Annotated in this window: 121 protein-coding genes and 1 pseudogene (1 of these 122 only partly in view); 29 read left to right on the forward strand and 93 right to left on the reverse strand. The window is 62.4% G+C overall.

Going from position 1 to position 110,927, the window contains the following annotated elements; translation table 11 throughout:
* The 5 genes and pseudogenes from JG746_RS20555 to JG746_RS20570 all read left to right on the forward strand — a co-directional run.
* Nucleotides 1-672: the 3' portion of a DNA polymerase III subunit delta' gene (locus JG746_RS20555; protein ID WP_202354445.1), read on the forward strand. The gene continues 378 nt to the left of window position 1, outside the view; 672 of the gene's 1,050 nt are visible here — the last part of the coding sequence; the start codon falls outside the window, past its left edge; the stop codon is at nt 670-672.
* 286 nt (nt 673-958) lie between these two features.
* Nucleotides 959-1,081: pseudogene (locus JG746_RS37755) on the forward strand (DNA polymerase III subunit delta'); the annotation flags it as partial.
* 82 nt (nt 1,082-1,163) lie between these two features.
* A complete protein-coding gene (gene metG / locus JG746_RS20560) occupies nt 1,164-2,717 on the forward strand; it encodes a methionine--tRNA ligase (protein WP_202354446.1) in 1,554 nt (517 codons plus the stop codon).
* Nucleotides 2,717-3,511: a TatD family hydrolase gene (locus JG746_RS20565; protein ID WP_202354447.1), complete on the forward strand. Its 795-nt coding sequence runs from the start codon at nt 2,717-2,719 to the stop codon at nt 3,509-3,511. Before metG ends, JG746_RS20565 begins: the two co-directional genes overlap by 1 nt.
* A gap of 3 nt (nt 3,512-3,514) precedes the next feature.
* A complete protein-coding gene (locus JG746_RS20570; RefSeq protein WP_202354448.1) occupies nt 3,515-4,333 on the forward strand; it encodes an MBL fold metallo-hydrolase in 819 nt (272 codons plus the stop codon).
* A gap of 359 nt (nt 4,334-4,692) precedes the next feature.
* Here the strand turns inward: JG746_RS20570 and JG746_RS20575 are convergent, their stop codons facing one another.
* Nucleotides 4,693-5,016: a hypothetical protein gene (locus JG746_RS20575; RefSeq protein ID WP_202354449.1), complete on the reverse strand. Its 324-nt coding sequence runs from the start codon at nt 5,014-5,016 to the stop codon at nt 4,693-4,695.
* Nucleotides 5,017-5,032: 16 nt separating this feature from the next.
* Nucleotides 5,033-5,260: a hypothetical protein gene (locus JG746_RS20580; RefSeq protein ID WP_202354450.1), complete on the reverse strand. Its 228-nt coding sequence runs from the start codon at nt 5,258-5,260 to the stop codon at nt 5,033-5,035.
* A 28-nt stretch (nt 5,261-5,288) separates the two neighbouring features.
* Between JG746_RS20580 and JG746_RS20585 the strand changes: the two genes are divergently transcribed.
* From JG746_RS20585 to JG746_RS20595, 3 genes are all read left to right on the forward strand, one after another.
* Nucleotides 5,289-5,936, forward strand: a complete 648-nt coding sequence (locus JG746_RS20585) for a VOC family protein (protein WP_202359415.1) — start codon at nt 5,289-5,291, stop codon at nt 5,934-5,936.
* Between the two features lie 197 nt (nt 5,937-6,133).
* Entirely contained in the window at nt 6,134-7,051 is a 918-nt protein-coding gene (locus JG746_RS20590) for an agmatinase (RefSeq protein WP_202354451.1), read from the forward strand.
* Nucleotides 7,052-7,133: 82 nt separating this feature from the next.
* The gene (locus tag JG746_RS20595; protein WP_244730346.1) at nt 7,134-7,877 is read left to right on the forward strand and encodes an outer membrane protein; all 744 of its coding nucleotides are present in this window, start codon (nt 7,134-7,136) and stop codon (nt 7,875-7,877) included.
* Between the two features lie 142 nt (nt 7,878-8,019).
* Here the strand turns inward: JG746_RS20595 and JG746_RS20600 are convergent, their stop codons facing one another.
* The 7 genes from JG746_RS20600 to JG746_RS20630 form a co-directional block, all read right to left on the reverse strand.
* Nucleotides 8,020-8,799 carry a pyrroline-5-carboxylate reductase gene (locus JG746_RS20600; protein ID WP_202354452.1) on the reverse strand — a complete coding sequence of 260 codons (780 nt, stop codon included), beginning with the start codon at nt 8,797-8,799 and terminating at the stop codon, nt 8,020-8,022.
* 37 nt (nt 8,800-8,836) lie between these two features.
* Nucleotides 8,837-9,721 (reverse strand): aldose 1-epimerase family protein, encoded by an 885-nt coding sequence (locus JG746_RS20605; protein WP_202354453.1) that lies wholly within the window; start codon nt 9,719-9,721, stop codon nt 8,837-8,839.
* A 160-nt stretch (nt 9,722-9,881) separates the two neighbouring features.
* Nucleotides 9,882-10,598: a Bax inhibitor-1/YccA family protein gene (locus tag JG746_RS20610; protein ID WP_095203348.1), complete on the reverse strand. Its 717-nt coding sequence runs from the start codon at nt 10,596-10,598 to the stop codon at nt 9,882-9,884.
* Nucleotides 10,599-10,621: 23 nt separating this feature from the next.
* A complete protein-coding gene (locus JG746_RS20615; protein WP_202354454.1) occupies nt 10,622-11,395 on the reverse strand; it encodes an anti-sigma factor family protein in 774 nt (257 codons plus the stop codon).
* The gene (locus JG746_RS20620) at nt 11,392-11,943 is read right to left on the reverse strand and encodes a sigma-70 family RNA polymerase sigma factor (protein ID WP_202354455.1); all 552 of its coding nucleotides are present in this window, start codon (nt 11,941-11,943) and stop codon (nt 11,392-11,394) included. The genes JG746_RS20615 and JG746_RS20620 overlap by 4 nt, the downstream gene beginning before the upstream one ends.
* Before the next feature lie 75 nt (nt 11,944-12,018).
* On the reverse strand, nt 12,019-12,612 hold the full coding sequence (locus JG746_RS20625; protein WP_202354456.1) for a histidine phosphatase family protein: 594 nt from the start codon (nt 12,610-12,612) through the stop codon (nt 12,019-12,021).
* 142 nt (nt 12,613-12,754) lie between these two features.
* Complete coding sequence (locus JG746_RS20630) at nt 12,755-13,165, reverse strand: GNAT family N-acetyltransferase (RefSeq protein WP_202354457.1); 411 nt, start codon at nt 13,163-13,165, stop codon at nt 12,755-12,757.
* 213 nt (nt 13,166-13,378) lie between these two features.
* On the opposite strand from JG746_RS20630, the gene JG746_RS20635 reads away from it, so the two are divergent.
* Both JG746_RS20635 and mazG read left to right on the forward strand, forming a co-directional pair.
* On the forward strand, nt 13,379-14,563 hold the full coding sequence (locus tag JG746_RS20635) for an amino acid aminotransferase (protein ID WP_202354458.1): 1,185 nt from the start codon (nt 13,379-13,381) through the stop codon (nt 14,561-14,563).
* An 80-nt stretch (nt 14,564-14,643) separates the two neighbouring features.
* Nucleotides 14,644-15,468: a nucleoside triphosphate pyrophosphohydrolase gene (mazG, locus tag JG746_RS20640; RefSeq protein ID WP_202354459.1), complete on the forward strand. Its 825-nt coding sequence runs from the start codon at nt 14,644-14,646 to the stop codon at nt 15,466-15,468.
* A 61-nt stretch (nt 15,469-15,529) separates the two neighbouring features.
* Here the strand turns inward: mazG and hflX are convergent, their stop codons facing one another.
* The 8 genes from hflX to dusB form a co-directional block, all read right to left on the reverse strand.
* Entirely contained in the window at nt 15,530-16,921 is a 1,392-nt protein-coding gene (hflX, locus tag JG746_RS20645) for a GTPase HflX (protein WP_202354460.1), read from the reverse strand.
* Nucleotides 16,922-17,167 carry an RNA chaperone Hfq gene (gene hfq / locus JG746_RS20650; protein ID WP_006202172.1) on the reverse strand — a complete coding sequence of 82 codons (246 nt, stop codon included), beginning with the start codon at nt 17,165-17,167 and terminating at the stop codon, nt 16,922-16,924. It lies immediately after the preceding gene.
* Between the two features lie 145 nt (nt 17,168-17,312).
* Nucleotides 17,313-18,176: a D-amino-acid transaminase gene (locus JG746_RS20655; RefSeq protein WP_202354461.1), complete on the reverse strand. Its 864-nt coding sequence runs from the start codon at nt 18,174-18,176 to the stop codon at nt 17,313-17,315.
* Between the two features lie 101 nt (nt 18,177-18,277).
* A complete protein-coding gene (gene ntrX, locus JG746_RS20660) occupies nt 18,278-19,639 on the reverse strand; it encodes a nitrogen assimilation response regulator NtrX (RefSeq protein WP_010909346.1) in 1,362 nt (453 codons plus the stop codon).
* Nucleotides 19,629-21,914 (reverse strand): sensor histidine kinase NtrY-like, encoded by a 2,286-nt coding sequence (locus JG746_RS20665; protein WP_202354462.1) that lies wholly within the window; start codon nt 21,912-21,914, stop codon nt 19,629-19,631. Before JG746_RS20665 ends, ntrX begins: the two co-directional genes overlap by 11 nt.
* Nucleotides 21,915-22,042: 128 nt before the next feature.
* Entirely contained in the window at nt 22,043-23,503 is a 1,461-nt protein-coding gene (gene ntrC / locus JG746_RS20670) for a nitrogen regulation protein NR(I) (RefSeq protein ID WP_019858034.1), read from the reverse strand.
* Complete coding sequence (locus JG746_RS20675) at nt 23,500-24,642, reverse strand: two-component system sensor histidine kinase NtrB (protein ID WP_202354463.1); 1,143 nt, start codon at nt 24,640-24,642, stop codon at nt 23,500-23,502. The genes ntrC and JG746_RS20675 overlap by 4 nt, the downstream gene beginning before the upstream one ends.
* Nucleotides 24,639-25,667, reverse strand: coding sequence for a tRNA dihydrouridine synthase DusB (dusB, locus tag JG746_RS20680; RefSeq protein WP_202354464.1), 1,029 nt, complete (start codon nt 25,665-25,667; stop codon nt 24,639-24,641). Before dusB ends, JG746_RS20675 begins: the two co-directional genes overlap by 4 nt.
* Nucleotides 25,668-25,898: 231 nt before the next feature.
* On the opposite strand from dusB, the gene JG746_RS20685 reads away from it, so the two are divergent.
* Together JG746_RS20685 and JG746_RS20690 are read left to right on the forward strand one after the other, a co-directional pair.
* Nucleotides 25,899-27,122 (forward strand): bifunctional 2-C-methyl-D-erythritol 4-phosphate cytidylyltransferase/2-C-methyl-D-erythritol 2,4-cyclodiphosphate synthase, encoded by a 1,224-nt coding sequence (locus tag JG746_RS20685; protein ID WP_202354465.1) that lies wholly within the window; start codon nt 25,899-25,901, stop codon nt 27,120-27,122.
* On the forward strand, nt 27,119-27,607 hold the full coding sequence (locus tag JG746_RS20690; protein WP_202354466.1) for a CinA family protein: 489 nt from the start codon (nt 27,119-27,121) through the stop codon (nt 27,605-27,607). The genes JG746_RS20685 and JG746_RS20690 overlap by 4 nt, the downstream gene beginning before the upstream one ends.
* Here the strand turns inward: JG746_RS20690 and JG746_RS20695 are convergent.
* The 11 genes from JG746_RS20695 to eno all read right to left on the reverse strand — a co-directional run bounded on the left by JG746_RS20695 (nt 27,604) and on the right by eno (nt 37,936).
* Nucleotides 27,604-28,062: a type II toxin-antitoxin system RatA family toxin gene (locus JG746_RS20695; RefSeq protein ID WP_202354467.1), complete on the reverse strand. Its 459-nt coding sequence runs from the start codon at nt 28,060-28,062 to the stop codon at nt 27,604-27,606. The genes JG746_RS20690 and JG746_RS20695 overlap by 4 nt on opposite strands.
* Before the next feature lie 114 nt (nt 28,063-28,176).
* On the reverse strand, nt 28,177-29,142 hold the full coding sequence (gene lipA, locus JG746_RS20700) for a lipoyl synthase (protein WP_202354468.1): 966 nt from the start codon (nt 29,140-29,142) through the stop codon (nt 28,177-28,179).
* A 137-nt stretch (nt 29,143-29,279) separates the two neighbouring features.
* Nucleotides 29,280-29,537, reverse strand: coding sequence for a GlsB/YeaQ/YmgE family stress response membrane protein (locus JG746_RS20705; RefSeq protein WP_091586392.1), 258 nt, complete (start codon nt 29,535-29,537; stop codon nt 29,280-29,282).
* A 99-nt stretch (nt 29,538-29,636) separates the two neighbouring features.
* On the reverse strand, nt 29,637-31,082 hold the full coding sequence (lpdA, locus tag JG746_RS20710; RefSeq protein ID WP_202354469.1) for a dihydrolipoyl dehydrogenase: 1,446 nt from the start codon (nt 31,080-31,082) through the stop codon (nt 29,637-29,639).
* A 17-nt stretch (nt 31,083-31,099) separates the two neighbouring features.
* Entirely contained in the window at nt 31,100-31,735 is a 636-nt protein-coding gene (locus JG746_RS20715) for an SGNH/GDSL hydrolase family protein (protein ID WP_202354470.1), read from the reverse strand.
* Nucleotides 31,732-32,148 carry a hypothetical protein gene (locus JG746_RS20720; RefSeq protein WP_202354471.1) on the reverse strand — a complete coding sequence of 139 codons (417 nt, stop codon included), beginning with the start codon at nt 32,146-32,148 and terminating at the stop codon, nt 31,732-31,734. Before JG746_RS20720 ends, JG746_RS20715 begins: the two co-directional genes overlap by 4 nt.
* Nucleotides 32,149-32,163: 15 nt before the next feature.
* Entirely contained in the window at nt 32,164-33,531 is a 1,368-nt protein-coding gene (locus JG746_RS20725; protein WP_202354472.1) for a pyruvate dehydrogenase complex dihydrolipoamide acetyltransferase, read from the reverse strand.
* An 18-nt stretch (nt 33,532-33,549) separates the two neighbouring features.
* Nucleotides 33,550-34,935, reverse strand: a complete 1,386-nt coding sequence (locus JG746_RS20730) for a pyruvate dehydrogenase complex E1 component subunit beta (protein ID WP_202354473.1) — start codon at nt 34,933-34,935, stop codon at nt 33,550-33,552.
* 13 nt (nt 34,936-34,948) lie between these two features.
* On the reverse strand, nt 34,949-35,986 hold the full coding sequence (pdhA, locus tag JG746_RS20735; protein WP_202354474.1) for a pyruvate dehydrogenase (acetyl-transferring) E1 component subunit alpha: 1,038 nt from the start codon (nt 35,984-35,986) through the stop codon (nt 34,949-34,951).
* Nucleotides 35,987-36,178: 192 nt separating this feature from the next.
* Entirely contained in the window at nt 36,179-36,502 is a 324-nt protein-coding gene (locus JG746_RS20740; protein ID WP_202354475.1) for an FtsB family cell division protein, read from the reverse strand.
* Between the two features lie 159 nt (nt 36,503-36,661).
* Nucleotides 36,662-37,936: a phosphopyruvate hydratase gene (gene eno / locus JG746_RS20745; RefSeq protein ID WP_202354476.1), complete on the reverse strand. Its 1,275-nt coding sequence runs from the start codon at nt 37,934-37,936 to the stop codon at nt 36,662-36,664.
* Nucleotides 37,937-38,135: 199 nt separating this feature from the next.
* On the opposite strand from eno, the gene JG746_RS37680 reads away from it, so the two are divergent.
* Nucleotides 38,136-38,261, forward strand: a complete 126-nt coding sequence (locus tag JG746_RS37680; RefSeq protein WP_274609307.1) for a hypothetical protein — start codon at nt 38,136-38,138, stop codon at nt 38,259-38,261.
* Nucleotides 38,262-38,322: 61 nt separating this feature from the next.
* Here JG746_RS37680 and JG746_RS20750 read toward each other — a convergent pair whose 3' ends face one another.
* The 6 genes from JG746_RS20750 to JG746_RS37685 form a co-directional block, all read right to left on the reverse strand.
* Nucleotides 38,323-38,688 carry a PRC-barrel domain-containing protein gene (locus JG746_RS20750; RefSeq protein WP_202354477.1) on the reverse strand — a complete coding sequence of 122 codons (366 nt, stop codon included), beginning with the start codon at nt 38,686-38,688 and terminating at the stop codon, nt 38,323-38,325.
* A gap of 83 nt (nt 38,689-38,771) precedes the next feature.
* Nucleotides 38,772-38,975: a dodecin family protein gene (locus JG746_RS20755; protein ID WP_027045027.1), complete on the reverse strand. Its 204-nt coding sequence runs from the start codon at nt 38,973-38,975 to the stop codon at nt 38,772-38,774.
* 84 nt (nt 38,976-39,059) lie between these two features.
* Nucleotides 39,060-39,920: a 3-deoxy-8-phosphooctulonate synthase gene (gene kdsA, locus JG746_RS20760; RefSeq protein WP_202354478.1), complete on the reverse strand. Its 861-nt coding sequence runs from the start codon at nt 39,918-39,920 to the stop codon at nt 39,060-39,062.
* On the reverse strand, nt 39,917-40,807 hold the full coding sequence (locus JG746_RS20765) for a VOC family protein (RefSeq protein ID WP_202354479.1): 891 nt from the start codon (nt 40,805-40,807) through the stop codon (nt 39,917-39,919). Before JG746_RS20765 ends, kdsA begins: the two co-directional genes overlap by 4 nt.
* A 92-nt stretch (nt 40,808-40,899) precedes the next feature.
* Nucleotides 40,900-41,190, reverse strand: a complete 291-nt coding sequence (locus tag JG746_RS20770) for a Dabb family protein (RefSeq protein WP_202354480.1) — start codon at nt 41,188-41,190, stop codon at nt 40,900-40,902.
* A 168-nt stretch (nt 41,191-41,358) separates the two neighbouring features.
* Nucleotides 41,359-41,493, reverse strand: a complete 135-nt coding sequence (locus tag JG746_RS37685; RefSeq protein ID WP_257784390.1) for a hypothetical protein — start codon at nt 41,491-41,493, stop codon at nt 41,359-41,361.
* Between the two features lie 282 nt (nt 41,494-41,775).
* On the opposite strand from JG746_RS37685, the gene JG746_RS20780 reads away from it, so the two are divergent.
* The 3 genes from JG746_RS20780 to JG746_RS20790 all read left to right on the forward strand — a co-directional run bounded on the left by JG746_RS20780 (nt 41,776) and on the right by JG746_RS20790 (nt 44,615).
* Complete coding sequence (locus JG746_RS20780; RefSeq protein WP_202354481.1) at nt 41,776-43,032, forward strand: SAM-dependent methyltransferase; 1,257 nt, start codon at nt 41,776-41,778, stop codon at nt 43,030-43,032.
* 115 nt (nt 43,033-43,147) lie between these two features.
* On the forward strand, nt 43,148-44,137 hold the full coding sequence (locus JG746_RS20785; RefSeq protein ID WP_202354482.1) for a glycerophosphodiester phosphodiesterase family protein: 990 nt from the start codon (nt 43,148-43,150) through the stop codon (nt 44,135-44,137).
* A 163-nt stretch (nt 44,138-44,300) separates the two neighbouring features.
* The gene (locus JG746_RS20790; RefSeq protein WP_202354483.1) at nt 44,301-44,615 is read left to right on the forward strand and encodes a hypothetical protein; all 315 of its coding nucleotides are present in this window, start codon (nt 44,301-44,303) and stop codon (nt 44,613-44,615) included.
* Between the two features lie 66 nt (nt 44,616-44,681).
* Here the strand turns inward: JG746_RS20790 and JG746_RS20795 are convergent, their stop codons facing one another.
* A complete protein-coding gene (locus tag JG746_RS20795) occupies nt 44,682-46,661 on the reverse strand; it encodes a bifunctional 2',3'-cyclic-nucleotide 2'-phosphodiesterase/3'-nucleotidase (RefSeq protein ID WP_202354484.1) in 1,980 nt (659 codons plus the stop codon).
* Between the two features lie 149 nt (nt 46,662-46,810).
* Nucleotides 46,811-48,076, reverse strand: a complete 1,266-nt coding sequence (locus tag JG746_RS20800) for an NAD(P)/FAD-dependent oxidoreductase (RefSeq protein WP_202354485.1) — start codon at nt 48,074-48,076, stop codon at nt 46,811-46,813.
* Between the two features lie 164 nt (nt 48,077-48,240).
* Between JG746_RS20800 and JG746_RS20805 the strand changes: the two genes are divergently transcribed.
* A complete protein-coding gene (locus JG746_RS20805) occupies nt 48,241-48,906 on the forward strand; it encodes a 5-formyltetrahydrofolate cyclo-ligase (RefSeq protein ID WP_202354486.1) in 666 nt (221 codons plus the stop codon).
* Here JG746_RS20805 and JG746_RS20810 read toward each other — a convergent pair.
* The 4 genes from JG746_RS20810 to JG746_RS20825 all read right to left on the reverse strand — a co-directional run bounded on the left by JG746_RS20810 (nt 48,889) and on the right by JG746_RS20825 (nt 52,222).
* The gene (locus tag JG746_RS20810; protein WP_202354487.1) at nt 48,889-49,509 is read right to left on the reverse strand and encodes a hypothetical protein; all 621 of its coding nucleotides are present in this window, start codon (nt 49,507-49,509) and stop codon (nt 48,889-48,891) included. The genes JG746_RS20805 and JG746_RS20810 overlap by 18 nt on opposite strands.
* Entirely contained in the window at nt 49,499-50,362 is an 864-nt protein-coding gene (locus JG746_RS20815) for a hypothetical protein (protein WP_202354488.1), read from the reverse strand. The genes JG746_RS20810 and JG746_RS20815 overlap by 11 nt, the downstream gene beginning before the upstream one ends.
* Nucleotides 50,363-50,400: 38 nt before the next feature.
* Entirely contained in the window at nt 50,401-51,654 is a 1,254-nt protein-coding gene (locus JG746_RS20820; RefSeq protein WP_202354489.1) for a hypothetical protein, read from the reverse strand.
* A gap of 94 nt (nt 51,655-51,748) precedes the next feature.
* Nucleotides 51,749-52,222, reverse strand: coding sequence for an Lrp/AsnC family transcriptional regulator (locus tag JG746_RS20825; RefSeq protein WP_010909317.1), 474 nt, complete (start codon nt 52,220-52,222; stop codon nt 51,749-51,751).
* Nucleotides 52,223-52,379: 157 nt separating this feature from the next.
* On the opposite strand from JG746_RS20825, the gene ald reads away from it, so the two are divergent.
* Entirely contained in the window at nt 52,380-53,495 is a 1,116-nt protein-coding gene (ald, locus tag JG746_RS20830; protein WP_010909316.1) for an alanine dehydrogenase, read from the forward strand.
* A gap of 224 nt (nt 53,496-53,719) precedes the next feature.
* Entirely contained in the window at nt 53,720-55,024 is a 1,305-nt protein-coding gene (locus JG746_RS20835; RefSeq protein WP_202354490.1) for an outer membrane protein, read from the forward strand.
* A gap of 230 nt (nt 55,025-55,254) precedes the next feature.
* On the opposite strand, the gene JG746_RS20840 is transcribed toward JG746_RS20835, so the two are convergent.
* The 6 genes from JG746_RS20840 to JG746_RS20865 all read right to left on the reverse strand — a co-directional run bounded on the left by JG746_RS20840 (nt 55,255) and on the right by JG746_RS20865 (nt 59,832).
* Nucleotides 55,255-55,722, reverse strand: a complete 468-nt coding sequence (locus JG746_RS20840; protein ID WP_202354491.1) for a DUF1203 domain-containing protein — start codon at nt 55,720-55,722, stop codon at nt 55,255-55,257.
* A gap of 183 nt (nt 55,723-55,905) precedes the next feature.
* Nucleotides 55,906-56,463 carry an OmpA family protein gene (locus JG746_RS20845; RefSeq protein WP_202354492.1) on the reverse strand — a complete coding sequence of 186 codons (558 nt, stop codon included), beginning with the start codon at nt 56,461-56,463 and terminating at the stop codon, nt 55,906-55,908.
* 116 nt (nt 56,464-56,579) lie between these two features.
* Nucleotides 56,580-57,143, reverse strand: coding sequence for a GNAT family N-acetyltransferase (locus JG746_RS20850; RefSeq protein ID WP_202354493.1), 564 nt, complete (start codon nt 57,141-57,143; stop codon nt 56,580-56,582).
* Between the two features lie 5 nt (nt 57,144-57,148).
* Nucleotides 57,149-58,015 carry a 3-mercaptopyruvate sulfurtransferase gene (gene sseA, locus JG746_RS20855; RefSeq protein ID WP_202354494.1) on the reverse strand — a complete coding sequence of 289 codons (867 nt, stop codon included), beginning with the start codon at nt 58,013-58,015 and terminating at the stop codon, nt 57,149-57,151.
* 39 nt (nt 58,016-58,054) lie between these two features.
* Nucleotides 58,055-58,798: an alanyl-tRNA editing protein gene (locus tag JG746_RS20860; protein ID WP_202359418.1), complete on the reverse strand. Its 744-nt coding sequence runs from the start codon at nt 58,796-58,798 to the stop codon at nt 58,055-58,057.
* Entirely contained in the window at nt 58,798-59,832 is a 1,035-nt protein-coding gene (locus JG746_RS20865) for a cysteine synthase A (protein ID WP_202354495.1), read from the reverse strand. Before JG746_RS20865 ends, JG746_RS20860 begins: the two co-directional genes overlap by 1 nt.
* Before the next feature lie 226 nt (nt 59,833-60,058).
* Here JG746_RS20865 and JG746_RS20870 point away from each other — a divergent pair, with 226 nt between their 5' ends.
* Both JG746_RS20870 and JG746_RS20875 read left to right on the forward strand, forming a co-directional pair.
* On the forward strand, nt 60,059-60,880 hold the full coding sequence (locus tag JG746_RS20870) for an SDR family oxidoreductase (RefSeq protein ID WP_202354496.1): 822 nt from the start codon (nt 60,059-60,061) through the stop codon (nt 60,878-60,880).
* A gap of 93 nt (nt 60,881-60,973) precedes the next feature.
* Complete coding sequence (locus tag JG746_RS20875; protein ID WP_202354497.1) at nt 60,974-61,948, forward strand: alpha/beta hydrolase; 975 nt, start codon at nt 60,974-60,976, stop codon at nt 61,946-61,948.
* 114 nt (nt 61,949-62,062) lie between these two features.
* Here the strand turns inward: JG746_RS20875 and JG746_RS20880 are convergent, their stop codons facing one another.
* Entirely contained in the window at nt 62,063-63,484 is a 1,422-nt protein-coding gene (locus JG746_RS20880) for a DEAD/DEAH box helicase (RefSeq protein WP_202354498.1), read from the reverse strand.
* Between the two features lie 397 nt (nt 63,485-63,881).
* Here JG746_RS20880 and JG746_RS20885 point away from each other — a divergent pair, with 397 nt between their 5' ends.
* Entirely contained in the window at nt 63,882-65,414 is a 1,533-nt protein-coding gene (locus tag JG746_RS20885) for an acyl-CoA carboxylase subunit beta (RefSeq protein WP_095203307.1), read from the forward strand.
* Between the two features lie 40 nt (nt 65,415-65,454).
* Here JG746_RS20885 and JG746_RS20890 read toward each other — a convergent pair whose 3' ends face one another.
* Nucleotides 65,455-67,455 (reverse strand): hypothetical protein, encoded by a 2,001-nt coding sequence (locus tag JG746_RS20890; protein ID WP_202354499.1) that lies wholly within the window; start codon nt 67,453-67,455, stop codon nt 65,455-65,457.
* Nucleotides 67,452-68,990 (reverse strand): NAD(P)H-hydrate dehydratase, encoded by a 1,539-nt coding sequence (locus JG746_RS20895; RefSeq protein WP_202354500.1) that lies wholly within the window; start codon nt 68,988-68,990, stop codon nt 67,452-67,454. The genes JG746_RS20890 and JG746_RS20895 overlap by 4 nt, the downstream gene beginning before the upstream one ends.
* Before the next feature lie 355 nt (nt 68,991-69,345).
* Here JG746_RS20895 and JG746_RS20900 point away from each other — a divergent pair, with 355 nt between their 5' ends.
* Nucleotides 69,346-69,684, forward strand: coding sequence for a P-II family nitrogen regulator (locus JG746_RS20900; protein ID WP_006205430.1), 339 nt, complete (start codon nt 69,346-69,348; stop codon nt 69,682-69,684).
* Between the two features lie 61 nt (nt 69,685-69,745).
* The gene (gene glnA, locus JG746_RS20905; RefSeq protein WP_202354501.1) at nt 69,746-71,155 is read left to right on the forward strand and encodes a type I glutamate--ammonia ligase; all 1,410 of its coding nucleotides are present in this window, start codon (nt 69,746-69,748) and stop codon (nt 71,153-71,155) included.
* 786 nt (nt 71,156-71,941) lie between these two features.
* On the opposite strand, the gene JG746_RS20910 is transcribed toward glnA, so the two are convergent.
* Entirely contained in the window at nt 71,942-73,363 is a 1,422-nt protein-coding gene (locus tag JG746_RS20910; protein ID WP_202354502.1) for an APC family permease, read from the reverse strand.
* 148 nt (nt 73,364-73,511) lie between these two features.
* Here JG746_RS20910 and JG746_RS20915 point away from each other — a divergent pair, with 148 nt between their 5' ends.
* Both JG746_RS20915 and JG746_RS20920 read left to right on the forward strand, forming a co-directional pair.
* The gene (locus JG746_RS20915; RefSeq protein ID WP_202354503.1) at nt 73,512-74,114 is read left to right on the forward strand and encodes a TetR/AcrR family transcriptional regulator; all 603 of its coding nucleotides are present in this window, start codon (nt 73,512-73,514) and stop codon (nt 74,112-74,114) included.
* A gap of 42 nt (nt 74,115-74,156) precedes the next feature.
* Nucleotides 74,157-75,314: a DmpA family aminopeptidase gene (locus JG746_RS20920; RefSeq protein WP_244730348.1), complete on the forward strand. Its 1,158-nt coding sequence runs from the start codon at nt 74,157-74,159 to the stop codon at nt 75,312-75,314.
* A 119-nt stretch (nt 75,315-75,433) separates the two neighbouring features.
* Here the strand turns inward: JG746_RS20920 and JG746_RS20925 are convergent, their stop codons facing one another.
* Nucleotides 75,434-76,474, reverse strand: coding sequence for a glutamine synthetase beta-grasp domain-containing protein (locus JG746_RS20925; protein ID WP_096445694.1), 1,041 nt, complete (start codon nt 76,472-76,474; stop codon nt 75,434-75,436).
* Between the two features lie 312 nt (nt 76,475-76,786).
* On the opposite strand from JG746_RS20925, the gene JG746_RS20930 reads away from it, so the two are divergent.
* A complete protein-coding gene (locus tag JG746_RS20930) occupies nt 76,787-76,978 on the forward strand; it encodes a DUF2735 domain-containing protein (protein WP_202354505.1) in 192 nt (63 codons plus the stop codon).
* 79 nt (nt 76,979-77,057) lie between these two features.
* Here JG746_RS20930 and JG746_RS20935 read toward each other — a convergent pair whose 3' ends face one another.
* From JG746_RS20935 to rpsL, 41 genes are all read right to left on the reverse strand, one after another.
* Entirely contained in the window at nt 77,058-78,947 is a 1,890-nt protein-coding gene (locus JG746_RS20935; RefSeq protein ID WP_202354506.1) for an MFS transporter, read from the reverse strand.
* Nucleotides 78,948-79,127: 180 nt separating this feature from the next.
* Nucleotides 79,128-79,919 (reverse strand): ATP12 family chaperone protein, encoded by a 792-nt coding sequence (locus tag JG746_RS20940; protein WP_202354507.1) that lies wholly within the window; start codon nt 79,917-79,919, stop codon nt 79,128-79,130.
* A 12-nt stretch (nt 79,920-79,931) separates the two neighbouring features.
* Entirely contained in the window at nt 79,932-80,804 is an 873-nt protein-coding gene (locus JG746_RS20945) for a DMT family transporter (RefSeq protein WP_202359419.1), read from the reverse strand.
* A gap of 47 nt (nt 80,805-80,851) precedes the next feature.
* Entirely contained in the window at nt 80,852-81,832 is a 981-nt protein-coding gene (locus tag JG746_RS20950) for an RluA family pseudouridine synthase (RefSeq protein ID WP_202354508.1), read from the reverse strand.
* A 61-nt stretch (nt 81,833-81,893) separates the two neighbouring features.
* A complete protein-coding gene (crcB, locus tag JG746_RS20955) occupies nt 81,894-82,268 on the reverse strand; it encodes a fluoride efflux transporter CrcB (RefSeq protein WP_202354509.1) in 375 nt (124 codons plus the stop codon).
* A 50-nt stretch (nt 82,269-82,318) separates the two neighbouring features.
* A complete protein-coding gene (locus JG746_RS20960; protein WP_244730350.1) occupies nt 82,319-84,076 on the reverse strand; it encodes a hypothetical protein in 1,758 nt (585 codons plus the stop codon).
* A 144-nt stretch (nt 84,077-84,220) separates the two neighbouring features.
* Nucleotides 84,221-85,051, reverse strand: a complete 831-nt coding sequence (locus tag JG746_RS20965; RefSeq protein WP_202354510.1) for an aspartyl/asparaginyl beta-hydroxylase domain-containing protein — start codon at nt 85,049-85,051, stop codon at nt 84,221-84,223.
* 176 nt (nt 85,052-85,227) lie between these two features.
* Complete coding sequence (locus tag JG746_RS37215; RefSeq protein WP_244730353.1) at nt 85,228-85,899, reverse strand: DUF930 domain-containing protein; 672 nt, start codon at nt 85,897-85,899, stop codon at nt 85,228-85,230.
* 5 nt (nt 85,900-85,904) lie between these two features.
* Entirely contained in the window at nt 85,905-87,212 is a 1,308-nt protein-coding gene (locus JG746_RS20975) for a replication-associated recombination protein A (RefSeq protein WP_202354511.1), read from the reverse strand.
* A gap of 41 nt (nt 87,213-87,253) precedes the next feature.
* On the reverse strand, nt 87,254-88,747 hold the full coding sequence (locus JG746_RS20980) for a DegQ family serine endoprotease (RefSeq protein WP_202354512.1): 1,494 nt from the start codon (nt 88,745-88,747) through the stop codon (nt 87,254-87,256).
* A gap of 180 nt (nt 88,748-88,927) precedes the next feature.
* Nucleotides 88,928-89,359, reverse strand: a complete 432-nt coding sequence (gene rplQ, locus JG746_RS20985) for a 50S ribosomal protein L17 (protein WP_202354513.1) — start codon at nt 89,357-89,359, stop codon at nt 88,928-88,930.
* Nucleotides 89,360-89,463: 104 nt separating this feature from the next.
* Nucleotides 89,464-90,474, reverse strand: a complete 1,011-nt coding sequence (locus tag JG746_RS20990) for a DNA-directed RNA polymerase subunit alpha (protein ID WP_006205443.1) — start codon at nt 90,472-90,474, stop codon at nt 89,464-89,466.
* A 104-nt stretch (nt 90,475-90,578) separates the two neighbouring features.
* Nucleotides 90,579-90,968 (reverse strand): 30S ribosomal protein S11, encoded by a 390-nt coding sequence (rpsK, locus tag JG746_RS20995; protein ID WP_006205444.1) that lies wholly within the window; start codon nt 90,966-90,968, stop codon nt 90,579-90,581.
* A 157-nt stretch (nt 90,969-91,125) separates the two neighbouring features.
* Nucleotides 91,126-91,494 carry a 30S ribosomal protein S13 gene (gene rpsM, locus JG746_RS21000; RefSeq protein ID WP_006205445.1) on the reverse strand — a complete coding sequence of 123 codons (369 nt, stop codon included), beginning with the start codon at nt 91,492-91,494 and terminating at the stop codon, nt 91,126-91,128.
* Between the two features lie 219 nt (nt 91,495-91,713).
* On the reverse strand, nt 91,714-92,310 hold the full coding sequence (locus tag JG746_RS21005; protein ID WP_202354514.1) for an adenylate kinase: 597 nt from the start codon (nt 92,308-92,310) through the stop codon (nt 91,714-91,716).
* Complete coding sequence (gene secY / locus JG746_RS21010) at nt 92,307-93,647, reverse strand: preprotein translocase subunit SecY (protein WP_202354515.1); 1,341 nt, start codon at nt 93,645-93,647, stop codon at nt 92,307-92,309. The genes JG746_RS21005 and secY overlap by 4 nt, the downstream gene beginning before the upstream one ends.
* 194 nt (nt 93,648-93,841) lie before the next feature.
* A complete protein-coding gene (rplO, locus tag JG746_RS21015) occupies nt 93,842-94,315 on the reverse strand; it encodes a 50S ribosomal protein L15 (RefSeq protein WP_202354516.1) in 474 nt (157 codons plus the stop codon).
* Nucleotides 94,316-94,337: 22 nt separating this feature from the next.
* Nucleotides 94,338-94,535 (reverse strand): 50S ribosomal protein L30, encoded by a 198-nt coding sequence (rpmD, locus tag JG746_RS21020; RefSeq protein ID WP_006205449.1) that lies wholly within the window; start codon nt 94,533-94,535, stop codon nt 94,338-94,340.
* Nucleotides 94,536-94,559: 24 nt separating this feature from the next.
* Entirely contained in the window at nt 94,560-95,129 is a 570-nt protein-coding gene (rpsE, locus tag JG746_RS21025) for a 30S ribosomal protein S5 (RefSeq protein WP_027046810.1), read from the reverse strand.
* Nucleotides 95,130-95,260: 131 nt separating this feature from the next.
* The gene (gene rplR, locus JG746_RS21030; RefSeq protein WP_010909284.1) at nt 95,261-95,620 is read right to left on the reverse strand and encodes a 50S ribosomal protein L18; all 360 of its coding nucleotides are present in this window, start codon (nt 95,618-95,620) and stop codon (nt 95,261-95,263) included.
* 140 nt (nt 95,621-95,760) lie between these two features.
* Complete coding sequence (rplF, locus tag JG746_RS21035) at nt 95,761-96,294, reverse strand: 50S ribosomal protein L6 (protein ID WP_095203284.1); 534 nt, start codon at nt 96,292-96,294, stop codon at nt 95,761-95,763.
* An 88-nt stretch (nt 96,295-96,382) separates the two neighbouring features.
* Nucleotides 96,383-96,781 (reverse strand): 30S ribosomal protein S8, encoded by a 399-nt coding sequence (gene rpsH, locus JG746_RS21040; protein ID WP_006205453.1) that lies wholly within the window; start codon nt 96,779-96,781, stop codon nt 96,383-96,385.
* Between the two features lie 12 nt (nt 96,782-96,793).
* On the reverse strand, nt 96,794-97,099 hold the full coding sequence (gene rpsN / locus JG746_RS21045) for a 30S ribosomal protein S14 (RefSeq protein ID WP_010909282.1): 306 nt from the start codon (nt 97,097-97,099) through the stop codon (nt 96,794-96,796).
* Between the two features lie 27 nt (nt 97,100-97,126).
* The gene (gene rplE, locus JG746_RS21050) at nt 97,127-97,705 is read right to left on the reverse strand and encodes a 50S ribosomal protein L5 (protein WP_095203283.1); all 579 of its coding nucleotides are present in this window, start codon (nt 97,703-97,705) and stop codon (nt 97,127-97,129) included.
* On the reverse strand, nt 97,698-98,012 hold the full coding sequence (gene rplX / locus JG746_RS21055) for a 50S ribosomal protein L24 (protein WP_006205456.1): 315 nt from the start codon (nt 98,010-98,012) through the stop codon (nt 97,698-97,700). The genes rplE and rplX overlap by 8 nt, the downstream gene beginning before the upstream one ends.
* Nucleotides 98,013-98,024: 12 nt before the next feature.
* On the reverse strand, nt 98,025-98,393 hold the full coding sequence (gene rplN / locus JG746_RS21060) for a 50S ribosomal protein L14 (protein WP_006205457.1): 369 nt from the start codon (nt 98,391-98,393) through the stop codon (nt 98,025-98,027).
* Nucleotides 98,394-98,464: 71 nt separating this feature from the next.
* The gene (gene rpsQ / locus JG746_RS21065) at nt 98,465-98,704 is read right to left on the reverse strand and encodes a 30S ribosomal protein S17 (RefSeq protein WP_010909280.1); all 240 of its coding nucleotides are present in this window, start codon (nt 98,702-98,704) and stop codon (nt 98,465-98,467) included.
* 11 nt (nt 98,705-98,715) lie between these two features.
* The gene (gene rpmC / locus JG746_RS21070) at nt 98,716-98,916 is read right to left on the reverse strand and encodes a 50S ribosomal protein L29 (RefSeq protein WP_006205459.1); all 201 of its coding nucleotides are present in this window, start codon (nt 98,914-98,916) and stop codon (nt 98,716-98,718) included.
* A gap of 13 nt (nt 98,917-98,929) precedes the next feature.
* Nucleotides 98,930-99,343, reverse strand: a complete 414-nt coding sequence (gene rplP, locus JG746_RS21075; RefSeq protein WP_010909279.1) for a 50S ribosomal protein L16 — start codon at nt 99,341-99,343, stop codon at nt 98,930-98,932.
* Nucleotides 99,344-99,370: 27 nt separating this feature from the next.
* Nucleotides 99,371-100,096: a 30S ribosomal protein S3 gene (rpsC, locus tag JG746_RS21080; RefSeq protein ID WP_010909278.1), complete on the reverse strand. Its 726-nt coding sequence runs from the start codon at nt 100,094-100,096 to the stop codon at nt 99,371-99,373.
* Nucleotides 100,096-100,485: a 50S ribosomal protein L22 gene (rplV, locus tag JG746_RS21085; protein WP_010909277.1), complete on the reverse strand. Its 390-nt coding sequence runs from the start codon at nt 100,483-100,485 to the stop codon at nt 100,096-100,098. The genes rpsC and rplV overlap by 1 nt, the downstream gene beginning before the upstream one ends.
* 2 nt (nt 100,486-100,487) lie before the next feature.
* Nucleotides 100,488-100,766 (reverse strand): 30S ribosomal protein S19, encoded by a 279-nt coding sequence (gene rpsS / locus JG746_RS21090; RefSeq protein ID WP_006205463.1) that lies wholly within the window; start codon nt 100,764-100,766, stop codon nt 100,488-100,490.
* A gap of 16 nt (nt 100,767-100,782) precedes the next feature.
* Nucleotides 100,783-101,616, reverse strand: a complete 834-nt coding sequence (gene rplB / locus JG746_RS21095) for a 50S ribosomal protein L2 (RefSeq protein WP_202354517.1) — start codon at nt 101,614-101,616, stop codon at nt 100,783-100,785.
* Between the two features lie 22 nt (nt 101,617-101,638).
* The gene (locus tag JG746_RS21100) at nt 101,639-101,932 is read right to left on the reverse strand and encodes a 50S ribosomal protein L23 (RefSeq protein WP_010909275.1); all 294 of its coding nucleotides are present in this window, start codon (nt 101,930-101,932) and stop codon (nt 101,639-101,641) included.
* Nucleotides 101,929-102,549 carry a 50S ribosomal protein L4 gene (rplD, locus tag JG746_RS21105; RefSeq protein ID WP_008875667.1) on the reverse strand — a complete coding sequence of 207 codons (621 nt, stop codon included), beginning with the start codon at nt 102,547-102,549 and terminating at the stop codon, nt 101,929-101,931. Before rplD ends, JG746_RS21100 begins: the two co-directional genes overlap by 4 nt.
* A complete protein-coding gene (gene rplC, locus JG746_RS21110) occupies nt 102,549-103,262 on the reverse strand; it encodes a 50S ribosomal protein L3 (RefSeq protein ID WP_095203282.1) in 714 nt (237 codons plus the stop codon). Before rplC ends, rplD begins: the two co-directional genes overlap by 1 nt.
* A gap of 61 nt (nt 103,263-103,323) precedes the next feature.
* Nucleotides 103,324-103,632 (reverse strand): 30S ribosomal protein S10, encoded by a 309-nt coding sequence (gene rpsJ / locus JG746_RS21115; protein ID WP_010909272.1) that lies wholly within the window; start codon nt 103,630-103,632, stop codon nt 103,324-103,326.
* 69 nt (nt 103,633-103,701) lie between these two features.
* Entirely contained in the window at nt 103,702-104,877 is a 1,176-nt protein-coding gene (tuf, locus tag JG746_RS21120; RefSeq protein WP_010909256.1) for an elongation factor Tu, read from the reverse strand.
* A gap of 67 nt (nt 104,878-104,944) precedes the next feature.
* A complete protein-coding gene (gene fusA, locus JG746_RS21125; RefSeq protein WP_202354518.1) occupies nt 104,945-107,035 on the reverse strand; it encodes an elongation factor G in 2,091 nt (696 codons plus the stop codon).
* Between the two features lie 29 nt (nt 107,036-107,064).
* The gene (gene rpsG / locus JG746_RS21130) at nt 107,065-107,535 is read right to left on the reverse strand and encodes a 30S ribosomal protein S7 (RefSeq protein WP_008875664.1); all 471 of its coding nucleotides are present in this window, start codon (nt 107,533-107,535) and stop codon (nt 107,065-107,067) included.
* A gap of 60 nt (nt 107,536-107,595) precedes the next feature.
* Entirely contained in the window at nt 107,596-107,967 is a 372-nt protein-coding gene (gene rpsL / locus JG746_RS21135; RefSeq protein WP_006333356.1) for a 30S ribosomal protein S12, read from the reverse strand.
* Between the two features lie 492 nt (nt 107,968-108,459).
* On the opposite strand from rpsL, the gene JG746_RS21140 reads away from it, so the two are divergent.
* The gene (locus JG746_RS21140) at nt 108,460-108,741 is read left to right on the forward strand and encodes a transcriptional regulator (protein WP_096445651.1); all 282 of its coding nucleotides are present in this window, start codon (nt 108,460-108,462) and stop codon (nt 108,739-108,741) included.
* A 111-nt stretch (nt 108,742-108,852) separates the two neighbouring features.
* Nucleotides 108,853-109,788, forward strand: a complete 936-nt coding sequence (locus JG746_RS21145; protein ID WP_202354519.1) for a Gfo/Idh/MocA family protein — start codon at nt 108,853-108,855, stop codon at nt 109,786-109,788.
* 338 nt (nt 109,789-110,126) lie between these two features.
* Here JG746_RS21145 and JG746_RS21150 read toward each other — a convergent pair whose 3' ends face one another.
* A complete protein-coding gene (locus JG746_RS21150) occupies nt 110,127-110,792 on the reverse strand; it encodes an O-methyltransferase (protein WP_202354520.1) in 666 nt (221 codons plus the stop codon).
* Nucleotides 110,793-110,927 lie beyond the last annotated feature (135 nt).

A 110,927-nucleotide genomic window follows, 5' to 3' on the forward strand; every position in this document is an offset into this window, starting at 1 on the left:
ATCCGCCGGGTCAGCCGCTTCCTGTCGATGACCTCGCATGACGGCAGCTACCGGGTGGTCATCGTCGATCCGGCCGACGACATGAATGCCAACGCCGCCAATGCCTTGCTGAAGAATCTTGAGGAGCCGCCGGCACGAACGCTTTTCATTCTCATCGTCCATGCGCCGGGCAGCCTGCTGCCGACGATCCGCTCGCGCTGCCAGGTGGTGCGCCTGACGCCGCTTGATGCCGACGAGTTGCTGGCGGTGCTGGAAACCGCCGAGCCGCCGCCACCAGACGATCCGGCGGCACGGGCGGCATTGGTCGAGCGGGCAGGGGGCAGCGCGCGCAACGCGATCCTCTTGACGCAATATGGCGGGCTGGAGATCGCCGAGACGCTCGATGCACTTGTGGCGAAGGGAAGGAGCGATATCGGCGGGGCCTATCGGCTGGCGGAAGCCGTCGCCGGCAAAGACCAGGCGATCCAGTTCGATATCTTCAACCGCCGCGCGCTCGACCTGTTGTCGGATGCCGCAAGCCAGGCGGCGCGCGCCGGCAACCTCGCGCGCGCCAAGACGCTGTCGGACACCTGGCATGAGGCGCTGGACGCGATCTCCGAGACAGACACCTACAATCTCGACAAGAAGCAGCACGCCCTGACCATGATCGACCGGCTGAAGTCGGCCATGTGAACGGGCTTTCGGAATGGTCTGCCCTGTCTAGGGCTGGCTCGCCCGTTTCCCCCGGAGTTGCCGAGCAGCTCGGCCTTCACGGCTTCGATCTCGGGCGTGACGAGGGCGTAAACGGTTTTGCTGGCGCCAGCCTGACGCAGGCGCGCGTCGAGCGCCTGCCGCGGATCATGTTGCGTGGTCGTGGCCATGCCGGTCTGCCCTTTTGCGCCGCCGCGAAACTACGGACCACGACCTGCCTTTGCAACGGCCTACGAGCTCCGGACCCGGTGCCATGATCGAGGCCCAGACGCAACGCGGGACTTGGCATTAGGCGCCGGACGCGATATCTGAGACCGACACCGACAATCCCGACAAGAAGCAGCACGCCTTGACGATGATCGACCGCCTGAAGTCTGCGATGCGAATGTGACGGTCCCACCGGGATGGCAATCGCCATTCCGATGCGATATCCACCGCCACGGCTTCCATTCAGACATTCATGATGGTCATTCATGTCACGCGACACATTCTACATCACGACCGCGATTTCCTATCCGAACGGCAAGCCGCATATCGGCCATGCCTATGAGTTGATCGCGACCGACGCGCTTGCCCGTTTCCAGCGGCACGACGGCAAGGACGTGTTCTTCCTTACCGGCACCGACGAACACGGCATCAAGATGCTGCAGACGGCGAAGCGCGAAGGCATTTCGGCGCGCGAACTGGCCGATCGCAACTCGGCCGATTTCAAACGCATGGCGACTGCGCTCAACGCCTCAAACGACGATTTCATCCGCACCACCGAAGAGCGGCATTACGCGTCCTCGCAGGCGATCTGGAAGGCGATGGACGCCAATGGCGACATTTACAAAGGCGGCTATGCCGGCTGGTACTCGGTGCGTGACGAAGCCTATTACGGCGAGGAGGAGACGGAGGTCCGTCCCGACAATGTGCGCTACGGGCCGCAGGGAACGCCGGTCGAATGGGTCGAGGAAGAGAGCTATTTCTTCCGCCTCTCGGCCTACCAGGAAAAGCTCATCGCGCTTTATGAAAGCCAGCCCGACTTCATCGGCCCGGCCGAGCGCCGCAATGAGGTGATGAGCTTCGTCAAATCCGGACTCAGGGATTTGTCGATCTCGCGCACCACCTTCGACTGGGGCGTACCGGTGCCGGGCGACGAGAAGCATGTGATGTATGTGTGGGTCGACGCGTTGACCAATTACATCACCGGCGTCGGCTATCCCGATGAAAATGATGAGAAATGGCGTTTCTGGCCTGCTGACGCGCACATCATCGGCAAGGACATTGTACGCTTCCATGCGGTCTACTGGCCGGCCTTCCTGATGTCGGCCGGCATCCCGCTGCCGAAGCGCGTTTTCGGCCACGGCTTCTTGTTCAACCGCGGCGAGAAGATGTCGAAATCGGTCGGCAACGTCATCGACCCGTTCACCATGGTCGAGCATTACGGCGTTGACCAGGTGCGCTATTTCTTCCTGCGCGAGGTGCCGTTCGGCCAGGACGGCAGCTACAGCCATGACGCGATCGTCAACCGCACCAACGCCGATCTAGCCAATGGCCTCGGTAATCTGGCGCAGCGTTCGCTGTCGATGATCGCCAAGAATTGCGGCGGCGTGGTGCCGAAGCGTGGCGATTTGACGGAAGCTGACAGCGCCATCCTGGATCAGGCGGTGGCTGCTCTTGCCACGGCCCGCAAAGCCATGGACGGGCAAGGCATTCATCTGGCACTGGCGGCGATCTTCGATGTGGTGGCTGAAGCCGATCGATACTTCGCTGGACAGGCACCATGGGCGCTGAAGAAAACCGATCCCGAGCGGATGGAAACGGTGCTGTGGACCACCGCCGAAGTGGTTCGACGCGTCACCGTGCTGTGCCAGCCCTTTGTTCCGGGGTCGGCCGCGAAGTTGCTCGACCTGCTGGCAGTGCCGGCGGAGAAGCGTAACTTCGAGCATGTCCACGCCGACTATGCGCTTGTGCCCGGAACCGCCTTGCCGGTGCCGGAAGGCGTGTTTCCGCGCTATGTCGAACAGCCGGGTGCGAACGCCTGATGCTTGTTGACAGCCACTGCCATCTGGATTTTCCAGATTTCGCCGAGGAGCGGGCGGCCATTGTCGCCCGCGCCAAAGCGGCCGGAATCGGCCGCATGGTGACGATCTCAACCCGCGTGAGGCGCTTTCCGCAAATACTTGAAATCGCGGAGACTTTTGACGAAATTTACTGCTCGGTCGGCACCCATCCGCACAATGCCGCCGAAGAACTCGACGTCACCGCTGAGGAGCTTGTCCGCCTGTCGGCACACCCGAAAGTGGTGGCGATCGGTGAGGCCGGGCTCGACTATTTCTACGACAAGGCGCCGCGCGACGCGCAGGCGCAGGGTTTTCGCACGCACATTGCCGCCGCTCGTGAGACCGGCCTGCCTCTCGTCATCCATTCGCGCGATGCCGATGACGACATGGCAGCCATTCTCGAGGACGAGACAGGGAAGGGCGCCTTCCCCTTCGTCCTGCATTGTTTCTCGTCCGGACGCCGGCTGGCCGAGGTGGGCGTCGCGCTCGGAGGCTATGTCTCGTTCTCCGGCATCCTGACCTTCAAGAACTCGGCCGAATTGCGTGCCATCGCCGTCGACGTGCCGCATGACCGGCTGCTCGTCGAAACCGACGCGCCCTATCTTGCGCCGATCCCGTTTCGCGGCAAGCGCAATGAGCCGGCCTACGTCGCGCACACGGCCCGCGTGCTGGCGGAGACGATTAGCGTCAGCGAAGCTGAAATCGCCGATCTGACGACGGACAATTTCTTCCGGCTGTTCGGCAAGATGCCACGGCCTGCCGAGCAGAGCGCCTGACCGATGACCGACAGGCTGCGCCTCACCATTCTCGGCTGCGGCTCGTCGCCAGGTACGCCGCGCATCACCGGCGACTGGGGCAATTGCGACCCGACCAATCCAAAAAACCGGCGTATGCGCACGGCAGCGCTGGTCGAGCGGATTGCGGCCGATGGCGGCCGCACCACCGTGGTCATCGACACCGGGCCGGATTTTCGCGAACAGATGCTGCTCGCTTCGGTCAAACGCATCGACGCGGTCGTCTACACGCATCCCCATGCCGACCACATCCACGGCATCGACGATCTGCGCGGCTATGTGCTCGAACAGCGTCACCTGATCGACATCCATGCCGACCAGCCGACGATGCTGCGCCTGCGGCAGGCGTTCGGCTATTGCTTCGAGACGCCGCCGGGGAGCTCCTATCCGCCGATCGTGCGGGCGCATATCATCGACCACACAAGGCCGGTGGTGATCGAAGGTGAGGGGGGTGCCCTCACCCTGGAGCCGTTGCCGCAGTTCCATGGCGACATCATCTCGCTCGGATTCCGCATCGGCGGCCTGGCCTATTGCCCTGATATCAGCGGCTTTCCCGACGCCACCGCCGAACGGCTGCGCGGCCTGGAAATGCTGGTCATCGACGCGCTGCAGTACAACATCCATCCCAGCCATCTCTCGCTCGGCCAGGCGCTGGAATGGATCGAGAGGCTGGCGCCCAGCAATGCTGTGCTGACCCACATGCATGTGCCGCTCGACTATGCGACCGTGATGGCCGAGACGCCTGATAAGGTGGCGCCGGCCCATGACGGCATGGTGATTGAAATCCCTTATGAATCAGAATGATGCGAACGGCCTTTTATGAAGCCGTCTTGCGCTTTGGGCCGAATATCAGCAGCGTCCCAATCCGTTCATAGCCCATGCTGGGAAAAAGCAGCGCTCCGGCGTGCGTCGCCATCAGCACCGAGCACTGCGATCCACGAGCCCTGTCGTCGTGCAGCATCTTAGCCATCAGCGCCTGGCCGTCTACCGCCACGCTTTGCCGTCGTCATCCGCGCAGCATAACGTTGGCCGTCAGATCAATAAAATCATTGGCAATTCCCAGATGCCGGCCAATGCGCTAGTTCCATAATCTATCTTATGCGACTTTCGGATCAGCAGCCACTTCGTAATGCGACGGTCCTTTGACCCAGCGGCTGCGGTCCTTAGAAATAGTCGAGAAGCCCACTGAAGGCAGCTGCGATTGCAACAGCGTGCAGGATGCCAAGCGACAGCCATCTGATACGGCCGCCTGGAGCAGCGAAGGCTCCATAAGCGGGAAATTGGGCCACAGCCAGTCCCACGGACAAGCCGGTGATGGTGTTATTGGTCAAGAGCGTCGCCAACATGGGTATCGGATAAAGAAGGCGCGCCAGCACGTAATTTCCATGCCCAGCTCCGGCCGAGAAGAGCGCCAGCAGCAGCGCGATGGGCGTGAAGCACAGGCCGATAAGCAACCCTGCCCGCAATGAAAATTCTGTCAGCTCCATTCCTCCGGAACCGATATCATTTCAGATCCGCCAGTTCATCGTCCAGGACCAGCGCCTGCCGGGACGGCGCGTCGAGCATACAGCTAACGATGATGTTGCTCTTGCGGTCGGTGTTCGCGGTTTCAACAGCGTTGTCGATATGGATGGCCGACAATAGCCGCCGTTGACAACCCACCGTCGAGACTGGCACGGTGAGGCAGTTGCCGTAGGGCGCGCCGGCCGAGGCCGAAGGGGCAATGCTCACCTACGATGTGCAAACCGTAGTCGCGCCCATGCCAAACCTCGAAAACCTGAAGAAGCAGGCAAAGCAATATCTGCGCTGGCATCGTGATCGATATCATCCGGTCGCAGCCGAGATCAGAGCCGCTTTGCAGCGGTTTCAGCACCTCGATGACAATCAGGTGCTGGAGGCATCGTTCAAGCTCAGCGATGCGCAGGAGCTTGTAGCTCGCCAATTGGGTTTCGAGGGATGGCAGGCGCTCAAAGCAGGAGCCCCAGCCATGAACACTCAATTCAAGCACGCGATGACGCCACCGGTCCTCAGCGGAACCGAAGCTCAACTTTATGTCACCGACCTCAAGGCGTCGTGTGATTTCTTCACGTCGAAGCTCGGCTTTACAGTCGACTTTGTTTATGGTGACCCGCCATTCTACGGCATGGTCAAGCGTGACCATGCCCGACTTTGCATGCGGCTTGTCTGTGAGCCGGTCTTTGTCGGGGATATACGCAAGCGCGAACACCTTTTGTCGGCGTCGATCACTGTCGATACCGCGGCGGAGATCAAACAACTCTTTTTGGAGTACCAAGCCGCCGGTGTGGGCTTCCACCAAGGACTGAAGAAAGAACCTTGGGGCGCGAGGAACTTCATTGTCCTTGATCCCGACGGCAATCTCATCTTGTTCGCGGGGCCTGCCGACTGAGCGCAGCTCCTTGCGCCTCTGGCGATGGCGGTTGCTCCGCCATTGTCTTCCGCTCGAGGTCACACCCTGCCCTCCCCACCATCGCGCCCGCTTTGACCCATGCGCGCCAGCCCGCCGACGATTTTCGGTGATGGCATCGAACCGATGAAACGACTAGCCTGCTGTGGGGCTGGAACTCATAATCAGGACCGTAAAAAATGACCGCCTCACCTTCCTTTCTCGGCCTTCCCGATCGCCTCGCTAATGGCCGCACGCCCCGCGCGGTGATGTTCGGAGCCGGCCACGGCAGCACCTATCCCGGCAAGGACAGCAGCGGCTATGCGTTGGCGGCCGACGCGATCCGTGCGGCCAGCCAGGGCGATGCCCCACTCATCGAGCATTGGGATTTCGATCTCGGCGGCCCGTTGTTCGACGGCAAGCCGGCCTGCTGCGTCGACGCCGGCGACATCGCGACCATCCTGCACGACAATGCGGTCAACCGCGCCCGGATCGAGGCGAAAACGCGCGAGGTCCTGGCCTTGCCGGCCGTGCCCATCCTGCTTGGCGGTGACGATTCCGTCGTCATTCCATTCCTCGCCGGCTTTGCCGGGCACGGACCGATCTGGATCCTGCAGATCGACGCCCATATCGACTGGCGCGACGAGGTGCAAGGCGAACGCCACGGCTATTCGAGCCCGATGCGGCGGGCGAGCGAGATGCCGCATGTCGCAGGCATGGTACAAGTCGGCCTGCGCAGCGTCGGCAGCGCGCGCCTCTCTGAAATCGAAGCGGCGCAGCACTATGGCAGCCGTTTCGTGACCGCGCGCGAGGTTCATGCTCAAGGCGTGGAAGCCGCCCTTCGCCATATTCCAGAAGGCGCGAGCGTCGTCGTCACCTTCGACTGCGACAGCCTCGATCCCGGCATCATGCCGGGCGTTGCGGCGCGTACGCCTGGCGGCCTTACCTACACGCAGGCGATCGACCTGATCGCAGGCCTCGGCAAGCGCGCCAGGATCGCGGGATTCGACCTGGTCGAGCTCTATCCGCCCGCCGACATAGACGGCCTGTCGGCGCAGACCGCCGCGCGTCTTCTCGTCAATGTGATCGGCACCATTGCCCGCGTTGCTGATTTTTAGACAGTGCGACCTAATAATCACAGCTCCTTTATTGTATTCGTGTATGTTTCTCTTCGCTGATGAATGGGATGGGAGAGATTCAGTGAAGAGACTTCTTGCAATCATGGCGCTGGCCGGGCTCAGCGCCACCGCGGCATCGGCTGCGGACATGGCCGCGCCCGTAGCTGGTTCGGCCTATGACTGGAGCGGTTTTTATGCCGGCGCGCATATCGGCGTCGCCAACGGCAACATCACCGCGACGGATGTCACACAGCCGAACGGCGGGTTTTTCACCGACCTGGTTCCGGCCGGAACAGAGGGTTTCGATTTCCGTGATACGAACATAGCGGGCGGCGTGCATGTCGGCGCCCAGTACCAGTGGCAGCAATTCGTCCTGGGCGGCGAAGCGACGTGGACCGCCACGGGAATCCGCAAGGAGATCGTCAGCCCATACTTCCCAGACTCCGACACCGAGACCGGCAAGATCCAGCACTATGCGACGGTGGTCGGCAAGATCGGCTATGCGTTCGACCGCGTCCTGATCTATGCGAAGGGCGGCTATGCCGGCGGCAAGGTCGGGTTCACGGCGCGCGACAATGATGCCCTGGTCACCTATGAGCAGAACGAATGGCACAATGGCTACGCGTTGGGCCTTGGCATCGACTATGCCCTCACCGACAGGCTGAGCCTTGGTGTCGACTATACGCATGTCGATCTCGGCTCCAAGACGAGCACGGGACCCAATGTGTTCGATGACGGCTCGCTTGGGAGCAACCCCGAGAGCTACGAAACCAAGGCCAGGGTAGATGCCGTGATGGCCCGGCTGAGCTACAAGTTCGGCGGCTAGCAGTTTGGCGGGTCTGATTGTGATTTGCCCGGCTTCACGCCGGGCACGGTCTTTGACTCCAGAGGAATTCCACCGATTCCCCCGCTCCCACTGTGATCCGGTGGGTTTGGCGAGCGCTTGCGTCCGGCAGATTGAAATCCGGCTATGTGGCGCCAGCCGCTGAAATGCGGCGATGCACGCCGTCCAGGCTTTCCGCCAGCGCATCGAAGACGTTGCGGGCCGTGAGTTCGTTCAGGACCTGCTCGTTGATGCCGCCGCGGGTCGCATAATCCTGCGCCAGATGCGTGAAATCCGCATCGGGCGCCGTCTCCGGGGCGTGCCCGAGCGCGGTGAAGAGCGCGGCTATGTAGTCGCGCCCCTTGGTGTCCGGCACATCATGCGCTTTCAGCCAGCGATGGATCGTGTCGAGATACTTGAAATAGGTGGCATAGGTCGCGGTCGCGACGCTCAACGCGTCGAACTCGCTGGAACTCTCGACCGCGATCACCTTTCCCAATCCGCCGAACAACGCGGCCACGTCCGGATCGGGCGGGTAGATGATCGTCGCCCCAAGCCGTTGGGCGATCATCGGCATGGGCAGCGCCTTCGTCACGCGGCTGGCAGGTGCGGCCAGGCCGATGATTTCCTCGCGCGACAGCGTGGCGATCAAGCTGATGAGGTGATGATCGCGCCGGAACTTCAATCCAGGCAGCACCTGGTGGGCAATTTGCGGCCGCACCGCCAGCATGACGGTATCGCATTCGTCGAGCACCGCCTGATTGTCGGTGGCGATACGCACATTCGGATAACGGGACGCAAGGTTCGCGGCGATCTCTTCGTTGCGCGGCGACAGCACCACCGATACCGGATCGCGCTCGAGGGAGTTGAGCCCGGTGACAATGGCTGACGTCAGCGCGCCTGTGCCGATGAAGCCAAGTTTCATTGGGTACTCCAAGGCGTTGGTTTTCCGGCCCCGACGGTCACCGCCGTCCCTGCTCCAGGCCGATCCGGTAGCTCAGTGAACGCTTCGCTCCCGGTTCGATCAGCATCACGCCAGGCTTGTCGCTGAATTCGCCGTCGAAATCGGCCGGGCTCGCAATACCATGCCAGGGTTCGATGCACAGGAAGGGCGCACCGCCGGGCTTGGACCAGATGCCGAGTACCTCGGCGCCCTGCCATGACATTTCGATCGCGGGACCGCTCTCGGCCGCATAACGTACGCTGGTGCTGGCGGCCCGATCCAGGATGACGGCGTCGTCGTCGAACAGCCGTTCGGACAGCGTAAGCGTCCTGCCTTTGATCGGTGTTGGCCGCGATTCTGGGAGCAGAAGGCCGTCCTTGAGGCGGCGGATCGGTGCGGGTTCATCATCGGCAAAAGTCAGCCGATAGGCCTCCTTGGGCAATTCCGCCAGCAACGGCCAGTTGAACGCTGGATGCGCGCCGATCGAGGCCGGCAAAGGTTCGTCGCCAGTGTTGGTGACCTCCAGGACCACACCAAGCCGCTGGCGCTCGAGCGTATAGGTCACGGCTAGGCGAAAGGCGAAGGGGTAGTGGGCGCGCGTGTCGACATCGTCGGTGAGGACCAGCGTGCAAGAGCGGGGTCCCCTCTCCTCCCAGGTGAACGGCTTGTCGCGGGCGAAGCCGTGCTGCGTCATCGGATAGGCCTGGCCGCGGTGGCGCAGCTGGTCGCCCTTCAGCCGGCCGACGATGGGGAACAGCACCGGCGAATGCCGCCGCCACTCCGGCCCGGCCTGCCACAGGAACTCAAACCCCTGCCCATCCCGCAGAGAAACCAGTTCGGCGCCCTGCCCTGTTATAACAGCCGAGATGCCGTCGCCCTGAAGCGTTTGGCTGTCCTGTGCCACATGTCCTCGCACTGTTGAAGGCTGGTGCGGCGGCAGACTAGCAAAAGCTCTTAGGGACTCAAGGTGTGGCCAGAACGAATTGTGGCCGGAGGATCTCTCCTCCGGCCACCTCTCCGCATCAAGGGCGAGAACCCCGGCCCTTGCCCACAGCGGACAGTCGTTACTCGCGCTCGCCAGTGAAATTCAGCAGCAGCTGGAAGATGTTGATGAAGTTCAGGTAGAGCGAGAAGGCGCCGAAAACAGCCAGCTTCTGGCGCGATTCGGCGTCGAAATTCTCGGCATACTGTTCCTTGATCGTCTGCGTGTCCCAGGCGGTCAGGCCGATGAAGACGGCGATGCCGATCACCGAGATGGCGAATTGCAGCGCGGTCGAGCCGAGGAAGATGTTGACGATGCTGGCGATCACCACGCCGATCAGGCCCATGATCAGGAACGACGAGAACTGCGTCAGGTCGCGCCTGGTCGTGTAGCCATAGAGGCTGGTGGCGCCGAACATGGTGGCGGCGATGAAGAAGGTGCGCGCGATGCTGGTGCCGGTGAAGACCAGGAACACGGAGGCGAGCGACAAGCCCATCACCGCGCAGAAGGCCCAGAACATCGCCTGGGCGCTGGCCGCCGACATGGTCTGCATCTTGAACGAAAACAGCAACACGAAGGCGAGCGGCGCCAGCATCACCACATATTTCAGCGGGCTGGAGAAGATCGGCACATAGAGCGCCGGCGTCGACGACACCAGGAAGGCGACCAGGCCGGTGACCACGAGGCCAAGGCCCATATAGTTGTAGACGCGCAGCATGTGCTGGCGCAGGCCTTCGTCAAAGACGGCTCCGGCCTGGGCGCCGGTGCCGACGCGATATCCCAGATTGGGCGTGTTCATTTGCAGTCTCCTTTGTGGATCGGTCAGTAAAGCGTTCTGGCGAGCGTCTCGGCGGCGCGGTCGAGGTCGTGAACCCCGCTCTTGGCGACCACCGCATAGGCGACCTCGCCGATCTGGAAATAGGCCGAGGAAATGTCGCCCGAGGGCGCGACGGTCGGCTTGACCACGTCGAAGGTTCCAGGCCGGATCGCAAACAGCGACACCAGGCCCATATCCTTGGTGTCGACCGCCATCTCGACGCTCGGGCCGAAACGCGACGGATAGATCTGCACGTCGCGCACCTTCCAGTCCTTGGGCAGCGACGGCATGACGATCGCGGTCGCGGCGCGGATCTCGCCGGCGTTGTAATTGGGCGCTTCCTGCTGCGAGGGCATGGTTTCGCGCACCAGGGTCGTCCTGTGCGCCCGCACCGCCTCGTCAAGATAGGCGGGCGGCTGCGGCGACGCGACGACCTTGGTCACCGACATCGGACCGATGATGCCGTTTGCCAGCCAGCCGGCGGCAACGAAGGCGGCAACCGCCGCGGCGCGCTGCAAGACGCCGAAGATGCGGCCCCTGACAAGGCCCCTCTCCAGCCGCCGCGCGGCATCGGCGGTCGCGGGCCGCGCCATGTCCCTGGAGCCGGCAAGCGCCACGCGCAGTTCATCACGGGTCCGCAGATCCGACATGACGCGCGCGGCGGCCTCCGGACGCGTCGACAGGAAGGCTTCGACCTCGATGCGGCGGGTGACGTCGAGCTGCTCGTCGACATAGGCGTCGAGGTCGGCGTCGGTCACGGGATCGACAAGAGCGCTCATGGCTCACCTCCGACGATTCTGAGATGGTTTTTGCCGCGCCCCGGGGCGGCGTCTTCCATCTGGCGCAAGGCGGCGCGCGCCCTGCCGATGCGCGACATCAGCGTTCCCAGCGGCACGCCGGTGGCATTGGCCGCCTGCTGGTAGGAAAGCCCTTCGATGGCGACCAGATGCAGTGCCGAACGCTGCTCTTCCGGCAAATTGAAAAAGGCCTCCCGCACCTGCGCCAAGCGCACGGAATGCTCCTGCGGCGCCGGCGTTGCGGCATCGGCGAGGTACCCGGCCTGTTCGATGCGTGACGCTTCCGAACGGCGCGAACGCACGCGGTCGATAAATGCGTTGTGGACGATGGACAGCAGCCAGGCCCGAAGGTTTCCGCCGGAGCGAAAGGTGCCGCGCCGCTCATAGGCGCGCACCAGCGCGTCATGCACGAGATCCTCGGCATCCGCGCTGTCGCGCGTCAGCGACTGCGCATAGCGCCGCAGCGATCCGAGCTGCCCTATGATGTCAAAGCGTGGCATCGACCGTTTCATGCCCTGTTTACGGAGCATGTGGGGATTTTAATCCCGAGCCGTGCCATTTTTCTTTTGCAGGAGGATCGCGCTCGCAGTCCGCCCGCCCGGCTCTCAGCTGCGAAGTGGTTTTGGCGATTTGGGCGTAGTCACACCGCAAGCGCGCAACACCCATCTGCGGCCGTCGCTGCGAAAATCGGTGATGCCCAGCGGCTCGATGTCGATCCTCCAGCAAGCGGCAAGCGGCGCACCCAGGACATGCACGATCGCGGTGCGGATGACGCTGGCATGGGTCAGCGCGATGGCGTGGCCAGGCTTGGCCATCAGCCGGTCCATCAATGCGGAGGCCCGGCGGGCAACGTCGGCCAGCGACTCGCCGCCATGCGGCGCTGCATTGGGGTCTGAGAGCCAGGCAGCGATGCTCTCGGGCTGCTCCGCCTGCACGTCCTCAAAACTCTTGCCGGCCCAGCTTCCATGATCCTGGTCCGCCAGGAGCGGTTCGACCGATGCGTCCAGCGCCAGGGCCTCAGCGGTCTGCCGGGCGCGAAGCGCGGGCGCTGTCCATACGCGATCGGCACGACGCAAGGTCCCGCGCATCGCCTTCGCCAGCGTCAGCGAGCGCGGCTCCAGCGGCTCGTCGAGCGGAAACGAACCTCGCCGGGTCGCCGCCGTGGCACCGTTGCAGATCATCGTCAGCCGTACGAGCATGAAGCAGTCCCTTGAGCCGCTTGTTGAAGCCACCAGTGCGACTTCCTGCAAGGTGAAGACCTACTCGCGTGGTCGATCACATCTCGTCAACAGCAATAGTGCCGGCTGAACAGTCTCGCCATCGCATTGCGCGGAGCGCGCCTCATTTTTCCTGCGAGCCAATCAACTTCGTCATGTCGACGGTGTTCAAGGGTATTGTTTCGTGCGGATAGATTCGCACCTCCACCCAGCCTCGTGAGGCATAGAAGCTCCGTGATCTGACATTTGGTTCGAGGCAGCGCAAACGGCCTATGGTGAAGCCGCGGGAGGCTATTTCGCTTTCCAAAACAGCCAACAGAGCAGTTCCGGCGCCGAGACCCTGGGCGGATGGATGAATCCACAAATCGCTGACGACGTCAGCATGGGACAGCCCGACCCCGATGATGCGTTGAGGATCGCAGGCTACCCATGCGCTCGTCCAATCATCATCGCCAGCCTTTAGCGGCTCGGAAGTCCAGAGCCCGCCATAGGTGGCTTCCAGCGAAGCCTCGACGCACTCTATGACAGCGGCCATGTCGGCGAATGCGGCCCTGCGTGTGACTATCAATTTGCCCTCCCCGACACAGATCTTGGGCAGTACGACCCGACGAGCATCGATACGGCAAGATCCCTTGCTCAATCGCCATGTATCTGGGCAAGTCCGTGGCGCCAACCCACACGCAGGAAAACCGCTGGCGAAACGCGCTCTATTTGCGTATCACTCCGCCGCGCCAACGGAACCATAACGATGTTCGAAGACCTGCAGCCCGCTCCCGCCGACAAGATCCTGGCCCTGATCGGCCTCTATCGCGCCGATCCGCGCCCCAATAAGGTCGACCTCGGCGTCGGCGTCTACAAGGACCGCGACGGCAAGACGCCGGTCATGCGCGCCGTGCGCGAAGCTGAAAAGCGGCTGCTGAACAGCCAGGACACCAAGACCTATCTCGGCCTCGCCGGCGACACCGCTTTCAACACGGTGATGGCCAAGCTCGCCTTCGGTCCGGGCGCCGACATGACGCGCATCCGTGCAGCGCAAGCGCCTGGCGGCTCCGGCGCGTTGCGCCTTGTGGCGGAGTTGCTCAAGCGGACACGTTCGGACGCCACCGTCTGGCTCTCGGACCCGACCTGGCCGAACCACATGCCGGTGATGCGTGCCGCCGGCCTGCAGATCCGCGAATATCCCTATTTCGATGCGGCCTCCGGTGCTGTTCGCTTCGACGACATGCTGGCGGCGTTGCGGACGGCCAAGAGCGGCGACGTGGTGCTGCTGCATGGCTGCTGCCACAACCCGACCGGCGCCAATCTGGATGCCGCACAGTGGCAGGCCGTCACCGATCTGGTCGTCGAGCGCGGGCTGCTGCCATTCGTCGACATCGCCTATCAGGGCTTTGGCGACGGCCTTGAGGCCGACGCGCTTGGCCTGCGCCTGCTGGCGGCGAAAGTGCCGGAGATGGTCGTTGCCTCGAGCTGCTCGAAGAATTTCGCCGTCTACCGCGACCGCGTCGGCGCGGCGATGATCCTGGCCAAGGACGGCGCGCAAGCCGATGTGGCGATGAGCCAGATGCTGTCGGCGGCGCGCGCCATGTATTCGATGCCGCCGGACCATGGCGCCGCGGCGGTGCGCATCGTGCTGGAAGACGCCAGCCTGCGCGCCGACTGGGAAGCCGAACTGGAAGAAATGCGCCTGCGCATGCTGCGGCTTCGCGTCCAGTTCGCCGAGGCGCTGCGCCGGCAGTCCAACTCCGACCGCTTCGACTTCGTCGCCAGCCACCGCGGCATGTTCTCGCGGCTTGGCCTGACGGAAGCGCAGGTCGAGCGGCTGCGTGACGAGCACGGCGTCTACATGGTCGGCGACAGCCGCATCAACGTCGCCGGTTTGCCCGAAGATGGCATGGACGACCTCGCCAAGGCGATCGTCTCCGTCCTCGACTGAGGCGGCTCAGCTGTGGACAAGGCCCCCTCGCCGGCTGACAGCGTTGGCTGTGCGACAGGCGGCGGGCTAGCATCCGCCGCATGACGCCATCCAAAGACATTTCGCGCCTGATCGAGATCATGGCGGCGCTGCGTGCGCCGAAGACCGGCTGTCCGTGGGACATCGAGCAGGATTTCTCGACCATCGCACCCTACACGATCGAGGAAGCCTATGAAGTGGCGGACGCCATCGCGCGCGGCGACCTCGACGATCTGCGCGACGAGCTCGGCGATCTCCTGCTGCAAGTCGTCTATCACGCGCAAATGGCTGAGGAAGCAGGCGAATTCGCCTTCCCGGATGTCGTCCAGGCCATCACCACCAAGATGATCCGCCGCCACCCGCATGTCTTCGGCGACGAAGACGCCCGCAGTGCCGGCATGGCCAAGGGCATGTGGGAAAAGATCAAGGCGCAGGAGAAGGCGGAGAAGCGGCAAGTCCGTCTCGCGCGCGGCCTCGACCCAGAAGACAACGGCAAGGGGTTTCTGGACAGCGTTCCGGTCGCCCTGCCCGCTTTGACGCGGGCGCTCAAACTGCAGGAGAAGGCTGCCCGCGTCGGCTTCGACTGGAGCGAGGCGGCCCCGATCCTCGACAAGATCGAGGAAGAGATCGGCGAGTTGCGTGAGGCGCTCGCCAAGGGCGAGACGGCCTCGATCAAGGACGAGTTCGGCGACATGCTGTTCGCCGTCGTCAATCTCGGCCGTCATCTCAAGCTCGATTCGGAAGCCGCGCTGAACGGCACCAATGAAAAGTTCCGGTCGCGCTTCCACTATGTCGAGCGAGCCTTGGAAAAATCCGGCAACACGCTGGAACAGGCCACCCTGGACGAGATGGAAGCACTCTGGCAGGAAGCAAAAACCGCGAAGTAGGCCTATTGACCGGCAATTCGGGGCGGAAAAGCGTTATACACTTTCCTGTAATTGCTCCGGTCTAGCCATTGTTTTTACGACGCAATCGGCTTTCGATCTCTTCGCGGGCGCTTTGCGTGGCCTTGAGCGAGATGGTGGCGCTGCCATCTTCATTGTCGGTGCGCGAAACGATATCGCCATTGCGGTACAGCCAGTCAACGAGGCCGAACTGTGCCGGCTCGATCGTTACCGTCAGGTCTTCGAGTTCGCCCGCCATGCGTGTCTCGATGACCGCTTTCAGCGCATCGATGCCCTCGCCGGTCACCGCCGAAATGGCGATTGGCGGACCTTTGCTGCCGTCGGCGGCATCGGCGAGCAGCCGGCTCCTGTTGCCTTCGTCCAGCAGGTCGATCTTGTTCCAGACTTCGATCACGCGCTTGGTGTCACTGGCGTCGACACCGAGGTCGGCCAGGATGCGCTCGACATCCTCTGCCTGTGCCGCCGTGTCGGGATCGGAAATGTCGCGCAGATGGATGACGAGATCGGCCTCGACCACCTCTTCCAGCGTGGCGCGAAAAGCCGCGATCAGATGCGTCGGCAGGTCGGAGATGAAACCGACCGTGTCCGACAGGATGATCGGCGTGCCATGCGGCAGGCGCACGCGGCGTAGCGTCGGGTCGAGCGTGGCGAACAGCATGTCCTGCGCCAGCACGTCCGCTCCGGTCAGCCGGTTGAACAGCGTCGACTTGCCGGCATTGGTGTAGCCGACGATCGCCACCACCGGGAACGGCACCTTCTTGCGCTTGGCGCGGTGCAGGTCGCGGGTGCGACGCACCGTTTCCAGCTCGTGCTTCAGCTTGATGATCTTTTCCTGCAACTGCCGCCGGTCGGATTCGATCTGGGTTTCGCCGGGGCCGCCGAGGAAGCCGGCGCCACCGCGCTGGCGTTCAAGGTGGGTCCAGCTGCGGACCAGGCGGCCCTTCTGGTAGTTGAGATGGGCAAGTTCGACCTGCAGCGTGCCTTCCTTGGTGCGGGCACGCTCGCCGAAGATCTCGAGGATCAGCCCGGTACGGTCCAGCACCTTGGCGTGCAGTTCCTTCTCGAGATTGCGCTGCTGCACCGGGGTCAGCGGATGGTCGACGATGACCAGCTCGGCGTCGTTCGCCTTGACGATCTCGGCGAACTCTTCGACCTTGCCGCTGCCGAGCAAGGTTGCCGGGCGCGGATCGTTGACGGTCACGACGGCCGTATGGACAGGGTCGAGATTGATGGCCCGGGCAAGGCCGACCGCCTCGTCATGGCGAGCATCGGCCGAACGCGTCAGTCGTGGACGGTTCGTCTCGTCGTCGCCGCGCGGCTGGCGGGTAAGCACGGGCACAATGACGACAGCCCGGGTCGGCCCCTTGGCTTCCGTCCCGGGATGATGCGCTGGTTTTCCGCGAACCGTAGCGTCCGCGTCCTTATCACGTGCCAATCAGGCGCCCTGGCTTTCCTCGCCATCGAACATCTGAACCGGCTGGCTCGGCATGATCGTGGAAATGGCGTGCTTGTAGACGAGCTGAGAGTGACCGTCGCGGCGCAGCAGCACACAGAAATTGTCGAACGAAGTGACCACGCCGGTCAGCTTTACGCCGTTGATGAGGAAGATGGTGAGCGGGTTCTTGCTCTTGCGAACTGAATTCAGGAACAGGTCCTGAAGGTTTTGCGATCGTTCCGCCATTGTTCTTGTCTTTCGCCGATCCCCTTCGGTTTGCAGGCCAATGCGCCAAATTAGCGGGCACATGTCAAGCGCGCAAACACCGTCTTGCCGTCAGTAACGACAAGCAGAACGAGATATATTGATGTTCATTCCACCTGTGCGGTTATCAGGCTGGACTTTTTTCCGCAATGTCAAAAAAGGCCTGCCGTAACGAAAGTGTCACTGAACCGGGGTGCCCGTTGGCTACTGGATCGCCGTCAATGGCCACGACCGGCATGGCAATCGTCGTGGCCGAACTGATGAACGCCTCGCGCGCCGCCTTGGCTTCGGCGACCGAAAAACCGCGCTCCTCGATCTTCAGGCCGAGCTTTGCAGCCACCTCGAACATGGTCGTGCGGGTGATGCCGCGCAGGATGCCGTGCTCGGCGGGCCTCGTCACCAGGACACCGCCCCGGTTGACGATCCAGGCGTTCGACGAGCCGCCTTCCTTGACGTTGCCATCGGTATCGACAAACCACGCCTCCTGGGCGCCGGCCTCCTTGGCCTTTTGCTTGGCCAATACATTGGGCAGCAGTCCGACGGTCTTGATGTCGACCCGGTCCCAGCGATTCTCGGGCACGGTGATGACCGCGATGCCTGTCTCGGCCCGTTTTACGGCTGCGGCGGGATCAGCCTTCCTGGCGGTCACAACCAGGGATGGTTTGGTGTCCGGCGACGGGAAAACAAAGTCGCGGCTGGCGACACCGCGCGTCACCTGGACGTAGACAAGGCCGTTGACGACATGGTTGCGGTTGACCACTTCGCGCACAATGAGCGGCAGCACGTTGCGCGCGACCGGCCAGGTGATCGACAGTTCGGTCAGCGAGCGGTTGAGCCGGGCAAGATGGCGCGGCATGTCGACGATGAAGCCGCGCGCCACCTCGCAGACCTCATAGACGCCATCGGCGAACTGGTAGCCGCGGTCCTCGATATGCACGGAAGCGTCGGCGTGAGCGACGTAGCGCCCGTTGACATAGGCAATGCGTGGCATTGGCGACCCCTGGAGAATTCTCGGGCTGTCTTATGCGATTCCGCCCCGGCCGTAACCGGCAAATGGTTGGCCCACGCGCGGTTGAGTACAGATCCCGCGCGTCAGACGCCCAACGACTTCAGCTTGCGGTGCAGGGCGGAACGCTCCATGCCGATGAACTCGGCGGTCTTCGAGATGTTGCCGCCGAAGCGGTTGATCTGGGCGATCAGATAGTCCTTCTCGAACTGTTCACGCGCCTCGCGCAACGGCAGCGCCATGATGTGCTGGTCGGACTGATTCGGCGTTCGCGGCATGACATCGCCGATCTCGGACGGCAAAAGGTCCGCGGTGATCGGCGCATCGACGTCGTCGCCACGCGCCAGGATCATCAGGCGCTCGACATTGTTGCGCAGCTGGCGGACATTTCCCGGCCAGTTGTGCGCCTGCAGCACGGCAAGCGCGTCATCGCCGATGCGGCGCGGCTTGATGCCGGCCTGGCGGGCGATCTGCTTCATGAAATTGTCGACGAGATAGGGAATGTCCTCGCGCCGCTCGGCCAGCCCCGGCACCATCACCGGAACCACCGCCAGGCGGTGGTAGAGATCCTCGCGGAACCGGCCGTCGGCGATCATGGCTTCCAGGTTCTGCGAGGTCGAGGAGATGATCCGGACATCGACCTTGACCCGCTTGGTGCCCCCTACCCGCTCGAACTGCTGCTCGACCAGCACGCGCAGGATCTTGTTCTGCGTTTCGCGCGGCATGTCGGCCACCTCGTCGATGTAGAGGATGCCGCGATGGGCTTCTTCCAGCGCGCCGACCTTGCGCTCGACACCGTTCGATTCGGTGCCGAACAGCTCGATCTCCATGCGTTCGGGCGTGATGTTGGCGGCGCTCAGCGTCACGAACGGCGCGCCCTTGCGGGCCGACAGCGTGTGAATGGCGCGCGCCGCCAGTTCCTTGCCCGATCCGGACGGGCCGATGATCATCACGCGGCTGTTGGTCGGCGCGACGCGCTCGATGGTCTGGCGCAGCTGGCTCATCGCCGACGACATGCCGATCAGGTCGAAGGTCTCGCCGCTGCGCTGCTTGAGGTCGGAAACCTCGCGCCGCAATTTCGAGGTTTCCAACGCACGCTCGGCAATGAGAATCAGCCTGTCGGCCTTGAACGGCTTCTCGATGAAATCATAGGCGCCACGGCGGATGGCGGAGACCGCCGTTTCGATGTTGCCGTGGCCGGAGATCATCACCACCGGCAGCGTCGGGTGCATGGTCTTGATCTCGTCGAGGAGCGCCAGGCCATCCAGGCGCGAGCCCTGCAGCCAGATGTCGAGGAAAATCAACCTCGGCGCCCGGTCGGCTATGGCGGCCAACGCGCTGTCGGCGTCGAACGCCGTACGGGTTTCGTGACCTTCGTCGCTCAGTATGCCTGCGACGAGCTCGCGGATGTCTTCCTCGTCATCGACGATGAGAATATCAGACGCCATTACCGACCTTTTCAGTTTCTCGTTCGTGTTCCGTCTTGCCTTCGCCGCGTAGCGGCGTGGCAGCCGCGGGCGGCAGGATGATGCTGATCATCGCGCCGCGGCCCCCATGGAAGTCCGCGGGCGCATCATGAAGTTCCAGCCTGCCGCCATGGTCCTCCACGATCTTCTTGACGATAGCGAGACCAAGCCCGGTGCCCTTCTCGCGCGTGGTCATATAGGGCTCGAGCAGCCGTTGGCGATTCTCCCGCGGCAGGCCTTTGCCATTGTCGATGACGTCGATTCTGATCGCGCCATTCTGACGGCCGGCTTGAATCCGGATTATGCCGTGCGAACCGTCCTTTTGTTCCAGTCCGTCGATCGCCTCGGCGGCGTTCTTGATCACATTGCCGAAAGCCTGCGCCAGAAGGCGGCTGTCGAACGTGCCCTTCAGCGGTTCGTTGCCGAAAATCCGCTCGAAGGTGATGTCGGCGCGGCTGACTTCGACCAGGAAGGACGCCTCGCGCAGCGATTCGCGCAGATCGATGGCCTTCATCTCAGGCTTGGGCATGCGCGCGAAGGCGGAAAATTCGTCGACCATGCGGCCGATGTCCTCGACCTGCCGGATGATGGTGTCGGTGCATTGGTCGAAAACCTCGCGGTCCTCGGTGATGACCTTGCCGTAGCGGCGCTTGATGCGCTCGGCCGAAAGCTGGATCGGCGTCAGCGGGTTCTTGATCTCGTGGGCGATGCGGCGCGCCACATCTGCCCAGGCGGAAGAACGCTGCGCCTGGACCAGGTCGGTGATGTCGTCGACGGTCACGACGTAAGATTTCTCCTCCGAACCGTCGTCGCCCGCCTCGACGGTGATCTGCACGTTGAAGGTGCGCTCGGTGCCGGCGCGGAAGAAGGTCACCTGCTCGCGGTAGACGGGCTTGCCAGACTGGCGGCCGATCTCGAAGACACGGCCGACATGCGGCAGAATGGCGGAGAGGTCCTGCCCGAGCGCGGCACTGGCGGAGATGGCCAGCATCGATTCGGCCGAACGGTTGACGATGGTGACGATGCCGTAGGGATCGACGCCGATGACGCCGGCGGTGACGCCGGCAAGCACGGCTTCGGAAAAGCGCCGCCGCTCGTCGATCAGGTCCTTTGCCGACAGGATCTCGTTGCGCTGCGATTTGAGCTCCAGCAGCATCTTGTTGAAGGTATCGCCCAGCGAAGCGACGTCGCCGTCGGAAGGCCTGACCGGAACCGCGACGTCGAGATTGCCTGTCGCCACCTCGTCGGCGGCGCCGATGAGCTGGCGAATCGGCCGTACGAGACGGTCGGCGACCGCGATGCCCGTCCAGATTGCCGACAGGATGATGATCAGGGTCAGCGACAGATAGGGCAGCGCGAAGGCCACTTGCGAGGTGCGCCTGTTGTCTTCGAGGTTGCGGTATTCGTCGGTGTTGGACCTGACGATCTGCCGCGCCTTGATCACCTCGGGGTCGACGAGGCGGATGGTGTAGAGATAGAGCCCCTCGATCTCGCGTAGCTTGACGATGGCGCCCATGATGTTGCGGGTGCGCGGCTCGATCAGCACCGGTTTGCCCTCGGTGGCGCTGCTGACTGAGCCTTCCGGCGGTTCCGGCATGGCGAAATCGGCATCCGTCTGCGCACTCATGACGAACGAGCCGTCGGGCTTGATCAGCGCCGCATGGGCCAGCGACCGGCCCACCGCCTCCTTGTTGAGGAGGTCGAGAAAGCCTGTGCGATCAAGGCCGTAGAGCGTGCGCGAAGCATCGAGATCATAGGCCATCGACAGCGTCGTACCCTGCAGATTGCGGGCATTTTCCTGGACGTAGGCATCGGCGATCGACAGCGAGGAGTTGACGATCGTCTTGGTGCGGATCTCGAACCAGCGGTCGAGGCCGATATCGAGCGTGATCGAGGCGATGATCGCCACCATGATGGCGGGGATCGCGGCGACCAGCGCGAACATGGCGACGATGCGCACATGCAGGCGCGATGCCGCCTTGCCGTGCCGGCGCGCCATGACAATGCGGTGCACCTCGCGCCCCACCAGCGCCATGAGAAACAGCACGAAGGCGGCGTTGAGCGCGATCAGCGCCCAGGTCGTCCTGGCGTCAGGCGCGATAGGCGTCGCGCCAACCAGGATGGTGAATGAAATGGCCGCCATGACCAGCGCGCCGACGACCGCCACCACGCCGGGCAGCGCCAGCAAGCGGCGCCCGTCACGCGCGCCGGGTTCGCTGAAGAGCGGTTGGTTGAGTACAGGTGCCTGCGGAGCCATGTCGCCGTCTGGGAGCCAATGATTGCGTCCGATCTATGCAACGCATTGTGGCGATTATGCAACAAGTGTGACAATGGCGGAAATGTTTCGCCGCTCAGTCCCCTGAAAAGAGTGCGTCAGATCAGCGCTCAGCCCGGCCGCGACGATTTATAGACGTTGACGCCCAGCTCGCGAATCTTCTTGCGCAGCGTGTTTCGGTTCAGCCCCAGCAGCTCCGCGGCCTTGATCTGGTTGCCGCGGGTTGCGGTCATCGACGCCAGGACCAGCGGATATTCGACCTCGGACAGAATGCGCTGGTAAAGCCCGGCGGGCGGCAATTCGCCGGCAAACGAGGCGAAGTAACGCTGCAGGAAATGTTCGACCGCCTGGCCGATGGAGAGGTCGTCGGGAATGAGGTTGCCGCCGCCGGGCACCACGGGGCGCTCGCCGGTCTTCAGCTCCGCCTCGATGATCTCGGCTGATATTTCGTCCTGCGAATAGAGGGCAGCCAGCCGGCGAACCAGGTTTTCCAGCTCGCGCACATTGCCCGGCCATGGGTAGCGCTTCATCAGCTCGATGCCGCCCGACGAGATACGCTTGGTCTGCAGCCCTTCCATCTCGCCGAGCTTGAAGAAATGGCGCACGAGGTCGGGCACGTCCTCGGAGCGCTCCCGCAGCGCCGGCAGCCTCAGCGGCACGACGTTGAGACGATAGAACAGGTCCTCGCGGAACAGTCCCTGGTTGATCAGCGTGCGCAGATCCTTGTTGGTGGCGGCGACGATGCGCACATCGGTCTTGATCGGCGTGCGGCCGCCGACCGTCGTGTATTCGCCCTGTTGCAGAACACGCAGCAATCGCGTCTGCGCCTCCATAGGCATGTCGCCGATCTCGTCGAGGAACAGCGTGCCGCCCTCGGCCTGCTCGAAACGGCCGGTGGAGCGGTTCTGGGCGCCGGTGAAGGCGCCCTTCTCGTGGCCGAACAGTTCCGATTCAATGAGATCGCGCGGGATCGCCGCCATGTTGATGGCAACGAACGGCCCGCCGCGACGGCGGCCATATTCGTGCAGCGCGCGCGCCACCAGTTCCTTGCCGGTGCCGGATTCGCCCGAGATCATCACCGTCAGGTCGGTCTGCATCATGCGCGCCAGCATGCGGTAGATGTCCTGCATGGCCGCCGAACGGCCGACCAGCGGCATGGTTTCGGGCTGCTCATCCGGCCGCGCATCGATCTTCGGCCGCCTCGGCTCCGACAGCGCCCGGTTGACGATGTTGAGCAGTTCGGTCAGGTCGAACGGTTTCGGCAGATATTCATAGGCGCCGGTCTCGGATGCGCGAATCGCCGTCATGAAGGTGTTCTGGGCGCTCATGACGATGACCGGCAGTTCCGGCCGCGCCTTCTTGATGCGCGGCAGCATGTCGAAGGCGTTCTCGTCCGGCATCACCACGTCGGTGATGACGAGGTCACCCTCGCCCGCCGCCACCCAGCGCCACAAGGTCGAGGCGTTGGAGGTGACGCGCACCTCATGGCCAACGCGCGAGAGAGCCTGGTTGAGCACCGTGCGGATCGCCGCATCGTCATCAGCGACGAGAATATTGCCGCGAACCGTCATTTGCGGTCTCCTTCACCGTCTTCTTCAGCGCCGAACGGCGTTTCCTTCCAGGCCGGCATCAGGATGCGGAAGGTGGTTCCGCGTGGGGTCGATTCGCATTCGATGATGCCGCCATGCTCGCCGACGATCTTGGCGACCAGTGCCAGCCCCAGCCCCGAGCCGTTCGGCTTGGTGGTGATGAAGGGATCGAACAGGATCGGCAGGATATCTTCCGAGACACCCGAACCATTGTCGCGCACGCAGAATTCCAGCGGCAGCGACACGCGGTCCTGCGTGCCTGGAACCGAAACGCGAATGCCCGGCCGGAAGGCGGTCGACAGCACGATCTCGCCATGCGGGTCGCTGCCGATCGCCTCGGCGGCGTTCTTCACCAGGTTCAGGAACACCTGGATCAGCTGGTCGCGATTGGCGAATACCGGAGGCAATGAAGGATCATAGTCCTCCAATATCTTGATTCTCTTCGCAAAACCGTTCTTGGCGATCGCCTTCACATGGTCGAGTACGACATGGATGTTGACGGGATAGCGATCGATCGGCCGCTCGTCGGAAAACACCTCCATGCGATCGACCAGTGAGACAATGCGGTCCGTCTCGTCGGTGATCAGCCGGGTCAATGCGCGGTCTTCGTCGGAGGCGGACAGTTCGAGCAGTTGCGCGGCGCCACGAATGCCGGAGAGCGGGTTCTTGATCTCATGGGCGAGCATCGCCGCCAGGCCGGTCACCGAGCGCGCGGCGCCGCGATGCGTCATCTGCCGGTCGATCTTGTCGGCCATCGACCGTTCCTGGAACATCACCACGACGGAGCCCGGGAATTCCGTCACAGGCGCGACATAGAGATCGACGACCTTTTCGATGCCGAGGCGTGGCGAGGACACATCGACCCGATACTCGTTGACCGGAGCCCGGCGCTCGCGCACCTGATCGACCAGGGTCAGCAGCGGGCTGCCGAAGGGGACGAGCTTGGACAGGGTGTTGCGCGCCAGCATGGTCGCGCTGGAGCGAAAGAAGTCCTCGGCATCGGCATTGGCGAAGGTGATGAAGCCTTGCTCGCTGATCATGATCACCGGGCGGCGGATCGTGTTGAGGACGATCTGGGCGGCATCCACCATTTCAGTTCCCTGGCCAGCGGTGGCGTTCATGCGGCGCTCCGCAGGCTCGAGAGTTGCGGATCGCGTGAAAACACATTGCGCAGCAAGGCAATGACTCGAGCCGGATCGAACGTGGTCAGGATCGCCTTTCGGTCGTCGTCGGCGACGCCAACAGCATGGCGATCGAGATACCAGCCCAGATGCTTGCGTGCCTGGCGCAAACCGCTCTCGACGCCATAAAGCGCCAGCATGTCCTCGTAGTGGGCGACGATATAGTCGGCCAGATCAGCGGGAGTCCGCGGCACGTTGGCCGCGGTTTCGCCTGCCGCCGCGGCTGCGACGCTACCGGCGATCCACGGCGCGCCATAATGCGCGCGGCCGACCATCACCGCATCGGCGCCGGATTGGTCAAGAATGGCGGCCGCCTCGGCAGGGGAACAGACATCGCCGTTGGCAACGACCGGAATGGATACGGCCTCCTTGACGCGAGCGATGGCGCGCCAGTCGGCCTTGCCCTGGTAGAACTGGCAGCGCGTGCGGCCATGCACCGTCACCATCTTGACGCCGGCCTGCTCGGCGCGGCGCGCGAGGATGGGCGCATTGAGCGCGCCTTCGTCCCAGCCGAGCCGCATCTTGACCGTCACCGGCACCTTGACGGCGCCGACCACGGCCTCGATCAGCGACAGCGCATGGTCGAGATCCAGCATCAATGCCGAGCCGGCATAACCACCGGTGACCTTCTTGGCCGGGCAGCCCATGTTGATGTCGATGATGTCGGCGCCCTCGCCTGCGGCGATCCGCGCGCCTTCGGCCATGTGCGCCGCCTCGCGGCCGGCGAGCTGCACCATATGGACGGGCAGGCCCGAATGACGTATGCGCAGATCGAAGCCTGCTCTTCCCTTGGCGAGTTCGCCGCTGGCCACCATTTCGGACACGACCAGGCCCGCGCCATGCGCATGGGCGCGCCGCCGGAAAGGCTCGTCGGTAATGCCCGACATCGGCGCGAGGAAAACGCGATTGCGGATTTCCACGCCGCTGACGTCGAGAGGCGCGGCCAATCTGGCTAAGTTAACCATGCACAAAAACCAAGCATGTCCATTCGTTGCACATTCTCTAGCCATATCAGCCACAATGTGCAACGCGGAATGACGTCACATTGAGGCGCAATTGGGAAAATATCGGCCCCCGGCTTTTGCCGCGACCAGGGCGTGGCGCGTTCTTCAGGATGCTTTGGAGTTCATATTTGACGCACGATCTTTTCGGAAAACCAATTACACTTTTGGGGATCGTGCGCTAAGCCAATCGCCATGACTGACGGAACTGAAAACGCGGGCGCGACAGGTGGGGTTGCGGTGGTGATCGTCGCCGCCGGCCGCGGCGCTCGTGCCGGCCAGGCCAACGGACCCAAGCAGTACCAGAACATCGGCGGCCGCGCCGTCATTGCGCATACGCTGGAGATGTTTCTTGCCCATCCGCGGACCGGTCGGATCGTCGTCGCCATCCACGCCGACGACCACGACCTGTTCCGGCAAGCGGCGGGCGCCCAGGCCCAGCGCGTTATCGCCGTCATTGGCGGGCCAACCAGGCAGGAATCCGTCCGGCTCGGGCTATTGGCGCTGAAAGACGACGCGCCAGACCGGGTTCTGATTCACGACGCCGTCCGACCGTTCGTCGACGCGGAGTTGATCGACCGCACCATCGCCGCCATCGGCGAGAACGAGGGAGCATTGCCCGCTTTGCCCGTCGCCGACACACTGAAGCGCGAGTCGGCCGCCGGGGTGGTCGCGGAAACCGTTTCCCGCAGCGGGCTGCACGCGGCGCAAACGCCGCAAGGTTTTCCCTACGGACCGATCCTTGCCGCGCACGACAAGGCACATCAGCTAGGCAGGCTGGACTTCACCGACGACGCGGCCATCGCCGAGTGGGCGCGGATTCCAGTCAAGCTCGTTCCGGGCTCGCCGGACAATGTCAAACTCACCTGGGCACGGGACATCGCCATGGCGCACCAGCGGCTTTCCAGCGAACGAACACATTTCCCCGACATCCGCACCGGCAATGGCTACGACGTCCACGCCTTCGAGCCCGGCGATCACGTCACACTGTGCGGTGTCGCCATTCCGCATGACAAGAAACTGTCCGGCCATTCCGATGCCGATGTCGGCCTGCACGCCTTGACCGACGCGCTGCTGGCGACCTGCGGCGCCGGCGATATCGGCACGCATTTTCCGCCGTCCGATCCGCAGTGGAAGGGCGCCGCGTCGCGGATCTTCGTCGAACACGCGGCAAAGGTGGTGCGCGAGCGCGGCGGGCGCATCGCCAATGCCGATATCACGCTGATCTGCGAAGCGCCGCGCGTCGGCCCGCATCGCGAGGCGATGACGGCGGCCCTGTCACAGATGCTGGGGATTTCCGCGGACCGCATCTCGATCAAGGCGACAACCAATGAGAAACTCGGCTTCGTGGGCCGCGAGGAAGGCATCGCGGCGATCGCGACCGCCAGCGTGGTGTTCCCCGGGGAGGTGCCGGAATGAGCAACGCCGAGCTCGCAAACGCCCTGCTGCTGGCCTGCCAGCACCGTGGCATCATGCTGGCGACCGCCGAAAGCTGCACCGGCGGCCTGATCATCGCGGCGCTCACCGACATTGCCGGCTCCTCCGCCGTGGTCGACCGCGGCTTCATCACCTATTCCAACGAAGCCAAGATGGAGATGCTCGGTGTTTCCGCCGAAACGCTCGAGGCGCATGGGGCTGTGTCGCGCGAAACGGTGCTGGAGATGGCGGCCGGCGCGCTGGCGCATTCGCGCGCGAGCCTTGCTCTTGCCGTTACCGGCATTGCCGGCCCAGGCGGAGGTTCGGCTGACAAGCCGGTCGGTCTCGTCTGGTTCGGCCTTGCTCTTGCCGGCCAGCCGGTTGTCGCCGAGCGCCAGCTGTTTGGCCACAAGGGCCGCGAATTCATCCGCCACGAGACGGTAAGACACGCGCTGAAGCTGGGCCTGCAAGCGCTCAGCCAGGATTAAGCCTGCGGCGCGACACCATAGATGATGTCGGCGCGCTTTTCGAAAGCCTCGGCGAACATGCGGAAGGCTCGGTCGAACATGGTCCCCATCAGCGCGCCCAGAATGCGGCTCTTGAACTCATAGTCGATGAAGAAGCGGACGGCACAGCCGGCGCCATCGGGTTCGAAACGCCAGACATTGCTGAGATATTTGAACGGGCCATCGATATATTTCACGTCGATGGCGTTCTCGTCTGGCTTCAAAAGCACCTGGGTCGTGAAGGTCTCGCGGATCGCCTTGTAGCCGATGCTCATGTCGGCCAGGAGAATGGTGCGTCCGTCACGCTCCTTGCGCGAGCGTACCGTCAGTGCCTCGCAAAGCGGCAGGAATTGCGGATAGGCCTCGACATCGGCAACCAAGGCAAACATCTGCTGCGGCGTATGGGCAACGCGGCGGGTGGCTTCGAATTTCGGCATGCAACCACCTCTAAAGCGCGTCGCGTCGGAACGGATTCATGCAACGCGCTTTAGAGTTCTTGTTTCTATGCAAGTCGTTCTCCCAAAACCGAGGTCACTTTTGGGCGACATGCATCAGACCGATTTCTGGAGCTGCGCTTCCCGCGCCGCGCGCAGCCGGGCGAAATCGTCGCCGGCATGGTGCGATGAGCGCGTCAGCGGGCTCGATGCCACCAGCAGGAAACCCTTGGTCCGGCCGATCGTCTCGAAGGACTTGAACTCTTCGGGCGTGACGAAGCGGATCACCGGATGGTGCTTCTTCGACGGCTGCAGATACTGGCCGATGGTCATGAAGTCGACATTGGCCGAACGCAGATCGTCCATCAGCTGCAGGATCTCATTCCGCTCCTCGCCCAGGCCGACCATGATGCCGGACTTGGTGAAGATCGACGGGTCGAGTTCCTTGACCCGCTGCAACAGCCGGATCGAGTGGAAATAGCGGGCGCCCGGCCGCACCGTCAGATAGTTCGACGGCACGGTTTCGAGATTGTGGTTGAAGACGTCGGGCTTGGCCGCCACGACGATCTCGAGTGCGCCGTCCTTGCGCAGGAAATCGGGCGTCAGGATTTCGATCGTCGTCAAAGGCGTCGCCGCGCGTATTGCCCGGATGACCTCGGCAAAATGCTGCGCACCGCCATCGGCAAGATCGTCGCGGTCGACGGAGGTGATGACGACATGGCTGAGCCCCATCTGCTTGACGGTGTGCGCGATACGCGCCGGCTCATCGGCATCCAGCGCGGTCGGAATGCCGGTGGCGACGTTGCAGAAGGCGCAGGCGCGCGTGCAGATCTCGCCCATGATCATGAAGGTGGCGTGCTTCTTTTCCCAGCACTCGCCGATGTTGGGGCAACCAGCCTCTTCGCAGACGGTCACCAGCTTGTGCGATTTCACGATCTCGCGTGTCTCGGCATAGCCCTTCGAGACCGGCGCCTTGACGCGGATCCAGTCCGGCTTGCGCAAGACCTCCTGGTCGGGCTTGTGTGCCTTCTCGGGGTGCCGCAGCCGCGGCGCGTTGGCGATCGTGTCGAGGACAGTGACCATCTGAACCCTGGCTTCTCTTGCGACCGCCCGTCGGCGATCGTCACTTTATCGTCATCTAGGACTTTTCGGCACAAAGAAAAAGGCTGCGACGGTGCATGCCGCCACAACCGTTTTCGCATAGCCGCGAATGATACCGATTAGCGGCGCACCAGGCGACCGACCCAGATCAGCAGGCATGCACCGATGAAGCCGGTGATCAGATAGGCGATCCAGCCGACGCCGAATGGGCCGAAATTGAGCGCTTGCAGGATGGCGTTCAACACGACTGCGCCAACTATACCCATGATAATATTCATGAAAATGCCGGTGTTGCTCTTCATGAACATTTCGGCGAACCAGCCTGCCAGGCCGCCGATGATGATGGCTGCGATCCAGCCCACGCCGTTCAAGTGCATATGCCTTCTCCTTGCGCGCGTAAAAATGCATGCGGAAACGAACTGCCTTGCCGTCGAGTTCCCAGGGCTTTCGCGGCTGAGTCTCCTGCAGCGAATCTATCATGCGTTCAAGGCGCGGCCATAGGCGTCGAGCACGCTCTCTTTCATCATCTCCGACAGCGTCGGATGCGGGAAGATGGTGTGCATCAGCTCTTCCTCGGTCGTCTCGAGGTTCATCGCCACGACAAAGCCCTGGATCAGTTCGGTCACCTCGGCGCCAACCATGTGGGCGCCGAGCAGCTGACCGGTCTTCTTGTCGAAAATGGTCTTGATGAAGCCCTGGTCCTCGCCAAGCGCGATCGCCTTGCCGTTGGCGGCGAACTGGAAGCGGCCGACACGGATATCCTTGCCTTCGGCCTTGGCCTTGGCTTCCGTCAAGCCGACGGAAGCGACCTGCGGATTGCAGTAGGTGCAGCCGGGTATCTTGAGCTTGTCGATGGCGTGCACGCCGGGGAAATTCGCGATTTTCTCGACGCACACGACGCCCTCATGCTCGGCCTTGTGGGCAAGCATGGGCGGGCCGGCGACGTCGCCGATGGCGTAGACGCCGGGCACATTGGTCTTGCCGTAGCCGTCGACGACGACGCAGCCACGATCGGTCTTCACGCCAAGCGCTTCAAGCCCGAGGCCCTCGATGTTACCCTGGACACCGACGGCCGAGATCATGCGGTCTGCGGTGATCTTCTCGACCTTGCCGTCCTTCATCTCGACATGCGCGGTGACCGAGTTGGCGCCCTTTTCGACCTTGGTCACCTTGGCTTCGAGGATGATCTTCATGCCTTGCTTCTCGAACTGCTTTTGCGCGAATTTCGAGACTTCGGCATCTTCGACCGGCATCACCGCCGGCAGCAGCTCGACGACCGTCACGTCGGCGCCCATGGTGCGGTAGAACGAGGCGAATTCGATGCCGATGGCGCCCGAGCCCATCACCAGCAGCGACTTCGGCATCTCCTTCGGCACCATGGCCTCGAAATAGGTCCAGATCAGTCTGCCGTCCGGCTCGATACCGGGCAGCGCGCGCGGCCGGGCGCCGGTCGCCAGGATGATGTGCTTGGCGGTGTAGGTGCCCTCGCCCTTGACGCCCTTCGGCACCGGCGGCTGCGGTTCCATCGGCTTCTTGGCCGTCTTGGAGACGACGACCTCACCCGGCTTCGACAGCTTGGCTTCGCCCCAGATGACGTCGACCTTGTTCTTCTTCATCAGGAAGGCCACGCCGCCATTGAGCCGCAGCGAAACTTTGCGCGAGCGGTCGACGACGGCCGATGTGTCGACGCTGACCTTGCCGTCGAGCTTCAGGCCATAGTCCTTCAAATGATCGGAATAGTGCATGATCTCGGCCGAGCGCAGCAGCGCCTTGGTCGGGATGCAGCCCCAGTTGAGGCAGATGCCGCCGAGATGCTCGCGCTCAACGATCGCCGTCTTGAAGCCGAGCTGGGCGGAACGCACCGCCGTGACATAGCCGCCGGGGCCGGAGCCGATGATGATGACGTCGTAGTTCTCAGCCACGGGATTTTCTCCTTCAATCACAATTCCAGCATGACGCGCACGACTGGTGCCAGCGCCTTGCCGATGTTTCGCGTGTTTTCCGCATCGAGATGGACGCCGTCGAGCGGTGTGGTTTGCGCCACCGTGCCGGCATCGAAGAAGCCGCAGCCGACCTCGTCGGCGAGCGCGGCATATTGCGGGGCGAGATGCTTCGATGCCTCGTCACCGCCGGCAAACATTTCCCTGAAATCGGCATTTTCGGTGCGGCTTACAATGGGCGGCGACACAATGAGTATCTGTGGCGCCGGCCAGTCGAACGGATAGTCATGGCCACGCACGATGTCGATCAACCGCTGGATGCCTTGCTTGGCGGCGACCGGATTGCCGTGGATCCACGGCTTCATGTCGTTGGCGCCGAGCATGATGACGATCAGGTCGATCGGCGCATGGGTCGTCAGCACCGTCGGCAACAGCCGCGCACCGTTGCGGTCCGCTCCGGCCAGATGATCGTCGAAGGCCGTGGTGCGGCCATTGAGGCCATCGGCGATGACCTGGACGCCACCGCCAAGCCCGGCCTGCAGCACGCTTGGCCAGCGGTCCTGCAGCGCGTGGCGGCCGCCCTCGGCATCATAGCCCCAGGTCAACGAGTCGCCGTAGCAAAGCACTGTCTTCATGCGTTCACCTGTGCATTGATCAAACCGGTTCCCAGCCGCCAGCGCACGAACAGCCAGTGAACCAGGACCGTGGCCAGGCTCGGCAAAACCAGGCCGGCGACGATTGGCAGGTCACTCCCCCACTGGCGCTTGTCGATCGGCTGCGAGAATGTCCAGCCGATCAGGCCGAGCCCGACAAGCACGAACAGGACAATGGCGCAAAGGGCCAGCCAGTTGATGATCGTCGGTGCATTTGAAAAGAACTGCGCGACGAAAAACATCATCGTCACGACGATGGTGACAAGCGCCGACACCATGAACACCAGAATGTATTCTTCCTGCGCATGGGTCGCGATGGCCAGTCCCAGCGCAACCAGGCTGCCAGCAAAGCCGGAAATGAAAAAGGCGAAAAGGCTGGTGAAGAATTTCCGCACGAGCCTTTTCCTCTCCTAGACCAGCATGCCCATCGGGTTTTCGATGAGCCGCTTGAAGGCGACCAGCAGTTCGGCGCCGAGTGCTCCGTCGACGGCGCGATGGTCGGTCGACAGCGTCACCGACATGACGGTGGCGATCTTGATCTCGCCATTCTTGACCACCGCCCGCTCCTCGCCGGCACCGACCGCCAGGATCGTCGCATGCGGCGGGTTGATGACGGCGGCAAAATCCTTGATGCCGAACATGCCGAGGTTGGAGACGGCTGTCGTGCCGCCCTGATATTCTTCCGGCTTCAGCTTGCGGCTGCGGGCGCGGCTGGCCAGATCCTTCATCTCGTTGGAGATGGTCGACAGCGTCTTTTCGTCCGCATGCCGAATGATCGGCGTGATCAGGCCACCGGGGATCGAGACGGCAACACCGACATCGGCGTGCTTGTGCTTGACCATGGCACTTTCTGTCCATGAGGCATTGGCATCCGGCACCGCCTTCAATGCCAAAGCCATCGCCTTGATGACCATGTCGTTGACCGACAGCTTGTAGGCTGGCGCCTCGCCCTTGTCGGTCTTCTTCATGGGTGCCGCGGCATTGATCTGCGTGCGCAATGCCAGGAGCGCGTCGAGCTCGCAGTCGAGCGTGAGATAAAAATGCGGAATGGTGGATTTTGCCTCGACCAGGCGGCGCGCAATGGTCTTGCGCATATTGTCGTGCGGCACGAGCTCGTAGGAGCCCTGCTCGAACAGCTTCAGCACCTGATCGTCCGACATCGGCTTCACCGCCGGGGCGGAAGCAGCAGCCGGTGCGGCAGCCGGAGCCTTGGCGGCGGGTGCCGCCTTGGCACCACCACCTGCAATCGCGGCCTCGACGTCGGCCTTGACCACGCGGCCATGCGGGCCGGTGCCGGTCACGGCCGAGACATCGACGCCCGCGTCCTTGGCGATGCGGCGCGCGAGCGGTGAAGCGAAAGTGCGCTCGCCAGCCGCGTGGCCATTGGCGGCCGGAGCCGGCTCTGCCTTTGCCTGTGCAGGTGCCGCTGCGGCTGCCGGTTTCGGCGCCTCTGCCTTTGGCGCCTCGGCTGGCGGAGCTTCGGCTTTCGCCGGTGCGGCACCGCCACCGCTTTTGGCGGCAGCGCCCGCATCCTCGCCCTCGGCGGCGAGCACGGCGATCAGCGCGTTGACCTTGACGCCTTCGGTGCCGGCGGGAACGATGAGCTTGGCGACGGTGCCCTCGTCGACGGCTTCGACCTCCATCGTCGCCTTGTCGGTTTCGATCTCGGCGATGACGTCGCCCGGCGAAACCTTATCGCCTTCCTTGACCAGCCACTTTGACAGATTGCCCTCTTCCATCGTGGGCGAGAGCGCCGGCATGGTGATGTTGATTGGCATTTTGTCCTCCCGCCCGGTTCAGCGATACGTGACGGCTTTGACCGCCTCGATGACCTCGCCGACATTCGGCAAAGCCAGCTTTTCGAGGTTGGCCGCATAAGGCATCGGCACGTCCTTGCCGGCAATGGTGATGACCGGCGCGTCGAGGAAATCGAAGGCGCGCTGCGACACCTGGTTGGCGATGTGGTCGCCGACCGAGCTCTGCGGGAAGCCTTCCTCGACCACCACAAGGCGGTTGGTCTTCTTGACCGAGGCGATGATGGTGTCGAGATCGAGCGGACGGATGGTGCGCAGATCGATGACCTCGGCGTCGATGCCCAGGCCGCGCAATTCGGCTTCGGCCTTGACCGCATAGGTCATGCCGATGCCGAAGGAGACGATGGTGACGTCCTTGCCTTGCTTGTGGATGCGCGCCTTGCCGATCGGCAGCACGAAATCATCCAGCTTCGGCACGTCAAAGGACTGGCCGTAGAGGATTTCGTTCTCGAGGAAGATGACCGGGTTCGGGTCGCGTATGGCTGCCTTGAGCAGCCCCTTGGCGTCGGCGGCGGTATACGGCATCACCACTTTCAGGCCAGGAATGTGGCTGTACCAGGCGGCGTAGCACTGCGAGTGCTGGGCGGCGACGCGGGCAGCGGCACCGTTGGGTCCGCGGAACACAATCGGCGCGCCCATCTGGCCGCCCGACATGTAAAGCGTCTTGGCGGCCGAGTTGATGATCTGGTCGATCGCCTGCATGGCGAAATTGAAGGTCATGAACTCGACGATCGGCTTCAAGCCGGCCATCGCAGCACCGACGCCGACGCCGGCGAAACCATGCTCGGTGATCGGCGTGTCGACGACGCGACGCGGTCCGAATTCCTGCAGCAAGCCTTGGGTGATCTTGTAGGCGCCCTGATATTCGGCGACCTCCTCGCCCATGACGAAGACATCGCCGTCACGGCGCATCTCCTCGGCCATGGCATCGCGCAGCGCTTCGCGCACCGTGGTCGAGACCATCTCGGTGCCTGCCGGAATGTCGGGATCGGCGGCAACCTCGGTCTTCGGGGCGGCCGCGACTGGTGCTGAGGCCTCGCTCTTGGCCGCAACCGGCGCCGGTGCAGCCGTTTCAGCCTTGGCGGGCTCTTCGCCGATGCCTTCGCCGGCTTGATCGGTGTCTTCGCCTTCAACCGCAAGCACGGCGATCACAGCGTTGACCTTGACGCCTTCGGTGCCGGCGGGAACCACGATCTTGGCAAGCGTGCCTTCGTCGACGGCTTCGACTTCCATCGTCGCCTTGTCTGTTTCGATCTCGGCGATGACATCGCCGGCGACGACCTTGTCGCCTTCGTTCTTCAACCACTTGGAAAGATTGCCCTCTTCCATGGTCGGCGAGAGAGCGGGCATGAGAATTTCGATCGGCATGTCCTGGCCTCCCTTACAGTACGATATCGGTCCAGAGCTCGGACGGATCCGGCTCCGCGTCGTTCTGGGCGAATTCGGCGGCGTCGGCGACGATGTCGCGAACCTCCTTGTCGATGGTCTTGAGCTCGTCCTCGGTCGCCCACTTCTTCTCGGTCAACCGGGCCTTGACCTGTTCGATCGGGTCATGCTCGGAGCGCATCTTCTGCACTTCTTCCTTCGAGCGGTATTTCGCCGGGTCGGACATGGAGTGACCGCGATAACGGTAGGTCTGCATTTCGAGGATGATCGGCCCGTTGCCGGCGCGGCACCATTCGGTGGCCTGATCGCCGGCGGATTTGACCGCACGCACATCCATGCCGTCGACCTGGATGCCGGGAATCTTGAACGAGGCGCCGCGGTGGGAAAAATTGGTTTCGGCCGATGAGCGCGACACCGAGGTGCCCATGGCGTAGCGGTTGTTCTCGATGATGTAGATCACCGGCAGCTTCCACAGCGAGGCCATGTTGAAGCTTTCATAGACCTGGCCCTGGTTGGCCGCGCCGTCGCCGAAATAGGTCAGCGAAACATTGTTGTTCTCGCGATAGCGGTTGGCGAAGGCCAGGCCCGTGCCAAGCGACACCTGCGCACCGACAATGCCGTGGCCGCCGTAAAAATGCTTCTCCTTGGAGAACATGTGCATGGAGCCGCCCTTGCCCCTGGACAGGCCGCCACGGCGTCCGGTCAACTCGGCCATGACTCCACGCGGCGACAGCTCCATCGCCAGCATATGGCCATGGTCGCGATAGGCCGTGATCATCTGGTCGCCGTCGATCAGCGCCATCTTCATGCCGGTGACGACAGCCTCCTGGCCGATATAGAGATGGCAGAAGCCGCCGATGAAGCCCATGCCGTAGAGCTGGCCGGCCTTTTCCTCGAAGCGGCGGATGAGCAGCATGTGCCGGTAGGCGGCAAGCTCTTCATCCTTGGTGAATTCAGCAGGCTTGGGCGCGGAAAGCCCTGATTTGGCGTCGGATTTCGATTTGGCAGGCGCTTTTCTGGCTGCGGTGGCCATGCATCACTCCCTGTTGGCGTCTCTTTGCGGACATTAGGGCAGGATGACTCTGCCCTGGGAAGATCAGCTCTCCCCACCGATTTATGCAAGGCTAACACGCGTCACAGCGTTGCGCCATGACGAATTTGCATAGCTGGCATGCGCCTAAGCGATTAAAATCATTGAAAATATTGGCGATTAACTGAAATTCAGTTATTTAGATGTGACCGGCAACATGATGGTAATTTCGTCAGCCTGGGACAGGTTGAGCGCCTTGCGCGCCTGCTCGTCGAGCATGTCCTTCTCCAGCGTACCGTCTTGCATGAGCCGAACGCGCCGTTCCAATTCTATCCGGCGCGCTTTGATCGCATCGAGCTGGGCCTGCAGTGCAACCGTCTGAGCTTCCAGCTGATATTTCGAATTGATGCCGAATTCGCCGTGATAGGCGTGGAAGCCGAAATAGGCCAGGAACACCACGCAAAGCGAAGGGATGATCAGCCGGCCGGTATTTCTCTGCTTGTGCTGACGCGTCCACATGACCGATTCCCCATGGCCGCAAACTCGAACGACCCGGACCCTTTTTCGCCTGATTGTGCTTAACGGACGGTTACGGAGACCGACCCGGGCGACCAGCGAAATGAAAAAGGGCGGGAATGATCCCGCCCTTCGCAATATTCGAGTTTCGGTGTCTTCCGATCAGCCCTTGATCACCGACTTGCCGGCGTAGCGCGCCTGCTTGCCGAGCTCTTCCTCGATCCGGATCAGCTGGTTGTACTTGGCCATGCGGTCGGAGCGCGACAGCGAACCGGTCTTGATCTGCCCGCAATTGGTTGCGACGGCGAGATCGGCGATGGTCGAATCCTCGGTCTCGCCCGAACGGTGCGACATGACGGCGGTGTAGCCGGCCTTGTGCGCGGTCTCGACGGCATCGAGCGTTTCCGTCAGCGAGCCGATCTGGTTGACCTTGACCAGGATCGAATTGGCAACCCCCATGCGGATGCCGTCGCGCAGGCGCGCCGTGTTGGTGACGAAAAGGTCGTCGCCGACCAGCTGCGTCTTCTTGCCGATCAGGTCGGTCAGGTACTTCCAGCCTTCCCAGTCGTCCTCGGCAAGGCCGTCCTCGATCGAGATGATCGGATAGTCGGCAGCGAGCTTGGCGAGATACTTGGCCTGCGCCTTGGGATCGCGCGTCTTCTTCTCGCCCTCATAGACGTAATTGCCGTCCTTGAAGAACTCGGTCGCGGCGCAATCGAGGCCGAGCGCGATTTCCTCGCCCGGCTTGAAGCCGGCCTTCTCGATCGATTCCATGATGAAATCGAGCGCTACAGGCGCGCTCTTCAGGTTCGGCGCGAAGCCGCCCTCGTCGCCGACATTGGTGTTGTGGCCGGCATCCTTCAGCTTCTTGCGCAGCGTGTGGAAGATTTCGGAACCCCAGCGCACGGCTTCACGAAGCGTGGGAGCGCCGACCGGCATGATCATGAATTCCTGGAAGTCGATCGGGTTGTCGGCATGGGCGCCGCCATTGATGATGTTCATCATCGGCACAGGCAGGATATGCGCCTTGGTGCCGCCGACATAGCGATAGAGTGGCAGGCCGGCGGCGTCGGCCGCGGCCTTGGCCACCGCCAGCGAAACGCCGAGAATGGCGTTGGCGCCGAGCCGGCTCTTGTTGGGCGTGCCGTCGAGCTCGATCATAGTCTGGTCGATATGGATCTGGTTTTCGGCTTCCATGCCGCCGATTGCTTCGAACAGCTCGCCATTGACCGCCTCTACGGCCTTCAGCACGCCCTTGCCGAGATAGCGTGCGCCGCCGTCGCGAAGCTCGACGGCTTCGTGGGCGCCGGTCGAGGCGCCCGACGGCACCGCGGCGCGGCCCATCGAACCGTCTTCGAGCACAACATCGACCTCGACGGTCGGGTTTCCACGGCTGTCCAGGATTTCACGTCCGACAATGTCGATGATGGCGGTCATTGCGATGTCCCCGATTGATCTGACGAAAGGTCGCGCCCGTCTTAGCCAAAGCGACGCAAAAGGCAATCCGGCCATAGCCGAATAGTGCCGGCGGCCCGATTCACGAAGCGCAAATTTCTGTCATCATAAGTCATGCGGCGGGGCACGCATTCCGGGTTATGGCTGGTGTCGCGCGGGGCGAAACATGAGGAGTTTCGCCATGTCCGAGTTGAGCGGTATCGTGAGTCTGTTCCTGATCGCGGCGGCATTCCTGACGTCATGCGACAACAACCAGTCGCCACCGAAGGCCAGTGCGCCTTTACCGGCGTTGAGCACCAGCGAATAGGCGCTGGCGTTGAATCAAAAAGGGCCCCGTCGAAACGAGGCCCTTTTTGATTGTCGTGCCGTCAGTGCCAGTAGGGCGTGACCTTGTAGTACTGATAGGATGCGTCGCGCGCGCTTTCACCGTCGGCGCCGGCCAGTTCGTTGATCGAATAGGCGGGTGCGGCCTTCAGCTGCTCCTTCGAGAAGGGCACGACATAGCCGCCCTTGTCCTCGTCGTAGTCGAGACTGGCCCACGGAATGGCATGGTACTTCTCGCCGATGCCGAGAAAGCCGCCAAAGCCGATCACCGCGAACATGATGCCATTCGACGTCTTGTCGAGCATGATGTCCTCGATGCTGCCGATGCTCTTGCCTTCGGTGTTGTAGACGGACGTGCCGATGACGCGCGAAGCGGCGATGGCTTCGGTGTGGCCTGTCTGGGATGTCATGGTGTGCTCCTCGTTGTCGTTGAACTCTGCTTTGACAATGAGGGGCGCGGGCGAAAGTTCCCGACTTTTTCGGCGACGGCCGATCACTCCGCGAGGATGAAAGTCACCTTCATATTGACGCGGTAGGCAGCGATCTTGCCGTCCTCGACGACGATCTTCTGATCCTGGATCCAGGCGCCTTCGACGTTCTTGAGGGTTTTCGACGCGCGCGCGATTCCCTTCTCGATGGCGTCCTGAAAGCTCTTCTTCGATGACGAGGTGATTTCGGTGACGCGGGCGACGGACATGGCTTCCTCCTGCCAAAACGCTTATTTGCCGGCCAAGCGTACAACCGCCCCCTTCCGACCACAAGCACCGGCGGGAAGCGAGGCCTAGCGGCCCTTGGCTATCCGGTCGAATGCCATGAGCTTTTCCAGAAGCGCCGGCATATCTTTCAGCGGCAGCATGTTGGGCCCATCGGAAGACGTCGAATTATCGGGATCCTGATGGGTCTCGATGAAGACGCCGGCGACACCGACGGCGACAGCCGCGCGGGCCAGGGTCTCGACGAAACGGCGCTCGCCACCAGACGAACCGCCCTGCCCGCCCGGCTGCTGCACCGAGTGCGTGGCGTCGAAGATCACCGGCGCGCCGATCTCGGCCATGACAGGCAGTGCGCGCATGTCGGACACCAGCGTGTTGTAGCCGAAGGACGCGCCGCGCTCGGTGGTCAAGACGTTGGCGTTGCCCGAACCGGTGATCTTGGCGACCACATTCTTCATGTCCCACGGCGCGAGGAACTGCCCTTTCTTGACGTTGATCACCTTGCCTGTTTTCGCCGCGGCAACCAGCATGTCGGTCTGGCGCGACAGGAAGGCGGGGATCTGCAGCACATCGACATGCGGCGCGACGATCGCGCACTGCTCCTCGGTGTGGACATCGGTCAGCACGGGAAGCGAGAATTCCTTGCGCAGTTCGTCGAAGACCGGAAGTGCGGCGTCCATGCCGGCGCCGCGCGTCGCCGACAGCGAGGTGCGGTTGGCCTTGTCGTAGCTGGTCTTGTAGACGAGGCCTATGCCGAGCTTATCGGTCAGTTCCTTCAGCGCGCCGGCCATGTCGAAGGCATGCTGGCGCGACTCGAACTGGCAAGGGCCGGCGATCAGCGCCAAAGGCGCATTGTTGTTGAAGACGACATTGCCGACGGTTACCGACGAATTGGGCGCCATTGGATTGGGCGCTTGGGGCTTGCTCATGGGATCTCCCGGAAGATGAATGCCGCGCCCTGCCCGGATGCCGGCGGCACGACAATGTCCGTGCCCGCTATATCGTACTTGATGGCATTGGCTGCAAGCAGGCTCAACGTGGCATCGAAGCTGCGGACGGCAAAGACGATCGCTGCGAAGCGCAGCTTCGTGGGTGAGCCTGCCGCAATACCAAAGCGGGCGGTGAGGGATCTGAGATCGAGCACGCTCAAGGTTGCATTCGGCAGGAAAAACGCCCCGCCCTCGCCGCTGGCGGCAGGGTCGTTCACCGCCACGGAAATCAGTCTGGTCTGTTCGGCGGGCTGGTCGCTGACCGCGACCACCTCGAGGATCCCGCTGGCGCCATTGGCGTGGGTCTGCAAAGCCGTACGGTCCACCTTTGGCGCATTGATCCGCTGGCAGGCAAACAGGAACGCATCGGTCGCGCCGCTGGCCGCAGCAAAGGCGAGTTTGAACGATGCGGTGTCGCTTTTGCCCGACGTATCGGCGAAAGCGCGCGAAAAGTTCAGCGTGTCGCCAGCCGACAGACCGGTTTCGACAAAGCGTGCATGGTCGGCATCGGCATTGTCGGTCCCCAGAACCAAGGCCGAAAAACCTTCATCGCCGTGGTTTTCGCGATAGAGCCGGTCGCGGGCGACGAAGACGTTGCCGGCGGCCGTCGCGTCGATCGTTGCCTGTTCATTGCCAATCGCGAGCGGTTCCAGATACGTGCCGTCGGCGAGGAAGACGCAACAGTTTTCCGTTCCAAAGGGATGGATACCGGTTGGCGCGACGACGAAGCCCAGCGAAGTGAGCCGGGCTCGCGCCACCTCGAGACTGCCGGTCGGCAGAACGAGATGGTCAAGCGGATGCGTGCCGGTGGCTGGTCTGTCGGTCATCGGGGCGCGGTGTGCATCATTCCGCAGGGCGGTTCAAGGCTATTTCCCGTCGGCGGCCGCCGGCTTGTCGAGAACCAGAACCGCGGCCGGGATCAACTGCCGGCCACGACGTCGGCGGAATAGCGCAGTTCGCGCATCGGTTTGACCTTGGCCGTGGTCTGCGCATAGAGCGGATGAGCCTTGTAGGCGGCCAGTGCTGCGTCATCGGCGAACTCGGCGTAGACGACGACATCAATTTCATCCGACAGCGGGTCGACCTTGGTGTTCAAAGTGACCTCGAAGAGGCTGGAATGAGGGATATTGCCGAGTGCCAGCAGCCCGGTGCGCACGGACTCCACATCCTCCTTGCGCCGCGCGCTGAAGAAAACGATATGCCGGATCAATCCCGCCTCCTCGATCTGAATGCGGGGGTCTTTTGTGACGGCGGTTTGCGCGCGTCAACCGTTCACGGCGCCACGCGTCCTTGCGACGCGCCCCAAACGGCGCGAACCCATCTCGCGGCTACGGGGACGTCGCATGACGTCCCAGACCGCTCTCTTCGGGAGGGATATTCAGGCTTTGCCGGTGACGTAACGCACCACGTGGTTGAGCTCCCTGACCGAGATGTCGAGATAGCGGCCCTGGTTGTAGAGACCGTCCCAGATCAGGAAAAAAGCGATTGCCGCAATGACGATTACATAACGCATGGCTAAAGCTATCGCACATGGTCTGCGGCGGCCATAGACGTTTTTTGATTGTAGACAGCAGCAACTTGACGCAAGGGGCGGATGGCAAACGCCACGTGGCACAGCCCAGCCAGTGGCCTGCCTCTTGAAGTTCCCCCTCATCACGTGGAAGATTGTGGCAGGCATTCGCTGGGAGCAGTGGGAGCTACCGGGACCAGGCAAGACATTTGAACCTGGCGAATGATCCAAGAGAACCGTGACCCGGCGATTTGCGCCGGCACCACGGAAATCCAGGGGCATGAAATGGCAGACGGGGACCATCATAGCGTAGCGCCGGGCGAAGCGGTCAGGCTCGACGAGTTCAATTTCGCCGAGATCGTCAAGGGCCTGCCGGCCAAGGCGCGCATGGTGCTGTCGGCGGCGATGAACCTGCCGCGCGGTTCGCTGAAAGTCAGGATGCCGGATGGCCGCGCGGTTCTCGTTGGCGGCAAGGGACCCGGTCCGGACGCCGAACTGGTGCTCAAGAACTGGCGCCTGCCAAGCCGCGCCTTTTCCGGCGGCACGATCGGCGTTGCCGAGTCCTACATGGACGGCGATTGGGAAAGCCCTGACGTCACCAGCTTCCTGGAATTGTTCGTGGTCAATTCGGTGATTGGCGAACGAGTCGCCGGCGGCGCCAGCTGGCTCATCAACACCGTCCAGCGCATCCGCCACTGGTTCAACGAGAACACACGCACCGGCTCGAAGCGCAACATCTCCGCGCATTACGATCTCGGCAACGCCTTCTACAAGGAATGGCTCGACCCGAGCATGACCTATTCGTCGGCGCTTTACGCGAATGGCGCCAACGACCTCGAGAGCGCCCAGGCCGCCAAATACCGGGCGCTGGCCAGGGATACGGGTATCGGCAAGAAGGATCATGTGCTGGAGATCGGCTGCGGCTGGGGCGGCTTTGCCGAATTCGCGGCCCGCGAGATCGGCTGCCGCGTTACGGGACTGACGATCAGCCGCGAACAGCACGATTTCGCCAAGGCACGCATCGCCAAGGCCGGCCTTTCCGACAAGGTCGACATCAAGCTGCAGGATTACCGCGACGAAACAGGCACTTACGACCGCATCGCCTCGATCGAGATGTTCGAGGCCGTCGGCGAGAAATACTGGCCGGTGTTCTTCTCGAAGATGAAGGCTTGCCTGAAACCCGGCGGCACCGCGGGCCTGCAGATCATCACCATCAACGAAGCCGCCTACGACACCTATCGCGCCCGGCCGGATTTCATCCAGCGCTATGTTTTCCCGGGCGGCATGCTGCCGACGCCGTCGATCCTGAAGGCGCTCGGCAAGGACCATGGCCTCGCGCATCTGCGCGAGCGCGTGTTTCCCGATGACTATGCGCGCACGCTCGCCGAATGGCGCAACCGCTTCTGGGGATCCTGGGAGAAGATCGTGCCGCTCGGCTTCGACGATCGCTTCAAGAAGCTCTGGGAGTTCTACCTGCACTATTGCGAAGCCGGCTTCCGCGCCAGCTACATCGATGTGCGCCAAGTGGTCTACAAGGCCTAAGCCGCCAGCGGCCTGCCGATGTCGGGCGTGATCTCGACACCGCCCAGCGATCGCCGTGAAAAAGTCCTATCCTCACGCACGATGTCGCCCTGGACAGGCGAATCGAAAATCATCCATGCGCAAACGGACACTTCTCTCCGCGTGCATCACGGTCGCTGCCGCCGGTATCTGGCTCAACAACAGCCCGTTGCTGTCGAGCCGTCCTGCCGGCGTTCCGGTGGTCCTTGCCCATCGCGGCCTTGCCCAGGATTTCGACCGCAGGAATGTTGGTTCCAACACATGCACGGCCAGTCGCATGCTGCCGCCGCGCCATGCCTATCTCGAGAACACGATCGCCTCGATGGAAGCCGCCTTCGCGCTTGGCGCGGACGCGCTCGAACTCGATGTCCACCCGACGACAGACGGCAAGTTCGCGGTCTTCCACGACTGGACGCTGGATTGCCGGACCGAAGGCAAGGGCGAGACACGCAGCCATTCGATGGCCGAGTTGAAAACCCTCGATATCGGCTATGGCTACACGGCCGACGGCGGCAAAACCTTCCCGTTTCGCGGCAAGGGGATCGGCATGATGCCGTCCCTGGACGAAGTGCTGTCGCACTTCCCGGCCCGCAGCTTCAACATCAACGTCAAAAGCAACGATCCCCATGAAGGCGAAGCGCTGGCTGCCTGGCTCGCAAGGCTGACTCCCGCCGAGCGCGGCTATCTCTCGGTCTATGGCGGCGACGAGCCGATTGCCGCGGTCAAGGCGGCGTTGCCTGACATGCATACGCTGAGCCGCGCCTCGCTGACGCAATGCATCGTGCGATACGCGGCGCTGGGCTGGAGCGGTTATGTTCCGGACGCCTGCCGTGGAAGCACGTTGCTCATTCCCATTGACGTCGCGACATGGATGTGGGGTTGGCCCGGCCGTTTTCTCGATCGCATGCAAGGTGTCGACACACACGTCTACCTGCTCGGCCCCTATGCGGGCGGCGGCTTTTCGCAAGGGCTGGACGCCCCCCAACTCATCAACCAATTGCCGGACGGCTATTCCGGCGGCATTTCCACGGATGCGCTGGACGTTGTCATGCCGGTGATCAAGAAGCGTTTTGCGTCCCAGTTGTGAACCGGGCCGGCGGCGCAAAATCGCCGACCGGCGCCGGCTTTTCGATCGCGACGTCTTGATGCGAACGTGATGAAACCGCGATCGCGCCCTGGCCGTTCTCTCTCAGCCATCCGACGCCCCGCGCCGAACCAACGCCGAGCGCCTCTACCTATAGGAGGCTTCCATGAAGCGAACCGTTGCCGCCATAGCCATCCTGATTGCCGCCATATCCGCTGCCGAGGCACGGCGCATAGTTCCACCAACGGTCATGAATGATCCGCTGGGCCGCAGCATCAGCCCAGCCATGACGCCTGGTGCGAGCGATCTCATCGACAACACGCCAACCTCGACCATCCACGAGGTGCACGCTCCGTCCGGGATGTCGCCCTTGACCGTGCCCAGCGACCCGACTGGCACATCGCTTGAGCCGACCCAGCCAATCAGCCCGCAAGCCCCAGCGACGGCCTTGCCGCAGACGCCGGTGCCGGCAACCAATTGAAGCCGTGCGATACGCACCGAAGAGATGGAGCCGTTCGGCGTTTCCGTGAGCCGCCGAACGGCCGGATCAGAGAAGGATGCGATACTTCGCGAATCCCGCTTCGCCCTCGCCCACCGGTTCGATCTTCAGCGACTTCACATCGGCGATGAAGTCCTTTGCCTTGACGCCTGTCTCGAACACGACACTGGTTCCAGGCAGCGGCGCGAACGACCAGTTGTCGTCGGCCGACGGGTTGATCGTGCCTTGGCTGACAATGTAGCGAACGATCACGTCGCGGTTGGTGTCCGGCGCCTCATAGATGATCTTCGAGGCATTGATGTCAGGGAAATTGCCGCCGCCGCCGGCCCGGTAGTTGTTGGTCGCGACGACAAATTTCTGATTGGGATCAATTGGTTTCCCGTCGAACATCAAGTCGACGATGCGGCTCGAACCAGCGTTCGCAACACCACCCTTGGCATCGTATTTCGGCGGCTGCGACAGGTCGATCTTGTAAGAGACGCCATCAATCACGTCGAAATTGTAGGACGGGAAATCGGTGTTGATGAGCGGCTGGTCGGCCTTTCCCGCCTCGATCCGGCTGAAGAGGCCGGCCGACATTTCCAGCCATTCCTTCACCTGCGCTCCGGTGATTTCGACGGCACGCACGGTGTTGGGATAGAGATAGAGGTCGGCGACGTTCTTGATGGCGATGTCGCCGGCCGGTACGTCGGTGTAGTAGTCGGCGCCGTTGCGCCCGCCGGCCTTGAAGGGAGCGGCCGCCGACAGCAGCGGCACATCCTTCCACTGCGTGCTCTTGAGAATATCCTTCAGGTACCAGGTCTGCGCCTGGCTGACGACTTGGACTGACGGATCATCGGCGACCAGCGCGAAATAGGAATAGAGCGGCGCGGAGGTCTTGCCGACCGGACGGCGCACATAGGCCAGGGTCGCCTGGTGGTCCTGCTCGAGCGCGGCGATGATGCGTTTGTCGTCGGAAACCGTCGGCTTGTTCTTGTTGTCGACGCGCTCGAAGATCGGCCGCGCCTCGGAGGTCGCGGACACGACCTTCCATTTCGACCCGTCACGCTCCAGCATGAGGTCGATCAGACCCATATGCGAGCCCCAGAAACCGCCCATCACGGCTGGCTTGCCCTGAAGCGTGCCCTTTTGCGTGTCGACGCCCTCGAGCGACTGAAAATCCTTCTTGCCGGGGAACACCAGATGCTGGTGGCCGGTGAACACGGCATCGATGCCTTCGACACCGGCGACGAAGAACGAGGCGTTCTCCATCATGTCGCCTTGCTTCACATCGATGCCGGAATGCGAGAGCGCGATGACGATGTCGGCGCCCTCCTCCTTCATCTGCGGCACCCAGGCCTTGGACGCCTCGACGATGTCGCGCGTCTTGACGTTGCCTTCGAGACTCTTGAGGTCCCAAACCATGATCTGCGGCGGCACGAAGCCAATGATGCCGATCCTGATCGGCTGTTCGGCGCCCGAACCGTCCTTGATCTTCCTGTCGAGGATCACATAGGGCTTGAGATAGAGCTTGTCGTCACGCGGGTTGGCGGCAAGCGCGGTGCCGCGGATCAGATTGGCGCAGACGAAGGGGAAATTGGCGCCCGCCAGCACCTTGTCCAGGAACGACAGGCCGTAATTGAACTCGTGGTTGCCGAGCGTCGAGCACTCATAGCCCAAAAGGTTCATGCCTTTCATGATCGGATGCAGATCGCCATCCTTCAGGCCCTTTTCGTAGGCGATATAGTCGCCCATCGGGTTGCCCTGAAGCAGATCGCCATTGTCGATCAGCATCGAATTGACGGCTTCCTTGCGCACCGCGTCGATCAGGGAGGCCGTGCGCGACAGGCCCATCGTGTCGTTGGCTTTGTCGGCGTAGTAATCATAAGGCAGCACATTCACATGGATGTCGGTGGTTTCCATGATTCGAAGATGCGCCTGGTTGGCCTGCGCCCGGGCGGAGAAGGGATGAAGCACGATCAGCGCCCCTGTGGCTGCGGCGCCGGCGAGGAAACCGCGGCGGGAGACGGGATGGAGCAGTTGCGACATGTTTTCTCCTCATTGACAAGCTGACACGCCCTGCCCCGAAGCGAACTTCGCGCCGAAACCGGCTCAAGTCCACTCAACAAGTCGCGCGCATCCGCACATCACTCCATCAGTTGGAGATGACGCGCGGATGAATGGGACAGTGAAGAAAGTCAGGTCTTGTCGTCGTCGCCCTGGGTGATCAGCCGGGCGCTGCGCTGGCCGGTGACGTAGATCCATAGCCAGCTCAGGGAAACCGCAAGCCGGTTGCGGAAACCGATCAGGAAATAGATGTGCGCAATGCCCCACAGCCACCAGGCGAGCCAGCCCGTGAGCTTGATCCAGCCGAAGTCGATCGCCGCGGCGCGTTTGCCGATCGTCGCCAGATCTCCGGCATGTTTGTAGTGAAATGGCCGAGCGGTGTTGTCGCCGCCGAGCCTGGCCTTGATGGTCGCTGCGACGTGGCGGCCCTCCTGCTTGGCTGACGGCGCCACGCCGGGGACCGGCCGTCCGTCGGGCCGCAGCACAAGGGCTGCGTCGCCGATGACGAAAATCTCGGGGCTGCCGGGTACGCTGAGGTCAGGCTCGACGAGCACCCTGCCCGCGCGGTCCGCCTTCGCTCCCAGCCATTCGGCGGCGGGCGAAGCGGCAACGCCGGCTGCCCACAAAATTGTCTTCGCCGCCAATTGCTTGTCGCCAAAGGCAACACCTTCGGCGTCGCAGCGCGTGACAGCGCGGCCGAGCTCGACCGTCACGCCGAGCCGCTCAAGCGCCTTGCTGGCGTAGTCAGACAGTTTTGGCGCGAAATTGGCCAGGATGCGGTCGCCAGCCTCGATCAGCACCACGCGTGTTTGCCGCGTATCGATGTTGCGGAACTCGCCGCGCAGCGTCTCGCGCGCCAGCTCGACGATGGTGCCGGCCAGCTCCACGCCGGTTGGTCCGCCGCCGACGATCGCAATGGTCAGCAGCGCCTGGCGCCTGGCGGGATCGGTTTCCCGCTCGGCCTGTTCGAAGGCAAGGAGAATGCGGCGGCGAATGGTGGTGGCGTCCTCCAGCGTCTTCAGGCCCGGCGCGAAAGGCTCCCATTCGTCGTGGCCGAAATAGGCGTGGCGGGCGCCGGTGGCGAGCACCAGCGTGTCGTAGGAGACCGCGCTACCGTCATCGAGCAGCACGCGTTTGCCGGCGCGGTCGACGCCGGCGACGTTGGCCAGCAGCGTCGTCACATCCTTACGCTTGCGCAGGAGATGGCGGATCGGCCAGGCAACCTCGGAGGTCGCCAGCGCGGTCGTCGCCACCTGGTAGAGCAGCGGCTGGAAAAGATGATGGTTGCGCTTGTCGATCATGGTGATGCGCACCGGCTGTCCAGCCAGCGCGTGGGTGAGTTCGAGGCCGCCGAACCCCGCGCCGACAACGACGACATGATGGCTGGCCTGGCTCATTTCATTCACCCCTGACGGCGAGATTGCCTACCCAGGATGTAGGTATTTTTGTGCAATGCAACAACAGAAGGACGGTACCCGGGACTCGCCGTCCCATGTCGCGAATGCACAAGTTGTGTCGTGTCGCGAGGTATAGCGTCACCGAACACGCTATGGGGTGACGCATGGCCAACGATCATGACGACCAGGGTCCGGCACAATATGCCTCGCCGCCCTGCTTCATGCACGAACTCGATCCAGAATTCCGCGCGCCGTTGTCCGACTGGACCGATGTGCGGCGCTGGCGCAAAGCCGAGCGTGAACGGCTGATTGCCGCGCGGCTCGCGGTTTCGGCCGATGCGCGAACGGCCATGTCCCAGCGCATCGCCGAAGGGCTCGACGCGATCATCGGCGAGATCCGCGGCCGCATGGTCAGCCTTTACTGGCCGTTCCGCGGCGAGCCGGATCTGCGGCCATGGATGGCGTCCGTCAACGAGCGCGGCGGACTCACGGCATTGCCTATCGTCGTCGAGAAAGGGCAGCCGCTGATCTTCCGCGCCTACAAGCAGGGCGACCGGTTGGAAAAAGGCGTCTGGAACATCCCGATCCCGGCCGAGGGCGATCCGGTGCTGCCGGACATCGTCATCGCGCCGATCGTCGGCATTGATCCGGCGAATTATCGCCTGGGCTATGGCGGCGGCTTCTTCGACCGCACGCTGGCTGCCATGCCGTTCAAGCCGCTGGTCATCGGCGTCGGCTACGAACTGCAGCGCATCGCCACCATCTACCCGCAGCCGCACGACATTGCGATGGATCGGATCGTGACCGAGACACTACAGCCAAAAAAGTGAGGAGAAGCCGCAGGATAGAACCGTGACCACCAGCATGAATTGCCAAAAGGAGAGTTCATATCTGAACGGAATGACGGCTATGAGCGAAGCAACGCCGATATAGGCGACACTGCGCAGGACGCCGGGCCAGAATTGCCGATAGCCGAAGAGTTCGAAAAGCGGGCGTTCCAGTTCATTGCCGACGGAAAACAGGTGCAGTGCTGCAAAAAAAAACAGTGCCAGCGCCCAAGCAACAATCGCAAACTTTAACGCAGACGGTTGCAGGATTGGGTGGCCACTGGCGGTCAGGGCCATGCGCTCGGATTGAAGCGCAGCAACCAGCGCAATCGGAACGATTCCAATCAGCCAGTATTCAATGTCGGTTATCGCAATTGCACCAATCTGGGTTGCGGCCTTTGCCACCACAAACAGCAAGGCGCATAGCAACAGCAGGCCAACCCCATAACCGGTGGACCATGGTCGGTCTTGTCGACTTTGCTTCTGTCCGATTTCAGGCACGCCTGAAGCACAACCAATCAGATTCGTTGAAAGAACATACGTTCCCATCGAGGGAGAACACAACGCCGGCCCCGGCGCCAGACCGGCGATGTGCTTAGTCCTCATTGATCCGCCATTCCGGCCGGCGAACCCCGCCATCGATGTCGTCGATATCCTGGACGCGAAGGATCGAGTGATTTCCTATGCCGGTTACCGAGAACGGCACGCAGGCAATGCCGGCTGCGGAGACTGAAAAGGGCAGCATCCTTATCTTCATATCCTTCAAATCACCTTCGTAACCCAGTGCCGGACGAAAAAGTGTTGCGAGGACCGCTCTCGCAGCGCTGGCTCCCCGGTCCACGACGCCGCGATCGAGGGAAAACCGGCTGCGATTTGATACGCCGTTGACCGCACTGCCATTGTTGTTATCAGTGCGGATACAGCGGCTGCCCTCCGCAAGACTGCGGTACTTCGGCGCATCGGATTCATAGAGGACGTGGAAGTCGCGTATCTTGGCGACACCCGAAACGCCATTGTCACCATAACGGTGATACCGCTCATAACCGTCGAGCTTGACTGTCTCTTCACGCGACCCCTTGCGCACCGGATTATCCGCGTTACCGCCGTAACAGCTTTCGCTGTGCGGCTCAGCGGACGGCAGCCTGAGCAGCGAGATGGTATTGTCAGCCGCCTCGCCAGACTCCGTCTGGCGAGCCGATTTAACCACCAACATGCCCCTTTTACGGGCCTGGTCCTTGAGAATGTAGTAGAATTTCGTGGTGCCTGCTGTGTCTGCAGGATGGCTGCGAACAAGAAGCTGCCAGTTCCCACTGTCGTACTGATAAGCGATCGAGCCGTGTCTGACTGTCGGCAGCGAAGCCAGGATTTGGTTACAGACGTTGGCACTGGCTGACGCCAGACTCGTTAGCAACATGCCTGTCGCCAGAATGCTAGTGGTGGTTCTGCGTAAACGCGACATTCTTACCTCCCGTTCACAAGCGCCGACCTACCGGCAGATCAATCGAAACGTGTTTCGTCTTCAGCCAGCCATCGCATCACATAAACGAGGACATGTGGGTCGCCATACGCGACAGAATGGTTGAGTAGCGCACCACCAACTGCCGCGTCGTAAAACTCGAGCCTCGCTGCGGTCAGCGGAATGACGCTGACACCGATCCTATGAAAGAAAAACGTAAAGGGACTGGTGATCGGGTTGAGGCCGAGCCATGCGCAAAATACGGCATTCGACAACAACGACGCGACTACCAAAACCATCAGGTAGGTCAGGGCGAAGCTGACGAGTAGGACGAAGACGCCAAGCGTATACCGCAAATGCGGTTCTTGCGTCACCGCGTCGACCAGCGCCAGTTCTGGCGGCGGAGCGCTGATGGCCCCCGGGTCTAGCGGCGGTGCGCAGACAAATTGCGATAATGACTTCAACCAGTTGCCAAGCAGTCCACCTCCGCTACACCCGTTGGCAAGGAAGTCCAGCACTACGCAGAAAGCCAGAAAATTGGCAAGAAAGACTACTTTTTTGTTCATAAGCATGAACGGAAGAGCTGCAATCGATTCAAGCAACTTGAAGAAGTTAAAAACCTCGTCTCCCGCCGTGTTTACAGAAAGCATTCGAGCTTTACGTATAACTCCGACGCTGACAAACTTGTTCCATCGCAGCAGCCAATCTGCCGCCACGAGAATGAGAGCGTTACGATAGTTTAGTACAATAATACCAAGTATAGAAAAAGTCACTCCGATCGCGAATATATAGATTCCGGTGATGTTTTGCCGCATATCGGCGAAGCCAAACGCAGAGAAAAAGACATATAAAGTCAGCATTGAAATCAGTGCGAGCAGCAGGAAAAGATGAAGGATCAGACCACCAACGAAACTTCCGGGATCCCTCCTCAGAAAATACAGACACGGCGTGTTGAACGTGACAAGACTCACCCTGTCGGTATCAACCTCCGGCCGATTGACAGCCTCAAGGGCGATATTGCCGCCGTGGCTATGGCAAAACAGTGCAACTCGGGCCGCCGGATTTTCGGATAGTTTTTTTCGAACGAGACGAAACAGCTTGGCAGACTGCTTGCGGCGGAGCATGAACAGATTGTTGCCCGGCCACTTGAAGACGGAGAACTCTACGTTGCCTTCCAGTTTGGTCTCAAGAGTCATCCTGAGCAGCGAGCCGTCCAGCGTCCAGGCAGAGTCAGGTGCCCAGGTGCCGAGCACCAGTATCGCAATCCATTTTTTGGACGCGTCTTTCTCTACCAAGAAAGGCCCCCAGCCTATTTACTTGGCATTCTGCACTTTTTTCTTCTGTTGGCAATGCCAATACACTTGATAATCAACAATCCTCTGCGTCAGGTCAAGCCATCTCAGGCTTCATGCCCATCGCGGTGCGGTCGACGATTTCGCGCAAGGCAAAGGATGAGTTGATCTTGGTCACATGCGGCATGGCCGACAGCCATTCCTTGTGGATGCGCTCATAGTCGACCAGGTCTTTCGCGGCGATGCGCAGGATATAATCGTATTCGCCCGACATCAGGTGGCAGGACAAGACATTGGGGCAACGTTTGATCGCCGCTTCGAAATCCGACAGCGTCTTCTCGAACTGGCCCGACAGCGATATATGCACGATCGCCGTCATCTGATGACCGAGCGCTGCATTGGACAGCCGGGCGTGGTAGCCGCGGATGGTTCCGGATTTCTCCAGATTGTCGAGCCGGCGCGAACAGGCCGATTGCGACAGGCCAACCTTCTCGGCAAGCGCCGCATTGGGTATCCTGCCATCCTTCTGCAAAGTCTCGAGAATGGCGATATCGATCCTGTCGAGCGGCATTTTTCGTGAATCCTGCGAATATCATGCTATTTTGCGCAAGGATTATCGAAAGCCGCCTGCCCGCGCAAGCGCATTCGCAAACACTTGCGAGCCGATTCATGGTTCACTCCGCCAATACAGGGAGTGAGCCCAAGAGGGCCCGGATCAGGAGAAGAAAATGCGCGTCGGCTGCCCCAAGGAAATCAAGAATCACGAATACCGCGTCGGCCTCACGCCGGGCTCGGTCCGCGAATATGTGGCGCACGGGCATGAAGTGCTGGTCGAGGCCGGTGCCGGCGCCGGCATTGGCGCCGATGACAACGCCTATCGCGCCGCCGGCGCCACCATCGCCAAGACCGCCGCCGACGTGTTCGCCAAGTCGGACATGATCGTCAAGGTCAAGGAGCCGCAGCCCAATGAGTGGGTTCAGCTGCGCGACGGCCAGATCCTGTACACCTACCTCCATCTGGCTCCGGATCCGGAGCAGACCAAGGGCCTGCTCGCTTCGGGCGTGACCGCGATCGCCTACGAGACCGTAACCGACGACCGTGGCGGCCTGCCGCTGCTGGCACCGATGTCGGAAGTCGCCGGCCGCCTGTCGATCCAGGCCGGCGCCACGGCGCTCCAGAAGGCCAATGGCGGCCGCGGCGTGCTGCTCGGCGGCGTGCCCGGCGTGCTGCCCGGCAAGGTCACCGTGCTCGGCGGCGGCGTCGTCGGCCTGCACGCGGCCCGCATGGCCGCCGGCCTCGGCGCCGACGTCACCATCATCGACCGCTCGATCCCGCGCCTGCGCCAGCTCGACGACCTTTTCGCCGGCCGTGTGCACACCCGCTACTCGACCGTCGAAGCGCTCGAGGAAGAATGCTTCTCGGCCGACATCGTCGTCGGCGCCGTGCTGATCCCCGGTGCTGCCGCGCCCAAGCTCGTCACCCGCGAAATGCTGTCGGGCATGAAGAAGGGCTCGGTGCTGGTCGACGTCGCCATCGACCAGGGCGGCTGCTTTGAGACTTCGCATGCGACGACCCATGCCGAGCCGACCTACGAGGTCGACGGCGTCATCCACTATTGCGTCGCCAACATGCCCGGCGCGGTGCCGGTCACCTCGGCCCATGCCCTCAACAACGCGACGCTGCACTATGGTCTGCAGCTCGCCGACAAGGGCCTGAAGGCGCTGGTCGATGACCATCATTTGCGCAACGGCCTCAATGTCCACAAGGGCAAGATCACCAACCGGGCGGTGGCCGAAGCGCTGGGCTACGAACTGGTCGAGCCGAAAGCTGTTCTGGCCGCCTGATACACCCAGAAATAGACCCAGAAAAAGTCAAGGTGCTGTTGTTGCCCGCCGGTCCACTCCGGCGGGCTTTTTACTGGCTGATCCAGGGCGATAGCCTGCTTATTGGGCGGATCGGTGTCACATGCAGAGGCCGGTTCGCCCAAAACTGTTGCATATTTGTCATTCCTAATCCGACCGACTCCCTGCTAGAGACACGATGGGCTTATTGATTAGGGGTTTGGGCTATGTTTCTTCGCGTTTCTGCGAAATCTTTCCTTTTGGGTGCCGTTTCTGCGATGGCTTTGATGTCGGTCGCGCATGCGGCTGATGTGGTGCAGCCAGTCGAAGCATCCGGTTTTAACTGGAGTGGGCTGTATGTCGGCTTCGGAGTTGGCGCTGGCGCCAACGTTCATAAGCTAGGCAGCGACTTTATTCCGATTTCGCTGAACGGCATTGGCGGTGAGGGTGTCTACGGTGAACTGACCGCTGGTTACGACTATATGGTGTCGCCTCGCTTCCTGCTCGGTGGGCTCGTCGATGTGCACGTTGGCAATATCGAAACCACGATCGATGCCGCCGGTTTCAACGCCTCGATCCAGGAGACATACGGTTTCGACGCCGGCCTGCGCGTCGGCTATCTGTTTACACCGAATACGCTGGGCTACGTGCTCGGCGGCTATACCTGGCAGAAGTATAAGCTCGATACCAATGCTGGCTTCGGCTTTGATTGGGACCAGAGCGGCTACTTCGTCGGCGGCGGCATTGAAACGGCCATCAACAGTAACTGGACGATCAAGACCGAGTACCGTTATACGCGCTTCGGCACCAAGGGGGATCTCCTCTCGGAGGCCGGCCTTATCGGGGCTCCCGATGGCCTTCTCAACCTCGATACGTCGCGTCATACGTTCCAGATTGCGGCCAACTACCGTTTTGGCGCTCAGAATGGCGGCGGTGCCACCTTCGAAACCCCTGCATATAGCTGGACCGGCTTCTATATCGGCGGCGCGGCTGGCGCGGGTGCCTCCGTGCACCAGATCGAAATCCCGCCGCTCGGCGGCGCCAAGTTCAATGGCCTCGGTGGCGAAGGCGCGTTCGGGGAGTTGAACGTCGGTTACGACCAAGACTTCGGCAACTGGGTCGCAGGCGTCATGGTCGACGCCCGCTACTCCGGCATGACCTCGAAGCTGGACCTCGGCGGCGGATCGATCAATGCCGACACCGACTACGGCTTCGATGTGCTTGGCCGCGTTGGCATGAAGATGAACGAATCGACGCTTGCCTATGCGCTGGCTGGTTACAGCTGGCAGCATTTCGATCTGAATGCTTCCGACCCGATCGGCGATATCCTCGACTGGGGCTCCAGTGGTTTCTCGGTTGGTGGCGGTCTGGAAACAGCAGTATCCAGCAACGTCACGGTCGGCGTCGAGTATCGCTATTCGCAGTTTGCCAAGAAGGATTTCTCGTCGGAACTGGGGCTGCCTGACGACACCATCACATCCACTTCTTCTTTCCATACCGTGCGCCTCGGCGCGAAGTACAAGTTCAACTAAAAGCCCTCCAGGCAAAAGTTGCAGCCCGTCGGCCTCGCCGACGGGCTTTTTTCGTGCAGACGTCGTTTGCGCTGAACTCCAGGCAACAAAAAAGCGGAGCCAAAGCCCCGCTTCCTCGATATCGAGATTGCCGCCGGTTCATCCGCGGTCGGCCAATCGATCGACACTCGACTTCTACCGCATCTATGCGACGGGAGTGCGACAGAATTTCCGCCGGCAATCGTTACGCCTCAAGCGCGCTCGATACGGCACTGATAGCAGTTGTTGCGCGCCGACCGGACATGCACGTAGGCAATGTCGTCGCGTTCGAACAAGGCCTCGGCCCGCGCAGCGATCGCCCCGGTTGGGATGACCCCACCGCTGCCATAGACGATACGGTCATCCCTTCCATAGCCGCGCACGATATAGTCCGGGCTTTCGAGAATCTCGGGAAGCGTTTCTGCCTCGGCGGCAGGCTCGCACTCTTCAGCGTGCAGGAAGATCGGCCCGGTTTCGGCATAGGGCTGAAGCTCCGGAAAGGGGCGGTAGGCAAGGATGAGATAAGCATCGCCGGCGGCGATGTTCTTCAGGCAATGCCGGCAAGGCATGCCGTCACCGTCTGAAATTCTGCGCTCGGGCGTCTGGCCATAAGCATCGGGACCGCCGCGCTGCAGGGTTCTGACGTGGTTGGTGGGTAGCGCCTTGAACTGAATGGCCATGGTGAAAACCTCCGGTTTGTTGACCGGAAATTACGCGCTCGGACCAATGCTTCCCACCCGATTCTTGCCAAAGGGATCGAGAGACCGACCCGATGTCGGTGGTCGGCCTCTCGATACATGGCACCGGCGAACGCGCCAAATCGACAAAGTAAGCCGGCTAACTAGATTCGGACCAACCCCGGATCACCGGATGAAGTCGTCGAAGCGCCGCAATGTCACCCTGCGGTTCTGCCAGTTTTCGTTCTGCGTCGGCACGAGCAGGAACTCCTCGCCGTAGCCCACGGTATCCAGGGCATAGCCGGGCACGCCGAATTCGCGCACCAGCGTGCGTTTCAACGAAGCGGCGCGCTGTTCGGACAGGATCTGATTCGACTGGAAGGAGCCGACGGCGTCGGTATGTCCTTCGATCAGCACGCGGGCGCCGGCATCGCGGCGCAGGATGCGCTGCAGCGCGTCGGCGATATTTTCGATCTTGTCGTATTGCGAACTGGAAATGGCGGCCGAGCCGAAGGCGAAATTGATCGACTGGATGTCGATCGAGCGCGCCATGCGGCGTAAATCCGGCCGGCGCTTGAATTCGCGGATGGTGACGCGCTCGTTCGGCCGCAGCTTCACCCGGGGCGCGGCCTCGAGCTTGCGCTCGATCGTCGCGGCCGAGGGCGTCGTCGCCTGGGCGGAGGCAAGGCTCGGCATGGCAATCGCGGCGATCAGCGCGGCGGCAAGGGTACGGCGTGTCAGCATGTCTTTTCTCCTTCGGCCTCAGCCGCATTGACGATGCGGGCAACATGCCAAAGGCAGGCTGAAGCGCCGATGAACGGACGGTTCAGGTGCCGGCCGATCTCGGATTCCGGCTGAAATCAGGGCCGCATGACGCTGGCCGAGCGCTCGGCGAACGGCAGCGGATGCACGACCTCCTTCTTCTGCGCGACAGGCTTGAAGCCGAGTTTCTGGTAGAGCGGCAGAGCTGCCGGATGGTCAAGCGTGCAGGTCTGCACCGTCACCCGTTTCGGCCCATGCGACCAGGCGGCCGAAATCGCCGAACCCAGGAACCAGCGGCCAATGCCTTGCCCGGTGGCATGTTCCATCATGCCGAAATAGGCGAGTTCGACCTCATCAGGCAGATGCGGCTTGAGATCGAAGAAGCCGGCCGGCGCGCCGTCGAGGTAAAGCACCCTTATGTCGCGGTCCTCACGGTGGATGCCAGCCGCAAGTTCGTCATCGTCCAGCCTGAGGACATTCACCCAGTGCCATTTGCGCCCGACCCGGTCCATCAAATAGCGATAGAAATGCAAGGGAATATCCTTGGTCTTCAGCAGCGCGACCTGGCGGTTGTAGGGCACTGGCGGCGAGACTGCGGGAGGAGCATGCATTTCAAGAAAAGTCACCGTGACTTCAATGTCCTGCAGCACACCGTTTTCCATCGCGTTCATTCCTTGCCGGTCTCAGCGGGGCCGGTCACGACAGGCGTGTCGGAGAGCCCGCCCCATTCCGTCCATGAGCCGTCATAAAGCCTGTTGTCAGTATGGCCAAGCGTCTCCAGCGCAAGCGTAATCACCGCGGCCGTAACACCGGAGCCGCAAGATGTGACGACGGGCTTCGACAGGTCAATACCGGCGTCCTCGATCACCTTGCGCAAGCGGTCCTTCGACAACAGCATGCCGTTTTCCGACAGGGCGGAGTACGGCACGTTGCGTGCGCCCGGCATATGACCGGAGCGGATACCCGCGCGGGGCTCGGGCTCGGCACCGGTGAAACGGTCGGGTCCACGGGCATCGGCAATCTGGCTGGCGCTGGTCTCGACGATCCGGCGCATGTCGGCCAGGCTGGCGACGCGGCCGGCGTCGAAATCGGCATGGAACACACTCGGCGCGATCTTCGTCGGTTCGGCCGTCACCGGCCTGCCGGCGGCTTTCCAGCCGTCGAACCCGCCGTCCAGAATATAGGTCTGGAAAACGCCCATGATGCGGAACATCCACCAGGCTCGCGGTGCCGAGAAAAAGCCCGGACCGTCGTAGACGACAATGGTGTCGTCGGCAGACACGCCCATCGAACCGACATATTGCGCGAAATGCTGGGGCGAAGGCAGCGTGTGCGGCAAGGAAGCGTCGGGATCTGAAACCGCGTCCTGATCCAGGAAGCGGGCGCCGGGGATGTGGGCTGCGTTATATTCGGCGCGCGCGTCGCGCTTTTGCGCAGGCAGGTACCAGGATGCGTCCACAATGGTCAGGCCCGGCTGACCGAGGCGCGCCTGCAGCCAGTCCGCGTCGACGATGAAAGGACTGTCTTCGGCCATTCTCGTTCTCTCTAACCAGGGTAAAGCAAAGGTTGCGTGTCACGCGGCCGGCATCGGCCCGAAGCGGATGCGGAAGCGCCTGTTTTCGCGGCCCTTCTTTTCGATCTTGCCGATGTGGATTTCGCCGATTTCGCCGGTGCTTTTGACATGTGTGCCGCCACAGGGCTGGCTATCGACCGCGCCATTCTCACCAATGCAGACCAGGCGGATCTTGCCGGTGCCGACCGGCGGCCGGACATTCTTGGACTTGACCAGGCCAGGGTTCGCGGCGAGTTCCTCGTCGCTGATCAGCCTGGTGAAAATCGGATGATCGGCCCGCACCAGATCCATCAGGCTCGCGGTCACCTCTTCCTTCGAGAAACTGGCGTCCGGAATGTCGAAATCGACACGGCTGTCGTCCTCGGAAACCGCGGCACCGGTAATGGGGAACGGACACACCACGGTAAGCAGATGGCAAGCCGCGTGCATGCGCATCAACAGGTGCCGACGTTCCCAGTCGATGGCGAGTTTGACCTTTTCGCCGACCGCCAGGGCCGCCTGCTCCGGCGCCGGCACATGGATGATCTCGTCCTTGGTCTCGCCCGTGATGGTGGCGGCAACGGTGACACGGCTGCCGTCGGCACGTTCGAGATAGCCGGTATCGCCTGGCTGTCCACCCGAGGTGGCGTAGAAGATGGTCCGGTCGAAAATGATGCCGCCACGATCGTTGACGGCAGCAACCGTCGCATCCGCCGTGCGCAGGTAAGCATCGTCACGAAACAGCGCTTCCATCTTGTGCGCCATCATGCGACCTTTTCGAAAGGCACCGAGATCTTGCTCTGCAGTTCCATCCAGCCCGGCACCGGGAGATTCTTCTCGCGCAGGAATTCCGGATTGAACAGCTTCGACTGGTAGCGCGTGCCATAGTCGCAAAGGATGGTCACGATCGTGTGGCCCGGGCCCAGTTCCCTGGCGAGCCGGATGGCGCCGGCAATGTTGATGCCGGTGGAGCCGCCGACGCACAGGCCTTCTTCCTGGATCAGGTCGAAGACGATCGGGAGCGCGTCCTCGTCCTTGATCTGGAATGAGAAGTCCGGCGTGAACCCTTCGAGATTGGCGGTGATGCGCCCCTGCCCGATGCCTTCGGTGATCGAACTGCCTTCGGACTTCAACTCGCCGCTGGTGTAGAAACTGTAGAGCGCGGCCCCAAGCGGGTCGGCGAGCGCGACTTTCACATCCTTGCTCTTGGCCTTCAGCCCGAAAGCGACGCCAGCCAGCGTGCCGCCGGAACCCACCGCCGAGACGAAACCGTCAACCTTGCCGCCGGTCTGGGCCCAGATTTCCTCCGCCGTGGTGCGGATATGCCCATCGCGGTTGGCGACATTGTCGAACTGGTTGGCCCAGATGGCGCCGTTCGGCTCGGTTCTCGCCATCTGCTCGGCCAGCCGTCCTGACAGCTTCACGTAATTGTTTGGGTTCTTGTAGGGCACGGCGGGCACCTCGATCAGCTCGGCGCCGAGCAGCCGGATCGTGTCCTTCTTTTCCTGGCTCTGCGTATCGGGAATGACGATGACCGTGCGATAACCCAGCGCCTTGGCGACCAGCGTCAGCCCGATGCCAGTATTGCCTGCCGTTCCCTCGACGATGACGCCACCCGGCTTCAACAGGCCGCGCTGTTCGGCGTCGCGGATGATGAAAAGGCCGGCGCGATCCTTGACCGATTGCCCCGGATTCATGAATTCGGCCTTGCCCAGGATCTCGCAGCCGGTTTCTTCCGACGCTTTGTTGAGGCGGATCAGAGGCGTGTTGCCGATCGCGTCGATCACAGAACGGGGCATTCAGGATTCCTTGTTTGCGTGCGCCGAAACCCTAGAAACCCGAAGCTTCGGTTTCAAGGCAAGAATTCGCCTGGTCCACTCGCATTTCCGGCACTGCTGTGCATCCACAGGCCCTCGAGCGGGCTCGATATCCCACAGTTCATTTGCACCCGTCGTCGAAAAGCACTCTTTTCATTCGATTTCCTGACCGCTAGAGCAAGGCACCAACAACTCGACAGGGCGCAGCATGACACTCTATCGGGCCGATCCGAAACACGGCGTCGCCTGGGTCACGGGCGGCAGCAGCGGCATTGGCCGTTCGCTGGCCAGGGATCTGGCGTCCCAGGGCTACGCGGTGGCGGTAACGGCACTGGACGACGATCCGATCGACACGCTCATCGTCGAGACCGCGCAGATGCCAGGCAGCGTCACCGCCTTTCCCTGCGACGTGACCGACGAGCCGCGCATGGCAAGAACGGTGGCCGCGATCGAGAAGGAACTTGGCCCAATCGTGCTCGCCGTCTTCAATGCCGGAAACTACATTTCGACGCCCGGAGAGGCTCTCGTCGTCAAGGACTTCCGCAAATCCTTCGAGGTCAACTATTTCGGCATTATCAACGGATTGGTGCCGGTCGTGGAGTATATGCGCGTGCGGTCGCGCGGCCATGTCGTGCTGGTCGGATCGGTCACCGCCTATTTCGGCTGGCCAACCACAGCCGCCTATGGCGGCACCAAGGCGGCGATCAACATCCTGGCTGAGTCGCTGAAGTATGATTTCGACAAGATGAACATCCGCGTGCAGGTGATAAACCCCGGTTTTGTCGACACGCCGCTGACCGAAAAGAACATGCTGCCGATGCCGGGCCTGATGCCCGTCACCCGCGCGACGCGCCGCATGGTGAAGGCAATCAAATCCGGCGGCTTCGAAGTCACCTTTCCTTACCGCACGAGCTGGCCGCTGAAAGTTCTCGCCATGTTGCCGAGGCCGCTGTGCAGAGGCGTGATCAGCCTTATGACCAGCTGGAAGGCAAGGCCGCTGAACTACGACCGCAGGCCACCCCACGAATAGGATGCCCACAGGATTGGCGGTGTGGCTGCCTGGGCGGCCGTTGCCTGTTCAGGGCCATCGCCCTAGGCTTGATGTTGTTGCGTGGAGTCTGCAATGGGGCGACGGATCGTGCTTGCTGTGCTGGGCCTGATCGCCGTTCTTGCATTGGCCTTCGTCATCGGCCCACGCGTTCCCGTCGACACCACGATCCGCTTCGATCCTTCCCTCATCGGTGACGACCCGCAGGCCTATGTGGCAAAGGTGGAAGCCGCCGTACCCGGGATCCGCGACGGGCTGGAAAAGGAGATCGTCTGGGCGAACCCTATGGTGCATGCCAAGACGCCGCTGTCGATCGTCTACATCCACGGCTTCTCGGCTTCCAAGGGCGAGGTCCGTCCCCTGCCCGACGAGGTGGCCGACCAGCTCGACGCCAATCTCTTCTACACCAGGCTCACCGGTCACGGGCAGGACGGCGCGGCGATGACGCAAGGCAGCGTCAATGCCTGGATCAACGACTATGAGGAAGCGCTCGCCATCGGCCGGGCGATCGGCGACAAGGTGATCGTCATCTCGACCTCGACCGGTGGCTCGCTGGCGGCGTGGGCGGCAACGCAGCCGGGTGCTTCAAATGGCGTGGCTGCCATTGCATTCATCTCACCCAATTTCGGCGTGAAGGCATCCGGCGCCGAGATCCTGACCATGCCATGGGGCAAGCAGATCGCCGAACTGGTGATCGGCAAGGAGCGCAGTTTCGTGGCGCGCAACGCGCTGCACGAGAAATTCTGGACCACCAGATATCCGGTTGCCGCGACGCTGCCGATGCAGGCGCTGACGGAACTCGCCTATGGGGCGCCGGTGGAGCAGGCTGATATCCCTGCCCTGTTCATTTTCTCGGATTCGGACAGGGTGGTGCGGCCGGACCGCACCCGCGAAATCGCCGGGCGCTGGGGCGCACCGCACGAACTGGTGCCAGTCGACGACACCGGCGACCCCGACAACCATGTCATTGCCGGCGATGTGCTGTCGCCATCGACTACGGCATTTCTCGCGCAACGGATTGCCGTCTGGGTCGAGGCGGTGGCGAAGTAAGCTGCGCAGAGACGAAAAGGGCGGCTGAAGCATCGCTTCAGCCGCCCTTTTCTTTGTCAATCAAGCAACTAGCCAACCGCTAGACTAGGGTCGGCTGACCACCGCGAGACACGGTTAAGCAGCCCGCGCCGCCGGCCGCTTGCCGCCGAAGCGGCGCTTGTTGTTGCCCTTGAAGGGTTTTGCGCCTTCCGGCTTGCGCTCGCCGGCAAAGGCCGGCTTGTCGCCGAAGCGCTTCTTGCCAAAGCCGTTGCCCTTGTTCTCGCCGCCCGGCCGCCTGCCGTCGCGACGGCCATTGCGGTCGTTGCGGTCGTTGGCGGGCTCGAAGCGCTCGTTCTTTTCAGCCGGATTGCGCTGCGGATCGGGGCTGCCGAGATGGTCGGCAACGATCGGCAGCTTGGTGCGGATGATGCGCTCGACCTGGCGCAGCTTGCTGTTTTCTGAAGGATCGCAAAGCGTGATCGCAATGCCGTCCATGCCGTTGCGGCCTGTGCGGCCGATGCGGTGGACATAGCTTTCGGCCTCGTCCGGCAGGTCGAAATTCACGACATGGCTGATGCCGGGCACGTCGATGCCACGCGCCGCGATGTCGGTCGCGACCAGAATGCGTACCGATCCCTCACGGAAATCGTTCAGCGCCTTCTGACGGGCGTTCTGCGACTTGTTGCCATGGATGACGGCGGCCTTGAAGCCATCGCGCTCGAGGTCCTTGGTCACCCGGTCGGCACCATGCTTGGTGCGCGAAAAGATGATGACGGACTTCATCGCCTCGTCGGCGAGCATCGTCGACAGCACCTGGCGCTTTTGCTTGGTGCGGGCGAAAACCACGCCCTGGACGATTTCGGCCGCCGCGGTGCTTTGCGGCGAGACTTCGATGCGGACGGGGTTCTTCAACAGGCCCTTGGCCAGTTCGGCGATCTCGTCCGGCATGGTGGCCGAAAACAGCGCCGTCTGGCGATCAGGCGCGGTCGCCTTGGCGATGCGCTTGACGTCGTTGATGAAGCCCATGTCGAGCATGCGGTCGCCCTCGTCCAGCACCAGCCATTTGGTGTCGGAGAGGATGAGGTCACCCTCGCGCACCAGATCGGTCAGCCGGCCGGGCGTGGCAATCAGGATGTCCACGCCGGGAGCAACCTTCTTCACCTGGCTGAAGCGCGAGACGCCGCCCAGCACCAGTGCGGTGGAGACATGCTGGCCTTTTGCGAGGATCTTGATGGTGTCTTCGATCTGCACGGCAAGTTCACGCGTTGGCGCCAGGATGAGCGCACGGGCCGTCTTGGCGCGCCGCTTGGTGCCGAGCGCGATGATCTTCGACAGGATCGGCAGCGCAAAGGCCGCGGTCTTGCCGGAGCCGGTCTGCGCAATGCCGAAAATGTCACGGCCTTCCAGCTGCGGCGGGATGGCCTGCATCTGGATCGGCTTCGGTTCGGTGAAGCCGGCATTGTGGGTGGCCTTGAGCAGCGCGCCCGTGATTCCCAGCGCCGCGAAACCGGAGAGTTCCACGGTGTCGTTGCCGGGCAATGTGTTTTCGTTGGTCAAAATAATCTTCTTTCACGCGGCTTCTTGGCCGCAAACATCAATGGCGGCAGGGCGCAACCTGCCGTCGAAAAACTTGATATGAAACGACAAGGCGGGCGGACGCATGCGTCCACTCGGCTGCGCTGTCGTGCCCGCAGGCATCATGCCACGGGGCTTTTTCGCCGCCTTGCCAACCAATCGGGGGCCGATTTGCCGGAAAGAGGGAAAACAGACGCAACCAGTCTCATTTGTCGAGAAGGCCGGAATCTCCCGGCCCAAGCGCCTATGGGCTGCATATGGCTGAGTTCGCCCCGGAATGCAAGGGGCATCATGCTGCAGTGCAGCAAAACCAGCGACGCTTGCGCTCTCCGGCGGGCATCATTACCACAAATGCAGCTTCTATTTTGAGGACCAAGCGATGAAGGACGTGCTGAAGGAACTCGAGCGCCGGCGCGAGATCGCCCGCATGGGTGGCGGACAGGCGCGCATCGACGCCCAGCACAAGAAGGGCAAGCTTACCGCCCGCGAACGCATCGAGGTGTTCCTCGACGAAGGCTCGTTCGAGGAGTTCGACATGTATGTCGAGCACCGCTCGACCGATTTCGGCATGGAGAAGACCAAGATCGCCGGCGACGGCGTCGTCACCGGCTGGGGCACCGTCAACGGCCGTCCCGTCTATCTCTTCGCCAAGGATTTCACCGTGTTCGGCGGCTCGCTGTCGGAAGCCCATGCCGAGAAGGTCATCAAGGTGCAGGAGATGGCGCTGCGCAACCGCGCGCCGATCATCGGGCTCTACGATGCCGGCGGCGCGCGCATCCAGGAGGGCGTGGCGGCGCTTGGCGGCTATGCCGAGATTTTTCAGCGCAATGTGCTGGCCTCCGGCGTCATCCCGCAGATTTCCGTGATCATGGGCCCCTGCGCCGGCGGCGATGTCTATTCGCCTGCCATGACCGATTTCATCTTCATGGTGCGCGACACCTCCTACATGTTCGTCACCGGTCCGGATGTGGTGAAGACCGTCACCAACGAGACGGTGACGGCCGAGAGCCTCGGCGGCGCTTCCGTGCACACAACCAAATCCTCCATCGCCGACGGCGCCTATGACAATGATGTCGAGGCGCTCTTGCAGATGCGCCGGCTGGTCGATCTGCTGCCTGCCTCGAACACATCGGAGCTTCCCGAGATCGAATGCTACCAGTCGGTCACCGACCACGACCTGTCGCTTGACCGGCTGATCCCGGACAATGCCAACAAGCCCTACGACATCAAGGAACTGATCCTGAAGGTCGCCGACGAGGGCGACTTCTTCGAGATCCAGCAGAGTTTCGCCAAGAACATCGTCACCGGCTTCGGCCGCGTCGAGGGCCGCACGGTCGGCTTCGTCGCCAACCAGCCGATGGTGCTGGCCGGCGTGCTCGATTCCGACGCCAGCCGCAAGGCGGCGCGCTTCGTGCGTTTTTGCGACTGTTTTTCGATCCCGATCGTCACCTTCGTCGATGTTCCAGGCTTCCTGCCGGGCACCGCGCAGGAATATGGCGGGCTGATCAAGCATGGCGCCAAGCTGCTGTTCGCCTATGCCGAGGCGACCGTGCCGAAGATCACCGTCATCACCCGAAAGGCCTATGGCGGCGCCTATGACGTGATGGCCTCAAAACATCTGCGCGGCGACATGAACTATGCCTGGCCGACGGCGCAGATCGCGGTCATGGGTGCCCGGGGCGCGGTCGAGATCATCTACCGCAAGGACATTGGCGACGCGGAAAAGATCGCAGCCCATACAAAGACTTACGAGGATCGCTTCCTGTCGCCCTTCGTGGCCGCCGAGCGCGGTTATGTCGACGAGGTGATCATGCCGCACTCGACCCGCCGCCGTATTGCGCGCGCGCTCAGAATGCTGCGCAACAAGGACATGCAGAACCCCTGGAAGAAGCACGACAACATCCCGCTGTAAGGCGACCGATGGGCGTCCGCCAGCGGTAGGCGTCAAACACTCATTCCTCTTCCGCCGCGCCGAACCCCGCGTCCCTGGGCGCGCTGGTAGCGCTCGCCCAGGGTGTTGCGTGGTTATCGATGCGCATCTGGAAGATGAAATAGGTCGGCGAGCAGAAGCCGATGCCCTTGACCTTGGCCACGCCCGGCGTGTCCGGCGGCAGCGACTGGCACATATAGTCCTCGCGGCAGAAATGATCGGCGGAACATGCCGGCCGGTTGCCGCGATTGACCGCGCCGCCGAGGCACTGGTCGAAATTGTTGGTCGCCACGCACGTGTCGAATTTCTTGCCGCCGACCATCCCGCAGATTTCGTTCGGCATCGGCTTGCCCTTCTTGAAGGCGGCAAAGTTGCGATCCTTGTCGTCGCAAGCGCGGTAGGCGATGCCGGCCGGCACGCCGATCTTGGGCGGCCGGCAGGTATAGGCGGTCCGCGAAACTCCCGGCGCGAAGGCGGCGAATTGCCCAGTGATCTTGTAGCGATCGTTGAAGGGCTGCGACGGGTTGCTGGCGATCGACCCGGTCAGGCAAGGATGGCCGGAGAACATCTTTTCACTGTCCTTGGGCAACAGACATTGCGCCAGAGCGGTGCGCACGCCTGATGCGGTCGCCAGCGGCGTGCAGACCGTGCCGCCGCCGCATGCCCAAGTCGCGCCGAAGCGCGCGGCATCGTCAGGCATCAGGCATGGCATCGCCATTTCAGCCGGCGCATAGTCGACGTCGCCTGTATCGGTCCAGGTGGCTGGCGGTGCGAAGGACAGCGGCCGGTAGCGATTCGGCTCCTTGCCTTCCTGCGTTGCGCGCAGCCAGGCCTGGCGCCGGGGAATCTCGGCATGGAGATGCGGCGAGATGCCAACCTCGATGCGGTTGAGCGGCGACGTCGTCCTGTCGTCGAGGCCGATGAAGTGGAAGCCGGCGGTGGAACCCGCCTGGTGACAGCCCTGGCAGGCGCCATTGTCCAGCCGCTCGACCAGGGCCTCGGGCGTGCGCACCAGCTTCGTCGAGGAATAATCGAGCGATCCGAACTCCTCGGGTTGGAATATTTGCGTAAACGGATGGTTGGCTTGCCGCGCACTGCCGAAGGTCGACCACGAGATGACCTTCTTCGCAAGGAATTCATCCGGAATTTCGTAGACGCCGAGATCGACCGCCGCGGCATTCGCGCTAACATAATCGGCAAGCCGCTTCTTCATCGCGGCATCTTGCGAGAGTCGCCCAGTGTCTGGCGTGTTCTCCAGCGGCTTCTCGCGGACGGTCGCGCCATCGATGCCGAATATCCGCATGAGGTAGGCGGCCTGGCCGCCGAATTCGGTCTCCTGGCCCGAGGGAAAGCGCACGACCTGCGCATTGAGTTCGAGCTGCTTGAAGGTCAGCTCGGCCGGGTCCAGCGGCCCGCCGCTCAGCCAGCCGGCATCGACGGTCTCGTCGAGTTGCGGCGTCCAATGCCCGGCAACGCCGACGCAGCCGCCATCGGCATCTGGTGCCACGCTGTAGACGGCGTTGAAGTTGAACGGCAGCCGCGAGGCCAGCACCTTGCCGTCCTTCTTGAAACTGTAAGCCAGGCGATAGATGAAACGCACCTCGCCGCAGCTGTTGTCGCCCTCCAGGGCAGCGAAATCACGCCGGTCGAGCCGGTTGACGACGCCGACCAGCCGAAAGCGCGCCGCCTCCGTCTTCAGCCAGCGCATATCCATGATGCGGCCGACATTGCCGTCCGTCACCTCGTAAAGCGTGCGCCCGCCGGCCTTGATCTCGGCGCGCAGGGTGGCGATATCTGATGCCACCGTATCGACGATCGCATGATAGGCCGGCGCTTCGTCATAGAGCGCCTTCAGATCATCCCCGCCATCGACATGAAAAATGCCGGCGAAGCCGAACCCTTTGGCGTCGAGGGCGGCGAGCACTGCCGGATCGTCGACGATGGTCACCGGCTGCCCGGCGCGCACGCCATGCGATGCGAACAGCGCGATGACGACCGCGACGGCGAGCGCGAAACGCTTCATTCGACGTGCACTTTGCGACGTGCCTCGACCAGTTCGCGCAGCGCCGGCACCAGCGCCAGCGGCAGATCCTCGGCGATCAGCCCCGGACCGAACCGGCTGCCGGCCTCGGCATGGATCCACACTGCCGCGCAGGCCGCTTCGAACGCCGGCATGGCTTGCGCCAGCAAGCCGGCTGATATGCCGGACAGCACGTCGCCGGACCCGGCGGTCGCAAGCCAGGCCGCGCCGTTGGAATTGATCGCCGCCCGGCCATCGGGAGCAGCGATCACCGTGTCGGCGCCCTTGTAGACGATAACGGCATTGGCACGTGCGGCCGCCGCGCGCGCCTTGTCGAGCTTGGACGAGGCGTTGTCAGAGGCGATGTCGGGAAACAGCCTGCCGAACTCACCGTCGTGCGGCGTCATCACCAAGGCTGGCGCATGCGGCCTGCGCGCCGCTTCGAACAAGATTTCCGGCGCCTCGCGAAAAGAGGTGATCGCGTCGGCATCGAACACAAGGCCATCGACCTGTGCGGAAGCATCCCGCGGCTCGCCGGAGGCGAGGAGTGCCAGCCCAAAGGTCCGCGTCTTGTCACCTACGCCGAAGCCGGGACCAAGAACGAAGGCCGAAGGCCGGCGCTCGCCGATAAATTCCCCGATGTCCGAGACGTCATCAGTCTTGCGCAGCATGATCGAGGTCAGATGGCTGGCATTGACCTGCATGGCGTTGCCCGGCGACAGCACGGTCACCGCCCCTGCCCCGCTTCGGGCCGCCGCAAGCGCGGCCAGTCGCGCCGCGCCGGTGGCGCTCGGCCCGCCGGAAAAGACGCCGACATGGCCGCGCCTGTATTTATGCGCGTCGACAGCCGGCACCGGGAAATCGCGCAGCCAATTTGCCGGTGTGTTCTCGAACGTCCGGGGCTGGAGCCGCGCAATGATGTCGGCGCCGATGCCGATATCGGCAAGCACGATCTCGGCGCATCGCTCCCGTCCCGGCAGGAGCAGATGGCCAGGCTTCTTGCGCGCGAAGGTCACGGTGGCGGCTGCGGTGAACGCCACGCCTAACACCTTGCCGCTGTCGCCGGAAACGCCCGAGGGCAAATCGACCGCGACAACCGGCAGACGCCGATCGGCAGCGACGCCGACCGCCCTGGCGGCATCGCCGGACAGCGGCTTGGACAGCCCTGCCCCGTAGAGCGCATCGACCACGATCGAGCCGGGCGAGGCTTCAAAGCCCGACAGCGGCCGCGGCGCGATCGGGCATTCCGCCGCGGCGAGTGCGGCGTCGCTTTGCGGCTTCGGCGCACCGGATGCCCAGACCGTGACGGCGGCGCCGCTGCCAGCCAGGATGCGGGCGACGACATAGCCGTCGCCGCCATTGTTGCCGGGACCACACAGAACGTGGACATGTGTCGCCGAGGGATAACGCCTGAGAACTTCGGCCGCCACCGCTTCGCCGGCGCGGCGCATCAGGCCGATGCCGTCGACCGGGCCGGCGGCAATCGTCAGCCGATCCGCCTCGCCCATTTCGGCGGAAGTAAGAAGTTCATCGCTCATGGATTGCCGATCCGCATTCGATCAAGCATTGTCCAGTTTTCGAGCCGAAGCAAACAAAGAGGAGCGCATCACCAACTGCGGCCATGTCGCCAGGGCGGGCATCAAGGCAAAACCGCACACCAGACGAGCATCCTGCCTAATTGTTAGGCAGACGCAAACCCGGGACCTGTGTAGGCTTCAGTAGGCCATGCCGCATCCGATGCAGTGAATGACGCGAATTTGCATCTCGGCGCGGCATGGGTTGGAAATCGTATGAAACCGCTTCGAATCCAGTTATCTGGCACAGTTCGTGCTTGATGGAGGCGCAAGCGGGGGTTCACAACCCGTTTTTTTGGCAGTGGAGGCCACTTTTTACATGAAAAAGATCGAAGCGATCATCAAGCCATTCAAGCTGGACGAAGTGAAGGAAGCGCTTCAGGAGGCCGGACTGCAAGGCATCACCGTAACCGAGGCCAAGGGCTTCGGCCGTCAGAAAGGCCACACCGAACTCTACCGCGGCGCCGAGTATGTCGTCGATTTCCTGCCCAAGGTGAAGATCGAGGTCGTGCTCGGCGACGACGCGGTCGAAGGCGCCATCGAAGCCATCCGCAAGGCGGCCCAGACCGGCCGTATCGGCGACGGCAAGATCTTCGTCTCCAACATCGAGGAAGTCGTGCGCATCCGCACCGGCGAGACCGGAATGGACGCCGTCTGACGCGACCGTCCTCCAAGAAACGTCATCCATCAAAAAACGTCATCAAACAGGGATACATGACATGACGACAGCCAAAGACATCATGAAGCAGATCAAGGACAACGACGTGAAATTCGTCGACCTGCGCTTCACCGACCCGAAGGGCAAGCTGCAGCACGTAACGATGGATGTCGTCGAGGTCGAGGAAGACATGTTCGCCGACGGCGTCATGTTCGACGGCTCCTCGATTGCCGGCTGGAAGGCCATCAACGAGTCCGACATGGTGCTGATGCCCGATCCGGACACGGTCCACATGGACCCGTTCTTCGCCCAGTCGACCATGGTCATCCTGTGTGACATCCTCGATCCGGTCTCGGGCGAATCCTACAACCGCGACCCGCGCGGCACGGCCAAGAAGGCCGAGGCCTACATGAAGGCCGAAGGCATCGGCGACACCATCTATGTCGGCCCGGAAGCAGAGTTCTTCGTGTTCGACGACGTCAAGTACAAGGCCGATCCCTACAACACCGGCTTCAAGCTGGACTCCACCGAACTGCCGTCCAACGACGACACCGACTACGAGACCGGCAATCTCGGCCACCGTCCACGCGTCAAGGGCGGCTATTTCCCGGTGCCGCCGATCGACAGCGCGCAGGACATGCGCTCCGAGATGCTGACCGTGCTCGCCGAAATGGGCGTGCGCGTCGAAAAGCATCACCACGAAGTCGCCGCCGCTCAGCACGAGCTTGGCATCAAGTTCGACACGCTGGTCCGCAACGCCGACAAGATGCTGATCTACAAGTATGTCGTGCATCAGGTCGCCAACGCCTATGGCAAGACGGCCACCTTCATGCCGAAGCCGATCTTCGGCGACAACGGCTCGGGCATGCACGTCCATCAGTCGATCTGGAAGGGCGGCAAGCCGACCTTCGCCGGCAATGAATATGCCGGCCTGTCGGAAAGCTGCCTGTTCTACATCGGCGGCATCATCAAGCACGCCAAGGCGATCAACGCGTTCACCAACCCGTTGACCAACTCCTACAAGCGTCTTGTGCCCGGCTATGAAGCGCCGGTGCTGCTCGCCTATTCCGCGCGCAACCGCTCCGCCTCCTGCCGCATTCCGTTCGGCTCGTCGCCGAAGGCCAAGCGCGTCGAGGTCCGCTTCCCCGATCCGGGCGCGAACCCCTACCTCGCCTTCGCCGCCATGCTGATGGCCGGCCTCGACGGCATCAAGAACAAGATCCACCCCGGTCAGCCGATGGACAAGGATCTCTACGACCTGCCGCCGAAGGAGCTGAAGAAGATCCCGACCGTCTGCGGTTCGCTGCGTGAAGCCCTCCAGAGCCTCGACAAGGACCGCGGCTTCCTGAAGGCTGGCGGCGTCTTCGACGACGACCAGATCGACAGCTACATCGAGCTGAAAATGGCCGAGGTGATGCGCTTCGAAATGACCCCGCATCCAGTCGAATACGACATGTACTACTCGGTCTAAGAACCCCGTACGAATAGCGTCGAAAAGCCCTTGAAGGATTTCCCCTTCAAGGGCTTTTTGCTGTCTCGACGCTTCGCGATGAATCGCTTGGCCACCCAACAGCGTGGCGAACTCTTTTGGTTTTAAGGATTGTTTGATGGTCTGATTTGCCTGGGCCAGTGCCCGGCAGAAGACTCAAAGGAAAGCTAACGAGCAGCCATTTCCGGCGCGGCAAAACGCCAGGAGCGAGCGGCGCACTGCCTCAGGCTGCAATGCCCGCTCGTCCGGCGCCCCCGCCAATGCCGTCGTTCAAGAAACCCCGCCCCGTTCGAACAGCATCGCTTTGGCGTAACCCCATGGCGTGAATACGCATGCCGCAACGTGATCTGTCAACGTCGCCGGGCGAAGGCATGAATCGCCAATTTCGATGTATGAACAGAGGCTTATACTGGGCATCGTTGGTGTACGGATGAGCCGGAACAGGCTGTTTTCCGGGCTTTTTCAATGAACTCGGAAACGCACGACACCAATGGCGCCGACGGGGGTCAGTCAAAAGCCTCCCCGTCCGGTGAATTTGTTCGATCCTTTTCAGCTTGACTTTTTTTGGGGGTATTTCAATCCAGACCGTACATCGCGAATTGTCGGCAAGAGGTCGTGGCAAATGGCCTACAAGGCTCGGCAATGCAACCCGGCCCCACCACCCGAATCGGCTGATGCACCAGGGTCACGCGGATCCCTCGCCGTGACAAAAGAGAACCCCGACCGAAGCCGGGGTTCTTGCAGGGACAAGAGTCGGAGGGTGACGCCTTATCCGGCAAGTTCGTCGGGGCCGTGCAGGTTCCAGTCCGTTCGCCTGGCGAGCACCAGCACATAGTAGATCGCCGCCACGACCATGATCAGCAGCGTGGCGATCAGGCTCGGGCGACCGAAGGCGGCGTCGAGCAGGTTCTGGTAGGCGACATAGACCAGCGCCACGAAGGCCAGGATGGCCGGGACCGGAAACAGCGGCATGCGGTAGTGCCCGCCTGCCGTGCTGCCGTTGCGGCGGCCGGCAAACACCGCCACGCACAGAAGCGCGTAGATCACCACCAGCGACGTGCCGCTGACCACCAGCAAGAGGTTGATGTCGATGAAGCAGGCGACCGCCGCCAGCACCGACACGACGATGGTGGCGATCCAGGGCGACGCATAGCTGCCGTGGACGGAGGCGACCGCGTCGTTGATCGGGCTGAACCAGGTCTTGTCGCGGCCGGAGCTGAACAGCAGCCGCGCCGCCTGCAGGATGATCGCGATGACCGCGTTGAAGATGGCAACCGCGATGGCAAGGCTGATCAGCACCGTCAGCGCATGGCCGCCGCGCGCCTCGAGGAAATATTCTATTTTCTGCGGAGCTGCGAGCAGGCCCGGTAGATCCGGTGAGCCGAGCAGCACGGCGGTCAGCGGAATGAGTTCCGCAGCGACCGTGATCAACAGCGCCCACACCACGACCTTGCCGATGTTGCGCTTGGCGTCCTGCGTCTCCTCGCCGAAATAGGCAGCCGCCCCATAGCCATTATAGGCAAAGAGCGAAACAGCGGTGGCCGCAAGGATGATGCCGGCCGACGCCGGCACCAGCGTGTTGGAGGCATCGAGCAATTGCGGCGAGGTGAACAGGCTCGACAGCGGCCGCTCGACATGAGCGAAGCCGAGACCGGTCAGGATCAGCAGCGCCAGCATCTCGATGCCAAGGAAGATGCCGGTGACGAAGGCGTTGAGCTTGATGCGCATGGCCGCGACCGTACCGGCCAGAGCGATCGTCACCACGCCGACCCATTGCGGGCTGAGATTGGGAATGAGAACGCCGAGATAGGTGCCGACGCCGAGCGCTATGACGGCGACGATCAGCACGATCGAGACGAACACCAGCACCAGCGTGACAAAGCCCCAGAAGCGGCCAAGCGTGCGGCCGATCATGGTGTATTCGCCGCCGGCCATCGGGTAGGCCGACGACAGCTCGGCATAGACGAAGGCCATGAACAGCCCGATGACCGCGGCAATGACGAAACTGAGGAATGAGCCTGTGCCGGCAAGCGCAATGACGCCCGGCACGATGATGAACACCGAGGATGCCGGCGTCACCGCCGACAAGACGATCATCAGCGTGCCCAGCGCATTGAGCGCCCGGTCCAGCCCCTTGGCGGTTGGCGCGGCCTTGTCGACCGGCCCTGTGGTTGCTTCGTTTGTAGACATCGTCCTCCCCTTTTTTTAATAAGATAAAAATTATCCTCCGCTGCGGAACCTATCGACGGAGTCAGGTATCGTCAACAAATATGGCGCTATGGTGCTTGCAAAATTTTGTATGCCAGTTTTAAACTGAATCAAATTCAGGAAACCAAAAATGGGACGACCCAAAACCCAGACCGATCGCCGCCTCACCCTCGTCGCGGCGGCGGAATCGATGATCGCCAGGCGCGGCCTTGCCGGCGTCACGCTGCGCGACGTCGCCAATGAGGCGGGGATGAGCTCGAGCGCCCTGCTCTACTACTATCCCGGCCTCAAGGACCTGCTGGACGATGTGCAGCGCAAGGCTGTCGAACGGTTCTGCACGATACGCGCGGCGTCGGTCGCCGAGATCGCCGATCCGCGGCTGCGATTGAAGACGATGATCGAGAGCGGGCTGCCGACCGACGCGGACGACCAGCTCTGCCGGCTGCTGCTCGAGCTCGGCGCCTATTCGCGATCGGATGCGAGCTATGCCGCCCGCCACATCACTTTGTTCGAACGGCAGGTGTCGATCTATGTCGGCATCCTGGAAGCGGGTGCGGCCACCGGCGTCTTCAAGCTGCAGACGGCCAGCGAGACGATCGCGCGCAGCCTCGTGGTGCTGGAGGACGGGCTGGGGCTGCATCTCGTCAATGTCGTGCCTGCGGTCGATCAGCTTTCGGCGCTGGCCATCCTGACCAGCTACGCCGAGCTTGCCACCGGCTGCAGCCTTCGCTGAGCCGGCTTTGTATCAACGGAGCAAATCCCAAGCATGGACCAAATGCCGACCCAGACCACCACGCCAGCCGGCAGAGCGAGAGCCCGGGCGCTCGCCATTCCGTTGCAAGGCACGCCCGGCCCCGCCAATGCCATCACCGATGTCGCCGGCGTCCTGGTCGGTTACTCGACGATCATCAAGGGCGAAGGCGAGCTCAACCTCGGACACGGACCGGTGCGCACCGGCGTGACGGCCATCCTGCCGTTCGGCCGAGACGGCGTCGGTTCAGCCTGCGCGGCCGGCTATCATTCCTTCAACGGCAATGGCGAGATGACCGGCGCATCGTGGATCGAGGAGGCCGGCAGCATCAGCCTGCCGATCCTGATCACCAACACCCATGCGGTCGGCCCCTGCCATCGTGGCGTTATCGACTGGGTGGCGCGCCACAAACCCGACGTCGCCAAGCAATGGCTGCTGCCGGTGGTGGCCGAAACCTGGGACGGCTATCTCAACGACATCAACGGCTCGCATGTCACGGTCGACCACGCCATCGCCGCGATCGACAATGCGGCGAGCGGACGCATCGAGGAGGGCTCGGTCGGCGGCGGCACCGGCATGAACTGCTATGCCTTCAAGGGCGGCTCCGGCACGGCCTCGCGGATCGTCGACTACGGCCATCGTTCCTACACGGTCGGCGTCTTCCTGCAGGCCAATTTCGGTTCGCGTCGCGAACTCACCATCGCCGGCGTACCGCTTGGGCATGAGCTTGCGGATGACAATCCGATGGAGTCCTACTTCAGCGGCAGCCCGACCGGCGCCGGTTCCTGCATCGGCATCATTGCCACCGATGCACCGCTACTGCCCGGCCAATGCAAGGCGCTGGCCCGGCGCGTGCCGCTCGGCCTGGCGCGGACGGGCACCACCGGCTCGCATTTCTCCGGCGACATTTTTCTCGGCTTCTCGACCGCCAATCGCGATGAACTCAATGGTCGCTTTCCCAGGGGTGCCCCGACCGAGCAAAGCTATAGCCATATGGATTTCATCCCTTGGGGGCGGATGGACGATTTCTATGCAGCCGTCGTGCAGGCGACCGAGGAGGCGGTGCTGAATGCGCTGGTCGCCAACAGTGACATGACCGGCCGCGACGGCAACCGCACGCCTGCCTTGCCGCATGGCAAGGTTTTAGCGGCGCTGAGGACACGTGGGGCTGTCGCCGGCTGAGAACGGCAGACGCACCCGCGCCTCGCAAAGACGAAAAAGCCCTGACGTTTCTCCGCCAGGGCTTTTTGTTACCGAGTTCTGGTCGCGGCGAAGACCTTGCGATCCGCGTCGCGAAACAATCAGGCGGCGGCCGAGACCTTCGCGTCGGTCGCAACCTGCGAGATTGTCTTCAGCACCTGCGAGGCGATCTGGTAGGGGTCGCCCTGGGAGTTCGGACGGCGATCTTCCAGATAGCCCTTGTAGTCATTCTTGACGAAGGAATGCGGCACGCGGATCGACGCGCCACGGTCGGCGACGCCATAGCTGAACTTGTTCCACGGCGCGGTCTCGTGCTTGCCGGTCAGGCGCTTGTCGTTGTCGGGGCCGTAGACGGCGATGTGGTCCATCAGGTTCTTGTCGAACTGCGCCATCAGGGCCTCGAAATAGGCCTTGCCGCCGACTTCGCGCATGAACTTGGTCGAGAAGTTGCAGTGCATGCCCGAGCCGTTCCAGTCGGTGTCGCCGAGCGGCTTGCAGTGGAACTCGATGTCGATGCCGTATGTCTCGGTCAGACGCAGGAGCAGGTAGCGCGCCATCCAGATCTGGTCGGCGGCCTTCTTGGAGCCCTTCCCGAAAATCTGGAATTCCCACTGGCCCTTGGCCACTTCGGCGTTGATGCCTTCGTGGTTGATGCCAGCCGCGAGGCACTGGTCGAGATGCTCTTCGACGATCTTGCGCGCGACGTCGCCGACGTTCTTGTAGCCGACGCCGGTGTAGTACGGGCCCTGCGGCGCGGGATAGCCGCTCTCGGGGAAGCCGAGCGGACGGCCGTCCTTGTAGAAGAAATACTCCTGCTCGAAGCCGAACCAGGCGTCCTCGTCGTCGAGGATGGTCGCGCGGCTGTTCGATTCATGCGGCGTGACGCCATCGGGCATCATGACCTCGCACATGACAAGAATGCCGTTGGTGCGGGCCGGATCGGGGTAAAGCGCCACCGGCTTCAACACGCAATCGGAGCTGCGGCCTTCTGCCTGCATGGTCGAGGAGCCGTCGAAGCCCCACAGCGGCAGCTGTTCGAGCGTCGGGAATTCGGCGAATTCCTTGACCTGCGTCTTGCCGCGAAGATTGGGGACCGGGGTGTAACCATCGAGCCAAATGTACTCGAGCTTATATTTCGTCATTCTAGCCTCTCGTTGCTTGTTCACCGAACACCAAACGGCGACACGCGTCCGCCGTCGGCAGCCGGCGCTGCCGATCCTTAAAATGCAATTCGTGTGCCACTCCGGAGTCGGCGGGTGCGGCAAAATGGCAGGGATATCGCGTTGAATTTGCTGAGCCGCCTCATCACTGGGCCCATATCAGTCAAACGCACATCATGCATAAATATTAGGCAAAAAATGATCTTTTCGTAGGCATATTGCCTAAAGGAATCGCAGCGCCTATCTTGGAGAAAGCTGAATCGACAAGCTCCTGAAGAAGAAAGGAGATCGCCCATGGAAGTCGTCTCATCCCGTCCGTCGGCAAAAATTCTGATGTTCCCTCTGGCAGCCCGCAACTCTGCCTCAAATTTAGGCGCAAAGGCGAAATTCGCGGCAGAGCTCGCCTCGCTGCGGTACACGCATGCCGATTTTGACGGCTGGTATCACGAAGCGGCCGTCGAGGAAGAAAATCAGCGCAAGAGCTGACCCGCTTCTTGCAGGCCCAAGACAACAAAGCCCGGCGTGATCGCTCACGCCGGGCTTTCTGTTGCCGATGCTCCGTCCGCTAGTCCTTGTCGTGAAGATCCGTGCCAAGCGTGTCGCGAACGAAGATCATGCCGATGACCAGCGTGATAGCCGCAATCACCACCGGATACCAAAGGCCATAGTAGATATCGCCCTTATAGGCGCTGAGCGCGAACACCGTCGCCGGCAGCAGTCCGCCGAACCAGCCATTGCCGATATGATAGGGCAGCGACATGCCGGTGTAGCGGATACGGGTCGGGAACATCTCGACCAGGATCGCGGCGATCGGCCCATAGACCATGGTGACGAACAGAACCAGGATGAACAGGATACCGATCGTCATCGGCCAGTTCACCGCCGCCGGATCGGCGAACATCGCGAAGGCACCGCCGCCGGGTATGTTGTAGACGGTGACCTCAGGCGCGCCCGCTGCCTCGTCTGCGGTCAGAATCTTGTCCTTGACCGCCTGCTCGGCTGGCACGGCTGCCTTCTCGCCGCCACGGATGGCGGCGGCATCGAGCTTCAGCTCCGGATTTGCCGCGATGAAGGCGTCAAGCTTCTGGTCCGCGACCTTGATCGCCGCGCGCTTCAGCGGATAACCGCCGTCCTGCAGCGACATGTTGACGGCCTTGACGAAGGCAGCGTCCTTGGCCTTGGCCTGATCGCCCGCGGCGACCGCGTCATAGGACGCCACCGTCTCGTTGCCGATCTTGACCGACGCAGCCGTTCCGGCCGCGGCGGTCGACACCACGTCAAAGGGAACCGAGTTCTTGGTCAGGAACGAAGTCGCGATGTCGCATGACGTCGTGAACTTGGCGGTGCCGACCGGGTTGAACTGGAACTTGCAGTCGCCAGGGGCCGCCGTGACCGTCGCCCTCGTGTTCTGCTGCGCCTTGGCAAGCGCCGGATTGGCGGCCCAGGTCAATGCCTTGAACAGCGGGAAGGTGCAGACGATGGCGAGCGCAAGGCCAGCCATGATGATGGGCTTGCGGCCGATCTTGTCGGAGAGCCAGCCGAACACCACGAAGAAGATCGAGCCGAGCGCCAGCGCGATGGCGATCATGATGTTCACCGACTGCGCATCGACCTTCAGCACGTTCTGCAGGAAGAACAGCGCGTAGAATTGGCCATTGTACCAGACCACGGCCTGGCCAGCAGTGAGGCCAAGCAGCGCCAGCAGTGCAATCTTGGCGTTCTTCCACTGACCGAAGGCTTCCGAAAGCGGTGCCTTCGAGCCTTTACCTTCATCCTTCATCTTCTGGAAGGTCGGAGACTCCGACAGAGACAGTCGAATCCAGATCGAAACCGCGAGCAGTACGAAGGAGACGATAAATGGAATACGCCAGCCCCAAGCGGCGTAGGTTTCCTTGCTCAGAGAGCCCTGAACAATCAGAATGACGATCAGCGACAGGAACAGGCCAAGCGTCGCTGTCGTCTGGATCCATGAGGTGTAGAAACCGCGACGGTCGTCAGGCGCGTGCTCGGCGACGTAGGTTGCCGCTCCGCCATATTCGCCGCCGAGCGCCAGACCCTGCAGCATGCGAAGGATGATCAGGATCACCGGAGCCGCAATACCCAAGGTCGCATAACCGGGCAGCAGACCGACCAGGAAGGTCGACAGGCCCATGATCGTCATGGTGACGAGGAAGGTATATTTGCGGCCGACGAGGTCGCCGATACGGCCAAACACCAGAGCCCCGAACGGGCGCACGAGAAAGCCGGCGGCAAAGGCCAGCAGCGCGAAGATGTTGCGCGTCGCCTCGGGAATGGTCGGGCTGAAAAAGGTCGAGCCAATGAAGGCGGCCAATGAGCCGTAGAGATAGAAATCATACCATTCAAAAACGGTGCCGAGCGAGGAAGCGAAGATAACTTTCTTCTCCTCCCGCGTCATGCCGCGGCTCGTTCCGCCGGCGGTCGATGCAATTGCCATTGCCTTGTCCTCCCGTGAGACCCTTGTCCTCGATGCTGCGTTCAATCGTCCGCGTTCTCCTCCGAGCACGGACTCACGACAGCCATCACCGAAAAAATGACAGAAAGCGTCCCACGACGGCAGAGCGACGATGGGATTATGACTTTGGTATTAGGTGCGGTGCGGCAATCGCCGTAAGGATCAGGCCTTGAGCGCTTCGAGAAGGCTGACGGCAGCCATCATGTCGCGTTTGCGGGCGGCGCGGCGCGCGACCGCTTCGGCGTCCTGCCCCCAATGCTCGATCTGCCAGTCCTCGTCGACATGGCCGGCGGCCCAGGCAGAATCGGCGTCGAGTTCGCCAAAATCGACGGCCAGTGCCAGCAGCGCCGAACCGGTCAGCGAGGTCATGAGGTGGATGGCGGCCAGCCGCAATGGCTCGGCGCGCTGATTGAGATGACTGCCCAGAACGGCGATCGTCTCGCGCGGCTGCTCGACATGGATGATCCCCTCGGCAAGGTTGAAGCGAGCCCCCAATGCAGTGCGCGCCCAATCGACGACCGGATCCCACTGCCCGTTCTGCCGCTCGACCAGCCCTTGAGGCGCGTCGGCGCGGTAACAGAGCAGATCGGACGAGGCAAAACGCAATATGTCTTCCAGAACCGCCTGCGGATCGCTGGCAACGCCGTCGATGGCGGTGTTGACCAGACGCATCACCGGCATCGTCACCGGATTGATCGTCTCGCCCTGTTCGGCGAATTCGTCGGCAACCAGCAGCGCCGCCGCCTCGGTCGGCAGCGCCAGCAGCGCCTTGCCCGGCGTGCGCACCGGCTTGCCGTCGAGATGCACGGCAAAACCCTCCTCTACCGGCGCAACCGAAGCGGTCTTGTAGAAGCGCTTGGGCAGCGGCGTCTTCATCTGGATCTGGGCGCGGCGCACCGGATCCGGATCGGAAAGATACTTGCCCGCTTCAAGGTCGTTGAGGATGTCACGCATGAAAACTCTCTCTCACACCGGTGTCAGCTTGCGCGCCGGCCGGTTGACGATGATCAGGCCCGCCGCAATCAAGCCAAGTGCCAGAAAAATGCGAATGGTCAGCGGCTCGTTCAAGATGAGCGCGCCGCACAAGACACCGAAAACCGGCGACAGGAAGGTGAAGCTGGACAGGCCGGAGGCCGGATAGCGGCGCAGGAGCCAGAACCACAGGACATAGGTGAAGGCAACGATGTAGATCGCCTGGAAAAGCAGCGCCAATGTCGGCAGCAAGGACGGGTCACGCACCGGCGGCCCGGCGAGAGGCAGCACCAATATGCCAACGATCGCCGCGCCGGCGAGTTGGTAGAGCAGCAGCTTCTCGGCGCTCGCCTCAACCAGTTTCGACCGTTTGATGAGGATGTTGGTCAAGGCCCAGAAAAACCCGGAGCCGAGACTGAGCAGATCGCCGAACAGCATGTCCCCACCGCCGCCAAGCTTGTCGGAAAAGACGGCGGTGAGGCCGGCAAACGCCAGCAGCAGGCCGAGGAACTTGCGCATGGTGATCTGTTCGCCAAGCAGGAAGTGACCGCCAATCAGCATCCAGAACGGCATTGAATTGACCAGCAGCGTGTTGCGGGCAACGGTCGTATGCTCCAGGCCGACATAGAGGCAGAGGAACTCGATGCCGAAAAGCACGCCCACGGCGATGCCGGCGAGCAATGTGCCATCGCGCGCGAACAGCGCTATGCCGCGCCAGCGGCACCAGAGGAAGACGCAGAAGCCGCCGATGATCGAGCGAGCGATCGACAGGAAGACGGGGTCGTAGCCGGCATAGGAGATTTTGGCGGCGACGTAGTTCAGGCCCCAGGAAAAGGTCAGACCGACCATGATGGCGGCGGCGGCCATGTCGACTGTATCGCGCCGATCCAGCGCGTCCGTGGCGCCGCTCAAGATCAATCCTCCGCGCTGGCGTCGTCGAAGCCGATCAGGTTCCAGCTCTGGCGCATATGCGGCGGCATCGGCGCGGTGACGTCGATGACGCCCTTGTCGGGGTGCGGAATGACGATGCGGCGCGCATGCAGATGCAGGCGGTTCTGGATGCCGCCGGGGAAATCCCAGTTGGTGTCGGCCTCGAAATATTTCGGGTCGCCGATGATCGGACAGCCGATATAGGCGGCATGGACGCGAAGCTGGTGGGTGCGGCCGGTATAGGGCTCCATTTCCAGCCAGGTCATGGTCTGCGCCGCCTGCTCGATGATGCGGTAGTAGGACACCGCATGGTCGGCGCCTTTTTCACCATGCGCGGCGACCCGGACACGATCGCCGTCCTCGGTGGGCTCCTTGATCAGCCAGGTCGAGATCTTGTCCTCGCGCTTCGGCGGCACGCCCTTGACCAGGGCCCAGTAGGTCTTCTTCGTTTCGCGGGCGCGGAACGATTCCGACAGCTTCATGGCGGCCAGTCTCGTGCGGGCCACGACCAGCACGCCCGACGTGTCGCGGTCGAGCCGGTGGACCAGCCGCGGCTTTTCGCCCTTCTGGTTGCGCCAGGCTTCCAGCATGTCGTCGACATTGCGAGTTACGCCCGAACCGCCCTGCACCGCAAGGCCCGCCGGTTTGTTGAAGACGAAGACCTTCGGATCCTCATGGATCAGCATTTTTGCCAGGACGTCGGCATCGCCCTGGTTGCGGATCGAATGGCCGGTCAGCGCGCTCTCGCCCTTCTTGTCGACCTCAAGCGGCGGGATACGCACCACCTGGCCGGGCTCGACACGGCTGTCGGCCTTGACGCGGCCGCCATCGACGCGGATCTGGCCGGAGCGCAGCAGCTTCTGCAGATGGCCGAAACCAAGGCCTGGGAAATGCGTCTTGAACCAGCGATCGAGCCGCATGCCCGCCTCGCCGGCCTCCACCGTGATCTGTTCAACGCCTGCCATTTTTTCTTCGCTTATCCGTTTCCAAAGCAGGGCTCGGCCTGCGCTTGGCGCGGCAATAGCACTAAGGCAGGCTTCTTGCGAGCCAAAGTCCCAGAAACAGGGCGACAATGGCGCCAATGACGCTGGCCAGCGCATATCCAAACGCCGGCAGCGTGGCTCCCCGCTCCCACAGCGTCGCGAAATCGAGCGAAAAGGCGGAAAAAGTCGTGAAGCCGCCAAAGATGCCGGTGGCGACGAACAGCCTGACTTCGTTCGACCCGCCGCGGCGCGCCAGGGTGGCGATGAACAGGCCCATGGCGAAGGAGCCGACAATGTTGATGGCCATCGTGCCCCAGGGGTAGTTGGGGCCGACAAGACGCAGCGCGCCCATATTGGTGAGATGGCGGATGCCCGCGCCGATGCCGCCGCCGACGACCACGAGAAGCAGATTGAACATCGTTGTCTACTGCCCCTGCAAGGGTGGTGGCGTCAATCCCTGCATGCCCTTCACCATTCAGGCGCTGTCCAATCCGGGTACTTCTTCCTGAACTCGGCATAGAGGGCATCGACCTCGGCTTTGCTGACCGGGCGCGCCTGTTCGTAGAGATAGCCGGCGACACCGCCGGACAATCGGTATTGCGCAATGCGCCTGTATGCGCCGCCGATGCCCTTGCCTTCAAGAATATGCTGGTTCGGGATCGTGACGCAGATCTGCGCGCCCGGTTGCAGATGCGTGACCGGCCGGTCGGTCACGACGACATATCTGGATTTCAATGAGTCCGGCTGGAACCGATCACGACTGTCCACCTGGCAAATCCATCCGACATGGGCAACCAGGTCCCGGTTCATGCCGAACAACAGGGCGTCGCTCATCACCGGACCCGACGCAAATACCGAAAAGCGGTCCTCCGGTCCCATCCTGGCGATGAGGTCATCGATCAGGCGCCGGTATTCGGGGAGATTGTCGAGGTGAAGTGGAAGCGTGGCCTCCCTGGCGAAGACAAAGCCAACCGGGGACAGCAGCTGACGGCCGGCCGGAAAAAACGTGCCCAAAAAAGCCAGTCCGGCGACAACGGCCATGGCGGCGGTCGACCATAGTGACTTCAGCCCCGGCACGGAGACGATCGAAACGATCGCCTGGGCATAGGCGGGAAAGAGCCAGAGAAACATTGGCAAGGAATGATGCCGTTCCGGGTCCTGCGTCCGGATGAAAGCCAGGAAGGTGACCACCGAGGCCATGGCACAGAACAATGCAAATCTGTTGTGGCGCACAATCGAGATGTAGAGGCCCACGACAATCAACGCCCAGTTCAGGTAGCTGAGCCGGGATCCGACGCCACCGAGCTGGGTGACGAAGGTCGTCTTGTATCCGCTGTAAAGGTCGGCGTAGCTGGTTTGCAGAATCTTGGCGATCAGCGGCAGCTGGAAATTCAACGCCGTTGCCGCAATGAGGAAAACCGCGCACACGCCGCCCAGAGCCGCGTTGCGGAAGGCGGCAAAGTCTCGGTCCCTCGCGATCCGCAGCAAACAGAAAAATGCCGCGGAAACGGTGATCCCTATGGCGGCATAGGCATACCAGCGGCGCAGCATGAACGCCAACCATAGGCACGCGCCGACGGATATTCCTGATATCACCGGTTCGCGGGTCAGGAACCTGGATTTCCAGAGAAAATAGGTTGCCGCGGTCAGGGCGAGACAGCCGGCAACGTCAGGCATTCCCCGAAGCGTCGGCGCCCAGAACGGCGTGTACAGGAAGGCCGCGATCCAGACGGCGATCCAGCTTCGGGACGGTGTCTCGGAGACCGCCTCCCGATAGCTTATCCTGCCTATCAAAAGGACTGCCGGGACCAGGTAGACCGCGACTATTCCGGCGACGAAGGAAAGCCTTGAACCGCCGAAAACAAGGTGAAACGGCATCAGGGGCACCAGGATCGCCACGCCGTAATCTTCCGTCGCGATGGAGGTGCCCAATTGGCTCAGCCATTCGGAAGGGCTCTCGACCAGGAGCGCGCCCTGCTGGTTGAACATGTTGAAATAGGCCGCGAAGTCCCAATAGTAGACGGACTCTTCGAGATTTATGTATGCGGCGCTGAGGGCAATCCCAAGCAACACGGTGCACAGGTAGGTACCCGTCCAGAATCCGAAGATCTTGTTCTTTGTCACTTGAGGCCGCCAGGGAGGAAGAGACAGAACTGCGGGACCAAAACCGGAGCCATCCCAGACACTGCCAGGACCCGCTCCGGCGAATCTTGTGACAAGATTCATATAATGAAGTGTTGAGAGCCCAAATGGACAGTTGCTTGAACGAGCATCTCGCAAGCAAGGAGAAGGCCCTGAAGGGCCGCCACGAAGCAGCCGGCGGAGATGCTTGCTTGCAACCGCCGCCGGCAGCGTCGACGGATTCTCAGTTCAGGTGGTTTCGACCTTCTTCGGCTTGGTCGAGCCGATCATCTTCCAGTTCTTGTAGAACATCGAATTGATGCGTTCGACGCTGACCGAAACAACCGCGAGCATGCCGGCGATTAACCTCGGGAACGGGGACGGCCTGATGATGTCCATGAACACGCAGTAGCGGCGGCCGTCATATTCGTTGACCGAACGGTGCAGCAGCGTGTCGTCGAAAATGAACTGCGGATTGTCGTACCAGTAGTTCTTGACGTTGCCGCATTCGACGAAGATTTCCGCCTTCACCGGGATCAGGTTGTAAAGGATGCGCAGGCTGAGCCGCAGCGGTCCGAAGTGCCAGGAGGTCGATTCGCGCTTGCTGAAAACCGACACGGCGATGGTCTTGATGTATTTGAAATCCTTGTTGAACTCGGCGATGTTGTCGATCTTGTGCTTGCCGTACCACTGGTAGACATACATGCCGCGCCGGCCGGCGCCGAAATTGGCGTCGATGTCGGCGATGATCTCTTCCTTGCGTGCCTTGAAGATGTCCAGGACCTCATTGACCTCGCGCTGATAATCCTGCGGAAACTGCTCCAGCTTCCAGACGCCGTGGTTCCTGTAGCAGAGCAGATCGACCAGCAGGTTGAACGGCGACAAGAGCCAGGTGAACAGGCCGTTGCCGAGGAAATAGCCCGAGAACAGCGCCATATCCTTCCTGTCGTTGCGCAGCACGTCGATCAGGCCGCAGACAACGAAGATCGTCGTCAGAATGGGGATGAAGTAGAAGCCAAGGGCGAAAAGCGGGACGGCGATGGCGAATTTGCGAAGGGATTTGCGAAGGGATTTTGTCATTTTTCCACGCGCGGAGCGCGATCCTGTTGCGAATGAGTTTGCCAAATCACGGCAACGACCACCGCCCGGTCGTGCGCCTTGATAAGGTTTTTTGGGTCGCCGCACAACGCCACGACATCGTGGCCTGGCAGTTGCCTGGTGGAATTTGCCAGACTTCGGTCAATGCACCGCTGGGGTCAATGCACCGCTGGCAAGCCGAACTCGTCCCATTTCTCCCTGGCCACGGGATCGCCGACCAGGAACTCAAAGCCGATGACGCTTTCGCCGTCCCGTGCGAGCTGGCATTTGAATTTCAGATTATACCAGTTTCTGCGACTGCGGAAAGCCGCGCCCTCCGCGGAGATCGTGGTGCCGCTGACCTTCTCCTCAGCCGTGGCGTAAGGCACGACGCGTTCCGGCCGAAAGTCCGCGCGCCATTGCCGGATCTGGTCCATCGCCTCGAGATTGCACAATTGCACCATGCGTTCGTCCGAAGCGAAGGTCGCGAGGTCGGCGCGCGCCTGCCGGCTGCGCGGATCGGCGAGCGTCTTGGCCGACAGCATTTCGGTCGGCCGAATCATGGCCGGCGCTGTGGGCGGTGCAGGTCGAGGAGCGCTCGGCGTTGGTGCCGGCGCGGGCGCCTGTGCCTCGGGAGGCGGTGCTGGCGCCGGCGGCGGCCTTGTCGAGGCCTCGAACTGCTGCGGCGTCAGAATATCGACCGACATCCGTTCCTCGTCCAGCCGCTTCGGCCGCTTCGGCAGCGGCATGAGCGCCAGCATGGCTGCCAGCAGCGCGTGGAGAGCAACCGAGGTTGAAATGCCCCATGGCGAGGCCTCGCCTCGAAGCGTGACGACCACCGGGCCGCGCAAGCCGGCTATTCCCGTTCCTTGCGCAGCTTCGCCCAATAATCGAGCCGCTTCCGGATGTCGCGCTCGAAGCCGCGCTCAGGCGGATCGTAGAAGGTCTGGCGGCCCATCTTCTCCGGAAAATAGTCCTGGCCCGAAAAGGCGTCCGGTTCGTCATGGTCGTAGCGATAGCCCGCGCCGTAATCCTCTTCCTTCATCAGCTTGGTCGGCGCGTTGAGGATATGCTTTGGCGGCAGCAGCGAGCCATGCTCCTTGGCAGCGCGCGTGGCGGCCTTGAAGGCGGTGTAGACGGCGTTGGATTTCGGCGCGGTGGCAAGATAGACGGTGGCTTCGGCAAAGGCGAGTTCGCCCTCCGGAGAGCCCAGATAGTCGTAGGCGTCCTTGGCGGCGTTGGCGACGACCAGCGCCTGCGGATCGGCAAGGCCGATGTCCTCCATCGCCATGCGCACCAGCCGGCGGCCGAGATAGAGCGGATCCTCGCCGGCGTCGAACATGCGCGCGAGATAGTAGAGTGCCGCATCGGGATCGGAACCGCGCACCGATTTGTGCAGTGCAGAGATCAGATTGTAGTGGCCGTCCTGGCCCTTGTCGTAGATCGGCGCGCGGCGCTGGACGATGCGCTGCAGCCCTTCAGGGTCGAAGACCTCACCAGGCTTGGCGGCACGCCAGACCTCCTCGGCGAGCGTCAGCGAGGCGCGTCCGTCGCCATCGCTCATGCGGATCAGCATGGCGCGGGCCTCGTCATCGAGCGGCAGCGCCCTGCCCTCCGTCTCTTCCGCCCGCACCATCAGCTTGGCGATGCTCTCCTCGCCGAGCGAATGAAAGACCATGACGCGCGCGCGCGACAACAGAGCCGCGTTGAGTTCGAAGGACGGATTCTCGGTCGTGGCGCCGACCAGAACGACCGTCCCATCCTCCATGACCGGGAGAAAGGAATCCTGCTGGGCGCGGTTGAAGCGATGGATCTCGTCGACGAAAAGCAGGGTCTGGCGGCCGTTGGCGCGGCGCAGCTTGGCCGTCTCGAACACTTTCTTCAGGTCGGCAACGCCGGAAAACACCGCCGATATCTGCTCGAAGGCAAGGCTGGTCTCACCGGCAAGCAGCCTTGCCACCGTGGTCTTGCCGGTGCCCGGCGGCCCCCAGAAAATCATCGAACCGAGTGAGCCCGAGCCGATCAGCCGGGTCAGCGCGCCATCAGGGCCGGTCAGATGTTCCTGGCCGACGACCTCGCCAAGGTTCTTTGGCCGCAGCCTGTCGGCCAGCGGCCGCCCGGGCGGCGCCTTTTCCGGTTCATCGACGCTGAACAGATCGGCCATGCACTTCTTTTGGTTTGGAGCGCGATCCCTTCAGATCGAACTCAGTAACGCAACACCTGGCGCAGTATCTGCCCGCCGCGCTCGACGGTAAAGCGCCACCAGCGCGTATCCTGCTGGGCTACCTGAGCCAGCGTCGCGGCGGTATCGATGGTGGTGCCGTTGACCTCGCGCACGATGTCGCCCGGCAGGAAGCCGAAATCGGCGGCCGGCGAATCACGATTGACATCGATCACGGTGACGCCCTTGAGATCGGTGCGCAGGCCAAGCTTCTGGGCAAGGCGCGGCGACAGTTCCGCGACCTTGGCGCCCGAGAACGGGCTGCGGCCATGCAGCGTAACTTCCGAGGCTTTCGCACCTTCCGGCGCGCGCTCCAGCGCGATGTCCATCGCCGCCTGCTGGCCCTTGGTCAGGATCGCGAAATTCGCCTTGGTGCCGATCGACAGCGTCGCCATGCGATAGTCCAGCGCCTCGATGCTCTCGACCGGCTTGCCGTTGATCTGCAGCACGACATCGCCCGCCTTCAGCCCGGCCTTGCCGGCTGGTCCCGTGGCGTCGACCGAAGAGACGAGCGCACCGGTCGGCTTTTCCATGCCGAGCGATTCGGCGATCTGCGGCGTCACCGCCTCGAACTCGGCGCCGATATAGGGACGTTCGAAGAAGTCGAGGCCGGCCTTGGCGGCATCGGCGAAAGCCCGCACCATATTGGCGGGGATGGCGAAGCCGATGCCGATCGAGCCGCCGCTGCGGCTGTAGATGGCGGTGTTGATGCCGACCAGTTGGCCGCCCATGTTGATCAGCGCGCCGCCGGAATTGCCGGGATTGATGGCCGCGTCGGTCTGGATGAAATAGCCCGAATCCGAGACGCCGATATGACTGCGGGCAAGTGCCGAAACAATGCCGCTGGTGGTGGTCTGGCCCACGCCGAAGGGGTTGCCGATGGCCAGCACCAGGTCGCCGACCTCGAGCGCGTCGGAATCGCCAATGGCGATGACCGGGAACGGCTTGTCGGATTCGATCTTGAGCACGGCGAGATCGAGCGTCTCGTCCTTCAGCATCACCTTCGAGGTGAACTCACGGCCGTCGGCGGTCGCCACCTTGACCTCGTCGGCATCCTTGATGACGTGGAAATTGGTGACGATGACGCCGCTCGGATCGACGAGCACGCCCGAGCCGAGCGAGGACTGCGCGCGCGGCTGGGCGCGGCCGAAAAACTCCTCGAAGAACGGATCGCCTTCAAAAGGCGATGTGACCTTGGCCGTCTGCGAAGCATAGACGTTGACCACGGCGGGCGCCGTCTGCTTGACCAGCGGCGCGAACGAAAGCTGCACCTCTTCGCGGCCGAACGGCACGCGCTTGTCGGGTCCTGAGGTGGCGTTCTCGCCCTCGACGCCATGCAGCAGATCGGTCAGCACGTCAGACAGGCCCGGATCGGCGGGCTTTGCGGCGTCTTCGGCGAACGCCTGCCGGACTGCCGGTGCGGCTGCGAACACCATGAAGGCGCAGAGCAGGACAAGGGACAGTCTTTTGGCGCGCATTCGCGAATCCTCCAAGGCAAGTTCGGGCGCATTGTCCCGACGATTGTGCAAAATGAAAGGCTAAGCCGCTGAAATCCGATTATTTTCGAGCCGGCGGATCTTTCCGGGCGTGCTCTAAACCGCGAAGGACATGAAAAAGGGGCCCGCAGGCCCCTCAATTCATTCCGGAAAGACGTGGCCTTATGCGGCGGCGGCTTCCTCGTCGGTGCCTTCGGCTTCGAGGCGAGCGCGGTCGCCCGCGCCCTTGGCCGAGGTGTCGCGATCGACGAACTCGATGACGGCCATCGCGGCGTTGTCGCCGTGACGGAAGCCTGCCTTCATGATGCGCAGATAGCCGCCGTTGCGGTTGGCGTAACGCGGGGCGATGGTGTCGAACAGGCGCTTGACGACGCCTTCATTGCCGATCTGCGCGATCACCTGGCGGCGGGCGTGCAGGTCGCCGCGCTTGCCGAGCGTCACCAGCTTCTCGACGATCGGACGCAGGTCCTTCGCCTTCGGCAGGGTGGTGACGATCTGCTCGTGCTCGAGCAGCGACACGGCGAGGTTGGCGAACATCGACTTGCGATGGCTAATGCTTCTGGCGAAGCGACGGCCCTTGAAACCGTGGCGCATGGCTCTTTTCCTTCTTCAGTTGTTCAAGAGGCCAGGGCCTCTGATGGTTTTCCGCATGACCGTCGGATCGGGCGGCTCACGCCGCCGATCCTTGGAATTCATGCTCAATATTGGTCTTCGTAACGCTTGGCGAGGTCTTCGATGTTCTCCGGCGGCCAGTCCGGCACTTCCATGCCGAGGTGCAGGCCCATCGCCGCCAAGACTTCCTTGATCTCGTTCAGCGACTTGCGGCCGAAGTTCGGGGTGCGCAGCATCTCGGCTTCGGTCTTCTGGATGAGATCGCCGATGTAGACGATGTTGTCGTTCTTCAGGCAGTTGGCCGAACGCACCGAAAGTTCGAGTTCGTCGACCTTCTTGAGCAGCGCCGGGTTGAAGGCAAGCTCGGTGACGGCTTCGGCGGCGACTTCCTTCTGCGGCTCGTCGAAGTTGACGAACAGGCCGAGCTGGTCCTGCAGGATGCGGGCGGCGAAGGCCACCGCGTCCTCGCCCGAGATCGAACCGTCGGTCTCGATGGTCATGGTCAGCTTGTCATAGTCGAGAACCTGGCCCTCGCGGGTGTTCTCGACCTTGTAGGAGACCTTCTTGACCGGCGAATAGAGGCTGTCGACCGGGATCAGGCCGATCGGCGCGTCCTCGGCGCGATTGCGCTCGGCGGGGACGTAGCCCTTGCCGGTGTCGACGGTGAATTCCATGCGGATTTCAGCGCCTTCGTCCAGCGTGCAGATGACGTGGTCGGGGTTGAGTATCTCGACATCGCCAACCGTCTGGATGTCGCCGGCGAGAACCGCACCGGGTCCCTGCTTGCGCACGACCATGCGCTTGGGGCCATCGCCTTCCATGCGGATGGCGATTTCCTTGATGTTGAGGACGATGTCGGTCACGTCCTCGCGCACGCCGGCGATGGACGAGAATTCATGCAGAACGCCGTCGATCTGCACGGCGGTGACGGCCGCACCGCGCAGTGAAGACAGAAGCACGCGGCGCAGCGCGTTGCCCAGGGTGAGGCCAAAGCCGCGCTCGAGCGGCTCGGCCACCAGCGTGGTCAGCGTCTTCTTCTTCGACGAGAACTCGATCTTGTTCGGCTTGATCAGTTCCTGCCAATTTTTCTGGATCATGATGCTTTCCTTCCGTTGACCCGCCACCATCCAATCGTGGCGGGCGACCTGGAATACCGCGGAGGAACGCCCCTGTGGGCGTTCGCGCGGCGTTCGGTAATTTCTTAGACGCGGCGCTTCTTGCGCGGGCGGCAGCCATTGTGCGGGATCGGCGTCACATCACGGATCGAAGTGATGGTGAAGCCGGCCGCCTGCAGAGCGCGCAGAGCCGATTCACGACCCGAACCAGGTCCGCAGACCTCGACTTCGAGCATGCGCATGCCGTGTTCCTGGGCCTTCTTGGCAACGTCCTCGGCAGCCATCTGGGCGGCGAACGGGGTCGACTTGCGCGAGCCCTTGAAGCCCTGGGCACCGGCCGACGACCAGGCAATCGAATTGCCCTGCGCATCGGTGATGGTGATCATCGTGTTGTTGAAGGTCGAATTGACGTGGGCAACGCCCGACGAGATATTCTTGCGTTCGCGACGGCGAACACGAGCGGCTTCCTTGGCCATGATAGTCCTTTCAGTTGATCTCTACACCGCCGTAATGCCAGCGGCTCCACCTTCGTAAAGGAGTAGGGGAATAGGGCAGTAAGGGAGTAGGGAAGAATGCAACCCGATTGGCGGGCATTCCCCACTGCCTTACTCCCCTACTCCCTTATTCCCTAAATTACTTCTTCTTGCCGGCGATCGACTTGGCCGGGCCCTTGCGGGTGCGTGCATTGGTGTGCGTGCGCTGGCCGCGAACCGGCAGCGAGCGGCGGTGACGCAGGCCGCGGTAGCAGCCGAGGTCCATGAGACGCTTGATGTTCATCGACACTTCGCGGCGCAGGTCGCCTTCGACCTGGTAGTCGCGGTCGATGGTCTCGCGGATCTGCAGCACTTCCGCGTCGGTCAGCTGGTTGACACGGCGCTCGGCCGGGATGCCGACCTTGTCGACGATCTCCTGAGCGAACTTCTTGCCAATGCCGTGAATGTACTGAAGCGCGATGACGACGCGCTTGTTGGTCGGAATGTTGACGCCGGCTATACGAGCCATGTTCTTTCCTTCTCCATGTGGGCCGGCCAACCTTCAAAAACAAGGTCGTCCCGGCGCTGTCAAAGTTGCCCCGCGTCCGGTGGAGGCCGGCCCTTGCGGGAGTTTCCAGTTCAAAGCGACTGCCTTGCCCTTGCGGACAAGCAAAGTTCGCAGCTGATAGGAAGACGGGCCGCCATACCGCAGCGAGCCGCTCCCGTCAAGCCTAATCTTTAGATTCCGTTACCGCGCTTTGGCGGCCGCCTCCAGCACGGCTTCGATCTCGGCGGTAACCGCGTCGATGCTGGCCATGCCGTCGACCGTCTTGAGCTTGCCTTTGGCGTAATAATAGCCGGTCAGCGGAGCGGTCTTCTTGTAGTACTCGCGCAGGCGTTCTTCGAACACCGCGGGATTGTCGTCCTTGCGCACCGGCTGGCCGGCGGCCTTGGCGTCCTCGGCGCGCTTGACGATGCGGCCGACCAGGGCCCTATCGTCGACTACCAGTTCGATGACCGTGTCGAGGCCGATGCCACGTTCGGAAAGCATCGATTCAACCGCATCGGCCTGCACCAGCGTACGCGGGTAGCCGTCGAGGATGAATCCCTTGGCGCAGTCCGCCTGGTCGATGCGCTCGGCGACGATGGCGTTGACAATGGCGTCGGACACCAGTTCACCGGCATCCATCACCGCCTTGGCACGCTTGCCGACTTCGGAACCGGCCTGAACGGCGGCACGCAGCATGTCACCCGTCGAGAGCTGGGGTATGCCGTGTTTTTCTACCAGTCTTTGTGCTTGTGTCCCCTTGCCCGCCCCTGGCGGCCCAAGCAAAATCAACCTCATCTGGCTTTCTTCCCCCCGCGCAGCTTCGACTTCTTGATCAGGCCTTCATACTGGTGCGCGATCAGGTGGCCCTGAATCTGCGCAACCGTATCGAGCGTGACACTGACCACGATCAGAAGCGATGTGCCACCAAGGTAGAATGGTACGCCAGTCGCCGAGATCAGGAACTCCGGCAGCAGGCACACCAGCACCAGATAGATGGCGCCGACGACGGTGATGCGGGTGAGAACGTAATCGATGTAATCGGCGGTGCGCTCGCCTGGACGATAGCCCGGGATGAAGCCCGAATGCTTCTTGAGCTGGTCGGCGGTGTCCTTCGGGTTGAAGACAATCGCTGTATAGAAGAAGGCGAAGAACACGATCATCGCCGCGTAAAACAGCATGTAGAGCGGCTGGCCGTGGCCAAGCGACGCCAGGATGGTGCTGGCCCAGGCCGGCATGTTGGTCGTCTGCGAGAAGCCGGCGATGGTGGCCGGCAGCAGCAGCAGCGACGACGCGAAGATCGGCGGGATGACGCCCGACGTGTTGAGCTTCAGCGGCAGATGCGAGGTATCGCCCTGGAACATGCGGTTGCCGACCTGGCGCTTCGGATACTGGATCAGCAGGCGGCGCTGGGCGCGCTCGAAGAACACGATGAGCGCGATGACGACAATGGCGAGCACGATGATCGCCAGGATCAGGCCGGTCGAGAGAGCACCGGTGCGGCCGAGTTCCAGCGTGCCGGAAATGGCATGCGGCAGGCCGGCGACGATGCCGGAGAAGATGATCAGCGAAATGCCGTTGCCGATGCCGCGCGCGGTGATCTGCTCGCCGAGCCACATCAGGAACATGGTGCCGCCGACCAGGGTGACGACGGTGGAAATGCGGAAGAACATGCCGGGATCGCTGACGATGCCGTTGCCGTTCTCAAGTCCGACCGAAATGCCGTAGGCCTGCACCAGTGCCAGAAGCACGGTGCCGTAGCGCGTGTACTGGTTGATGACCTTGCGGCCCTGCTCGCCTTCCTTCTTCAGCGCTTCCAGCGACGGGATGACCGAGGTCATCAGCTGCATGATGATGGAGGCGGAGATGTAAGGCATGATGCCGAGCGCGAAGATCGCCATGCGCTGCACGGCGCCGCCGGCGAACATGTTGAACATGCCAAGCACGCCCTTGCTCTGCGAGGAGAAGGCCTGGGCGAAGGCGTCGGGATTGATTCCGGGAAGCGGGATGTAGGTACCGAGGCGGTAGACGAGCAGCGCGCCGATGGTGAACCAGATGCGTTTCTTCAGGTCCTCCGCCTTGGCGAAGGCCGAGAAATTCAGATTCGAGGCTAGTTGTTCAGCAGCCGAAGCCATGCCTGATTCTCCGCTTGGTAACGCTTGATGGCCCGTGAGGTCAGGCGGTGCGTTTCACCGAAGCTCACGAGATAAGCTCCGGGCTCTAAACATGCAAGCGGCCGCGTTGACGCGGCCGCTTAATTGAGCAGATCAAAGCACAATCGCGAGCAAAAATGGGATCCCGTTTCTGCCGATCGCGCTTCAAATTGCCGTTACTCGGCAGCTGCCTTTTCCGGCAACTTGATCGAGCCGCCGGCCTTTTCGATCTTCTCGATCGCGGCCTTGGAGGCACCGGCGACGTCGAAGGCAAGCTTGGCCTTCAGTTCGCCATCGGACAACACGCGCACGCCATCCTTGACGCGGCGGATGACGCCGGCGGCGACAAGCGCCTCGGCCGTCACGGTTGCCTTGGCGTCGAGCTTCTTGGCGTCGACGGCTTCCTGGATGCGGGCCAGCGACACGACAACGAAGCTCTTGGCGAAGATGTTGTTGAAGCCACGCTTCGGCAGACGCCTGTAGAGTGGCATCTGGCCACCCTCGAAGCCGTTGATGGCGACGCCGGAGCGCGCCTTCTGGCCCTTGACGCCGCGACCGGCGGTCTTGCCCGAGCCGGAACCGATGCCACGGCCGAGACGCTTCTTGGAATGCGTCGCGCCGTCCTTGTCACGCAGATCGTTGAGTTTCATCTGAGTTCTCCTGCGCTTTGGCTCAGCCCTCGTCCACGACGCGGACGAGATGCTGAACGGCGGCGATCATGCCGCGCACGGAAGGCGTATCTTCCAGCGTGCGCTGCTTGTGCATCTTGTTGAGGCCGAGGCCGACCAGCGTCGCGCGCTGTTCCTTCGGACGGCGGATCGGCGAACCGATCTGCTCAACGGTGATGGTCTTGGTTGCTTTCTTGGCCATGGTCAAAATCCCTGGTCAGATCGACTATTCTTCAGCCGCTACGGCGGTGCCGCGGCGGGCCTGAAGGGTCGAATACTTGATGCCGCGCGCGGCAGCCACATCCTTGGGATGCATCTGGCTCTTCAGCGCATCGAAGGTGGCGCGAACCATGTTGTACGGGTTCGACGAACCCATCGACTTGGCGACCACGTCATGCATGCCGAGCGTCTCGAAAACGGCGCGCATCGGGCCGCCGGCGATGATGCCGGTACCCTGCTTGGCGGCGCGCAGCAGAACACGTCCGGCGCCCCAACGTCCCTCGACGTCGTGATGCAGCGTGCGGCCCGAGCGCAGCGGCACGAAGATCATGTCGCGCTTTGCCGATTCGGTTGCCTTGCGGATGGCTTCCGGCACTTCGCGTGCCTTGCCGTGACCGAAGCCGACGCGGCCCTTCTGGTCGCCGACGACGACGAGTGCGGCGAAACCGAAGCGGCGGCCACCCTTGACGACCTTGGCGACGCGATTGATGTGGACCAGCTTGTCCACCATGCCGTCGTCGCGCTCTTCGCGCTCACGCTCGCGGCCGCGGCCGCCTTCCCTACGTTCCTGTGCCATATCCTGTTCCTTGTTTTTTTCCGGAAGCACGGTTGATGATGATATCCGGCGCCTCTGTGGGTCACCGGGGGCGAATTATTTTCCTTTGCATGATCTTGTCCGAAAAGTCTGCAACTTTTCGGGATCAAGCATCAGAAGCTGAGACCACCTTCGCGGGCGGCTTCAGCCAAAGCCTTTACGCGGCCGTGATAGATGTACGGGCCACGGTCGAAGACGACTTCCTTGACACCGGCCTTGGTGGCGCGCTCGGCGATCAGCTTGCCGATCGCGGCGGCGGCGGCGGTGTCGGCGCCGGTCTTGAGCGAACCCTTGAGGTCCTTCTCGAGCGTCGAAGCAGCGGCGATGGTGTGGCCCTTGGCGTCGTCGATCACCTGGACGTAGATGTTCTTCGAGGTGCGGTGGACCGACAGACGCGGACGCTCGCCGGCGACCTTCCTGATCTGGCGGCGAACGCGCTGCGCACGGCGCTGCGTGGATTCCTTGGTACCCATGATGGTCTTCCTTGCCTTCAAAAAACGGGGGCCGCCATATGCGGTAGGCGAAAACGCCTCCCGCGGCCGCTCCCCGCGGCGTTACACTTCCTTGGCTTGGCCCTTTCCGAAAAGCCTGCGACTTTTCAGGACCAGGCCCACTACTTCTTCTTGCCTTCCTTGCGGACGATCTTCTCGCCAGCGTAGCGGACGCCCTTGCCCTTGTAAGGCTCGGGGCCGCGGTATTCGCGGATCTCGGCGGCCACCTGGCCAACCTGCTGCTTGTCGATGCCGGCAACGGTAATCTCGGTCGGCTTCGGCACCGTGATGGTGATGCCGGCCGGCGTCTCGTAGACGACGTCATGGCTGAAGCCAAGTGCCAGCTGCAGGTTTTTGCCCTGAAGCGCGGCGCGATAGCCGACGCCCGTGATCTCGAGCTTCTTCTCGAAACCGTCCTTCACGCCCTGCAGGATGTTGACGATCTGCGTGCGCGACATGCCCCACTTGGAGCGGGCGGTCTTGGTCTGGTCGCGCGGCTCGACAGCGATCTCGCTGCCTTCCATCTTGACCAGGACTTCGTCGTTCACCACGAACTTCAGCTCGCCCTTGGGGCCCTTCGCCGTCACGGTCTGGCCGTTGACGGTCGCGGTCACGCCCTGCGGCAGCGAAACGGGTTTCTTTCCAATACGAGACATTTTGTTGTCCTCGTCACTTCTCTTGTTTCAGGTCTCTGTCTTCGGAACGATCCGAAGACCGGATTCCAATTTGCGGTCAGCTGCCAGATCAGAAGATCTGGCAGAGGATCTCGCCGCCGACGTTCTGTTCGCGGGCTTCGTGATCGGCCATCACGCCCTTCGGCGTCGAAAGGATGGCGATGCCGAGGCCGTTGGCGACGTGCGGGATCGACTTGGCCGAAACGTAAACGCGGCGGCCCGGCTTCGAGACGCGGGCGATTTCGCGCACGACCGGCGCACCGTCGAAATACTTCAGCTCGATTTCGATTTCGGACTTGCCGTTGTCGAAGTCGGTCTGGCTGTAGTCGCGGATATAGCCTTCAGCCTTCAACACGTCGAGGACGCGGGTGCGCAGACGCGAGGCCGGCGTCGAGACACTCGACTTCTTGCGGCCGTAGGCGTTGCGGATGCGGGTCAGCATATCGCCGAGAGGATCGCTCAATGACATGTTATGTCCTCCTTACCAGCTCGACTTGACCAGGCCCGGGATCTGGCCGTTGTTGCCGAGATCACGAAGCGCGATGCGCGATACTTTGAGCTTGCGATAGTAGGCACGCGGACGGCCGGTGACTTCGCAGCGGTTGCGGATGCGGATCTTGGCCGAGTTGCGCGGCAGGGCAGCAAGCTTGAGCTGAGCGCGGAAGCGCTCTTCCATCGGCTTGGACTGATCCATGATGATCGCCTTGAGCGCTGCGCGCTTGGGACCGTACTGGTCGGCAAGCTTGCGGCGCCTGTTGTTCTTCTCGACTGAGCTGGTCTTTGCCATTTCAGATTTTTCCTTTTCTCGCTGCCGTTACTGGCGGAAGGGGAAGTTGAAAGCCTTGAGCAATGCCCGGGCTTCGTCGTCCGTCTTCGCAGTCGTACAAACGATGACGTCCATGCCCCAGATCTGATCAACCTTGTCGTAGTTGATCTCCGGGAACACGATGTGCTCCTTGATGCCCATGGCGTAGTTGCCACGGCCATCGAAGCTCTTGGGGTTCAGTCCGCGGAAGTCGCGGACGCGCGGCAGCGCGATGTTCACGAGGCGGTCGAGGAACTCGTACATACGTTCCTTGCGCAGCGTGACCTTGGCGCCGATCGGCATGTTCTCGCGAACCTTGAAGCCGGCGATCGAATTGCGGGCGCGGGTGACGACGGCCTTCTGGCCGGCGATCATCGCCAGGTCTTCGGCCGCAACCGAGGGCTTCTTGGAATCGGCGGTTGCTTCGCCAACACCCATGTTCAGCACGATCTTGTCGAGGCGCGGAACCTGCATGTCGTTTGCGTAGCCGAACTGCTCCTGCAGCGCCTTGCGGATGGTCTCGTTGTAGACCTGCTTCAGACGCGGCGTGTTGGTGGCAGTCGCCTGTTTGCTTTGAGCCTTAGCCATTGATGACTTCTCCCGAGCGCTTGGCGACGCGCACCTTCTTGCCGTCCTTCTGGAAGATGAAACCGACGCGGGTCGGCTTGCCATCCTTGGGGTCGGCCAGCGCGATGTTCGACAGCTGGATCGGCGCTTCCTTGGTGATGATCCCGCCCTCTTGGGACTGGGACTGCTTCTGGTGACGACGGATCATGTTGACGCCGCGCACCAGCGCGGTGTCATCCTTCGGCTGAACCGAGAGGACTTCGCCCGAACGGCCCTTGTCCTTGCCGGCCAGCACGACGACCTTGTCGCCTTTTCTAATCTTTTGCATTGGTCCGGCTCCTTACAGCACTTCAGGCGCGAGCGAGATGATCTTCATGTGGTTCTTGGCGCGGAGTTCGCGCGGAACCGGTCCGAAGATACGCGTGCCGATCGGCTCTTTCTTGTTGTCGACGAGAACGGCCGCGTTCTTGTCGAAACGGATCACGCTGCCGTCCGGGCGCCTGATGTCCTTGGCCGTGCGAACCACGACCGCCTTCATCACATCGCCCTTCTTAACGCGGCCGCGCGGAATGGCTTCCTTGATCGACACCACGATGATGTCGCCCACGGAAGCGTATTTCCGCTTCGAGCCGCCCAGCACCTTGATGCACATGACACGACGCGCGCCGGAATTATCCGCCACGTCGAGGTTTGTTTGCATCTGAATCATGACTGGCCGCCTTCTTCTTTTCTAACGGGACGGGCTCGAAGCCCCTCCCCGGTCTGTCCAAAATTCGTTGTTTACGCCTGGTCCGAAGACACGACGATCCAGCGCTTGTCCTTGGAAATCGGCTTCGATTCCTGGATGAACACCTGATCGCCAACCTTGTGGGCGTTGTTCTCGTCGTGCGCCTTGTACTTCTTGGTCATGCGCACGGTCTTCTTCATCACGGGATGCGTGAAGCGCCGTTCGACCTTGACGACAACCGTCTTCTCGTTCTTGTCGCTGACGACGGTGCCCTGCAGAATGCGCTTTGGCATGGTTTTCGTCCTTAAGCCTTCTTGGCCGCGGACTTTTCCGCAGCGATGGTCTTGATACGCGCAATGTCCTTACGGACCTGCCTCACGCGCGCGGTCTTCTCGAGCTGGCCGGTGGCCTTCTGGAAGCGCAGGTTGAACTGCTCCTTCTTCAGGCTGGCCAAATCGTCGGTCAGCTGGTCCTGGGTCTTGGTCCGGATGTCTTCGGCTTTCATGATCAGCCCGTCCTTATTCTGCGATGCGCTGTACGAAGCGCGTCCTGACCGAGAGCTTGGCCGCGCCTAGACGCAGCGCCTCACGGGCGGTTTCTTCACTGACGCCGTCGATCTCGAACATGATGCGGCCAGGCTTGACGCGTGCCGCCCAGTAGTCGACGGCACCCTTGCCCTTGCCCATGCGGACTTCGGTCGGCTTCGACGTGACCGGCAGATCCGGGAAAATACGGATCCAGACGCGGCCAGCGCGCTTCATTTCGCGAGTGATCGCGCGGCGGGCCGCCTCGATCTCACGCGCGGTGACGCGGTTCGGCTCAAGCGCCTTCAGCCCGAAACCACCGAAATCCAGGTTGGTGCCGCCCTTTGCGGTACCATGGATACGGCCCTTGAACTGCTTGCGGAACTTTGTGCGCTTTGGCTGCAGCATCGTTCTAACTCCAAATTCCTAAATGTCTCAGGCGTTTTCGCGACGACGACCGCGTTCGCGATCACCACCACCGCCATGCGCAGCATCACCCTCGGTGGCGCGACGTTCCGAAGCCATCGGATCGTGCTCGAGGATCTCGCCCTTGAATACCCAGACCTTGACGCCGCAGATGCCGTACGCCGTATTCGCCTCGGCCGTGCCGTAGTCGACATCGGCGCGCAGCGTGTGCAGCGGCACGCGGCCTTCGCGGTACCACTCCATGCGGGCGATTTCGGCGCCGCCCAGACGGCCCGAGCAGTTGATGCGGATGCCTTCGGCACCGAGGCGCATCGCCGACTGCACGGCGCGCTTCATGGCGCGGCGGAACGCGATACGGCGCTCGAGCTGCTGGGCGATCGACTGGGCGACCAGGGTCGCGTCAATTTCCGGCTTGCGCACTTCAACGATGTTGAGGTGCGTCTCGGACTTCGTCATCTCCATCAGCTTCTTGCGAAGCTTCTCGATGTCGGCGCCCTTCTTGCCGATGATCAGACCCGGGCGCGCGGCATGGATGGTGACGCGGCACTTCTTGTGCGGGCGCTCGATCACGACCTTCGAGATCGCGGCCTGCTTGAGTTCCTTCTCAAGATACTTGCGGATCTTGATGTCCTCATGCAGCAACTTGCCGTACTCGCCGGTGTTCGCGAACCAGCGCGAATCCCAGGTGCGGTTGATGCCGAGGCGAAGGCCGATCGGATTGACTTTCTGGCCCATTATGCGGCCTCCCCTTTTTCTTCGACTTCACGAACAACGATCGTGAGGTGCGAGAACGGCTTCTCGATACGGCTGGCGCGACCACGGCCACGAGCGTGGAACCGCTTCATGACGATCGACTTGCCGACATAGGCTTCCGCCACCACCAGCGCATCGACATCGAGGTCGTGGTTGTTTTCCGCGTTGGCGATCGCCGATTCCAGCGTCTTCTTGACCGTGCCGGAAATCCGCTTGGCCGAGAATTCGAGATCGGAAAGCGCTGTCGCGACCTTCTTGCCGCGGATCAGCGCGGCAACGAGGTTCAGCTTCTGCGGGCTGATACGGATCGTGCGCAATACGGCGCGCGCTTCGTTGTCAGCAAGCCTGCGCGGAGCTTTGGCCTTGCCCATGATTATTTCCTCTTCGCCTTCTTATCCGCGCCGTGACCGTAATAGGTCCGCGTCGGAGCGAATTCACCGAACTTATGACCGACCATGTCCTCGTTCACCGAAACGGGAACATGCTTCTGGCCGTTGTAGACACCGAAGGTGAAGCCGACGAACTGCGGCAGGATGGTGGAGCGACGGCTCCACATCTTGATCACCTCATTGCGACCACCTTCACGAACCTTGTCCACCTTCTTGAGAAGGTAGCCGTCGATGAAGGGGCCTTTCCAAATAGAACGAGTCACTTGGCGTTACCTCTTCTTAGCTCTTGCGCTGATGGCGCGAGCGCAGGATGAACTTGTCGGTCGCCTTGTTGGACCGCGTCTTCTTGCCCTTGGTCGGCTTGCCCCACGGGCTGACCGGATGACGGCCGCCGGAGGTGCGGCCTTCACCACCGCCGTGCGGATGGTCGACCGGGTTCATGGTCACGCCGCGATTGTGCGGACGCTTGCCGCGCCAAACCGTGCGACCGGCCTTGCCGTCGTTGATGTTGCCGTGGTCGGGGTTCGACACGGCACCGACGGTGGCCATGCAGGAGCCGTGAACGACACGCTGCTCGCCCGAGTTGAGGCGCAGGATCGCCATGCCCTGGTCGCGACCGACGAGCTGGGCGTAACCGCCGGCCGAACGGGCGACCTGGCCACCCTTGCCCGGCTTCAGCTCGATGTTGTGGACGATCGTGCCGACCGGCATCGATGCCAGCGGCATCGCATTGCCCGGCTTCACGTCGACCGCTTCGCCGGCCACGATCTTGTCGCCGGCGGCAAGGCGCTGTGGGGCGATGATGTAGGACAGCTCGCCATCGTCGTACTTGATCAGCGCGATGAAGGCGGTGCGGTTCGGATCGTATTCAATGCGCTCGACCGTGCCGACGACGTCGAACTTGCGGCGCTTGAAGTCGATGATGCGGTACGAACGCTTGTGACCACCGCCGATGAAGCGGGCGGTGATGCGGCCGTGATTGTTGCGGCCGCCCGACTTGGTCAGGCCCTCGGTCAGGCCCTTGACGGGCTTTCCCTTGTAGAGGCCCGAGCGGTCGACGATGACCAACTGGCGGGTGCTCGGCGTTACCGGGTTGAATTTTTTCAGTGCCATTGTTCTGTCCTCGCGGCCTTGCTCAGAGACCCGTCGCGACGTCGATCGACTGGCCGTCGGCCAGCGTCACAATCGCCTTCTTGACGTCGCTCTGGCGGCCGATCGTGCCGCGGAAGCGCTTGATCTTGCCCTTGCGGACAAGCGTGTTCACGGCCATCACCTTGACGCCGAACAGCGCTTCGACGGCGGCCTTGATTTCCGGCTTCGACGCCTTCTTGGCGACGTTGAAGACGACCTGGTTCTGCTCGGAAGCCATGGTCGACTTTTCGGTGATCGCCGGGCTGACGATCACGTCGTAGTGACGAAGGTCGGTCATTTAAAGCGCTCCTCGAGAGCCTCGACGGCGGCCTTCGAAAGGACCAGCGTGCCGCGGCGCAGAATGTCGTAGACGTTGATGCCCTGGATGGGCAGCACGTCGATGTTGGGGATGTTGGTCGCGGCCAGCTTGAAGTTCTTGTCAAGCTCGGCGCCACCGATCACCAGGGCGTTGCTCAGGCCCAGCGTCGCGAAATTCGCGATCAGTGCCTTGGTCTTGGCCTCGGTCAGCTTCAGCTCGTCGATGATGATGATCGACGCGCTCTTGGCCTTGGCCGAGAGAGCATGCTTCAAGCCCAGGGCGCGCACCTTCTTCGGCAGGTCGTGCTCGTGGCTGCGAACGACCGGGCCGTGGGCCTTGCCGCCGCCGCGGAACTGCGGAGCGCGTGCCGAATGGTGACGGGCGCGGCCCGTACCCTTCTGCTTGTACATCTTGGCGCCGGTGCGCGCGATTTCGGCGCGGCCCTTGGCCTTGTGCGTGCCCTGCTGCTTCTTGGCGAGCTGCCAGCGCACGACCCGCTGCAGGATGTCCTCGCGCGGATCAAGGCCGAAAATCTCCTCGGAGAGTTTCACCTTGCCGGCGTCCTTGCCGCCAAGCGTTGTGATCTTGAGATCCATTATTCCGCTCCCTCTGTGGCCGGAGCCTCGTTCTTAGCAACGGCGCGGATCGCGGCGGGCTTCGGCGCATTGGCCGGCAGTGCCACCTTGGCCGCATCGCGGACCAGGATCCAGGCGCCCTTCGATCCGGGAACCGCTCCGCGGATCAGGATCAGGCCGCGGTCGGCATCGGTCGAGACGATCTCGACGTTCTGCGTGGTCACGCGGGTATCGCCCATGTGGCCGGCCATCTTCTTGCCCTTGAACACCTTGCCGGGGTCCTGGCGCTGGCCGGTCGAACCGTGCGTACGGTGCGAGACCGAGTTACCGTGCGTCGCGCGGCCACCACCCATGTGGTGACGCTTGATGACGCCCTGGAAACCCTTGCCGATCGTCGTGCCCGTCACATCGACCTTCTGGCCGGCGACGAAGTGCTCGACGGTGATCTCGGCGCCGACATCGATCATGTTGTCGGCCGAGACGCGGAACTCGGCAACCTTCGCCTTCGGCTCGACGGAAGCGGTCGCGAAATGGCCGCGCAGCGCCTTCGACGTGTTCTTCACCTTGGCGAGGCCAACGCCGAGCTGAACGGCGGTGTAGCCATTCTTCTCCTGCGTGCGCTGCGCCACGACCTGGCAGTTCTCCATCTGGAGAACGGTGACGGGAACATGTTCCCCGGCATCGTTATAGATGCGGGTCATTCCCACCTTCTTTGCAATCACACCTGAACGCATCGGTTCAATTCCTTTAGAGTTCCGGGCCAGGGGCACCGCCCCTTACCGCGCTCTCATTCCCTTAGAGCTTGATCTCGACGTCGACGCCGGCGGCCAGATCGAGCTTCATCAAAGCATCGACGGTCTGCGGGGTCGGATCGACGATGTCGAGCAGACGCTTGTGCGTGCGCATCTCGAACTGCTCGCGGCTCTTCTTGTCGACGTGAGGCGACCGGTTCACCGTGAACTTTTCGATCCGCGTCGGCAGCGGAATGGGGCCGCGGACGTTTGCGCCGGTGCGCTTTGCCGTCGACACGATTTCCTTCGTCGAGGCGTCGAGCACGCGGTGATCAAACGCCTTCAGGCGGATGCGGATATTCTGTCCGTTCATGCGTCACTTCCTTGTTCTGGCGCGGCGCGGGCAACTTCCGCGCCCGCGACAGATCGGTTTAAGTCCAAATTACTCTTTGATGGTGACGACGATGCCGGCACCGACGGTGCGGCCGCCTTCACGGATGGCGAAGCGCAGCTTCTCTTCCATGGCGATCGGCACGATCAGCTCAACATCGACCGTGATGTTGTCGCCAGGCATCACCATCTCGGTGCCAGCCGGCAGCGACACGATGCCGGTCACGTCCGTCGTGCGGAAGTAGAACTGCGGGCGGTAGTTGGTGAAGAACGGCGTGTGACGGCCACCTTCGTCCTTGGTCAGGATGTAGGCTTCGGCCACGAACTTCTTGTGCGGCTTCACCGTGCCGGGCTTGGCCAGAACCTGGCCGCGCTCGACGCCTTCACGATCAACGCCACGCAGCAGCGCGCCGATGTTGTCGCCAGCCTGGCCCTGATCGAGCAGCTTGCGGAACATTTCAACGCCCGTGCAGGTCGTCTTGGTCGTCGGACGGATGCCGATGATTTCCAGCTCCTCGCCGACCTTGACCACGCCGCGCTCGACGCGGCCGGTCACGACCGTGCCGCGGCCCGAGATCGAGAACACGTCTTCGATCGGCATCAGGAACGGCTTGTCCAGCGGACGAACCGGCGTCGGGATGTAGGCATCGACCTGAGCCATCAGCTCGCGGATCGCGTCCTCGCCGATCGTCTTGTTCGAATCTTCAAGTGCAGCCAGAGCCGAACCCTTGACGATCGGAATGTCGTCGCCGGGGAACTCGTTCTTCGACAAAAGCTCGCGAACCTCGAGCTCGACCAGTTCGAGGAGTTCCGCGTCGTCGACCTGGTCGACCTTGTTGAGGAACACCACGATCGACGGCACGCCGACCTGACGGGCCAGCAGGATGTGCTCGCGGGTCTGCGGCATCGGGCCGTCAGCAGCCGAAACCACCAGGATCGCGCCGTCCATCTGCGCGGCGCCGGTGATCATGTTCTTCACATAGTCGGCGTGGCCGGGGCAGTCGACGTGGGCGTAGTGGCGGTTGGCCGTCTCATACTCGACGTGAGCCGTCGAGATGGTGATGCCGCGCGCCTTCTCTTCCGGCGCCGCATCGATCTGGTCGTAGCGCTTGTACTCGCCAAAATACTTCGTGATCGCCGCCGTCAGCGACGTCTTGCCATGGTCAACGTGACCAATCGTGCCGATGTTCACATGAGGCTTAGTGCGCTCGAATTTACCTTTTGCCATGTGATGTCTCCATTTCCTGCTCGCCCATGCGGGCTTTGAATTGCGTTATCGCGACAGCTCTTTCGAGTTACGCGTACTTTTTCTGGACTTCCTGGGCGACCGCGGTCGGGACCGGCTCGTAGTGGTCGAACTGCATCGTGTAGGCCGCGCGGCCCTGGCTCATCGAGCGCAGGTTGTCGACGTACTTGAACATGTTGGCGAGCGGCACCATCGCATTGATGACGACGGCCACGCCGCGTGCTTCCTGACCCTGGATCTGGCCGCGGCGGCCGTTCAGGTCGCCAATGACGCTGCCGACATAGTCTTCCGGCGTCACGACTTCGACCTTCATGATCGGCTCGAGCAGCTGCACGCCAAGCTTGGGTGCGGCTTCACGGAAGCAGGCGCGGGACGCGATTTCGAAGGCCAGGACCGAGGAGTCGACGTCGTGGTAAGCGCCGTCGATCAGCGTCGCACGGACGCCGATCATCGGGAAGCCCGCGAACGGGCCAGCGCCCATGACGCTCTGGATGCCCTTTTCGACACCCGGGATGTATTCCTTCGGCACCGCGCCGCCGACGATCTTGGATTCGAAGACGAACTCTTCGCTCTCCGTGTTCGGCTCGAAGATAACTTTCACGCGGGCGAACTGGCCGGTACCGCCGGTCTGCTTCTTGTGCGTGTAGTCCTGCTCGTGCTTGCGGGTGATCGTCTCGCGATAGGCCACCTGCGGAGCGCCGACATTGGCTTCGACCTTGAACTCGCGGCGCATGCGGTCGACGATGATGTCGAGGTGCAGTTCGCCCATGCCGGAGATGATGGTCTGGCCGCTTTCCTCGTCGGTCTTGACGCGGAAGGACGGATCCTCGGCAGCCAGGCGGTGAAGGGCGAGGCCCATCTTTTCCTGGTCGTTCTTGGTCTTCGGCTCGATGGCGATCTGGATGACCGGATCGGGGAATTCCATGCGCTCGAGGATGACCGGGTGCAGCGGATCGCACAGCGTGTCGCCCGTGGTCGTGTCCTTGAGGCCAGCCAGGGCGACGATGTCGCCGGCAAAAGCTTCTTCGACGTCGGCGCGCGAATTCGCATGCATCTGCAGCATGCGGCCGATGCGCTCCTTCTTGCCCTTGACGGTGTTGTCGACCGAGATGCCCTTGGTGAGCTTGCCCGAATAGATGCGGGCGAAGGTCAGCGAACCCACGAACGGGTCGTTCATGATCTTGAAGGCGAGCATCGACAGCGGCTCGTCGTCGACGGCATGACGCTCGATCTCGGCGTCGGTCTTGGCATCGACACCCTTGATGGCGGGAACGTCGGCCGGCGACGGCAGGTATTCGACGACGGCGTCGAGCAGCGGCTGCACGCCCTTGTTCTTGAAGGCCGAGCCGCAGAACATCGGGAAAAACTTGACCGCGATCGTACCCTTGCGGATCAGCGAACGAATCTCGTCATTCGACGGCATCTTGCCTTCGAGGTAGTTCTCGAGCGCCGTCTCGTCCATTTCGACGGCGGCTTCGATCATCTTCTCGCGGTATTCCTGGGCACGAGCCTGAAGGTCGGCCGGGATCTCGACGACGTCCCAGGCAGCGCCCAGCGTCTCGTCGCGCCAGACAAGCGCGTTCATCTCGACGAGGTCGACGACGCCCTTGAATTCGGTCTCGGCGCCAATCGGCAGCTGCATGACGACAGCCTGCGCACCAAGGCGCGAGCCGATCATCTCGACCGAGCGGTAGAAGTCGGCGCCGATCTTGTCCATCTTGTTGCAGAAGATCATGCGCGGCACGCGGTACTTGTCGGCCTGGCGCCAGACGGTTTCCGTCTGCGGCTCGACACCGGCGTTGGCGTCGAGCAGCGCAATGGCGCCGTCGAGCACGCGCAGCGAACGCTCGACTTCAATGGTGAAGTCGACGTGTCCGGGGGTGTCGATGATGTTGAAGCGGCGCATCTTGCCGTCACGGCCCTTCCAGAAGGTCGTGGTGGCGGCGGACGTGATGGTGATGCCGCGTTCCTGCTCCTGCTCCATCCAGTCCATGGTGGCAGCGCCGTCGTGCACTTCGCCGATCTTGTGCGACTTGCCCGTGTAGTAGAGGACGCGCTCGGTGGTCGTCGTCTTGCCGGCGTCAATATGCGCCATGATACCGAAATTGCGGTAGTCTTCGATTTTGTATTCGCGGGCCATCGTAGCTGCCTCTCAGTCCTGTTCGCGCTTTACCAGCGGTAGTGTGCGAAAGCGCGGTTGGCTTCAGCCATCTTGTGGGTGTCTTCACGCTTCTTGACGGCCGTGCCGCGGTTGTTGGCCGCGTCCATCAGCTCGCCCGAGAGGCGGTCGACCATGGTGGTCTCGTTGCGGTTGCGGGCAGCCGCGATCAGCCAACGGATGGCCAATGCCTGGCGGCGCTCGGGGCGCACGTCGACCGGAACCTGGTAGGTGGCGCCGCCGACGCGACGCGAACGCACTTCCACATGCGGCGCGACATTGTCGAGCGCCTGATGGAAGACGGTGACCGGCTCCTGCTTGGTCTTCGACTGGACCTGGTCCAGAGCGCCATAGACGATGGTCTCGGCGACCGACTTCTTGCCGTCATACATGACGGCGTTCATGAACTTGGTGACAATCAGATCGCCGAACTTCGGATCCGGGTTGATCTCACGCTTTTCTGCACTGTGACGACGCGACATGGCTTTTGTCTCTCAATCTCGTAGCCCGACGCGTTCAAGCAGCGCCAGGGCCGGAAAATCTTACTTCGGACGCTTGGCGCCGTACTTCGAACGGCGCTGCTTGCGGTTCTTCACGCCCTGCGTGTCGAGCACGCCGCGGATGATGTGGTAGCGAACGCCCGGAAGATCCTTGACGCGGCCGCCGCGGATCATGACCACGGAGTGTTCCTGAAGGTTGTGACCTTCGCCGGGGATGTAACCGATCACTTCAAAACCATTGGTCAGGCGGATCTTGGCCACCTTGCGCAGCGCCGAGTTCGGCTTCTTCGGCGTCGTCGTGTAGACGCGCGTGCAGACGCCCCGCTTCTGCGGGTTCTGCTGCATGGCCGGGACCTTGTTGCGCTTCACCGGCGCAATGCGCGGCTTGCGGATCAGCTGGTTGACGGTAGGCATTAAACCCTCTTGTCTCTCAATTCCGTGTCTCGCCCGGTCAGGGCCGCTCAAAGCGTCATTTCCATACGCAAATTCGGGCAACAAACCGCGCCTCGCGGTCTTGCCCGAACAAATGGCAGAGGAAGCGGAAGCCGCTTCGTGCACGCCGGAAATGTCTTTTCGCTCGTAAAACGAACCCTGTTTGAAGCAAACTCCAAAGCGTGTCGCTTCGGAAAGGAGAGCCTCACATCGGTTCTGACTGGCCGGCTTCTACTCGTAAGCCCGCGAACCGTCAACCCCGCAGTGCCAAATATTGCATTGAAGCCGGGGCTTGGCAGCCATGCGAAAACCGCAGGTAATTTTCTTTCGCCATTTTGCAAGGGCGGAGAAGAAAGTGCCAAGGCTTTGGCAAAGTGAATGGCTTTTGGCTGTCGCACGGCCCCGCTTCATGCGAAAAGGCCGGCAGAACAGTCAAAATCCCCTCGCCCGTCCTTTCCCAGAAGGAATCAGCCCGTGAACGACAATGAAGAACGCCCGGTCACCATCATCACCGGCCGGGTGTGGAAGCGCAAAGGCGGCAAGGTAGAAGGCGTGCATGTCATGCTGGTCGCTCCCGATGACGATTCGGCGGTGCGCCGTGCCCTCGAATCGCTCGCGGCGGAAGGTTATGCCGAGGCCGAACTCGATCAGATCGGCGATATGGACGGTGTGCCCGACGACGAGCCGCATCTGTCGGCCTATCAGGGCGCGCTCGAAGGCGAAGTGTCGATCGTCACCTTCGACGTACCGATCTGAGAATCAGGTCAGGACGCGGCCGACGCGGGCCGGACCGCCGCTCCATGACCACACCTTGCCCGGCTGCCTTTTCGCATCTAGGAAAACCTGTCCTTCCCATCCGGAGCCCTCATGTCCTCGAACAACAACCCCATCAAGATCGGCATCGTCGGCGTCGGCAAGATCGTCCGCGACCAGCACCTCCCGGCGCTGGCCAAGGACCAGAACTATCGACTCATCGCCGCCGCCAGCCGGCATGGCAAGGTCGACGGCATCCCGAACTTCCCCACTATCGAGGCGATGCTCGACGCGGTGCCGGAGCTTGAGGCTGTCTCGCTCTGCATGCCGCCGCAATTCCGCTACGATGCCGCGCGCACCGCGCTCGAGGCCAAGAAGCACGTCTTCCTGGAAAAGCCCCCGGGCGCCACGGTCAGCGAAGTCGCGGACCTGAAGGTGCTGGCCGCGAAGAACGGCGTCTGCCTGTTCGCCAGCTGGCACTCGCGCTATGCGCCGGCGGTGGAGGCTGCGCGCAGCTTTCTCGCATCGGCCCGCCTTCGCTCGGCGGCGATCATATGGAAGGAAGATGTGCGCCGCTGGCATCCGAACCAAGAGTGGATCTGGGCGCCGGGCGGCTTCGGCGTCTTCGATCCCGGCATCAACGCGCTGTCGATCGCAACCCACATCCTGCCGGCGATGTTCATCACCTCGGCCGCGCTCGACTTTCCCGAAAACCGCGCCGCCCCGGTCGCGGCGCAAGTCGCCTTCCGCACCTCGAACGGATTGCCGGTGACGATGGACCTCGACTGGCTGCAGACCGGCCCGCAAAGCTGGGACATCCTGGCCGACACGGATGCGGGCAAGATGGTGCTTTCCGGCGGCGGCTCGAAGCTCGCCATCGACGGCCGTGTCGTCCATGAGGAGCCGGAGGCGGAATACCCGATGCTCTACAGGCGTTTCGCCGAGATCGTGCGCGCCGGCACATCGGATGTCGATCTGGCGCCGCTGCAGCATGTCGCCGACGCCTTCATGCTCGGCAGGCGCAACGTGGTCGAAGCGTTTTTCGACTGAATTGTGCCCGCGACGGGATCGCGGATCTGGCTGGAGCGCACGCTCGTGCCAGGTCGCCCCCCACTCCCTCTCGGCTACGCCGAGCCACCTGCCGGGGCGAGCCACGGGTCTCGCCCGCCCTTCGGCCCCCCGGTCAACGGGGTAGAGGAAAGCGCCAGGCTTTCTGCCGTCAACGCTCCTCCAGAAACGCTCCTTCCTTTCCCTCCGGAGGGGGAAGGTGGCGCTGCGCAGCAGCGACGGATTGGGGCAAGCCGGCCGTCAAACGAACTGCCGATGACAAGTGAGCATGACCGAGTTGGTCCGACATCAGCGTCATTCAGGCAATCACCGTGTGATGCTCACTCGACGATCGCAATGGCAAAGCCGTCATAACCCTTGGCGCCGACGGTCTGGATAGCGGTGCCGTCCAGGCGCTTGTCGCCGCCGATGAACGAGAACGCCGCCCGGGCGCCGACAACATTGGCGTCATGGCCACCGCCGTCGATCACCGCGCCGTCGCGGATGACGTTGTCGCAGATGATCACTGTTCCCGGCCTTGAGAGCCGCATGGCCCATGACAGATAGTTCGGATTGTTCGGCTTGTCGGCGTCGATGAAGATGAGATCGAACGGCCCGGCATTCTCGGTGCCTAGCGCGGCAAGCGACTGTAGCGCCGGCCCGACCCGCAGTTCCACCCGTTCCGACACCCCTGCCTGTTCGAAATTCGACCGCGCGACGCTGGCATGATGCGGGTCGAGTTCAAGCGTCACGATCTTGCCGTCCGCAGGCAACGCTCGCGCCATCCAGATCGTCGAATAGCCGCCCAGCGTGCCGATTTCGAGAACCTTTTTCGCGCCTTTGATGCGCAGCAGAAGCGAAAGCAGCTTGCCCTGCGCCGGCGAGACGTCGATCGGTGGCAAGCCTTGGTCACGGTTGGCGGCCAGAACAGCGTCGAGGGCGGGATCTGCTTCGAACAGGGCCTCAACGATGTAGTCGTCGACAGCAGCCCAGGTTTTCTTGCTCATCGTTTTTTCCGATCCTTCGATCGCCAAATCACGCTACGGGGCCGCCTGAGGCTTGTCGTGAGGAAGCGCCTGATCTTGTCGGTCCGAAATCCGGGCTCCGAATGAGCCTATCAACCGTGACAGGTCGTCGTAAAT

The organism is Mesorhizobium sp. 113-3-3, assembly GCF_016756495.1.
GTDB lineage: Bacteria > Pseudomonadota > Alphaproteobacteria > Rhizobiales > Rhizobiaceae > Mesorhizobium.

Coding starts and splice junctions, on each gene's coding strand:
- metG (WP_202354446.1), top strand. CDS start 1,164: ATGTCACGCGACACATTCTACATCACGACCGCGATTTCCTATCCGAAC.
- JG746_RS20565 (WP_202354447.1), top strand. CDS start 2,717: ATGCTTGTTGACAGCCACTGCCATCTGGATTTTCCAGATTTCGCCGAG.
- JG746_RS20570 (WP_202354448.1), top strand. CDS start 3,515: ATGACCGACAGGCTGCGCCTCACCATTCTCGGCTGCGGCTCGTCGCCA.
- JG746_RS20575 (WP_202354449.1), bottom strand. CDS start 5,016: ATGGAGCTGACAGAATTTTCATTGCGGGCAGGGTTGCTTATCGGCCTG.
- JG746_RS20585 (WP_202359415.1), top strand. CDS start 5,289: ATGCCAAACCTCGAAAACCTGAAGAAGCAGGCAAAGCAATATCTGCGC.
- JG746_RS20590 (WP_202354451.1), top strand. CDS start 6,134: ATGACCGCCTCACCTTCCTTTCTCGGCCTTCCCGATCGCCTCGCTAAT.
- JG746_RS20600 (WP_202354452.1), bottom strand. CDS start 8,799: ATGAAACTTGGCTTCATCGGCACAGGCGCGCTGACGTCAGCCATTGTC.
- JG746_RS20610 (WP_095203348.1), bottom strand. CDS start 10,598: ATGAACACGCCCAATCTGGGATATCGCGTCGGCACCGGCGCCCAGGCC.
- JG746_RS20615 (WP_202354454.1), bottom strand. CDS start 11,395: ATGAGCGCTCTTGTCGATCCCGTGACCGACGCCGACCTCGACGCCTAT.
- JG746_RS20620 (WP_202354455.1), bottom strand. CDS start 11,943: ATGCTCCGTAAACAGGGCATGAAACGGTCGATGCCACGCTTTGACATC.
- JG746_RS20625 (WP_202354456.1), bottom strand. CDS start 12,612: ATGCTCGTACGGCTGACGATGATCTGCAACGGTGCCACGGCGGCGACC.
- JG746_RS20630 (WP_202354457.1), bottom strand. CDS start 13,165: ATGGCCGCTGTCATAGAGTGCGTCGAGGCTTCGCTGGAAGCCACCTAT.
- JG746_RS20635 (WP_202354458.1), top strand. CDS start 13,379: ATGTTCGAAGACCTGCAGCCCGCTCCCGCCGACAAGATCCTGGCCCTG.
- mazG (WP_202354459.1), top strand. CDS start 14,644: ATGACGCCATCCAAAGACATTTCGCGCCTGATCGAGATCATGGCGGCG.
- hfq (WP_006202172.1), bottom strand. CDS start 17,167: ATGGCGGAACGATCGCAAAACCTTCAGGACCTGTTCCTGAATTCAGTT.
- JG746_RS20655 (WP_202354461.1), bottom strand. CDS start 18,176: ATGCCACGCATTGCCTATGTCAACGGGCGCTACGTCGCTCACGCCGAC.
- ntrX (WP_010909346.1), bottom strand. CDS start 19,639: ATGGCGTCTGATATTCTCATCGTCGATGACGAGGAAGACATCCGCGAG.
- JG746_RS20665 (WP_202354462.1), bottom strand. CDS start 21,914: ATGGCTCCGCAGGCACCTGTACTCAACCAACCGCTCTTCAGCGAACCC.
- ntrC (WP_019858034.1), bottom strand. CDS start 23,503: ATGACGGTTCGCGGCAATATTCTCGTCGCTGATGACGATGCGGCGATC.
- JG746_RS20675 (WP_202354463.1), bottom strand. CDS start 24,642: ATGAACGCCACCGCTGGCCAGGGAACTGAAATGGTGGATGCCGCCCAG.
- dusB (WP_202354464.1), bottom strand. CDS start 25,667: ATGGTTAACTTAGCCAGATTGGCCGCGCCTCTCGACGTCAGCGGCGTG.
- JG746_RS20685 (WP_202354465.1), top strand. CDS start 25,899: ATGACTGACGGAACTGAAAACGCGGGCGCGACAGGTGGGGTTGCGGTG.
- JG746_RS20690 (WP_202354466.1), top strand. CDS start 27,119: ATGAGCAACGCCGAGCTCGCAAACGCCCTGCTGCTGGCCTGCCAGCAC.
- JG746_RS20695 (WP_202354467.1), bottom strand. CDS start 28,062: ATGCCGAAATTCGAAGCCACCCGCCGCGTTGCCCATACGCCGCAGCAG.
- lipA (WP_202354468.1), bottom strand. CDS start 29,142: ATGGTCACTGTCCTCGACACGATCGCCAACGCGCCGCGGCTGCGGCAC.
- JG746_RS20705 (WP_091586392.1), bottom strand. CDS start 29,537: ATGCACTTGAACGGCGTGGGCTGGATCGCAGCCATCATCATCGGCGGC.
- JG746_RS20715 (WP_202354470.1), bottom strand. CDS start 31,735: ATGAAGACAGTGCTTTGCTACGGCGACTCGTTGACCTGGGGCTATGAT.
- JG746_RS20725 (WP_202354472.1), bottom strand. CDS start 33,531: ATGCCAATCAACATCACCATGCCGGCGCTCTCGCCCACGATGGAAGAG.
- JG746_RS20730 (WP_202354473.1), bottom strand. CDS start 34,935: ATGCCGATCGAAATTCTCATGCCCGCTCTCTCGCCGACCATGGAAGAG.
- pdhA (WP_202354474.1), bottom strand. CDS start 35,986: ATGGCCACCGCAGCCAGAAAAGCGCCTGCCAAATCGAAATCCGACGCC.
- JG746_RS20740 (WP_202354475.1), bottom strand. CDS start 36,502: ATGTGGACGCGTCAGCACAAGCAGAGAAATACCGGCCGGCTGATCATC.
- eno (WP_202354476.1), bottom strand. CDS start 37,936: ATGACCGCCATCATCGACATTGTCGGACGTGAAATCCTGGACAGCCGT.
- JG746_RS37680 (WP_274609307.1), top strand. CDS start 38,136: ATGTCCGAGTTGAGCGGTATCGTGAGTCTGTTCCTGATCGCGGCGGCA.
- JG746_RS20750 (WP_202354477.1), bottom strand. CDS start 38,688: ATGACATCCCAGACAGGCCACACCGAAGCCATCGCCGCTTCGCGCGTC.
- JG746_RS20755 (WP_027045027.1), bottom strand. CDS start 38,975: ATGTCCGTCGCCCGCGTCACCGAAATCACCTCGTCATCGAAGAAGAGC.
- kdsA (WP_202354478.1), bottom strand. CDS start 39,920: ATGAGCAAGCCCCAAGCGCCCAATCCAATGGCGCCCAATTCGTCGGTA.
- JG746_RS20765 (WP_202354479.1), bottom strand. CDS start 40,807: ATGACCGACAGACCAGCCACCGGCACGCATCCGCTTGACCATCTCGTT.
- JG746_RS37685 (WP_257784390.1), bottom strand. CDS start 41,493: ATGCGTTATGTAATCGTCATTGCGGCAATCGCTTTTTTCCTGATCTGG.
- JG746_RS20780 (WP_202354481.1), top strand. CDS start 41,776: ATGGCAGACGGGGACCATCATAGCGTAGCGCCGGGCGAAGCGGTCAGG.
- JG746_RS20785 (WP_202354482.1), top strand. CDS start 43,148: ATGCGCAAACGGACACTTCTCTCCGCGTGCATCACGGTCGCTGCCGCC.
- JG746_RS20790 (WP_202354483.1), top strand. CDS start 44,301: ATGAAGCGAACCGTTGCCGCCATAGCCATCCTGATTGCCGCCATATCC.
- JG746_RS20795 (WP_202354484.1), bottom strand. CDS start 46,661: ATGTCGCAACTGCTCCATCCCGTCTCCCGCCGCGGTTTCCTCGCCGGC.
- JG746_RS20800 (WP_202354485.1), bottom strand. CDS start 48,076: ATGAGCCAGGCCAGCCATCATGTCGTCGTTGTCGGCGCGGGGTTCGGC.
- JG746_RS20805 (WP_202354486.1), top strand. CDS start 48,241: ATGGCCAACGATCATGACGACCAGGGTCCGGCACAATATGCCTCGCCG.
- JG746_RS20810 (WP_202354487.1), bottom strand. CDS start 49,509: ATGAGGACTAAGCACATCGCCGGTCTGGCGCCGGGGCCGGCGTTGTGT.
- JG746_RS20815 (WP_202354488.1), bottom strand. CDS start 50,362: ATGTCGCGTTTACGCAGAACCACCACTAGCATTCTGGCGACAGGCATG.
- JG746_RS20825 (WP_010909317.1), bottom strand. CDS start 52,222: ATGCCGCTCGACAGGATCGATATCGCCATTCTCGAGACTTTGCAGAAG.
- ald (WP_010909316.1), top strand. CDS start 52,380: ATGCGCGTCGGCTGCCCCAAGGAAATCAAGAATCACGAATACCGCGTC.
- JG746_RS20835 (WP_202354490.1), top strand. CDS start 53,720: ATGTTTCTTCGCGTTTCTGCGAAATCTTTCCTTTTGGGTGCCGTTTCT.
- JG746_RS20840 (WP_202354491.1), bottom strand. CDS start 55,722: ATGGCCATTCAGTTCAAGGCGCTACCCACCAACCACGTCAGAACCCTG.
- JG746_RS20845 (WP_202354492.1), bottom strand. CDS start 56,463: ATGCTGACACGCCGTACCCTTGCCGCCGCGCTGATCGCCGCGATTGCC.
- JG746_RS20850 (WP_202354493.1), bottom strand. CDS start 57,143: ATGGAAAACGGTGTGCTGCAGGACATTGAAGTCACGGTGACTTTTCTT.
- sseA (WP_202354494.1), bottom strand. CDS start 58,015: ATGGCCGAAGACAGTCCTTTCATCGTCGACGCGGACTGGCTGCAGGCG.
- JG746_RS20860 (WP_202359418.1), bottom strand. CDS start 58,798: ATGGCGCACAAGATGGAAGCGCTGTTTCGTGACGATGCTTACCTGCGC.
- JG746_RS20865 (WP_202354495.1), bottom strand. CDS start 59,832: ATGCCCCGTTCTGTGATCGACGCGATCGGCAACACGCCTCTGATCCGC.
- JG746_RS20870 (WP_202354496.1), top strand. CDS start 60,059: ATGACACTCTATCGGGCCGATCCGAAACACGGCGTCGCCTGGGTCACG.
- JG746_RS20875 (WP_202354497.1), top strand. CDS start 60,974: ATGGGGCGACGGATCGTGCTTGCTGTGCTGGGCCTGATCGCCGTTCTT.
- JG746_RS20885 (WP_095203307.1), top strand. CDS start 63,882: ATGAAGGACGTGCTGAAGGAACTCGAGCGCCGGCGCGAGATCGCCCGC.
- JG746_RS20890 (WP_202354499.1), bottom strand. CDS start 67,455: ATGAAGCGTTTCGCGCTCGCCGTCGCGGTCGTCATCGCGCTGTTCGCA.
- JG746_RS20895 (WP_202354500.1), bottom strand. CDS start 68,990: ATGAGCGATGAACTTCTTACTTCCGCCGAAATGGGCGAGGCGGATCGG.
- JG746_RS20900 (WP_006205430.1), top strand. CDS start 69,346: ATGAAAAAGATCGAAGCGATCATCAAGCCATTCAAGCTGGACGAAGTG.
- glnA (WP_202354501.1), top strand. CDS start 69,746: ATGACGACAGCCAAAGACATCATGAAGCAGATCAAGGACAACGACGTG.
- JG746_RS20910 (WP_202354502.1), bottom strand. CDS start 73,363: ATGTCTACAAACGAAGCAACCACAGGGCCGGTCGACAAGGCCGCGCCA.
- JG746_RS20915 (WP_202354503.1), top strand. CDS start 73,512: ATGGGACGACCCAAAACCCAGACCGATCGCCGCCTCACCCTCGTCGCG.
- JG746_RS20920 (WP_244730348.1), top strand. CDS start 74,157: ATGCCGACCCAGACCACCACGCCAGCCGGCAGAGCGAGAGCCCGGGCG.
- JG746_RS20925 (WP_096445694.1), bottom strand. CDS start 76,474: ATGACGAAATATAAGCTCGAGTACATTTGGCTCGATGGTTACACCCCG.
- JG746_RS20930 (WP_202354505.1), top strand. CDS start 76,787: ATGGAAGTCGTCTCATCCCGTCCGTCGGCAAAAATTCTGATGTTCCCT.
- JG746_RS20935 (WP_202354506.1), bottom strand. CDS start 78,947: ATGGCAATTGCATCGACCGCCGGCGGAACGAGCCGCGGCATGACGCGG.
- JG746_RS20940 (WP_202354507.1), bottom strand. CDS start 79,919: ATGCGTGACATCCTCAACGACCTTGAAGCGGGCAAGTATCTTTCCGAT.
- JG746_RS20945 (WP_202359419.1), bottom strand. CDS start 80,804: ATGGCCGCCGCCGCCATCATGGTCGGTCTGACCTTTTCCTGGGGCCTG.
- JG746_RS20950 (WP_202354508.1), bottom strand. CDS start 81,832: ATGGCAGGCGTTGAACAGATCACGGTGGAGGCCGGCGAGGCGGGCATG.
- crcB (WP_202354509.1), bottom strand. CDS start 82,268: ATGTTCAATCTGCTTCTCGTGGTCGTCGGCGGCGGCATCGGCGCGGGC.
- JG746_RS20960 (WP_244730350.1), bottom strand. CDS start 84,076: ATGAATCTTGTCACAAGATTCGCCGGAGCGGGTCCTGGCAGTGTCTGG.
- JG746_RS20965 (WP_202354510.1), bottom strand. CDS start 85,051: ATGACAAAATCCCTTCGCAAATCCCTTCGCAAATTCGCCATCGCCGTC.
- JG746_RS20975 (WP_202354511.1), bottom strand. CDS start 87,212: ATGGCCGATCTGTTCAGCGTCGATGAACCGGAAAAGGCGCCGCCCGGG.
- JG746_RS20980 (WP_202354512.1), bottom strand. CDS start 88,747: ATGCGCGCCAAAAGACTGTCCCTTGTCCTGCTCTGCGCCTTCATGGTG.
- rplQ (WP_202354513.1), bottom strand. CDS start 89,359: ATGCGCCACGGTTTCAAGGGCCGTCGCTTCGCCAGAAGCATTAGCCAT.
- JG746_RS20990 (WP_006205443.1), bottom strand. CDS start 90,474: ATGATCCAGAAAAATTGGCAGGAACTGATCAAGCCGAACAAGATCGAG.
- rpsK (WP_006205444.1), bottom strand. CDS start 90,968: ATGGCCAAGGAAGCCGCTCGTGTTCGCCGTCGCGAACGCAAGAATATC.
- rpsM (WP_006205445.1), bottom strand. CDS start 91,494: ATGGCTCGTATAGCCGGCGTCAACATTCCGACCAACAAGCGCGTCGTC.
- JG746_RS21005 (WP_202354514.1), bottom strand. CDS start 92,310: ATGAGGTTGATTTTGCTTGGGCCGCCAGGGGCGGGCAAGGGGACACAA.
- secY (WP_202354515.1), bottom strand. CDS start 93,647: ATGGCTTCGGCTGCTGAACAACTAGCCTCGAATCTGAATTTCTCGGCC.
- rplO (WP_202354516.1), bottom strand. CDS start 94,315: ATGAAACTCAACGATCTGCGTGACAAGGACGGCGCGACGCATTCCAAG.
- rpmD (WP_006205449.1), bottom strand. CDS start 94,535: ATGGCCAAGAAAGCAACCAAGACCATCACCGTTGAGCAGATCGGTTCG.
- rpsE (WP_027046810.1), bottom strand. CDS start 95,129: ATGGCACAGGAACGTAGGGAAGGCGGCCGCGGCCGCGAGCGTGAGCGC.
- rplR (WP_010909284.1), bottom strand. CDS start 95,620: ATGGGTACCAAGGAATCCACGCAGCGCCGTGCGCAGCGCGTTCGCCGC.
- rplF (WP_095203284.1), bottom strand. CDS start 96,294: ATGTCTCGTATTGGAAAGAAACCCGTTTCGCTGCCGCAGGGCGTGACC.
- rpsH (WP_006205453.1), bottom strand. CDS start 96,781: ATGTCATTGAGCGATCCTCTCGGCGATATGCTGACCCGCATCCGCAAC.
- rpsN (WP_010909282.1), bottom strand. CDS start 97,099: ATGGCAAAGACCAGCTCAGTCGAGAAGAACAACAGGCGCCGCAAGCTT.
- rplE (WP_095203283.1), bottom strand. CDS start 97,705: ATGGCTAAGGCTCAAAGCAAACAGGCGACTGCCACCAACACGCCGCGT.
- rplX (WP_006205456.1), bottom strand. CDS start 98,012: ATGCAAAAGATTAGAAAAGGCGACAAGGTCGTCGTGCTGGCCGGCAAG.
- rplN (WP_006205457.1), bottom strand. CDS start 98,393: ATGATTCAGATGCAAACAAACCTCGACGTGGCGGATAATTCCGGCGCG.
- rpsQ (WP_010909280.1), bottom strand. CDS start 98,704: ATGCCAAAGCGCATTCTGCAGGGCACCGTCGTCAGCGACAAGAACGAG.
- rpmC (WP_006205459.1), bottom strand. CDS start 98,916: ATGAAAGCCGAAGACATCCGGACCAAGACCCAGGACCAGCTGACCGAC.
- rplP (WP_010909279.1), bottom strand. CDS start 99,343: ATGCTGCAGCCAAAGCGCACAAAGTTCCGCAAGCAGTTCAAGGGCCGT.
- rpsC (WP_010909278.1), bottom strand. CDS start 100,096: ATGGGCCAGAAAGTCAATCCGATCGGCCTTCGCCTCGGCATCAACCGC.
- rplV (WP_010909277.1), bottom strand. CDS start 100,485: ATGGGCAAGGCCAAAGCTCCGCGCAGGCTTGCTGACAACGAAGCGCGC.
- rplB (WP_202354517.1), bottom strand. CDS start 101,616: ATGGCACTGAAAAAATTCAACCCGGTAACGCCGAGCACCCGCCAGTTG.
- JG746_RS21100 (WP_010909275.1), bottom strand. CDS start 101,932: ATGACCGACCTTCGTCACTACGACGTGATCGTCAGCCCGGCGATCACC.
- rplD (WP_008875667.1), bottom strand. CDS start 102,549: ATGGATCTCAAGATCACAACGCTTGGCGGCAAGGACGCCGGCAAGGTG.
- rplC (WP_095203282.1), bottom strand. CDS start 103,262: ATGCGTTCAGGTGTGATTGCAAAGAAGGTGGGAATGACCCGCATCTAT.
- rpsJ (WP_010909272.1), bottom strand. CDS start 103,632: ATGAACGGACAGAATATCCGCATCCGCCTGAAGGCGTTTGATCACCGC.
- tuf (WP_010909256.1), bottom strand. CDS start 104,877: ATGGCAAAAGGTAAATTCGAGCGCACTAAGCCTCATGTGAACATCGGC.
- fusA (WP_202354518.1), bottom strand. CDS start 107,035: ATGGCCCGCGAATACAAAATCGAAGACTACCGCAATTTCGGTATCATG.
- rpsG (WP_008875664.1), bottom strand. CDS start 107,535: ATGTCGCGTCGTCACAGTGCAGAAAAGCGTGAGATCAACCCGGATCCG.
- rpsL (WP_006333356.1), bottom strand. CDS start 107,967: ATGCCTACCGTCAACCAGCTGATCCGCAAGCCGCGCATTGCGCCGGTG.
- JG746_RS21145 (WP_202354519.1), top strand. CDS start 108,853: ATGTCCTCGAACAACAACCCCATCAAGATCGGCATCGTCGGCGTCGGC.
- JG746_RS21150 (WP_202354520.1), bottom strand. CDS start 110,792: ATGAGCAAGAAAACCTGGGCTGCTGTCGACGACTACATCGTTGAGGCC.